The sequence below is a fragment of the Chromohalobacter marismortui genome (assembly GCF_004364315.1).
Classification (GTDB): domain Bacteria; phylum Pseudomonadota; class Gammaproteobacteria; order Pseudomonadales; family Halomonadaceae; genus Chromohalobacter; species Chromohalobacter marismortui.
Genome location: NZ_SOBR01000007.1, coordinates 55,905 through 157,805, shown reverse-complemented (window position 1 = coordinate 157,805; position 101,901 = coordinate 55,905). Strand labels below are relative to the sequence as shown.

The following is a 101,901-nucleotide window of genomic DNA, read 5'->3' as shown; positions in this document are numbered from 1 at the left end:
GCGGTGCCACGAAGGGCCGGGCGGTCTCACCCCCATGCGAGAGTAGCGGAACGCCGCCCGGGACATCGTCAGGCATTTCTTCCGAACCCCGGCCATTTGGTCGGGGTTCACTCGTTTGGGGCCTCCCCTGGAGAGCAGCGGAAGGCCGCCCCGGATCTCGTCAGGCATTTATCCCGGAAACCCCCGTTGGCACAGGCCAGCGGGGGGGTTTTTCATGGGGGATGGCGCATCGTTTGCCTGTGAGCGGGGCCTGTGCTTTAGTAAAGGCGTACATGGAGTGAGCACTTACCTCAAAGGAGAGAGAACCGATGCGTAGTGAAAGGCTCAAGAAGCTGGCGCTGTTGCTGGTGATTGTAATGACCGCCCTCGGCGTCGTTGCCTGCGACAACGATGAAGGGCCGGCCGAAGAGGCGGGGGAGTCCGTGGATAACGCCATGGATGAGGCCGGCGACACTATGGAAGAAGCGGGTGAGGATATTCAGGATGCTGCCGAGGAGGCTCAGAACTGAAGCTCGCCATTGGAGGCTTGGAATTACTAAAAGGCCGGGCATTTTGCCCGGCCTTTTGCATGCTCGCATTTATGGTTAGGCATCACCGATATGGTACATGCGCGTTGGTATCAGACGCTGGGATTCTGTTCGATGCCCTGCACGTACCAAGGTGCTTCATCACGTAGTTCACGGATCAGGTGCCACGTCTCGTTGAATTCGGTCTGCTCGCCGTTTTCATCGAGGATGCCGTGGAAAAGGACACTGGCTTCGGCTTGTTGTCCGATTTCCCTGACATCTCCCAGTTCGGCGAAAAGACGCACGACTTCTGTACGGTTATTCGCGGGTTGCTGCGCACGCTCTTCACGTAGCAGGTTATAGAGTGTCGGCGTGACGTACTCTTGAATCCGTGCCAGGTCATTATTGTCCCAGGCGCGCTGGAGCGTCATGAAGTGCTCTTTCGCGCCGCCTAGAAAGCGTTCTTTGTCGAACCACTCGGGGGTGGAGCGGTTGTGTGGCATGGAGGTACCAGCGGTGGAGAAAGGCGGCGATTGGTGAGTCGCCTCTTGATGTGGTTGACGCGACGAGTGCTGTGGTCCCTGGCTGGTCGCCATGCGTCGAGCTCTCAACAAGCGGAACGCGAACCAGGCAATCAGCGCGACCAGCAGGATATCGAAGAAGCGGATGCCGTCGAAGGCGCCACCGAAGAACAGCGACGCCAGCAACCCCCCAGCGAGCAGGCCGGCAAAGGGACCGGCGAAACGCGATAATCCTGCGCTGGGCTGGCGTTGAGGGGTGGCGGTATTCGTGCGACTCGTGGCGGCGGGGCTATCCGCAGAGCGCGAATAACTGCCAAAGCTCTTGCCACCGCCGAGCCGTCTGGCGTCGGCATGGTCGACTGCCAAGCCAACGCCAAGCAAACCGACTACCAGCATTACGAAAAGGTTGCGCATGCGCATCTCCCGCAGAATGAGAAGGGGGTGAAACCGGAGTCTCGATTCTAGCGGGGATTCAGCGTTGAAGATATCTGTATTGCGAGGCACCGAGGCAATGCCGGCCATCCACGCGCTCAGGCAGTGGCCGCTTCCCTTTCACTGCGTGTGAAAACCCATGTATCGCCGTCAGACAAACTGCTATTGAAGCGGTAGCCGCCGACGTCGAAGCGTTTCAAGTCCTCGGGGGCGTCGACACGTTCGCGAATCATCCAGGCGGCCATCAGGCCCCGCGCTTTCTTGGCATAAAAGCTGATGATCTTGAATTGACCGTTCTTCTCATCCTTGAAGACCGGCGTGATGACCCGGCACGTCAAGCGTTTGGCATCGATGGCCTTGAAGTACTCGTTGGAGGCGAGGTTGACCAGCACTGGCGAGCCACTTTGCTCTACGGCTTGGGAAAGGTCCCGAGTGAGCCGCTCTCGCCAGAAGGCATAGAGGTCCTTGCCGGCCGGATTGGCCAACTTGGTGCCCATCTCTAGACGATAGGGCTGAATCAGATCGAGAGGGCGCAAGAGTCCGTATAGTCCCGAGAGAATGCGCAGACGACGCTGTGCTTCCTGGTTGTCCTGCTCACTGAACGAGGGCGCATCCAGTCCCATGTAGACGTCGCCCTGAAAGGCCTGCGCGGCGGGCTTGGCATTCTCCGGCGAGAATGGTGGGGCCCATTCGGCGAAGCGCGCGGCATTGAGTCCTGCCAGCTTGTCACTGATGCCCATCAATTCGGAAAGCCGTTGGGGCGAATAATCGCGCAGTATCTCGATCAATTCGGCGCTTTGCTCAAGGTACTCGGGTTGAGAATAGGTCGGGGTCGTCGGCGGTGTCTCGAAATCCAACGTCTTGGCGGGTGAAATGACACTTAGCATGCACAGTCCTCGCGTTCGGGATCGAAAGATTCGTTGTCGTCAGTATAACAAGTGCGTAAGAGAGCGCCGATGAAGGTGTGCCTATCATGATGATAGGCACGCTACTGGCATCAGGGGCAGGGGTTGGGATGCTGCTGGTGCACGGCTTCGATGGCCTCGAGGACACTGTCGTCCAACGTCAGGTCCTCGCTGGCGAGGTTGGCGTCGAGCTGCTCGAGCGTGGTGGCGCCGATGATATTGCTGGTCAAGAACGAGCGTGAGTTCACGTAGGCCAGGGCCATCTGGGCGGGATCCAGTCCGTGTTCGCGGGCGATCCCGACGTAGGCGCGAACCGCTTGCTCGGCGAGTTCGGACGTATAGCGCTTGAAGCGCTCGAACAAGGTCAATCGACCCTGGGGCGGACGGGCACCATCGAGGTATTTGCCGGTGAGCGCGCCGAAGGCCAAGGGCGAGTAAGCCAGAAGGCCGACGTCTTCGCGATGGGCGATCTCGGCGAGCCCGACCTCGAAGCTGCGATTGAGCAGGTTGTAAGGGTTCTGCACGCTGGCCACACGCGGCACGTCCAATGAGTCGGCGAGGCGCAGGCTCTGCATCACGCCCCAGGGCGTCTCATTGGAAAGGCCGATGGCGCGAACCTTGCCGGCATCGACGAGTTCCTTCAAGGCCATGAGCGTTTCCGCCAACGGCGTTGCCTCTTCGTCCGCATCGTGTCGATAGCCCAACTTGCCGAAGAAATTGGCGCTACGATCGGGCCAGTGGAGTTGGTAAAGGTCGATGTAGTCAGTGTTGAGGCGAGTCAGGCTGTCATTGACGGCACGCTGCAAATGCTCAGGGGTCAAACGCGGACCGCCGCGTATGTGCTCGAGGCCGGGACCGGCCGCCTTGGTGGCGATGACCAGATCGTCGCGTTTGCCACGTGCCTTGAGCCAGCTGCCGATATAGGCCTCGGTACGCCCCTGAGTCTCGCCCTTGGGCGGGACGGGATACATCTCGGCGGTATCGATGAAGTTGATGCCTGCAGCAGTGGCACGATCGAGTTGTGCATGAGCATCGGCTTCGGTGTTCTGTTCGCCGAAGGTCATGGTGCCTAGGCACAAGCGGCTGACGTTAATGCCGGTTTGGCCGAGGGGGCGTGTCTGCATCAGGGGCTCCGTTTGGGTGTCGAAAAAGAGATGGAAACGGCATGGTAGCGGTGCCGCGTGCGAGCGGCAAACGGGGGTTGAGTCCCTCTGAGGGTAGGCGTATGCTTGGCGCCCCGTTGCCGGGGATCAAGACATTGAGCGCTATGTCAGGCAACGGTGGCAATGCTTTATCCGGGGTGTTGGCGCGTGCAGGGAGAGCTCGAGCCGACGCAATCGTTTACGTACCTACTCGGTCACGACGACTTCAGGGTCGATGGTTATGCAACAGGTATCCTCTCTGCGGATTCGGCTCGAATACCGTCTCGCAGCTCAACTGTTACATGCCCGCTGGATGACACGCTCTCCCGGCAAGCATCGTCTGACGATGCGGCTTTTTCAGCGCTGTGCCGAAGCCGGCCATACCGCCGCGCTTTCGTTCTATGGCCATATGTTGTTTCATCGTGGCAACTCTCCGCAGGACAAGGCCAAGGGGGCGCGCTATGTGTTTCAGGCCGCTTACGCGGGCGATGTGCATGCGCAGTACCAAGCGGGTCGTATTTACGAGTTCGGCTGCGCGCAATACGCACGTCGTGAAGAAAAAGCCGTGACCTGGTACGCGCGTGCTGCCGAAGCTGGCCACGGTCTGGCCGCCGAGCGTATGGCCGAGGCTTACCGGCATGCCCATCTGGGGCTTCCCGTCGATTCCCGACGTGCTGAGCAATGGGCGGCGCTTGCCGAACGTGCGCAGCGCAGCGATGCGGGCGGGCCGGTTGCATCACTGACGCATTGAGTAGTGTCATGGGGGCTCGCATCGTGCTCCCCGTTCACGTAGTCTGACTGGCGTGGCCCTGGTGGACAGCGTGGGCGACACCCCGTTCGTGATATCGCTTTGAAGAGGAATGCCGCCACGTGTTGCCGATACTGCTCGATATCGAAGCGTCCGGTTTCGGGCGTGGCAGCTATCCTATAGAAGTGGGCATCGCGCGGGCCGATGGCAGTACCTGCGCCTTTTTGGTCCAACCGCTGGAAGAGTGGACCCACTGGGATCCCAAGGCTGAACTCTTGCATGGCATTTCGCGTGGCCGACTGCATCGCGAGGGTTACCCCGTGATTGAAGTCGCGCGCTGGCTCAACGATGAACTGGCGTTCGATGGCATCGCCTACAGCGATAGCTGGGGATACGACAACACCTGGCTGTCGCTATTGTTCCATCACGCAGGTATGTTACCGCGCTTTCGTCTCGAGGCACTGCGTCGTCTTTTGAATGAATCGCAACTCGAGCGTTGGGGGGCGATGAAAGAGGTCATCATTCGCGAGCGCGGCATTCATCGTCACCGAGCCGGGGATGATGCCCGCTTGTTGCAGTTGACTTATCAGCGTACGCGTGATGCCGCAGGGTCCGCCTAGCCCTCCCTGTAGCGTCTTCTAGACGGCTGTCCAATGCTCCTCCACCGATCGCCTTTACCCTTCTTCGCTGACGCTCAATGGCACCTTGACGGCGCTTTGAGGCGTCGCAGCGCGCGCTCACGAGGTCGTCTGTGGTGCGTGCTGCGCTGCCGACAAGCAGTCGAGCAAGTGATCGGGATCGGCGGCGGCGACGAGGCTGGCGCGTGTCTCGGGATTGAGGAAGCCGTGCGCGACGGTGTGATCGAGGAACTCCAATAAGGGGCGATAGAAGCCGCTGACGTCGAGTACGCCGATAGGCTTGTCGTGAAGCCCCAGATATTGCCAGGTCCACGTCTCGAATAGCTCTTCCAGGGTGCCGATGCCTCCGGGCAAGGCGATGAAGGCATCGGCGTTCTCGGCCATGGCGGCTTTGCGCGCATGCATATCGTCGACACGCAGCAGGTGTGTCAGCCCCTCGTGGGCCAATTCGCGCTCGACCAGATGGTGGGGAATGACGCCGATGACCTCGCCGCCTTCGCGCAAGGCGGCGTCGGCCACGGCGCCCATCAAGCCGACGCGGGCGCCACCGTAGACCAGCCCCCAGCCACGTTGCGCGATGCATCGACCCAGCGCCTCGGCGGCATGACGAAAGCCGGCATCGCAGCCTTCACGCGACCCCATGTAGATACAGATGCGCACGATTCCTCCTTGCCGTTTCGTTCGATTGGCCTCGCTTTCTGTGTGGCGCGATGGCCGGCCAAGTGTCGTGGACCGCTAACGCAGACAGGCGAGCACATCGTACTCGGCATCCATCCAACGGCCGATGGCATTGTCGCCGCATAGGTGATGAGCATATTGCGTATGCAGGCAGCGCACCTGATCCCAGTTGGCGATGCCGCCGATGCCACGTTGCGTGAAGACGTCACGATAGCCTTGGCGGTCGACGATGTCGCGTTCCGCGTCGCTCATGGCCTGCCAGCGCTGCGCCACGTAATCCTCGTGGCTGTGTCGGTACGCGGCCATGAAGTCGGCCTCTTCCTGAAGGCGTGACTCGAGTGCTTTGATAACGCCCTGGGCTTCGATGCGCGAGATGGCGACCTTCAAATGATCGGAGCACAGCCAGAAATGTGTCGGGAATGGTTTGTCGTCGACGATGGCATGCATGCGCAACACCAGCGGTGTGCCGTCTTGCGTGGCCGCAGCCACGGTCTTGATGCCACGCGGCGCACGGCCCAGTTGTTGAGTAATGAGGGCCAGTTGGCGCTCGTCGGGCGCCGTTTCAGGGCGAATCACCATCGCGGGGGTCCAGTACGAATTTCGGCGAGTGGGCCACGGCCCGAAAGAATGCCGTATTGAGCTGCGCAGGCGTCGGCACGTAGTGCCATTCACGCTCGCAGTAGTCACGTGCGCGTGCCAGCAGGGCGTCATACAGGCGGTTGAAGGGAGCATCATAATCGTAGGGGTCGGCGCCGGGCAACTTCAGGTGAGGATAGTCGGCGAAGCGTGCCACGAAGAAACGCTCCAGCGCCTGCTCGATCCTGCGGTGGCGGGGCTTGTCGTCGGGCGTGAGCCATAGGTCGTAGCGAATCACCATGCGAGTCTCCCGCCTGTCGAAGATGTTTCATGTCCGCGCGAGCGGGGCCGTGGTCGCCTCGAGCAAGTCGATCAATGCCGTCGGCGCCAGACCTATTTCCAGGCCACGTCGTCCGCCACTGACGTGGAGCGATGCTAAGGCAAGGGCGCTGTCGTCGATGAAGGTGGGCAGGCGCTTGCGCTGTCCTAGCGGGCTGATGCCGCCCACGACATAACCCGTGGTGCGCTCGGCCAGAGCGGGGTCGGCCATCCTGGCCTTGCGCGCCCCGGCGGCCTTGGCGAGCCCCTTGAGGTCGAGCGTGGCCATGACGGGCACCAGGGCGACGACGAGGCGCCCGTCATCGAGTTGGGCGAGCAAGGTCTTGAACACGCTCTCCGGTGCGAGTCCCAACGCCGTCACGGCTTCCTCGCCATAGGCGGTGACCTGGGCGTCGTGCGTGTATTGCAGCACTTGGTGCGGGATGTCGTCACGCTCCAGCAGGCGAATGGCGGGGGTCATGCGGAGGCGGGCTCCTCGTCGATCAGGTGCTTGGCGAGCGCGTCACGAAGGTCGCCGGTCAACGCCACCGCCGAGCCCTCGGTGTGGTCGTAATGCACCAGCACCACATGGCCACGGGCGCCCAGGCGACCTTCCTGCCAGGCGTCCTGGGCGACGGTAAAAGCGCTGTTGCCGAGTCGCGAAAGCCAGGTGCGGATCTCGACATCCTGACCATAGAATAGCTCGGCACTGAACTCGACTTCCAGCTTGGCCATGATCAATGGCCACTTGCGGGGATCCAGATCGGGCACGAACAAACGGAACAGGTCGTTGCGAGCGAGCTCGAACCAGGCCGGCAAGCGCGTGTTATTGATGTGCCCGAGGGCATCGGTGTCATAGAAAGCCGGTTCCACGCGGCGTGTGAACATGTCATTTCCCCGAGTCGTTGCCATCGAAAAAGGTGCTTTGCAAGCTAATCATCGGCTGGTGGGGGGATGTGGTCAAGGTGGCTCTGCGTCGTGCTCAGATAAGACGCAAGGCGTCCTGGTCGACCCAGGCGGCGTCCAGTGCCTCGGCTAGCGGTTCCCGCAAGTGGTCCGGTAGCGCCGCGCGGGCGTCGTCGAGGGACTGAAAATCACGGTTGCGCAGCCAGCAGTAGGCCCAGGCACAGGCTTCCTCGTCGTCATCGGGGATCGGGCGTGCCGGCATCTGCACCAGCAGGAAAACAGCCGTGCGTGCCGCCCACAGAGGTGGTTGGCAGTGGCTGCTCCATTCACGCAGACAGTGTCCATCGGGCTCGGCTTGGGGTTCGCCGAGCCCGGCCAGGCGCGACGTATCGGCGAGAATCATCGCCAGACGATCGGGGGCGGCCTGGCCCAGCATCAGCCAGCGCCTCACCAGGCGCGGGGTGCCCCGCATGGCCTTGGCATAGAACGAGGTTTCAGGCATGTTCGAGAGTCTTCCGTTCGAGTCGATGGGTCTTAGCATGTCATATGATTTTGCCACGCCGCTGGATCGGCGACAGTATCCTTCCCAGAAATGGCAGCGTTATGCCGACGATGTGCTGCCGCTATGGGTCGCGGACATGGATTTCGTGTCGCCCCCGGCGGTCGTCTCGGCGCTCGAAGAACGCGTGTCCCATGGTGTCTTCGGTTATGGCAGGTTGACCGATACCCTGCGCGAGACGCTCTGTGCGTGGAGCGCCGATCACTATGGCTGGTCGATCGCGCCTGACTGGCAGGTATGGATCCCCGGCGTGGTGCCGGCGCTGCATCTGGCCGCTCAGGCCTTCTGCAGTCCTGGCCAGGCGGTGATGACGGCGACGCCGATCTATCCGCCATTTCTGCGTGTGGCCGAACGCAGTGGGCGCATTGCCGAGCGCGTGATGCTGGCCGAACCCGAGACGCCGGGGGCGCCTTGGCGCCTCGATCTCGAAGCGCTGGAAGCGGCGATCACGCCGCAGACACGGCTGTTGTTATGGTGCCATCCGCACAATCCCACGGGACGCGTCTGGGACCAGCACGAACTGCACGCTCTGGGCGAGCTCGCCGAGCGCCACGATCTGTTGATCGTCTCCGACGAGCTGCATTGCGACCTGATACTCGATGCGACGCGCCAGCACTGCCCGTTAGCGTCTTTATCGCCGGCCCTGGCCCAACGCACGATCACGCTCTGGGCACCGTCCAAGACGTTCAATATCGCCGGGCTGTCCAGTGCCTGTGCGGTGATTCCCGATCCTGAGCTAAGGCAGCGTTTTCGCGAGGCGGCAGACGGGTTGCTGCCGGAGGTCAATATCCTGGGGCTGACCGCCTCGCAGGCGGCGTATGCGCATGGTGAGGCTTGGCGGCGCGAATTGCTGGCGACGCTTGATACGAATCTGCAGAGACTGCGCGATCAGGTATCCCGGTGGCCTGGGGTGACGATGTCGGCGCCTGAGGCGACTTATCTGGCGTGGCTCGATATGCGCGAGGCGGGGCTCGGCGTATCGCCGCAGCAAACCCTGCTGGACTCGACGCGCGTCGCGTTGTCCGACGGTGCCGATTTCGGATGCCCGGGATTTGCGCGATTGAATTTTGGCACGCCCACCCCTGTGCTCGAAGAGGCGCTGGAACGTCTCGATGCACGGCTGCGCCCTGCCGGGTAGCCCTGCTCAGGGGCGTGCGGTGAACGGGGGATATCCTGGCGCAAGATATCCCCCGGCGAGTAACCGCTCAGTAGAGTAGTGCGAACATCTTGCGGCGGTAGGCGACCGTCAGCGGGTGGTCGGCGCCGAGGGCATCGAAGACACGCAGCAAGGTCTTGCGAGCCACGTCGTCAGCGTAGGCGCGGTCCGCTTTCATCAAGGCGAGTAGCGCATCGAGGCCGGCTTCGTATTGGCCGTCGGCGACCTGACGCAGGGCACGTTTGAATTGCGCTTCACTGTCGTCGCGTTCCCCCAGTGCGGCCAACTCCTCGGCGTCAGGCGCTTCTTCCCCGAACTCAATGCGCGCGCGAACGCCACGGGCCTTGGGGGTGTCGCGATGTTCCGGCGGCAGATTGTCGAGCAGCCCCCGGGCATCGGTCGGGTTGCCGTCCGCGAGTAGTGCGCCGGCGAGCTCGATCTGATAGTCGTAATGCTCGGGCCACTCCTTGACCAGCGTCTCGTAGATGTCGCGTGCCGTCGCGGCATCACCGGCTTCGAGGGCCTGCTGGGCCTGCTCCTCGGGTGTCGCTTCGGCAGCTTCGGGCGCCTTGAGATACTGCGATAACCATTCGCGAATCTGCGATTCGGGCAGCGCTCCCTGGAACTGATCGTAAAGCTGGCCTTGCACGATCAGCTTGACATCGGGCACCGAACGGATACCCAGTTGCGTGGCGATTTCCTGATTGTCCTCGATGTTGAGCTTGGCCAGGGTGAAGGCGCCGCCATATTCGCGGGCCAGCTTCTCGAGTACCGGCATGAGATTCTTGCACGGCTCGCACCAGGGCGCCCAACTGTCAAGCAGCACCGGGCCCTGCATCGAGCCCTCGAGCACGACCTGCTGGAAGTTGGACATATCGACATCGACGATGAACTGAGAGGCGTCCTGATGGCCGGCGTTGGCCTGAGACGCGTTGGCGCTGGTGTCTGCGTCCTGGGACGGCGTGAGGGGTTCGCCGGTACGCGGGTCGATGATCGGCATGGCAGTGGCCTTTCGATAGTATGGTGTGAACATGAAGCGTGGAAACGCTCTTCAGCTGCCATCGTTATGCGGGTCACGAGGCGTGGATTCAAGCCCCGGCGCCGGCGGAAGGTGGCGTACTATCTTTTTCTAGAGGCGGTGGTATGCATCGAATGATCAAGACAGGCCTAGGGGTGACGGTGAGTTTGCTGATCGTGCTCGCCCTGCTGCTGGCCGGTCCGGCCTATATGCTGGCGAGTCAGCGTATCGAGCTGGGTGGCGTCTGGTCGCGGGCGGACCGTTCGTCGGCGGAACTGGCGCCCGCGCCGCGTGCCCATCCCCAGGCCCTGGTGCAGGTATACGCGGCCCGCGCTTTCGATTGGCGAGGTGCGTTCGGTGTGCATACCTGGATCGCTACCAAGCCAGCCGGTGCGAGGCATTACCAGGTCCACCAGGTCCTCGGTTGGCGGCGGCCCACGGTCTCGTCGCGTCCCGATGTACCCGATCGCGCCTGGTATGGTAGCGCGCCGACCCTGATTGCCGAAGTAAGTGGTGACGCGGCCGCGCGGGCGATTCCCGAGATCCGCGATGCCGTGGCGGCCTATCCGGCGACCGATCGCTACCGCGTGTGGCCGGGTCCCAATAGCAATACCTTCGTGGCCTGGGTGGTGCGGCGTGTGCCGGAGTTGCAGGTCGATTTTCCACCGACCGCTGTCGGCAAGGATTACCTGCTGGACGCCCTCGTGGCCGAGGCGCCTAGCGGGACCGGTTATCAAGTATCGCTGGGCGGCGGACTGTTCGGGTTGACCGTGGCGTATGACGAAGGTGTCGAGTGGCACCTGCTGGGGCTGACGCTGGGCGTGGATATCACGCGGCCGGCGCTCAAGTTGCCGGGGATCGGTCGCTTGGGCATGGCTGCTCTCGACACGGAGGGAGGGCGGTAACCCCGAGGCAATCCACGGCCCCAGCGCGTCAGTCGTCCACTCAGTGCATGGGAGAGACGCGGCCTTGCATCAGGGCGGGGATCTCGCTGGCGGGTATCGCGGGGCTGACCCAGAACCCTTGCCCGAAGCTGCATCCCATCTTGGCCAGTTGCTGGGCTTGCTCAATGTGCTCGATCCCTTCGGCCACGACACGCAGCGAAAATTGACGGGCCAGCTCGACCACCGTGCGCACGACGCGGTCATCGGGGACCTCTTCCTGGAGACTATCGACGAACAGCTTGTCGATTTTCAGGGTGTGCAGTGGCATGGCCTGCAAGCGCGCGAGCGATGAATAGCCGCGTCCAAAATCGTCCAGTGCTAGCCGAAAGCCGGCGTCGCTGAGCAGGCGCATCGCTTCCATGACCGCCTCGGGGGTCTTCATGACGGCCTCTTCCGTCAATTCGAGCAGCCACCAGCGTGGGTCGCTGCCAAGCGCGACGATCTGATCGTGTATCGCGCGTGCCGCCTCAGGTCCCTGCAGCTGTGATACGGATAGATTGACGCCCATGGTGAGTTCGAGTCCGGCTTCGCGCCAGGAGGCAAGTTGCCGGGCGGCCTCTTCGATGACCCATTCACTGAGCGCTCCCATCAAGCCGATTTCCTCGGCAACCGGGATGAACGTGGCCGGCGAGATCATGTGGCCTTCGTCGTCTCGCCAGCGCAGCAGGGCTTCCACGGCGATGATGCGCCCGCTGTCGAGCTCCCAGACGGGCTGGTAATTCAGTTGCAATTCGCCAGCCGTCAACGCGTGGTGCAGCTTGGCTTCCAGCGAGAGACGTTGCTGACGGCCAGCGGCGAGCTCGGGAGAGAAAAAAGCGGTGCCTTGCCCTGAATGCTTGGCGGCATACATGGCCATGTCGGCCTGGTCGATGACCGTTTCGGGCGTATCGCTCAGAAACGGTAAGAGGCTGATGCCGATACTGGCGCCAAGCCGATGAGCATGGCCATCGATCTCGAACGGCTGGCATAGCGTGCGGTGTATGCGCTGCGCCAACTCGTCGGCGCCTCGGGTCAGGCGTGTCCTGACGCTTTCTTCATCAGGGGGCGGATAACGCGGGGCATCCACCATGACCACGATGAACTCATCGCCACCCTGGCGCGCGACAATATCACCGTCCCGCAGCGTATTGCTGATACGCCAGGCGACGTTCTGGAGCACGCTATCGCCAAGTTTGTGTCCCAGCACATCGTTGACCAGTTTGAAGTCATCCAGGTCGATGAACAGGATGGCGGCCGCTTGGTCGTGATCCGCCTGAGTGACGAGCCGATTCAGCCTGTCGAGCAAGGAGCGGCGGTTCGCCATGCCGGTCACCGGATCCTGATAGGCGAGCCTTTGTATCTCCTGGCTCTGGGCCTTGCGTTCATTTTGCAGGCGCAGGCGGTCAAGGCCGACCGTGAGGTTGTCGGCGAGACGCTCGAGCAGCGCACGTTCGTCAGTGGCGAAATCCCCCGATCGTTTCGAGTAGACTGCCAGCACGCCGCTTGGCCCTGCCGAGACCTTCAAGGGCAATGCGATCACCGCGCTTAGATCCCGGGCGATGATCTGCTCCCGCCAGGGCGCCATGCGTGGATCGGCCCGCATGTCGGAAACGATCTGCGTGCTGCCGCTGACGATCGCCTGGCCAATCGGCCCCTGGCTCTTGGGAGAACCGTCGACATTCACCTCGATGGCCTGCGCGTAGTCGGCGGCTTTCCCGGCGATATAACACTTGGTCACCTGCTTGTCGTCGTTGGCAAAGCCGACCCAGGCCAAGGCATAGCCTTCGAATTGTGCAATGGCTTCGCACACGGATTGCAGCAGCCCGTCCTCGGTGGATTCACGCACCATCATCTCGTTGCAGGCATGCAAGGTCTCAAAGGCACGATTGACGGCATTCAGTTGTTGCTGGGTCGAGCGGTGGTCGTGGGCCTGCGCCAAGGACAGTCGGCGCAGCCTCAGCAAATTGCCCACACGCGACAGGAGTACGGTCCTTGATGTTGGCAGCTCCACCAGATCATCGATATGGGCCCCGAGCTCGCGATAGGCCCATGCGGCAGAGGCGGCTTCCTTACCGGCGATCGCCAGCACAGGAAACACGATGGGATGGGCGTGCTCGCGGGCCACGCGCAGTTGCTCGCAGGCGTGCTCCCAGGCCGAGGCGTCGACGATCACCAGATCCGCCCGTTGGTCTGGCAGGGCCACGGCGTGCGGCGTCAGCCCCGCATCGCGCAGGAGACGTACCAGTAGGCGTTGGTCCGCTCGGGATTTGAGCGCGATCTGCACATGAATCGGCTCTTCGGCGTCAGTCGACATCCGCGAGAATAGCTCGGGGAATCTACTCGGTGGCATCGAGGGGCGCTGTCTTTGAAGGGATTCCCTGCAGGATGCCCCGCAGGCCGTAGAGTGGCGCGCCAACGCGCAAGCCGTCGCTGGTGATCTGGAATTCCCGTAACGTCTTTTCGAAGTCTCCCGTGCGTTTTTTCAGGATCCCGATGGCCTTGCGCAGCCCACCGTCGAGCTCCATGTAGCGCAACAGAATGATCGTGTCCGCCAGGTAGTTGATGTCGTCTTCCGAGGGGCGCAGCTCTTCGCCCGCGATCGCTGATTGTTCATTGATGAGCAGGACCGTGACGCCCATGTTGGAGAGGTAATGGCACAGCGCATGCGTGTGAGCTTTGATGTCAGCGTCCCTGACGGATTGGCGAAAACCTGCGAGGCTGTCGAGCATGATCATGCGGGCCCCTTCCTGCTCGACTTCGGTTCGGACTCGCCAGGCGAATTCATCCGGTGAGTAGTGCAAAGGCTCGACTTCATCGATGCTCAGCGAGCCTTTCGCCAGCATGTCCGAGACGGGGATGCCAATCGTCTCGCAGCGCTTGCGGAGCGTCCCCAGGTTTTCCTCGAACGTATAGACCACGGAGCGCTCGCCACGCCGTGCCGCCTCGTGCATGTATTGAAGCCCGAGCGAGGTCTTGCCGACCCCGGTCGGGCCGGAAATGATGGTGACGGTCCCCCGGGTGACGCCGCCGCCCGATAGACGGTCCAGCTCCTCGATGCCGCAGGGCAATTCTTCCGCCTCGTACGCACGTCGGTGCTCGCCGGGCATCAGGCGCTCGAAGACCTGCATGCCGCGATCACCGAGTCGTAGCGTGTGTTCGCCCTCGGCAAACCCGGAGCCTCGGAACTTGAGAATGCGCAGTACCCGCCGATCTTCCCGATACGCCAGCTCCAGGATACCGTCGCCCAGATACCTTAGATCCTCGTCCGCCGAAGAGCCGTGTTCTGCTGTATAAACGACGGTTGCGCCAGCGCCGTTCAGGTATTCGAGCAGCCCCATCACTTGTTTACGGAACTGATAAGCATCCGGCATGAGCTGACGCAGTTGGCTCAGTGCATCGATGAACACGCGTTTCGGTGGCCCGTCGGGAAACAGGGCCTCGACCTGGGAGCGTATATCCACGCCCTCCGCTTCCCAGGGCTCCAACAGCGTGTAGGTCGCTTCCGATTGGGCACCGGATCCCGGCGATAGATCGATCACGCTGATGCCATCGAGGGAAAGGCCGATGCGGTGGGCATCCGCACGCAGATTGCGCTCCGACTCGCCGAGACTGATCAGCAAGCCATTTCCATCGGACGAAGAGGCCAGGTACTGAAGACCCAGCGTGGTTTTCCCGGTACCCGGCCCGCCTGATACCAGGTAGGAGCGTCCGGGCAGAAACCCGCCGTTGAGCACTTGCTCCAGCCCTGGGATGGCAACGTGTATGCGTTCTCCGTGCGGCTCATTCACGCCAAGATCTCCCTGTTGAACGATCTATCTTGCCTCGCGTTGCTTACCTCTGAGGCGTTCATCCACTTGAAGGCGATTCGACGCAAACGGGGTGTCGCCGATGAGCAAGCGACCAAGTGGCTCTGCTCCACTCGAGGTTCATGTAAAAATATAAGTGTAAACACTTAAAAAAAGCCTATTTATATTCGAAAAGACCTATAAAAAAGCGTTTGTTGCAACGTAACTTTAAGTGTTTTTATCTATTCCTTGCAAGGCGTTCCGCACGGCCATCATTCATTGACACCGGAGGTGCCCAGAGCATGGATACGTTGAAAGAAACAGAGCTTCACCGTTCCCTACGAGTGCTGATCGCTGATGATCGTTTATTGGTACGCAAGGGGATGCAGATGCTCCTGAGCGAGCGCCCCAAGGTCGACATGGTTTGCGAGGTCGGGAGTGTGCGTGACATCAAGAGCGTCATATGTGCCACGCCAGTGGATGTCATACTTATTGACTACGACCTATTGATTCGAAATAGAGAGGATGTGGCCGCGATTGGCGACCAGACGCCGATGATCGTCCTTTCCGTTCCGGAACGTCTCGGCGCCATTGAAAGCGTCCTTGCAACGGGGGCATCCGGGTTCCTTCTGGGGAATGCCAAGTCAGAAGATTTGGAAGATGCTATGATGCTGGCCACAGTGGGGGGCACCTTTATTTGCCCTTCCATTTTTCGTAGCATGCTGGCTAATGAGTGGGCTAAAACGGCCAGCCCCAATAACGCCGTTTTAGGCCATGATGACGTATCCGCCGTTTATCACGACTCGGAAAGATGGCTTAGTGATGGCACGCCTTTGGAACGGATTGCCAAGGCGTTGAATGTATCGTCTGGCGATGCCGAAATCGCCATTGCGTGCTTGGCTAAGCTACGCGGACGCGATTGTAGCAAGGCGCTACAGCAAGCGGTCTCTCTTGGCGTGCTGTCGCCGGGTGCATCTCGGACGGCTATTCATCGCCACGAACGGTTTGGCAAGGACGAACAAGAATAAACGGATGACATGATCAATCTCCTCCTCGCAGAAGATCACTTGCTGGTCCGTGCTGCTCTCGCTCACCTCATCAATTCTTTCCAGGGCATCCAGGTGGTCGCGGAGGGGGCGTGCGGGCAGGAAATCCTGGAGGCCGCTCGTATCCATCCCGTGGACGTGGCCCTGATCGATGCCGCGTTGCTTCCCGTTCAGGACTGGGACCTGATTCACCGGCTCAAGACGGTGCGGCCCGGCATCAATATTCTGGTCACGTCGAGCTATCGCAGCGACCGTTACGTCGAGCGCCTCATGGACGTCGGTGCCTGCGGTTTCGTGCACAAGAATGCTGCCGTCAATGAGCTCGAGACTGCCATTCGTCAGGCGGCGGCGAATCGACGCGTGCTCTATCCGGGGATCGATATCTCGGGCTTCGCCGCCACTGAACAGGCGCCGTCTGTCGTGCCTTCTTTGACTCGGCGCCAGCAGGAGATCCTCAAGCTCATTGTGGAGGGCTGTCGAAGTCGGGCGATCGCGGAGCAGTTGGATCTGAGCGTCAAGACCGTCGAGGCGCATCGCCGGGAGATCATGCGACGCGTGGGCAAGCATAACAGTGCCGGGCTGGTGAAAGAGGCCATCCGGCTGGGGTTGGTGCCGTTTCCGACGTAGTATCGCCTGCCTTGTTGCGATGAGAGGCGATGGCGAGCCTGATGCATTGCATTGACCAGTGGCACAAACGAAAAGAGCGACGTCCTAAAGGACGTCGCTCTTTTCATTGTTTGGTAGCGGGGACCGGATTTGAACCGATGACCTTCGGGTTATGAGCCCGACGAGCTACCAGGCTGCTCCACCCCGCATCGACAGGGACGTATTCTACGGTTTTTGAGGCCTAAGTCAAGAATGGATTCATCCGGCGTGCAGCGCGCTCAAACTCGATCATACTGAAACAGGTAAGACGCCATGGAGGCGAGTCAAGGTGGCACCACCCGCCGGGAATGCCACATAACGACATCACGGGGAGATGGACATGACCGCACAAACAACACCCGTCGCCTGGGTCACCGGTGGCACCGGTGGTATAGGAACCGCGATATGCCAGGCGCTGGCCAAGGCAGGATATTTCGTCGTGGCGAGTTATCATAACCGCGAGAAAGCCCAAGCCTGGCTGGCAGATCGCCGAGCCGAGGGCATCGACAATGTGGCACTGGCAGGCATCAATCTGACCGACTTCGATGCTTGTCATGCCGGGGTGGGGGACATCCGCCGCGAGTATGGCCCGGTTGAGCTGCTGGTCAACTGTGCCGGTATCACACGTGACAGCACGCTCAAGAAGATGTCGCCTCAGCAATGGCGCGAGGTCATCGACTGCAATCTCAACAGTGTGTTCAATACCTGTCGCTGTGTCATCGAGGACATGCTCGAGGCCGGCCACGGACGCATCGTCAATATCGCCTCGATCAATGGTCGCAAGGGTCAGTTCGGCCAGGCGAATTACGCTGCCGCCAAGGCGGGCATGCATGGCTTGACCATGTCGCTGGCGCAGGAAACGGCGACCAAGGGCATTACCGTCAACACGATCTCTCCGGGGTACATCGCTACTGACATGATCATGTCGATTCCCGAGAAGATTCGCGACGCGATCCGCGAGGGCATTCCGGTCAAACGCTTTGGTGAACCGCACGAGGTCGCTCGCGCGGTGGTGTTCCTGGCCGATCGCGAAGCGGGGTTCATCACCGGTGCCAACCTGGATATCAACGGCGGACAGTTCATGGGCTGAACCGGAGGAGCGCTCCGCCAGGACATCTCGGCGGGGCGCTCGTCATGCGTATTCTCAGGCGCCGCGTTGAGCGATAACGTCGAACAGGGCATCGAGGCGCGTGACGTGAGAGGTCCAGACACTGGACGAGATCGGCCCGGTCTCCAGCAATTGGCGCAACACATCGGCCAATTCCTGGTCGGGTTGCGGTGCCTGCCCCAGACCATTATTGAGCCGTGCAACTTGCACCTCCAGGCGCAGAGGTTCTTCCTGTGCGGCCACCGGCTCGTCGGCGATGAGGGCCACTTGGACCACCAGCCGGCCCAATGCGTGATTCGCCGTTTCACTGTCGCCTTCTCGGCGAGCGGCATTGCGCGCCGCGTGGGCACCCCGCAGGTCCTGAGGCATGGCCTCGGGCAGCGTGACGTCCGCCGTCTGATCGTCGTTCAAGGCGGCGTCGTCTGCGGCGACGTGGGCGTCGAGGAGCGGGCGTAGCTGCCTCCAGCGTGCCGCCTGCGCGCCGAGAGCCAATTGAGCGAGACGCTCGCGACGGGCGCGGACGATACCTTGCCAGCGACGACGCATCCCTTCGCTGCGACGACCGCCGGGTAAGGGTTCCAGGGCCTCGGCGTCACGCACGGCACTTTCCAGCGTCTCGCTATCGTCGGCGCGCTGAGGTTGCCAGGCATCGAAGCGGTCGATCAGGGCTTGCATGCTATCCAGACGCGTCTGGGCTTTTTGGGCGCGGTTTTCGCGCTCGGCCTCGCGGGCGGCGAAGATACGATCGCAAAGTCCTCGGAAATGGCGCCAAAGCATCTGTTCTTCGCCCTTGGCGGCACGCCCCAATTCTCGCCAGCGGGATTGGAGCGCCTTGGCGGCTTCGGTGCGTTGTGACGAGGGCATATCCGCTTCGATCAAGGCGTCGGCCTCGGCGATCAGGTCGCGCTTGGCGGCGCCGATTTCATTGGCGCGGCGATCGATCAGTGCTTGCAGCTCATGGCGGATGCGACCAAAGCGTTGGCCAAGCGGTTTGGCGTGCTCACGTGGCACGGGCGAGCATTGTTGCCATTGTTCACGTGCGCGGTCGCGGATCTGACGCAGTACATCCGGGTCGGCCTGGGGGTCCGGGTGCGTGATGAGTTCCTCGAGTTGTTCGCACAGTGCTTCGCGGGCCTCGAGGTTGCGGGTGCGCGCGGCATCGCGTTGTTGGTACCAGTCGTTCAGGGCCGCATGAATGCGTTGCGACGCGCTGCGAAAACGCTGTGAAAGCTCGGCCGTGGCGGCCGCATCGCCGAGTGCCGCCCACTCCTTTATCAATTGGCGGTGGCGACGGTCACGCTCGGCATCCGACGACTCGCTGTCGTCGGCCAGCGCTTCGATGCTTTCGAGGAGCTGTGTGCGTTTGGGGCCGGCGACGAAGCCACGCCAGTCGCGCAGCTCGGCCAGCCGTGCCCCTAGACGCTTGAGCCGAGCCTCCAGGTCACCGCGAGAGGCGCTGGGCACGTCATCGACGCGTTGGCGGATCTGTCGGTACAGGCGGCTGGCGGTTTTCAGGGTGCCACGATCGAGCTGGTTTTCGAGCTTGTCGAGGTCCGCGCGCAGCGCCGACAGATCGATGGGCGCGGACGTTTCGGCCGCCTCGGCGTTGCGCAGTTGACGTGCTTCGTGAATCAACGGCGTGGGGGGGAGATCGTCCGGCCAGTCGATCTGCGCCAGGCAAGCATCGACGGCGGCATGGTCGTCGCGCAGCGCAGTCTCCAGTGGCTGCGCTTGTGCCGAGGCGCGATCCCAGGCGTCGCCGATGCGCTGGCACTTGGCTTGTGCCTCGGCGTAGCGGGTCTGAATGTCTTCATCCGGCGGGTAATGATCGGACAGGGCCAGCCAGCGCTCGCTGTGCAGGCGTTGCTGAGCACGCAGGCTCTCGAGGTCCTGATGGGTCAGTTGGGACGCTTGCTGGAGACCCGTGACGGCATCCTCGAGCGCTTCGACGAGTTCCTGCCGGGTGCGGGTTGCCTCTTTTTGGCGTTGTATCGCTTGGTGCTGGGCATGCCCTTCGGTCTCATGATCGGAGAGCGTCTTGCGGCAACGTTGACTGGCTTCCTGGAAGCGCCGTTCCTGCTCGTCGCTGGGGGTGTCGCCAAGCGCTTCCCAGTCCCGGACCAGGTGACGGTAGCGGGCACCGTAGAGCGGTTCCCAGGCATGCAGAGCATGCGCCTCCAGTGCGTCGAGGATGCGTTGCCGCGCGGCTTGTTGTGCCTGGGCTTCTGCGGCATCGGCACGTTGCCGTTGCAGGCGCTCACGCGCCTTGCGCACGACGACCTTGTCGCGTCGTGCCTCGCGTGCCAGGCGTTGCAGCCCCTCGGTGCTCGACACGCGTTCGGCGGCGGCGTGGCGGACCACGGCAATCCCATTGTCGCGTGCCTGTTGGAGTAATGTCGCCTCGTCGTCTAACTTGGCCAGCGCGGCCAGGCGTAATTCCTGGTTATCGCCCGTCTCGACGAGTTGCACGAGCAAGTCGTGATCGCCCAGTCTGTCGAGTAAATCGAGGCGTTGTTGCAAGGGAGGCGCATCGGGCACGCTGCCGGAGAGGAGCTGTGCCAGACGAACCCTCAGTTCGGGGGTGTCATGCGTGGCGAGCCATTCGAGTAGTGTCGAGGGGTCCACGAACCGGGTAAGGGCCTCGCGCCTTACACTGGCATCCTCGTCGCGCGTCAGGCGCTCGAGGGCATGGCGGTCGGTCGGCTTGTGACTATCGAGTTGCGCAATGGCAGCATGGCGGACGCGGGGGTCGCGATGCTGCCAGCGTGGTGCAAAAAAACGGCGGAAGAATCCAGACATGATCCGGCATGCATCCCTGTTCTTGGCGTATTAAATGCGTGGCGATAACGCTGAGACAGCGTACCTGTCGTCTCACGTCAGCCACGATATTAGCAAAAAGCGTCACATGATGGGGTGTCGTGTGTGCCACAGCGTATCAAAGCATGCGAGCCGGGACCGGGAAAAGGCGACGATGGCAAGGGCGTCGGCTCGTGGAGACAGCTGACAAAGTCGGGACGCTGGTCTTATCATCAGTTGCAGCCATCACGACCCTCGCTTAGCTTTACCTTTATACATCAGTCATCAGCTGTGGAGTGTGGCCATGAGCCTCAACATGGATCGGGAAACATCGGCGTTCACCTTCAAGGGTGGTATGTTGCCCATGACGGTTATGGAACTGACCAGCGCTGACCCCGAGCAGATACGCGCCCAGCTGGCCGGCAAGGTGAGCCAGTCACCGGCATTTTTTCAACATACGCCGGTGGTGCTCAGCGTGGAGCAACTCGATGAGCCGCACCTGGCGCTGGAGCGTATTTGCGCCGTCTGCCGTGCCCACAAGCTGCTTCCGGTGGCCGTGCGCGGCGGTACCGATCCTGTGAAACAGTCCGCCTGGGCGTTGGGGCTTGGCTGGTTCCCACCGCAAGAAGCACGTCCGCGTGCCGTGGAAGACACGTCGCTCGCCGCTATCGAGCCCCAGCCCGAGCCACAACCCGAGCCGGCACCCGCCTCAGCCGTGGGGCGTATATACCGCGGTACGGTGCGTTCGGGCCAGCAAGTCACTGCGCCGGAAGGCGACTTGGTCGTGGTCGGTGCGGTCAACCCCGGCGCCGAGGTGCTGGCGGCGGGTAGCGTACATGTCTATGGCCCACTTCGCGGCCGTGCATTGGGCGGTATTCATGGGGATCGCCAGGCGGGCATCTTCTGCCAGGAACTGCATGCCGAGTTGCTGTCGCTGGCCGGTAATTACAAACGGTTGGAAGATATCGACCCGCGCTTGCTGAACCATCCCGTGCAGGTTCAACTGCGCGATGACCAATTGAACATTTCATCGCTCGGCTAGCCGGGATGTCAGGGCGCCATGTCGCGCCAAAATGGATGGCTAGTACGAACGACTCAATAGCAACAGGAAGCTCATCTTGGCCAAGATCATTGTAGTGACCTCCGGCAAGGGCGGAGTTGGCAAGACGACCAGCGCCGCGGCCATCGCCACGGGCTTGGCGCTGCGTGGCAACAAGACCGTGGTCATCGATTTCGACGTGGGCCTGCGCAACCTCGACCTGATCATGGGGTGCGAACGGCGCGTGGTTTACGATCTGATCAACGTCATTCAGGGCGAGGCCGGTCTCAATCAGGCGCTGATCCGCGACAAGCGGACCGAAAACCTGCATATCCTGCCGGCCTCGCAGACGCGCGATAAGGAAGCGCTGACGCCTGAAGGCGTGGAGAAGGTGCTCGAGACACTTTCTCAAGAGTACGATTTCATCGTCTGCGACTCACCGGCGGGTATCGAACATGGTGCACAGCTGGCGATGTATTTCGCCGACGAGGCCATCGTGGTGACCAATCCCGAAGTGTCGTCGGTACGCGATTCCGACCGCATCCTGGGCTTGCTGGCGTCCAAGACGCGTCGGGCCGAGCGCAGCGAGCCGCCGGTGAAGGAGCATTTGCTGATCACCCGCTATGACCCCAATCGTGTGACCTCGGGGGACATGCTGACACTCGATGACGTGCGCGAGATCCTGGCCATCAATCTGGTAGGGCTGATCCCGGAGTCGGAAGCGGTGCTGCGTGCCTCGAACCAGGGCGTGCCGGTCGTGCACGACATGGATAGCGACGCCGGACAAGCCTACGCCGATACCGTTTCGCGTTTGCTCGGTGAGGACGTGCCGCTACGTTTTCATGAGTACCAGAAGAAAGGGCTGCTCTCCCGCATGTTTGGAGGAGGTCGCCGGTGAAACTACTCGAATTTCTCAAGCGCGAACGCAAGAAGTCGGCCTCGGTCGCCAAGGAGCGCCTACAGATCATCGTGGCGCATCAGCGTGGTCAGCGTGACCAGCCGGACTACATGCCGATGCTGGAAAAAGAGTTGCTCGAGGTGATTCGGCGTTACGTGCAAGTGGACCAGGACGCGATCAATATTAGCCTGGATCGCGATAACGACTGTTCGGTACTCGAGCTTAACGTGACGCTGCCGCGTGACGAGTAGGCGCATTCCGGCTGAGTCGATTGAGCGGGTATGCTAGGCTGAGCGCTTTTGGCAGTGGGGAGACTGCGGCCATGGCGCAGGGCAAGAGCGAGCCGACCTTTCTTTGGCATGATTATGAAACCTTCGGTGCCGATCCTCGGCGCGACCGCCCCGCGCAGTTCGCCGCGATCCGTACCGATCTTGATTTCAATCCGGTCGGCGAGCCGCTGACGTTCTATTGCAAGCCGGCGGATGATTTCCTGCCGCATCCTCAGGCATGCCTGATCACGGGCATCACGCCTCAGGCCGCCCGTCGTCGAGGCCTGGCCGAAATCGAATTCGCCGCGCGCATTCACGCCGAGATGAGCGTCCCCGGTACTTGCTCGCTGGGTTACAACACGTTGCGCTTCGACGATGAAGTCAGCCGCCATCTCTTCTACCGTAACTTCATCGACCCGTACTCGCGTGAATGGCAGAACGGCAACTCGCGCTGGGACCTGATCGATGTGGTGCGGACCTATCATGCCCTGCGCCCGGAAGGCATCGAATGGCCGACACGCGAAGACGGGGCGCCGAGTTTCCGGCTCGAGGATTTGACGGCCGCCAACGGCATCGAGCATGCCGGTGCCCACGATGCCCTGGCCGATGTCCGCGCGACCATCGAGCTGGCGCGTCTGCTCAAGGCACGCAACCCGCAGCTGTTCGAGTACCTGCTCAAGCTGCGTGACAAGCGTACGGTAGCCAAGATGCTGGACATCCAGGCGCGCAAACCGATGCTGCACGTGTCGCGGCGCTATCCCGCCAGTCGAGGGTGTAGCGCCCTGGTGGTGCCGCTCGCCGAGCATCCCAGCAATCCCAATGGGGTGATCGTCTATGACTTGTCGGTGGATCCGGCCCCCTTGCTGTCATTGAACGCGGCGCAGATTCGCGAGCGCGTGTTCGCCAGTGCCGATGAGCTGGCGGAAGGCGAGGCGCGAATCCCGCTCAAGGTGATTCATATCAACAAGAGCCCGGTGATCATGCCGTCTGCCTCGCTCAAGGACACGGATGGCCCGCATCAGGGTGAATATGGCGACATCGTGGCCCGGCTGGGGCTGGATATGGCGGCCTGTCGGCAGCATTGGAAACAACTCCAGGCCGCGCCGGAGGTGGCGACCAAGGCCGCCGAGGCGTTCGCCGATGGCCCTGGCGCGTCGTCCGGTGATCCGGATCTGATGCTGTATTCGGGGGGCTTCTTCTCGCCGGCGGACCGTCGCGAAATGCAACGCGCCCGCGAAATGGGGCCCTGGGATCTGGCCGATGCGCACTTTGCCTTCCAGGACCCGCGCCTGGAGGAAATGCTGTTCCGCCTGCGCGCACGCAACTATCCCGACACGTTGAGTGGTGACGAACAGGCGCAGTGGGAAGCCGACCGCTGGGCGCGCATGAACGATGCCGAGGTGTCGAGCCTGACGCTGACGGGGTTCGCGCGCGAGATCGAACGCCTCAACCAGGCCTCACTGGATGCCGAGCAGCGCCAGGTGCTCGAGGAACTGGTCATGCATGTCGAAGCGATGATGCCACCGCAGGCGTTCGATTGATACGCGGCATGCGTTGATCGGACTCGAGACGCCCGGGCCAGGATGGCAGATCCTTCAGAGCCCGGGCGTCTTGCATGGTGGATAGCGTTGGCGAGCGCGTTCAGTCGTGGGCGGGGAGCGGTCGGAAGTCGCGCGTCAGCGCCATGACATCGCTCGGTTGAGTGTGCGCGTCATAGCTGACCGTGAGTGGTCGTGTGTGCCGCAGTGCGCGCCATGCCTGGCGGATGGTCGAGGCCTCTACGCTTTCGACACGCGCTGCCAACTGTTCGCGCCGTGAAAAGTTCGGCTCGGCGTAGGCCAGTGCCTGCCAGTATCGGTGGGTGAGCTCACCCAGGCTGTTGGCCCGCTCCCTGAGATGACTGCTGACCGCGTCGCGATAAGGCACCAGGTCGCTGGCGTCGAGTGCCTGAATGCGGGCGTCGAAGTCATCCAGAAAGGCATCCATGCGCGCGGCGATCTGCTGGCGAGGGGTATCGGGAGACTGCACCAACATCGCCAGGCCCGGCGCATCGAGCACGGGTGAATAGCCGGCCATGACGATATAGCCGAGTTGCTCCTGGGTGCGTAGCTGGTTGTAGAACGGCGCCTCGAGCATCTTGCCGAGCACGGCGAGACGGGCTTGACTGCCGAGACTGCGATCCGCGCCTTGTAGATAGCGCAACACGGCGGCGTCGTTGCGAGTACTGCGCGGATGCAGGGTCGGGGGCGTGTCGGGAATCGCCAGCGGTGACAGGTGGGGGATGTCCGAGGCCTGAAGCGTGGGCGCCAACGTATTGGCGACTTGCAAGCCTTCGCGGCGTGCCAGGTCGGCATCCAGGTTGCCCACCGCCATGGCTTGCAGGTAGAGCCGTCCGAGAAAGGCGTCGCGATAGCGGCGCAGGTCGTCGACGCTTAGTGTATTCAACGCCTCGAGCATCGAGGACGTCGTCCACTGGGGGCGCAACAGCGACTCGCTGAGCGTGCGATACATCTGCTGATGCAACGGTGCCTGGGGCGCATTCTGCCATTGCTGCGATAGCCGGTACTTGACGCGCGCGAAGCTGGCTTGGCTGATCTTGCCTGCCTTGAGCCGCTCGGCGACGCTGTTCATCAGGCGTATCTGGCGATCGCGCCAGCCTGAAAAGGTGAGCGTGATGCCGCGTGGATGCGCGTAGGCATCGAAGGATTGGCCGGCCAGGCGCGCCGGATAGAAACGTTCGTTGAGGCTGTCGGTAATCCACCCGGCGAGCAATCGCGTCAGGGCGGCATTGCGCGCGCTGTCGGCGGCATCGGGATTCTGCAGACTGAAGCGCCACTCCACGCGGGGGGTGCCGAAGCGGTCGTTGGCCAGATGCCATAGCTCGACACTGGGCGCCTCGACGATGGCGCTCGGGGACTCGCCGCTCAAGGAGCGCACCTCGAGGTCTTCGGCAATGAAGGGGTTGCGCGGGGGAAGTCCGAGGCCATCCAGTGCACGGGCCTCCGGCCATGCCGAGACATGGGTCAGCGTGTAGGGCGCGTCGAAGTAAGGCGACGTAGTGTCGCCGTTGACGTTCGGACCGCTGTAGACGCGCAACAGGTGTGCCGGCGTCATCTTGTCTAGGTAATCACGAATGCGCGTGGCATCGAAGCCGTCCATGCGATAGGGCGCGTACTGCACATCCTTGAGCGGATAGTAGGCGAGATTCATGGCCAGCTGGCTGGCCTGGTCGATGGGGTCACCGGGTTGCTGAAAGCGAAACGCCTGTTGATTGAGGCGGGCCTGCTCAGCGTAGCGCCAGGCCTCGAGCCCTTGCTGGCGGATGCGTTCGATCTGCTCGAACAGGCTGGCCTGAATGCGAGCGATATGTTTTGCGCCTTCCGGTGTGAGGCTGACCGAGACGGCGAAGAGCGCATGTCGACCATCGCCGTTCATGGTGCCTGCAGAAAGGCCGTCGGCCCAGCCCTTGTGGCGCAAGGCCGCCAGCAGGCTGCCTTCGCCTTCATGGCCGAGAAGGTTGGCCAGGTAATCGGCAGGCTTGGTGCGGTAGTCATTCTGCGGGTCGGGAATCGGAAACAGGAAGCGCACCTGCTTGTCCTGCGACAGGCTCTTGACCCGCAGACGTGCGGGAAGCTGCTCGTCGGTCACCAGGGGCGTGTCGATCTCGGGGCGCGACAAGTGGCGATCGGGGATCGCGGCGAAACGCTTGCGGACCAGGGCCTCCAGCTTGTCGAGCGACTGGGGGCCGATCACGGTCAGATGCATGACGTTGGCGCCGTAATGTGCCTTGTAGAAATCGACCAGGCGGTCGCGCAGCGAGGCACTATCATCGCCTTGAAGCGTCTCCAGGCTGCCGACCGAGAAGCGCGTCATGGGATGTTCGGGGTTGAGCGCCTGATTGATGGCCTCCTGGAGGCGTCGGCTGTCGTCGCGTAGGCGCGCTTGATACTCCGAGTTGACGGCGTTGCGCTCGCGGTCGACGTACTCGGGGTTGAAACGGGGTGAGATGAAGAAGCGACTGAAGCGGTTCAGGGCCTCGGGCAGTGCCTGCGGCTCGATGTCGAAGAAGTAGTTGGTATCGCGCGAGGCGGTAAAGGCATTGTGATCGCCGCCGTGCGCGGAAATGAAGTTCTGGTAGGCATCGGCTTGCGGATAACGGTCGGTACCCAAAAACAACATGTGTTCAAGGAAATGCGCCAAGCCAGGCACGTCGTCGGGGTTGCTCATGCTGCCGACAGCCACGTTCATGGCGGCGGCAGCCTTGTCGGCCTGAGGGTCGCTGACCAGCAGGACCTCGAGGCCATTGTCGAGCGTCAGGGCGCGGTAATGGCGCATATCGTTGGGGCTGGTGATCGGCGCGACCACCTTGGCCACCGGATCGCTGGCATGGGCTGTCTGCGAGACGGCGATGCAAAGGGCGCACATGCCGAGTAGCCAGCGGCATACAAGGGGGGGAGATGAAAACACGGTGAAGACTCCTTGTTCAGTGATGCCAGTAGGTCATCGGACCGGTGGGATGACCGCAGGCCCAATCCTGATGGGATGGATCGTTGACACGTCTTGATACAGGAAAAGCGCCCAACAGTTCCAAGGGAGCGGTGGTCAGCATCTGGTGCGCACGTTCGCTCGCGGTGGAGGACGCCAGCCACTCATGCGCTTCGTCGGCCTCTATGATGGCCGGAAAACGGTCGCTGAGTGGCGACAGTAGCGAATTGCTGGGTACCGTGATCAGGGCCGTGGAGTCGTTGTACTCGGTCAGCGTGGTGTGATAGCGGCACCATACCCCGGCCAACAGCAGCGGCGTTCGATCGACGCGCGTGATCAGAAACGGCTGCTTCATGCGTGGCTGGGGCTTCCAGACATAGACGCCGTCGACCGGAATCAGACAGCGCCGTGCCTGGAACGCCTCGCGAAACATCGGGCGTTCCTCGAGCGACTCGGCACGCGCGCAATGCGGAGCATAATCCAGCACCTTGAGCCAGGGCGGTGTCAGTCCCCAGAATGCCGTGACCCAACACGCCTCGCCCTCGCTGTGACGAATGATCGAGATCGGGCGGCGCGGTGCCAGATTGGGGCCGACGATCGGTTGGCTATCCTGGCAAAGCGCGTCGAGCGGCGGCGTTGTCCAGGGCTTGATGTAAAGACGGCCAGCCATGCTCCCTCCTCGCGATTCGACGCGTCAGGGTAAGCCAAGCTGGCGGGCGCTGACCAGCGCTGCTTTGATTTATCGCAGGGCTTGAGGCTTGCGTTTGCGTGCGTTCCCGATATGCTGGGGGAAACGCTGTTCGACCACGCGCGGTTCGGCCTCTTCCGCTCGCCAAGTGCACAACTAGCGAGAATAGTGAAGATCAAGTACCGCGCATGCTCATCACGAGGAATCCGATGGCTCGTCCCAGACAGCATGCACCCGAGGTGCTGCATGGCCAGGTCATGGCGGCATGTGACGCCTGGCTGCGCGACAATCCCGTGCATACGCTGTCGCTGCGCTCCCTGGCGCGCGAAGTGGGTTGCGCGCCAAGTACCTTGCTCAAGCTCTACGGCAGCTTCGGCAATCTGCTGCAATACGTCAACGTCGAGACGTTGGGGCGTCTGCGAGCGGCCATGGAGGGGCTCGAGGGCGCCGATCCCGAGCCGCGTCTCAAGGCGCTGGCGACGGCCTATTGGATGTTTGCGCAGCATGAGCCGTATCGCTGGCAAATGTTGTTCGATTATCCGCTGGCCCAAGAAGGCGAACTGGACCAACGTCAGAACGATATGATCGAGGGCCTGTTCGTGCGTGTCGAGGCCTCGCTCACCGAGTATCAACCCTTGATGGGGGAGATCGAAGCACGGCGTATGGCGCGTACCCTGTGGGGCAGCGTGCATGGCCTGGTTCAACTGGGGCTCAATGAGCGGCTGGGCGTCTGGCAGGGCCAATCACTGGAAGTGACCGAGTTGCTCGATCAGTTGCTGAATACCACGCTGATGGGACTCAAGTACGGTCCGAGAGAGTCGTGATTCCCCGCTTGCTTACCCAGCGTCGATTCGCTCCCTTCTTCTGGACACAAGCCTTGGGCGCGTTCAACGACAACGTGTTCAAGAATGTCCTGCTGTTGCTGCTGACCTTCGTCGCCGTCCCCCGCTATGGCTGGGATACGGGACTGCTCAACAATCTTGCGGCGGGATTGTTCATCCTACCCTTTCTCTTGTTTTCGGCATGGGGCGGCTTGCTCGCCGATCGGCTCGACAAGCGTCGTCTGGTCAGGCGTCTCAAGGTGCTGGAACTCGTGACCATGAGCCTGGCGGCCGCCGCCGTTTGGTATGAAGCCTATGCCGTGCTGCTGGCACTCTTGTTCATGATGGGCACGCAGTCGGCGCTTTTCGGGCCGGTGAAGTACGCCATCCTGCCGCAACACCTGTCACCGACCGAGCTCGTCAAGGGCAATGCCTGGGTCAGCCTGGGCACGTTTCTTGCCATCCTGCTGGGCACGCTGCTGGCTGGCGTACTGGCGTCGCTTGACGGTATCTGGGCGCGTGGCAGTATCGCCGTGACCCTGGTGGCGCTGGCGCTTTTGGGGCTTCTCGCCAGCCTGTGGGTGCCCAGTGCGCCGCCCAGCCAGGCGGGCGCTACCCAGTGGCGGCCTTGGCGGGGCGGACGTGAAGTGATGCGCGATGCGTGGCGTCACCCACGGGTGTTTCGTGCCTTGCTGGGCATCAGCCTGTTCTGGTTCCTGGGAGCCTGTTATCTGACCCAGCTACCCGCCTGGACGCGCGATGTCGTGCATGGCAACGAGGCAGTGGTCAGTGCTCTGCTGGGAGCGTTCGCATTGGGAGTCGGCGCAGGCGCGCTGCTATGCGCGCGCTTGTCGGCCGGACGTTTGGAGGTCGGCTTGATCCCGGCCGGCGCCCTGCTCTTCGGGGTGGCCGGTCTCGATCTGGGGCTGAGTGAGCCGCTGATGGGCAGCCAGTCGGGACTGGCGACATTGAGCCTGTCACCGGGGTTCTGGCGCCAGGCGCTGGATTTTGCGGTGATCGGTCTGGGCGGTGGTTTGTATATCGTGCCGTTGTACACGCTGATTCAGCTTGAAAGTGGCGACGACAACCGAGCCCGCATGATCGCCGCCAACAATATCCTCAATGCGCTGTTCATGGTGCTGGCGGCGGTCTTTGGCGTCGTTGTGCTGAGTGTCCTGGGAGCCTCGCTCAACACCTTCATGCTGGCCTTGTCGTGGATCTCGCTGACGTTGGCGGCAATCATCTTGTGCCTGGTGCCACGTCCGGCACTACGGCTGTCGATCTTCATGCTGATTCGCGTGCTTTATCGACTGCGTTTTCGCGGCCGCCAATCGGTGCCTGCACGCGGGGCAGCATTGGTGGTGTGCAATCACGTCAGCTTCATGGACGCGTTGATCCTGGGGGGAGGTTGTCCACGCCCATTGCGGTTCTTGATGGATCGCCCCATCTATGAGTCCCGCTGGCTCAACTGGTTTTTTCGCATCGCCGGGGCAATCCCGGTCGATTCCGAACGCTGCGATCCGGGCGGTGTGCGGCGTGCCCTGGATGAGGTGAGTCACGCCCTGCGTCAGGGCGAGGTGGTGATGCTTTTCCCCGAGGGACGCTTGACCCCCGATGGCAGTGTGCATCGCTTCCGGCGGGGCGTGGACATCATCCTGGCCCGAGACCCGGTGCCGGTGGTGCCTGCGGGGCTGGCCGGCTTGTGGGGATCATGGACGTCGAACCGCGATGGCAAGGCGCTGACCAAGTGGCCGCGGCGTTTTCGGGCACGCGTAGCGCTTCATTTCGGAGAGCCTATCCCGGTCGGCGAGGCCAGGCGTGCCGATATGGAGCGGCGCGTGATCGAGCTCAAGCGCAAGGCCGAGGCCGAGATCGGCGTGACGTCGGATTAACCCAGTGCCCGCGCGCGGCGTGCCGATTGCCAGCACCGTGCGGAGGTGATGAGGTTATCCTTGATCTGCAGGATTTCCATGCGGATCGCGCCCAACTGCAGGCAGGCGGGTGCGTCGGGGAAGGCTTCCAGGTGTTCGAGAATCAAGCCGTTGAGCGTCTTGGGGCCATCGGTAGGTAGCTGCCAAGCGAGCACCTTGTTGATATCGCGGATATTGGTGGTGCCCTCGATGATGTAGCTGCCGTCCTCTTGGGGGTGAATCTCGCGATGAGTCGCCGCTTCATCGGTGGTGAATTCGCCGACGATTTCCTCGAGGATGTCTTCCAGTGTCGCCAACCCTTCCACGTCACCGTATTCGTCGACCACGATGCCGATGCGTCGCTTGTGCTGCTGAAAGTTGAGCAACTGCGTATGCAAGGGAGTCGATTCGGGGATGAAGTAGGGTTCGCGGGCCTCTTGGACGATCGCGGCCTTGGTCACTTCGGGCTTGGAGAGAAAGCGCGCGGCGTTGCGCAAGTGCAGGATGCCGATGATGTTGTTGATGTCGCCTTTGTACACCGGCACCCGTGTGTGTTGGCTGGAGCGGATCTGGGCGAGGATCGTCGCCAGGTCGTCGTCGAGATCGATGCCGGCGATTTCCTGGCGCGGCACCATGATGTCATTGACGGTCACGTTTTCCAGGTCGAGGATCGACAGCAGCATGGATTGGTGACGCCGGGGAATCATGGTGCCGGCCTCGTGAACGACCGTGCGCAGTTCGTCGCGGGTCAGGTTGTCGGCGCTACCGTCGATGTCACGAATACCCATCAGCCGAAGCAGGCCGTTGGAGATTGCATTGACGAGCCACACCAGCGGGTAGAAAAGCTTGAGCATCGGCTCCAGCGCCATGGACGCTGGATAGGCGATGCGCTCGGGCTTGACGGCAGCAAACGTCTTGGGAGTGACCTCGGCGAAGATCAGAATCACGATGGTCAGCACGGCGGTGGAAATGGCCGGCCCCGAAACGTCGCCGAAGAAGTGAATGGCAATGATCGTGGCGATGGAGGCAGCGAGGTTGTTGACGAAGTTATTGCCGATGAGGATGACGCCGATCAGTCGGTCGGGGCGATTCAACAGCCGCATCACGCGCTTGGCGGTGCGTTCTCCGCTATTGGCCTGGTGCGACAGGCGATAGCGGTTGATCGACATCATTCCGGTTTCCGAGCTGGAGAAGAAGGCGGATAGGCAAATGAGCACGAACAGCAGCGTTAGCAGCAGCCCTAAGGGTATGTCATCGCTCAAGGTGGAGAGGTCCTCGCTGAAAAGCCAACATCGTTTGTAGGGTTTCCCCTTGGAAGTGTCAAGTTGTCGCTTATGGGCCTAGATGTCGTGAAAGATCAGCTGTAGCGCGACCTTGGTGCCGAAGTAGCCGAGCACCAGCAACAGGCAGCCGCCCAGGGTCCAGCGCATTGCCCGCGCGCCACGCCAGCCCAGCCAGTAGCGGCCGATGAGCAATCCCGTGAAAACCAGCCAGGCGGCCAGCGAGAACACGGTCTTGTGCACGAGATGCTGCGCAAACAAGTTGTCGATGAAGATGAAACCGCTGACGATCGCCGCGGTGAGCAGCACCAAGCCGGCACCGATGAGCTCGAACAGCAAGCGCTCCATGCTCGTCAGCGCGGGCAGCACCTGGATGATCCCGCGTGTGTGTCGGCGCTTGAGGGCGTGGTTCTGAAACGCCACCAACACGGCTTGTACCGCCGCGATACTGAGCAGTGCAGAGGCCACGCTCGAGGTCACGATGTGAAAGACGATGCCGGGCGACACATTGGATTCGACCATGTGGCTGGGATAAAGCATCAGTGCTATCAGCGTCAGCGCGGCCAGCGGGAAGAGGCCGACACCGGCATTCAACAATGGCTTGACCAGACTGACCGCGATCAACAGGGCGGCGATCAACCAGCTGAAGAGAGAGGCGCTTTCGAAAAGCCCCAGATGCAGGCCGCGGCCGAGAAATACGCTATGCGCCACGACCACGGCGTGGGCACTGACCGCGAGTAGCCCCAGCGAGCGCACCAGGGGCGGCCTGGGGGCGACACGCCTGGCAAGTGCCAGCGCCTGCCAGGCACCTGCGGCGAAGTAACAGACAATGGCGAGAATCGCAAAAGGCAGCGCCTGCATCGGTGGCCAATCCCTGCGCCGGTCGGCGTCGAAGAAAAATGAAGCGTCAATATCACGTGAGCCTGTCACGCGGACTCGGGAGCGTTACTATAGCGAATCCGCGCGCCGTAGCGAATCCCCCCTCGCACGCGTTGCGCAACGCGTGCATGGAGAGAGTCGCCGCGAACGCGTATAATCGCCTTTTCATGCCTAGGCAATTCCTGCCGGAGAGCGCCATGTTTGAAAGTTTGACCGATCGTCTGTCGGGCACGCTGAAGTCGATCACCGGTCAGGCCAAGCTGACCGAGGACAACATCAAGGACACGCTGCGCGAGGTACGTCGTGCGCTGCTGGAGGCCGACGTGGCCCTGCCGGTGGTCAAGGCGTTCGTCGAGCGGGTGCGCGAGCGCGCCGTGGGTCAAGAGGTCTCGCGCAGCCTGTCGCCGGGCCAGCAGTTCGTCAAGATCGTCCAGCAGGAGTTGGAAGCGATCATGGGCGAGGCCAACGAGGCGCTGTCGCTCAAGAGCGCCCCCTCGGTGGTCTTGATGGCCGGCCTGCAGGGGGCGGGTAAAACGACCTCAGTCGCCAAGCTGGCGCGCTATTTGAGGGACCGCGAGAAGAAAAAAGTGCTGGTGGTCTCCGCCGACGTCTATCGTCCGGCCGCCATTGACCAGCTCGAGACGCTGGCTAAAGAAGTGGAGGTCGACTTCTTCCCCTCGAGCAGTGCCCAGCAGCCAGTCGATATCGCCCAGGCAGCGATCAAGCATGCCAAGATACAATTCCATGACGTAGTGATCGTGGATACCGCCGGCCGGCTGTCCGTCGACCAGGCGATGATGGAAGAAATCCAGGCCCTGCACGGGGCGGCATCGCCGGACGAGACGCTGTTCGTGGTCGATGCCATGACCGGCCAGGATGCCGCCAATACCGCGCAGGCCTTCCACGAGGCGTTGCCGCTGACCGGGGTGATCCTCACCAAGGCGGACGGTGACGCCCGTGGCGGGGCGGCGCTTTCGGTGCGCCACGTCACCGGCAAACCCATCAAGTTCATGGGCATGGGCGAAAAAGTCGATGCCCTCGAGCCGTTTCACCCGGATCGCGTTGCCTCGCGCATTCTCGGCATGGGCGACATGCTCTCGCTCATCGAGGAAGCCGAGCGCAGCGTCGATCAGGGCAAGGCGGAGAAACTGGCCAAGAAGGTCAAGAAGGGCGACGGTTTCGATCTCGAGGACTTCCGCGAGCAGCTTCAGCAACTCAAGAAGATGGGCGGCATGGGCGGCTTGATGGGCAAGTTGCCTGGCATGGGGCAGATGGCCGAAGCCGCGCAGGGGCCGGGAGCCGAGAAGGAATTGGGCAAACTCGAGTCGTTGATCGATTCGATGACCCCGAAGGAGCGTCGCAAGCCGGACATCATCAATGGCTCACGTAAGCGCCGTATCGCGGCGGGTGCCGGGTTGCAGGTGCCTGATCTCAATCGTCTGCTCAAGCAGCACAAGCAGATGCAGAAGATGATGAAAAAAGTCGGCAAGAAAGGCGGCATGCAGAAGATGATGCGGGGCATGTCCGGGATGCCCGGTATGGGCGGTGGTCCCGGCGGCCCTGGTATGGGCGGTGGCATGGGGGGCGGCCCCGGCGGTGGCTTCCCGCGTCGTTGAGAACGCCTTTCGTTGTCAAGGAAAAAGGTTTCCAATACGGGCCTTTTTCCGTAGAATGCTGCGTCTTCGCAGGTGGGTCTTGCCCGCCGCGACAGTCCGTGGCGTAACGTAAAACTTCAACCGTAGGATTATAACGCATGGTTACCATCCGTTTGGCCCGTGGTGGCGCCAAGAAGCGTCCCTTTTATCACTTGACCGTCAGCGACTCGCGGAAGTCTCGCGACGGCCGTTTCATCGAGCGTATCGGCTTCTTCAACCCGGTGGCCCGTGGTCAGGAAGAGCGCCTGCGTGTCGATCTCGAGCGTGCCGCGCATTGGCAGGAATTGGGCGCCCAGGTGTCCGATCGCGTCGCCGAGTTGCTGAAAGAAGCACGCAAGCAGCAAGCGTGAGTGCGCTGCCCGACATGTCGCACGAGACCGGCGGCGCCGACGCGGCGCAAGATGACGAGTACGTGGTGCTCGGCCGCTTGACCAGTCCTTACGGCGTGAAAGGGTGGCTCAAGGTGTATTCGTACACCAGCCCCATCGAGGGCATCTTCGAGCATGTCGAGTGGGTGCTGTCGAAGCGAGGCGAGCGCCGAGCGTGCACGCTGAGCCAGGGACGCCCCCAAGGCAAAGGGCTGGTCGCCAGCCTGGAAGGCATCTCGAGCCGCGAACTGGCCGAGCAGTGGGCCGGCGCGGACATTCTTCTGCCCAAGCAGATGTTGCCGGCGCTCGCGCCGGGCGACTATTACTGGTATCAGCTCGAAGGCCTGCGGGTCGAGACGCTGTCCGGTGAATGCCTGGGGCAAGTGAATTATCTCTTCGAGACGGGGGCCAACGACGTGTTGGTTATCCGGCCCAGCGAGGCGAGTCTCGATGAGCGGGAGCGGCTGTTGCCGTTTCTGCCCGACGACGTGATCCGCGAGGTAGATCTCGACGCCGGGCGAATGATAGTGGATTGGGATCCCGAATTCTGACGCCGCTTCGGGCGGTGTCGTTGGCCGAGTGATGAAGCCGTGTGGATTGGTGTTGTCTCCCTGTTCCCGGAGATGTTCGAGGCAATCACTCGTTACGGTGTAACGGGGCGTGCCGTCGACCAGGGATTGCTAACGGTGGATTTCTGGAATCCCCGGGATTACGCCACGGATAAGCACCGTACGGTGGATGACCGGCCATACGGCGGTGGCCCCGGCATGCTGATGAAGGTCGCGACGCTGCGACCTGCCATTGCCGAGGCGCGGCGTGACGCCGAACACCGTGGCTATGCGCCGGCACGCACGCGAGTGGTTTATCTGTCGCCCCAGGGGCGACGGCTCGATCAACGTGGCGTGCGTGAGTTGGCCGGCCTGGAAGCGCTGATCGTCGTCGCCGGTCGTTACGAGGGCATCGACGAGCGAGTCGCCGAGGCCGATATCGATGAAGAATGGTCGATCGGCGATTATGTGCTCAGCGGCGGTGAACTACCGGCCATGGTCATGGTCGATGCCGTGTCCCGATTGGTACCGGGGGTGCTTGGCCATGGCGATTCGGCACTCGAGGATTCCTTTAGCGAGGGGCTGCTGGATTGCCCGCATTACACGCGTCCCGAGACGGTCGACGGACGCCGTGTGCCGGAGATCCTGCTCAGTGGCAACCACGCGGCGATTCGTCGCTGGCGGCTGAAACAGTCCCTCGGACGCACCTGGCTCAGGCGGCCGGACCTTCTCGAAGGTCGCGCTCTGGACCGCGAGCAGCAGCAATTGCTTGACGAGTTCATCGCGGAAGATGCCGCCAGTCAGCACGTCGGTAGGACGGAGGAGCGACGGACGCTCGACGAATGAGCGCCGCGCGTCACCCACAACGTCGATTCCCGCGTTTCGCGACGCCGGGATCACGACCGGCTCTCGCGCCATGAAGCAGAGGCGGTCATTCAAATATCAAGGAGTTTAGTCATGAGTAGCAAGAACAAGGTGATCCAGGCGCTCGAAACCGAGCAGATGAGCAAGAACGTTCCGGAATTCTCACCGGGTGACACCGTGACCGTTCAGGTCAAGGTCGTGGAAGGTAACCGTGAGCGTCTGCAGGCCTTCGAAGGCGTTGTGATCGGCAAGCGTAACCGCGGGCTCAACTCCGCTTTCACCGTGCGCAAGATTTCCCACGGTGTCGGCGTCGAGCGTACCTTCCAGACGTACAGCCCGCTGGTCGATTCCATCGAGGTCAAGCGTCGCGGTGACGTGCGTCAGGCCAAGTTGTACTACCTCCGCGAGCGCAGCGGCAAGTCCGCTCGTATCAAGGAAAAGCTGACTCGCTAAGCGGCTTGCGGCGTCGTCGAGACGTCATGAGCGCCCCTTTCGAGGGGCGTTCGATGAGAACCCCGCGGGCCCTTGGCTCGTGGGGTTCTTGCATATGGGGCGGGCGAAGGCGACGCGGGGAGGGCAGAATCGGTGAACGATCTCGAGTGGCGCGATGCTTTTCTCGATGGGCTCTGGCTGGAACGTGGCTTGAGCCAACATACGCTGGATGCTTATCGTCGTGATCTGGACGCTTGGCTCGCGCATCTTGTGTCGCGTCGCGAGTACTTGCTAAGTCCTGGAGAAGACGCGCTGGAGACATTCATGGCGTCGCGTCGCGAACACTATCATTCCCGCTCGCTGGCACGTTTGCTGTCCTGTTTGCGGCGCTTTTATCGCTGGGCACTGGCCGAAGGGCATATCGCCCATGACCCTCTGGCCGATGCACGAGCTCCCCGGGCCGTCGCCAAGTTGCCCAATACCCTGGAGGAAGCCGAGGTCGAGCGTCTGCTCGAGGCGCCGGACCTGGAGACGCCGCTGGGTCTGCGCGATCGCACCATGCTCGAGGTGTTGTATGGTTGCGGCCTGCGCGTTTCCGAGCTGGTGGGGCTGACGGTGGATGCCGTCAACTTGCGCCAAGGCGTGCTGCGCATACTTGGCAAGGGTGACAAGGAGCGCCTGGTGCCGCTGGGTGAAGAGGCCTCTGCATGGCTCGAGCGCTATCTACGCCAGGGGCGGGGAGCGCTGATGAACGACCCGACGCGCGCGCCCTTGTTTCCCGGACGCCATGATGGGTTCATGACGCGCCAGACGTTCTGGCATCGTATCAAGAGGCATGCCGTGGTGGCCGGCATCGACAAGCCCCTCTCGCCACATACGCTGCGCCATGCATTCGCGACGCACTTGTTGAATCATGGGGCCAACCTGCGTGTCGTACAGATGCTGCTGGGGCATAGTGACTTGTCGACCACGCAAATCTATACCCAGGTGGCACAAGCGCGTCTGGAAGCGCTGCATGCCCAACATCATCCTAGAGGTTGATCAATGTCTAGAGTCGTATTGTCCGTCATGGGAGGCGCTCTGGCCCTCCTGGTCGCGCCACTCAGCGTCGCCGCGCCGCCCGAGGGATTGGCCGACAAGCTAACCCACAATGGGCAGCCGATGCCGGTGGCGTCGATCGAGGAGTCGCCGCTTCCGGGGCTCTATGAAGTCCGCCTCAAAGGCGGCGATACGTTCTATACGGACGCCGACGGGGAGTACATGGTGGTCGGTGACCTGTATCGTAACCACGATGGACGGATGGTCAACTTGACCCAGCGTGCCGCCAACGAACGTCGCCAGGCGCGTCTCGCTGCGATTCCCGAGGAGGAGCGCGTCATCTACAAGCCTGCCGGCGAGGTTAAGGCGCGCATCACTGTCTTTACCGATACTTCATGTCCTTATTGCCAAAAATTGCATGAGGACGTTCCCCGTCTCAATCGGATGGGAATCGAGGTAGACTATCTGGCCTTTCCGCGTGCGGGTGTCGACTCCAAGGCGGCACGCGTGATGAGCCAGGTGTGGTGCGCGGACAATGCCTCCGAGGCCCTCACCGCTGCGATGCGAGGCGATGCGCCAAAGAGCACGGCGCAGTGCGAGGCAGCGGTGGCCGAACAGCACGCGTTGGGGATGGAGCTGGGCATTCGAGGCACGCCCGCGATCATGCTGCCGGATGGCCGCATGGTGCCGGGATACGTGCCGGCCGAGCGCTTGGCGTCGATGCTGGGCATCCAACCGTGAGCGACCGACGATAATACGATCGCTTCCGGCGTCAGGCGCCGGAGGCTCGCTGGACACATACACTGAGCAAGGGGAGCGTGACGTTGAAACCGGTGAGAGTAGGTATCTGTGGGCTAGGGACCGTGGGTGGCGGTACCTTCAATGTGTTGACGCGCAATGCGGACGATATCGCCCGTCGCGCCAGTCGACCGATTATCGTCGAGCAAGTCGGTACGCGTCGCGATAACCCGCAATGCGAGACCGCCGGGGTCAAGGTCACCCGTGACGTCTTCGAGGTGGCACGCAATCCCGATGTCGATGTGCTGGTCGAGTTGATCGGTGGCTACGATGTGGCTCGTGAGCTGGTGATGACCGCCATCGAGAACGGTAAGCACGTCGTCACTGCCAACAAGGCACTGATCGCCGTACACGGCAACGAGATCTTCCAGGCCGCACACGAAAAAGGCGTGATCGTGGCCTTCGAGGCGGCCGTGGCCGGCGGCATCCCGGTGATCAAATCGCTGCGAGAAGGACTGGGCGCCAATCGCATTCAATGGCTTGCCGGTATCATCAACGGCACCGGCAACTACATTCTGACCCATATGCGCGATGAAGGCCGTGCCTTCGACGACGTGCTCGCCGAGGCGCAGGCGCTGGGCTATGCCGAAGCCGACCCGACCTTCGATGTCGAAGGCATCGACGCCGCTCATAAGCTGACCATCCTGGCGTCGATCGCCTTCGGTGTGCCGCTGCAGTTCGACAAGGCCTACACGGAAGGCATCTCGCGGGTCACGGCGGATGATGTCGAGCAAGCCGATCAACTGGGCTATATCATCAAGCATCTGGGGATTTCCAAGCGCACCGAAAAAGGCCTCGAGCTTCGCGTGCATCCGACGTTGATCCCCAAGGAACGCCTGCTGGCCAGCGTGCATGGCGTGAAGAACGCCATTGCCGTGATGGGCGATGCGGTGGGGCCGACGCTTTATTATGGCGCCGGCGCGGGGGCCGAGCCCACGGCCTCGGCGGTGGTCGCCGATTTGCTCGACGTGGCCCGCGACATCACCACCGAGCACCATTACCGCGTGCCGTATCTCGCCTTCAGCGGCATCGACGAGGCCGACGGCTCGCTGCCGGTCCTGCCCATGGAAGACATCGTCACCGCTTATTACCTGCGGCTGCTGGCGGTGGATCGTCCGGGCGTGCTGGCGCGGGTAGCGACGATCCTCTCCGAGCAAGGCATTTCCATCGAGGCGATCATCCAGAAGGAAGCCACCGAAGGTGAGTTGGTGCCCATCATCCTGATGACGCATCGCACCCGCGAGCAGCACATGAATGAAGTGATTCGTCAGCTCGAATCGCTGGCCGATATCGCCGGTCCGGTGACGCGGATTCGTGTCGAAGACCTCGACGAGCAGGAATAAAGCGCCGGTTTCGGGGTGCTATAACAAGTGGCTTCGAGTGACGAGCCGCGAGCTTCGAGCAACGACAGCTCGGAGCCCGCGGCTCGAAGCTCGCCACTCACGGAGTGAAGCATGCGTTATATCAGTACGCGCGGCGAAGCGCCGGCACTGAGTTTCGAGGAGGTCGTGCTGACCGGCATGGCATCCGATGGCGGCCTGTACGTGCCGGAAACGATCCCCACCCTCTCGCAGGCGGAACTCGAGGCGATGGCGGGGCTGTCCTATGCCGAGATCGCATTCCGGGTGATGAAGCCGTTCGTGGGCGGGGAGATCGATGACGCGACCTTCCAGCACCTGGTGGAAGACGCCTACGCGACCTTCAGTCATGAAGCGGTGGTGCCGCTCAACCAGCTGTCGAGCAATCATTTCCTGCTCGAGTTGTTCCATGGCCCGACCCTGGCGTTCAAGGACGTCGCCCTGCAGTTGCTGGGGCGCATCCTCGATCATTTCCTGGCCAAGCGTGGTGAGCGGGCGGTGATCATGGGCGCGACGTCCGGGGATACCGGATCGGCGGCGATCGAAGGCTGTCGGCATTGCGACAATCTCGATATCTTCATCCTGCACCCGCATAACCGCGTTTCGGAAGTGCAGCGCCGCCAGATGACGTCGGTGCTGGCCGACAACGTCTTCAATATCGCCATCGAAGGCGATTTCGATGATGCCCAGGCGATGGTCAAGGCAAGCTTCGCCGATCAAGGGTTCCTGAACGGCACGCGCCTGGTGGCGGTCAATTCCATCAACTGGGCGCGCATCATGGCGCAGGTGGTCTATTACGTGGCCTCTGCGGTGGCCCTGGGCGCGCCGCGCCGCGAGGTGAGCTTCTGCGTGCCGTCGGCCAACTTCGGCAATGTCTTCGCCGGCTACGTGGCGCATCGCATGGGACTGCCGGTCAAGCAGTTCGTCGTGGCGACCAATGCCAATGACATCCTGCATCGCACCCTGGCCGACAACGACTTCTCCAAGCAGGCGCTCAAGGCGACCCTGGCACCGTCGATGGATATCGTGGTGTCGTCGAACTTCGAACGCTTGCTGTTCGAGGCCTATGACCGCGACGGTGACGCTGTGCGCGATTTGCTCGAACGTTTCCAGCACGAACCGGCGGTACTCGCCGAGGCGCCGCTGGCAAGGCTGCGCGAGAAATTCGTCAGCCACAGCGTGGATGACGACACCATCCTCGAGGTGATTCGCGACGCACATGGGCGTACCAAGGAGGTGCTCGATCCGCACACCGCGACCGGCTATCGCGCCGCCGAGCGTGTTCGCGCGGATATCTCCACTCCGATGATCACCCTGGCGACCGCGCATCCGGCCAAGTTCGCCGATGCCGTGATCAAGGCAGGCTTCGAGAGCGTGCCGTTGCCCGCGCACATGACCGATTTGCTCGAGCGTGAAGAGCGCTACACCGTGCTGCCGGCCGAGCTTGAAGCCGTGCAGGCTTTCGTCGCTGAACAGCGCCGCTGACGTTGCGGGGCGTCGTAGTGATCCGCGACGCCCCGATGTACCATCCGCCGTCCCCCGAGGAGTCATTCGTGTCAGTCGCCGAGCACGATCCGCCCCCCCTGCTGAACCGTCGCATCCTGTCACGTCCGCGTGATGAGGATGTCTACCGCCGCGCACAGTCGGCCGGGCTCAGCGAACTACAGGCGCGGATACTGGCCGGGCGTCTGCACGACTACACGGACGATATCGCGTCGCTGATCGACCCCAGCCTGCGCTATCTGGCGCACCCCGAACGGCTGCAGGATGCGCGCCGTGCCGCCGAACGGATCGCCCTGGCGGTGGCCGAAGGCGAGCACATCGGCATTCTCACCGACTACGACGTCGACGGTATCACCTCGCACGTGGTCATCCTGCGGACCCTGAACGAGCTGTTCGGCGTGCCGATGCACAAGCTGCACAGCTTGATCGGGCATCGTATCTTCGATGGCTACGGTATCAGCCTGCCGCTGGTGGAGCGCACCCTGGCGTTGTCACCACGCCCCCGTCTGGTGATCACCGCCGACTGTGGCAGCTCCGACGAGCCGCGTATCGCGCGCCTGCGCGAGGCGGGGCTCGATGTCGTGGTCACCGACCACCATGCCTTGCCGACGGCGGGGCCACCGGCATCGGCGTACGCCACCGTCAATCCCACGCGCAGCGATTGCGACTACCCGGATCCCACCATTGCGGGTTGCATGGTGGCATGGCTGACCATGTCGTTGACACGCTCGGTGCTCATCGAGCAGGGCGTGGCCGCGCCCTCGACTCCCAAACTGTCGCCATGGCTGTCGTACGTGGCACTCGGCACCGTGGCGGATTGCGTCTCGCTGGGGGCGAGTCCCGCCAACCGTGCCGTGGTCAGCCACGGGCTGACGTTGATCAACCGCATGGACGCCGCCTGCTGGCGGGTCATGGCCGAGCGACTGGGGGACGACAGCGTGCCCTTCGATGCCGAAACCCTGGCCTTTCAGATGGGGCCGCGCATCAACGCGCGCTCGCGTCTCGACGACCCTTACGCGGCGCTGCATTTCATGCTCGCCGCCGACGATGCCACGGCACGGCGTCACCTCGAGGTGCTGGATACCGACAACCAGTCACGCAAGGCGATCGAGGCGGACATGGTCGAGAGCGCCCGGACATTGGCGCTCGACGCCTTGTCCGAGGGTGCCTCGGCGGTCGTGGTCTTCCTGGAGGAAGGACATGCCGGCGTGCAGGGTATCGTCGCCTCGCGTCTGGTCCAGGCCTTCGGGCGCCCCACGCTGGTGCTGACGCCGGCCGCCGCGCCGGGCATGCTGACCGGCTCGGGACGTTCCATCGAAGGGCTGCACTTGCGAGACGCATTGCAGCGCGCGCATGAGCTGGCGCCCGAGGCATTGCCCCGTTTCGGGGGCCACCGGGGGGCGGCGGGGATCGGCGTACCGCGCGAGCGGCTGGCGTCATTTCGCGAGGCCTTTCTTACGGCGGTCGAAGAACAACTCGGTGGCCGCGACCTGTTTCCTTATGTGCTCACCGACGGCACCTTGCTGCCCGAGCAGTTGTCACTGGCGGCGGTGGATGAGTTGGCACGCTTGGCGCCTTACGGTCGCGAGTTCGACGCCCCGCTGTTCGACGGCGAGTTTCGCATCGAGCAACTACGTCCGGTGGGTGCCGAGGGTAACCATCTGATGCTCGAGCTCTCGTGTGGCGCAGCGAGCCTCAAGGCGATCTGGTTTCGTGCCCTGACGCCTGGCGAGTTGCCGCCGTTCGGCCTCGGCGATCGCCTGCGTTGTGCCTACAAGCTGTCACGCAACCGATGGCGGGGGCGTGAGTCGTTGCAGTTGATGATCGAGCACGCCGAGCCTGTTTAAGAGGGAAGAGGGAAGAGGGAAGAGGGAAGAGGGAAGAGGGAAGAGGGAAGAAGCTAGAAGCTAGAAGCTAGAAGCTAGAACGATTCTTCTTCCTGGGGTTTCTGCCAGGCGCAAAGCGCCGTTCTTCCTTCTTCCAGCCGCGCAGCGGCGCTCTTCCAGCTTGATTAGTAATTCGGCCAGACGCCGGGCGTGGCCAGTTCCAGAAGGTGGCCGTCGGGGTCGCGGAAATAGAGGCTCTCACCGCCTTTTGGCCAGTGGGTACGGCCTTCGATGGGAATGTCGTGGGCAGTGAGCTGGGCTTCCCAGTCGTCCAGCGCGTCGCGGGCGATGGCCAGCGCCAGATGCACGCGTCCGGCACCGTCGTGGGGCGGTATGGTGCCCATACCCTGCGGCAGGTGCACGGTTTCCTGGGTGCTGCCTTGTTGAAACAGTAGCAATACGCTGCCTGGCCCGGCCTCGTAAGCGGTGAAGCGGTGATCGGCGGTAAAGGCCGTCAGCGTCATCACGTTCTCGAAGAAGGCCCGGGCGCGGGCCATGTCGGTGACGTAGAGGGCGGTTTCGAGAACGCCTTGAATGCGTGGCATATCACTCCTCGTTTGCCGCGACGCGATGCCTTCCAGCATAGCCATCTCGGGGCAATGACCTCAACGTGGCGATAGCCAGAACCACCAGACGATGCCGGCGATCAATGCCAGCCCGATCAGATTGACGATGATGCTCATGTGGCCTCCCGATGATGCTCGGATGCGTGTGCCTTGGACGGGCGTGTCGAGGGCTTGAAAAGCCGTAGCCGGTTGGCGTTGCTGACCACGGTGACCGAGGATAGCGACATGGCCACGGCAGCCACCACCGGCGACAGCAACATGCCGGTCAGCGGATAGAAGACCCCGGCGGCGATGGGAATTCCCAGGCCGTTGTAACCGAAAGCACCCCACAGGTTCTGCTTGATGTTGCGCAGCGTGGCGCGACTGATCTCGATGGCATCGGTAACGCCATGCAGGGAGTTGCGCATCAGCGTGATGCCCGCCGACTCGATCGCCACGTCGGTGCCCTGGCCGATGGCGAAGCCCACATCGGCTTGCGCCAAGGCCGGGGCGTCGTTGATGCCGTCTCCGGTCATGCCGACGCGATGGCCGTCGCGTTGCAACTGCGCGACGATCTCGCGTTTGTCCTCGGGCAACAGCTCGGCTTCGACACGCGCGATGCCCAGCGCCTGAGCCACGGCCCGGGCGGTATGCGCGTTATCACCGGTCAGCATGACGACCTCGATGCCATCCGCTTGCAAGCGCGCGACGGCGTCGCGGCTATCCTCACGCAACGGATCGCTGATGCCGAAGACGCCCAATACCTGCCCGTCGGCGGCCAGGTAGAGCGGTGTCTGCGCCTTTTCTTCAAGGTCGGCGCCCCATGCCTGGGCCTGGCCCAGCTCGACATCACCTTCGTGCATCAAGGCGGCGTTGCCCAAGCGCAGCGACTGGCCCGTGTCGGTCATGGCGGTGACGCCGCGCCCGCTGAGCGCTTGAAACTCGCGCAGCTCTGGAAGCGCGGTCTGCGTGGCGCCCTGCTGGTCGGCGTAGTCGCCGAGAGCCTCGGCCAGGGGATGCTCGGAACCACGCTCGAGGGCCGCCACCCAGCGCAAGGCGGTGTGGGTATCCTCGGTAGCCCACTGCGCGGTGGTCACGCGCGGGCGGCCCTCGGTCAGCGTGCCGGTCTTGTCGACGACCAGTGTGGTCAGCTTGCTGGCGGTCTGCAGTGCATCGCCATCGCGCACCAGGATGCCGTGCTCGGCGGCCTTGCCGACGCCGATCATGGTCGACATCGGTGTCGCCAGCCCCAGGGCGCAGGGGCAGGCGATGATCAGTACGGTGGTGGCGGTGACCAGCATGTGGACCAACTGCGGCGCGGGACCGACATTGAACCAGACCAGTGCCGTGAGCACGGCGATGATCAACACACTGGGCACGAAGACGGCGGCAATGCGATCGGCCAGGGCGCCGATGGGAGGGCGAGAGTTCTGGGCGCTGGCCACCTGTTCGACGATGCGTCCCAGGCGACTGTCGGCGCCGATACGGGTGGCGATATAGACCAGCGTACCGCGGCCGTTGACGGTGCCCGCGCTGACCTCGTCACCGGGATGCTTGGCGACGGGCTGGGGCTCGCCGGTCAGCATTGATTCGTCTATATGGCTGTCGCCTTCTTCGACGCGACCATCCACGGCCAGGCGTTCGCCGGGACGCACGCGAATCCGCTCGTCGACGGCGACGTCCTCGAGGGGGACATCGTGTTCGTTACCGTCGCGAATCACTCGGGCGGTGGGTGCCTGCAAGTCGAGCAGGCGATTGAGCGCCCGGGACGTGCGTCCCCGGGCGCGAAGCTCCATGGCATTGCCGAGGCTGATCAGGCCGATGATCATCACCGAGGCTTCGAAATAGAGCCCGCGCGCGGCGACTGGAAGCGCCTCGGGGATCAGCACCACCGTCATCGAATAGAGCCAGGCGGTGCCAGTGCCGACGGCGATCAGCGTATCCATGTTGGCCTGATGATGACGAAAGGTCTTCCAGGCATTGACGAAGAAACGCCGGCCTGCCGTGGCCATGATGCCTAGCGTTACCACGCCGATCAGCAGCCAGATCCAGCGTTCCGGACCGTTCAACTGTGGGTGGTGGAACAGCATGCTGCCCATCAGCAGCACACCGGGGATCAGGCCCAATGCGGTATCGCGGAGCCGTTGGCGGTACTCGTGCGCCTCGTTCTGTTCACGCGTGCGTGCCGCCTGGCCGAGATCCTCGATACGCTCGGCGCCGTAGCCGACGTCTTCGACGGCATCGATCAGCTGCTGGGGGCGCGCGTCGCCGAAGACCTCGGCGGTATGCGAGCCGAAGTTGACGCTGGCCGAGCGTACCCCGGGCGTGGCGTTCAAGGCCTGCGTGATGGTGTTGACGCAGCCGGCGCAGGTCATGCCGGACAACGACAGACGAACTGGCGCGCCATCGGGGGACTCTGAGGTCTCTTGCGGGCGCTTGCGCGAGAGCGTCGATGTCGTCGCCGATGCGCTCTCGTCAGTGGTGCTCGTCGTCGTTTCCGGTGGGTGAGCTGCTGGCGGATAACCGGCTTGATCGAGCAATGCGCTCAGGCGCGCCGCATCCAGAGATGTGGTGACGTCGAGACGCTTTTCACCGGGATCGCCGGTGACGTCGGCTTGCGCGTCTTCGGCTTGAATCGCCTCGCGCATGCGTTTGACGCAGCCCTGGCAGTTCATGCCGGGCACGGTGAAAGCGTGGGGAGCCGTTGTGCGCATCTTGCGTTCTCCTTCGGCAGAGCTCATGGCGCCTGGCGTGCAAAACCGTCGTCACTTTCCATCGGCAGGCTCTCGATCAGCCGGCACAAGCTATGGCCGTCGGGCGTGCCATCCGGCATATCGCGCCAGGTCTCCAGGGCGCGCTCCATGCGTGTCGCCAGGGCCTGCAACTCACGGATGCGCGACCGAATTTCCGGCAAGCGTTCGGCCAGCAGGTCGCGCACCATGGGGCATGGCGAGTCGCCATGGTCGGCATGCTCGAGAATCTCGCGCACCTCACGAAGACTGAACCCCAGCGTGCGAGCGCGTTGTATGAAACGCAGGCGATTGAGGTCGTCGGCGCCATAGAGTTGATAGCCGTTGTCGGGATCGCGTTGCGGATGCAGTAATCCCTCGCGTGTGTAATGGCGAACCGTTTCGCCGGTGACGTCGGCGGCGCGGGCCAGATCGCTGACTTTCATGGCATCCTCCTGAATGACGAGAGAAGTCTAGAACCTTTGTGTAACACAAAGGTCAAGGCGATCCTGGCCTGTTTTCACTTCCTTGCGATAAAAAACTGAAATCATTGAAGAAGTACTCCTCATGTCCTGAAAAAGGTCAGATGAGGGGCTTCTTATAAGACTAAAGAATGAGCGTTTCCGAGATTAAAACAAACGTTTGCCCTTGACTTGAAAACGCCCATCGGCCAAAACGAAGAGGCACGCCATCATTCGGGCAAGGGTAAAAAACCTAAGACAATTTTCGCCTCCACGTCGCCGTATAAGAGGACGTTTTCATGCATAACAACATCAATAAGCTCACCGTCGCCGTGACCTTGGCATCCGCCGTGATGGCGTCCGGTCAGGCCGCTGCGTCGGGTTTTCAGGTCAGAGAACAGAGCGCCAAGGCACTGGGGAACGCCATGGCCGGGGCGGCGGCCGGTGCCGAGGATGTCAGCTACATGACCTACAACCCGGCGGCCATCGGTAATGTCGAGGGGACGCAAGTCGCCGGTGGCATTTCCTACATCGATGCCGGCTTCGAGTTGACCGACGCCTCGGCGAGCTCCGTCACCGGGGCCACTTACACGGGAAGTGGCAATAACGAAGGGGGCGAGGAGGCCTGGGTGCCCAGTTTCGCCTTCAAGACGCGCCTGAGTGAACGCTTCGATGTGGGGCTGGCGATCTCTGCGCCGTATGGCCTGTCCACCAAGTACGACGAGGATTGGATCGGGCGCTATCACGCCGTTGAAACCGAGCTCGAGACCATCGATATCCAGCCGACGCTGAACTATCGCGCCACCGACCGTCTCAACTTGGCCGTGGGACTGCGTGCCCAGTATGCCGATGCCACGCTCTCCAACGCCATCGATCTGGGTGGGCAGGGAGCTTTGGCAGGCGTCCCTGGTGCCGCGCCGGGTGCTAATGACGGAATGGCCGAGGTGACCGGCGATGACTGGGGCTACGGCTACACCCTGGGGGCGCTGTTCCAGGCCACCGAGCGCACTCGCCTGGGGATCAGCTATCGCTCGGAGGTCGAGCTGACGCTGGACGGTAATGTCGACTACAGCTCCGACGATCCCGTCGGTCAGCAGGTGCTGGCAGTCTCGGGTCTGCAAGACGGCGGCGGCAAGGCGGAGCTGACCACGCCGGCCAACCTCAACCTGGGGATCTATCATCAGTTGACCGACCGGCTCGCCTTGATGGCCAATGCCGAGTGGACGGAGTGGAGCAGCTTCAAGGAGCTCACCGTCGAGTCCGGTGGTCGCGAATTGAGCACCACGACCGAAAACTGGGACGATACCTGGGCCTTCTCGGTGGGCGCCAACTATCGGCTCAATCCGCAGTGGTTGCTGCGCGCCGGCCTGGGGGTCGACGAATCGCCGGTGCCGGACAGCGAGCACCGCACGCCGCGTGTACCCGATGCCGATCGCCGCTGGGCGACGCTCGGGGCGACCTGGATGCCGACCTCGAACCTGGGCGTGACAGTGGGTTACATGCACGTCTTCGGTGACGATGGCGATATCGATCAGAACGCCACGCCGACCAACGAGAATGCCAGCCGTGGCAACCTCTCCGGGACCTATGAAGTCGAGGCCGATGTGTTCGCGCTGTCGATGGATTATAGCTTCTGAGTCGACAATGACAGCGCCCAAGTGCGCTCTATAACGACGAATCCCGGCAATGCCGGGATTCGTCGTTGCAGGCCGGGGCCTAGCCTAGGGCGATGTCACTGTCGAGGGTGGCCCTCGATGTTGTTCAAGCCCTCATTCGACAGGCTTGAGGGGGCGCCAGTCCTTGCGGTTGGCCAGGAACTCGGGCCGGGGGCGATTGCCGCAATACGGGTTGTGCAGCGTGTTCTCGACGCTGTTGTAGACGAAGAACAGGTTGCTGCGTGGCCAGCACGACATGTTGATGTTCGAGCCATGCAGGGTGTTGCACTCGAACATCACCAGCGAACCGACGGGCCCCTTGGGCGCTTCGATATCGCCCTTGATCATCAAGTCGCGCAGGCTGGCATCGTCCGGTACGCCGATATCCTGGCTCTTCAAGGATTCCTTGTAGTTGTCCTCCGGCGTACGGCCCACGCAAGGCACGAAATAATGGTGCGAGCCGGGCACCAGCATCAAGGGGCCGTTGAACTCGCCGTTTTCGGTGAGAATGATCGAGCAGCTCACCGAGCGCATGCGCGGCATGCCGTCCTCGCTGTGCCAGGTCTCGAAATCGGAGTGCCAGTCGAAGCCCTTGCCCTTGAAGCCGGGCTTGTAGTTGATCCGCGACTGATGAATATAGACATCACCCCCGAGGATCTGCTGGACCATCGCCAGCAGGCGCGGATCGCGCGTCAGCCGGCTGAAGCGCTCGGACACCTCGTGGATCCCGAAGATCGAACGGATCTCCTGCTTGCCGGGCTCGAGGATGGTGCCTTCGGAGAGCTTGAGATCGTCATCTTTCTCGTAATCGCGGAGTTCCTCGAGGAACGAGGCCATCTCGTCTTCGTCGAAGAAGCCCTCGAAGGAGAGGAAGCCCTTGCGGTCGAACTCGTCGAGTTCGGCCTCGCTGAGCGGCCCCTTGCGTTGCTCGCCTTCGCTATGCACGACCGGGTCGATGCGCTCGAACATGCCCAGTTTGCGCTCCAGGCGCGTCGGGAACAGATCTTGAGTCTCTTTCATTGCAAACTCCTCCATTAGTCTGCTTTGAAATAAAATCGCTACTGTCCATGCATAAAAATAGCCGGATAGGTCGGCATCGACAACACCGTCGTTGACTGGCTGTCGACCTTGGCGAGGCTACGCCGCTGCCGACACCATGTATTTAGCCTGTGTTAAGACAGGCGCATTCAGCCGCGCAGGCATGTCGCTTGCAAGGGCGCTTACGGGACGGGCTCAGGCGGCGGCGTCGACGAAGGCGGCCCTCATCAGTTCCTGGGTGTAGCGCTCGCGGGGGGTGGCGAAGATATCCTCGGTCGCTCCCTGCTCGACGACTTGACCGTCTTTCATTACCAAGACGGTATCGGCCAACGCACGTACCACCGAGAGATCGTGACTGATGAACAGGTAGGTCAGATCGTGCTTTTGTTGCAGGTCACGCAACAGGTCGATCACCGTGACCTGCACCGAACGGTCGAGGGCCGAGGTAGGCTCGTCGAGCAGCAGGAATTCCGGCTTGAGCACCAGCGCCCGGGCGATGGCGATGCGCTGGCGCTGGCCGCCGGAGAACTCGTGGGGGTAACTGTCGATGCGCCGGGCGGGCTCGGGAATGCCCACCTGATCGAGCAGCTCGATGACCTTGGCGCGTGCCTGCCGGCCCTTGAGCCCGAGGTGCTCGCTTGGCGAAACCTGTCCATTGCAAATTTCGTATATGCTTTTTCAGATATTCGATAGGACACTCATGAACGACACCGAGATGGCGCATGGGATAGCCGCTCGCGGGTGCATTGGCTACAATGTGTCTCTTTTCTTCACCGCGTTGCCGGCAAGCATGCCGCTGCGGTGCGAATCAGCGCGCCTGCAAAGGATTCCCATGCAAGAGATCAACCCGATCAATCACCTCATCAAGGACCTGTCCGAACGGACAGACGTCCTGAGGGGGTATCTTTGACTATGCCGCCAAAAAAGAACGGCTAGAGGAAGTCACCCGCGAACTGGAAAACCCGGACGTCTGGAGCGACCCGGACTACGCGCAGACGCTGGGCAAGGAGCGCGCCACTCTGGAGGCGATCGTCGAGACCTTCGACACGCTGGAGCGGGGCCTGACGGATCATCAGGAACTGCTCGAGCTGGCGGTGATGGAAGAGGACGACGCCACCGTCGACGAAGTGAGGAGCGAACTCGACAAGCTCGAGTCCCAGCTTGCCAAGCTCGAGTTCCGGCGCATGTTCGCCGGCGAGATGGATGCCAATAACACCTATCTTGACATCCAGGCCGGTTCCGGTGGTACCGAAGCCCAGGATTGGGCCAACATGCTGCTGCGCATGTACTTGCGCTGGTGCGAACATCACGGCTTCAAGACCGACATCATCGAATTGTCCAGCGGCGATGTGGCGGGCATCAAGTCGGCGACCTTGCACATTCAAGGCGATTACGCCTTCGGCTGGCTGCGCACCGAAACCGGCGTGCACCGCCTGGTGCGCAAGAGCCCGTTCGATTCCGGTGGCCGCCGGCATACGTCGTTTGCCTCGGTGTTCCTGTCGCCGGAAATCGACGACAACTTCGAGATCGAGATCAATCCGTCCGATCTACGCGTCGATACCTATCGTTCCAGCGGGGCGGGCGGTCAGCACGTCAACACCACCGATTCGGCGGTGCGCATCACCCACGAGCCCACCGGTATCGTGGTTGCCTGCCAGGGCCAGCGCAGTCAGCACGCCAACCGCGATTTCGCCATGAAGCAACTGCGCGCGAAATTGTGGGAACTGGAAATGGACAAGCGCAATGCTGCCAAGCAGGAAGCCGAGGACAGCAAGTCGGATATCGGCTGGGGCAGTCAGATCCGCTCCTACGTCCTCGATGATCAGCGCATCAAGGATCTGCGCACCGGTGTGCAGTCCAGTAACTGCGAGAAAGTGCTTGATGGCGATCTGGATCAGTTCATCGAAGCCAGCTTGAAGCAGGGGCTTTAAGAAAGCCTGAAGAGCGGCACTTCGTGCCTGGAAGCTGTAAGAGGGAAGCAAGATCAAACGTCAAGCTTCAAAAGCCGTTGAGTGATTGTGGCGTGGTGGTTTGATCTTGGCTTCTAGCTTCTAGCTTCTAGCTTCCGGCTTCCAGCTTTCTTTTATTCTTTACAGGTAACGACATGGCCAACCAAGACTCCTCTCAGCACGACGAGAATCATCTGATCGCGGAGCGCCGTGCCAAGTTGGCGGCACGCCGCGACCAAGCGGCGGAAGCGGGCAGTAGCGCTTTCCCCAACGACTTTCGTCGCGATAGTCTCGCCGCCGAATTACAGGCCGAGTTGGGCGACAAGGACAAGGCCGAGCTGGAAACGCTCGATCGTCAGGCCGCGGTCGCCGGACGCATCATGCGCAAGCGTGGGCCGTTCATCGTCATTCAGGACGTTTCCGACCAGATACAGCTGTATGTCGACAAGAAAGGCCTGCCTGCCGAGGTGCTGGAGGACGTCAAGAGCTGGGACATCGGCGATATCGTCGCGGCGCGTGGCCCGGTCCACAAGTCCGGCAAGGGCGATCTTTACGTGATGATGGGGGAGGCGCGGCTGCTGACCAAGAGCCTGCGCCCCCTGCCGGACAAATTCCATGGTTTGACCGACACCGAAGCGCGCTATCGCCAGCGCTATGTGGACTTGATCATGAACCCCGAGTCGCGGCGCGTCTTCGAGGTGCGTTCGCGGGTGATCAGCGGCATTCGGCGTTTCCTGGTCGAGCGCGGCTTCATGGAAGTCGAAACGCCGATGCTGCAGCAGATCCCCGGCGGCGCCACGGCTAGGCCCTTCGTCACGCACCACAACGCGCTGGATATCGACATGTACCTGCGCGTGGCGCCGGAGTTGTATCTCAAGCGTCTGGTCGTCGGCGGTTTCGAGCGCGTCTTCGAAATCAATCGCAACTTCCGTAACGAGGGGTTGTCGACGCGTCACAATCCCGAGTTCACCATGCTCGAATTCTACTGGGCCTATGCCGATTACCGTGACCTGCTCGACCTCACCGAGGCGATGATTCGCGAGGTCGCGCGCGACGTGCTGGGCACGACCACCATCGACTACCAGGGAACACGCTACGACCTGGGCGAGTCCTTCCAGCGCCTCACCCTGCGTCAATCCATTCTGGAATACGGTGACGGTATCAGCGAAAGCGACATCGATACCTTCGAGGGCGCCCAGGCAACCTGCGAGCGTTTGAGAATTCCGCTCAAGGCGAGCTGGGGCCTGGGCAAGCTGCAGACCGAGATATTCGAACACGTCGCCGAGGAAAAGCTCGAACAGCCGACATTCATTACCGAATATCCGGCCGAGGTCAGCCCGCTGGCGCGGCGCAACGACACCAACCCTCACGTCACCGACCGTTTCGAGTTCTTCGTCGGTGGCCGCGAGATCGCCAACGGTTTCTCCGAGCTCAATGATGCCGAGGATCAGGCCGAGCGCTTCGCCGAGCAGGCGGCGGAGAAAGACGCCGGCGATCTGGAAGCCATGTACTACGATGCCGATTATGTCCGCGCATTGGAGTACGGCCTGCCGCCGACGGCGGGCGAGGGGATCGGTATCGACCGTCTGGTGATGCTGCTCACCGACAGTCCCTCGATTCGTGATGTGCTGTTGTTCCCGGCGATGCGCCCGGAATAATGCCGGGCTTCGCCCAGTGCTGTAAGTCAGAAGCCGTAAGTTGGAAGAAAGGTCAAAATCTATAGCGACGAGCCACGGGCCACGAAAAGCAAAATGCTATCGTCTCGCCGCTCAAAGCCATCGGTGTTGACCTTGGGGGGCTTACAGCTTAAAGCTTGCGGCTTATAACTCCCGGCGAAGCCGGACAAGAGTTATTGGTCAGGGGCGCGTCGAGCGCCCATAATGGCTGCGGTTCGAATTCCGCCGACTCCGGGCGGTTCCCAAAAAGAGGTAACACCGATGAAGCTGCTCAATCGTTCCGCGCTGAGCGTCAAGCCGACCCAGGCGTTCGTTGACTGGATCAACTCGCTGGAGCCCACCGTCGGTGAGGACGATCTGACGCTCGAGGATGTCGCGCGGGAAAGCACCGTCTATCTCATTCCCGAAATGGATACGCCCGAGGCGCTGGCGGCCTACGTTCGCGAGCGTCATCTCGATCTGCTCGAAAATGAGCTGAGTGCTTGGGAAGAAGATGCACGTCAGTGGCCGGAGCCGCTCGGGTGGGCGCTGTTTGAGCAATTTCTCATCGTCGAGCACAGCTATCTGGCGCTGGATCTCGATGACGAAGTGCCGCTCGAGATTTCCGAGATAGACGACGAATTGCTCCTCGAAACCGACGAGGATTGAAGCCTTCGGTGAGCGGTGTCGAGGGGCGGTGCTCAGCGCGCTCGAGAGGCCGGTGCGTCGCTGCGCGAAAAGCACGTCGCCACGCGAGGGGAGTGTGGTAACGTGCTGATGAAGCGTTTGTTCGTGACACGTCCCGGTGACGAAGGCTTGCCCGGTCCGCAGCGCCGCCTGGCGATGCTGGTGATGGTGTTGGGGACGCTGATGTCGGTGCTCGACAACGGCATTGTCAATATTGCGCTACCGACGCTTGCCGATGAACTCTCGGTGAATGAATCGCGCGTGGTATGGGTCACCAATGTCTACCAGCTGGTATGCGCGGCGCTGTTGTTGGGATTCGCTGCCCTGAGTCGGCTCATTGGCCGGCGACGTCTTTACTTGGGCGGGCTGGCGCTGTTCGTGCTGGCCTCGCTGTGTTGCGCGTTGTCGCGCAGTTTCGAATGGTTGGTGGCAGCGCGCGTGCTGCAAGGCGTCGGCGCTGCGGCGATGTTGAGCATCGGGCCTTCCATGTACCGTCTGATCTTTCCGTCGCGTCTATTGGGGTCGGCGATCGGCATGGGTGCCCTGGTGGTGGCCTTTGGTATCGCCTTCGGTCCATCGCTGGGTGGCATCATCCTGTATTTCGCGAGCTGGCCGTGGCTGTTCGCCATCAATGTGCCGCTGGGATTGCTGGCCTTGATCCTGGGGGTTCGTGCGCTACCACGTGAGACGATCGAGGCGCGTGGATTCGATTGGCTGGGCGCCCTGTTGTCGGCCTCCATGCTCAGCGGCTTCGTGTTTTCCCTCGATCATATCGGCCATGGCGCGCGCGGCATGAGTGCCTGGTTGCCGTTGTTGCTCAGCGTGCTGTGCCTGGTGCTGTTCGTGTGGCGTCAGCGTCGGGCATCCGCGCCGCTGGTACCGCTGCCGATGTTTCGTGCCACGCGTTTCAGCATCGCCGCCACGATCTCGCTGATGGCCTTCGTCGCTCAGGGGATCACCTTCGTGGGGTTGCCGTTCATGTTTCAGACGGTGATGGGGGCGACGCCGCTCGAAGCCGCGCTGTTGTTCACGCCCTGGCCACTGGCATTGATGTTGGCGGGACCGCTCTCGGGACGGCTCGCCGACCGCTTCAATCCGACGCTGATCTCGTCGTTGGGCCTGTCGATCTTCCTGCTCGGCATGCTGAGCCTGGTGACGTTGACAGCCGAGTCCAGCGCCATGTCGATCGCCTGGCGCGCGGTATTATGCGGGGTCGGCTATGGGTTGTTCCAGGCGCCCAACAATCGCGAGATGATCGGCAGCGTGGCGTTGACCTATAGCGCCAACGCGTCGGGCGTGCTGGCCTCGGTGCGTACGTTCGGCCAGGCCTTGGGAACCGCTTGCGTGGGGCTGATGCTGGCCCTTTCCTGGGGGTCGCTGTCGTATGCGTTATGGCTGGGCTGCGCCAGTGTGGTGGTGGCGTTGGCGCTCAGCGTGTGGCGGATTCCGCTGGCGCGCGTCAAGGCGTGAGCGATGCTTATTCCCCGCGGCGGGAAACGTTACAATGCCGCGTATCCGACAGAGGAGGAAGGTGTCATGAGTGTTCAGGCACGTATCGAAGAGAAGCTGCAGTCACTCGACCCCGAGCATGCGGCGGTCGAGAACGAAAGCCACATGCACAATGTGCCGCCGGACTCCGAAACGCACTTCAAGGTGACCCTGGTCGCCGAGCGCTTCGCGGGCCTGATGCCGGTCAAGCGTCATCAGCAGGTCTATGCGTTGCTCGCCGACGAGTTGTCCGGTCCGGTGCACGCCCTGGCCTTGCATCTCTATACGCCAGAGGAGTGGCGTCAACGTGATGCGGCGCGTCCCGCCTCTCCCAATTGTCGAGGCGGTGGCGCGTACTGACATGGTCGGCGATGTCCAGCGGCTGCAGTATCTCGAGGCCATGGGGCTCGGCGCCTGGGTGAGCCGCTATCGGCTGCCCAATGCGCTGCCTACGCCGATGTGCGAATGGGAAACGCCGCCTTCGCAGGCGCCGGCGAGCCATGGTCAACGCTTGCAGGCGCTGCTCGACGATGCGGCCGCACCGTCCACGGCTCCCGCAGGAGGCGCTGCGTCGACGCCGCGCAACACCGGCAAGTCGGTCTCGAAAGCGTCGGCGCGGGCATTGCTGCTGGGTGAAGCGTCACCCGAACCCCCCCCGTCGGCGTTGGAAGACGCTAACCAGGCGGCGGCGTCGGCCGCTGACGATGGCAAGCCAGAAGCGTATGAGGCGCTGCGCTATGACCTGCAAATCGCAGCGTTGGAGGGCCGCTGGCTGGTGCTGGTGCCGGGGGGTAATGCACCTGACCGTACGGCGCTCGAACTGCTTGGAAATCTGTTGCGTGTGGCCGGTATCCGCGTGGATGCGGCGCTCGAATTCCGCAGCTTTCAATGGCCGCTCGTCGACACGGCGCCGGTCACTGCGCCCCTGGACGAGGCCCGCGACGGTCTGCGCGCCTATATGGCTGGCCAGGCGCGGCGCGGCTGGCGTCCCGAGCGGCTGTTGGTATTCGGCCAGGATGCGACCCTTAACGCGGTGCTGGCCCTCGAGGACGCGCGCAGCGAGACGTTAAGCCTGCCATGCTGGATGCTTCCGTCGCTGGAGACGCTTGCTTCATCCGCCGACGCCAAGCGCGCGCTATGGCCGCAGCTCGCGGCATGGCGTGAGGCCTGGGCGGGACACGACGATGCGTCTTGAGCGTCTTGACGTGTCGCATCTGGATGCCGTGATGGCGCTCGCGGAAGCGGGACAGGCGCATGCCTGGGGGCGGGCGACCCTGGCGCAGGCACTCAACGACGACACCCTGGAAGCCTGGGGGGCGTGGCGTGACGCGCTGCTGCTGGGGTATGCGGTGCTCGCCTGGTTGCCCTTCGAGGCCGAGCTGCAAGCGATCACCGTGGCACCGAGCGCGCGTCGCCAGGGCATGGCAGGCATGTTGCTCACGCATCTCGTGACGCGCGCACATCAAGGCGGTGCCGAACGTCTGTTGCTGGAAGTGCGCGCAAGCAATGCGCCCGCGCTGGCGCTATACCGTCAATATGGTTTCGACGAGGATGGCCGCCGGCACGGTTACTATCCCCCCGTCGGGACGAGGGGAGGCAAACGCGAAGCGGCGGTGTTGATGTCGAGGCCGCTCGCAGCGCGCGGGGACGGCTGACGGCGCTCCCCGCCAGGACATGGCGGGTACGAGTTACTGGCTTTGTGAGGTATCGCTGGTGTCGTCTTCGATGTCCTGGAACTTGCCCAGCAGCCCATTGAGGCGGCGCTCCCACTCATCACGCTCCTGCTTGAGGCGGGTGTTCTCTTCGCGCAGCTCTTCCGCCTCCATTTTCAGCATCTCGATGGTCTCGACAGCGTTCTGCACTTTCTGTTCGAGCTGGTTGAAGAGTTCGAGGCTCATTGGCTTCTCCTACACGGTGAATGGGGCGATAGGGTTGGGCGCACGCTAACGGCGCCGTTGGCGGCCAGCCTAACCGCGCCGCGCGCGCGCGACAAGCGTCGCCAGGCGCCGACAGGAAGCTCATGTGGCGTGGCGGCGACGGTACAGGCGTCCGATGCCATCGCCAGCCTGCACATCGCGATGCAAATGCCAGTTGGCGGGCACCCTGGGCTCGCATTCGTGTTCGATTTCCAGATAGATCAACGCCTCCTCACTTAGCCAGCCGCGCTCCTCCAGTGCCTGGCAGGCGTCGGCGGCGTGGCCCTGACGGAAGGGCGGGTCGAGAAAGACGATATCGAAGGGCGTGACAGGGCCTGCGAGAAAGGCCATGGCGGTTTGGCGCTGTACATGGCCATTGGCGTCCAGCGTGGCGATATTGGTGCTCAGGCTGGCGGCGATGTCGCTGTCGGTTTCCACGAAAAGGGCCTGGGCGGCACCGCGCGAAAGGGCTTCCAGCCCTAGCGCGCCGGTGCCGGCGTACAAGTCCAGCACCCGCGCGCCGGCGAGCCCGAAGGCCAGCCAGTTGAACAGCGTCTCGCGAATGCGGTCCGGGGTGGGGCGCAGGCCGGGCCGCTCGAGAACCGGCAACTGGCGGCGACGGTAGTCGCCGCCGATGAGACGCAAGCGCCCGCGCGCGCGCGATGACGCGCTACGGCGCGTGCCACGGGCGGAATGCTTGGCGGAGGAGGAACGACGTCGATTCATGATGGGTGGATTGTACCGCCACCCGCTGCACAGTGATAGGATGTGGCGATTCAGACACTTCAGGACGCCGGGCGTCATTCCCGCCGTGTCGCGGGGAGCGTGGCGCGCGTCGTCCGCGTAGACGTAGATCACGCCCATGTTCGGTTTTTTAAAGCGCAAGAAGAAGCACGAGTCTCCCGCCCAGGACGTCGATGAGTCGCAGGAGGACGCGGCGCTCGATAATGGTCAGGACGACGCTGGTCACGAGACGGCGTCAGACGACGAGGCGCAGCGCGCCGTCGGAACGCTCGACCCCGATGCGGCGGAAGCGACCGAGATTGTCCCCGAGCCGTACCAAGTCCAGGCCGCCCGCGAAGCCCTGGACGACCCCGAGGTAACGCCCCGCGATGGGGCCATGGGTGATGCTCGGCCGCTCGATCCCAATGCCGAGGCACTCGCCGAGGATGTCGCCCCCGCCGAGACATCGCCGGCATCTTCACAGGCGGCTACCGAGCCGGAGACGATTGCCGAGCCCGAGCCCGAGCCCGAGCCCGAGCCCGAGCCCGAGCCCGAGACGCGCACCGATGCGGCCGATACAGCGCTGCAGGAACCGACATCGACGCAGGCCGACGCGCCGGAAAGCGTGGCGCAACCCCGGGAGCGTCCCAAGAAGAAGAGTTGGTTCGCACGCATCAAGTCGGGGCTCGGCAAGACGCGGGCCAATTTTACCGAGGGCCTGGCGGGTCTGTTTTTGGGCAAGAAACAGATCGACGATGAGTTGATGGAAGACCTCGAGACCCAACTGCTGATGGCGGATGTGGGTATCGAGGCGACTACCGAGATCATCGACCGCCTGACTGAACGCGTCTCGCGCAAGGAATTGAAGGATCCGCAGGCACTTTACTCGGCGTTGCAGGAAGAACTCCAGGAACTGCTCGCTCCGGTCGCCCAGCCGCTGGCGTTGCCGCCCAAGGGCGAAGGCCCATTCGTGATTCTGATGGTGGGCGTCAATGGTGTCGGCAAGACCACCACCATCGGCAAGCTGACGCAACGCTTCCAGAACGAGGGGCGCAGCGTGATGCTGGCGGCGGGCGATACGTTCCGCGCCGCGGCGGTGGAACAGCTCAAGGTATGGGGCGAGCGCAATCAGGTGCCGGTGGTGGCGCAGCATACCGGTGCCGACAGCGCCTCGGTCATTTACGATGCGCTCTCCGCCGCCAAGGCGCGCGGTGTCGACGTGCTGATCGCCGATACCGCCGGCCGCCTGCACAACAAGAGCCACCTCATGGAGGAGCTCAAGAAGGTACGCCGCGTGATGGCCAAGCTCGACGCGCAGGCGCCCCATGAGGTGATGCTGGTGCTGGATGCCGGCACCGGACAGAACGCGCTCTCTCAGGCCTCGACCTTCAACGAGGCGGTGCCGGTGACCGGCATTACCTTGACCAAGCTCGACGGCACCGCCAAGGGCGGCATTATCTTCGCCCTGGCCAAGCAGTTGGGTACGCCGATCCGCTTCATCGGCGTGGGTGAGACCCTCGACGACTTGCGGCCGTTTGCCGCCGAGGATTTCGTCTCAGCGCTGTTCGAGCGCGACACGGGCGGAGACGCGTAGCGGTATGATCGTCTTCGAGCATGTCGGCAAACGTTACGGCGGGCGCTCCGAGGCCCTCGCCGATATCAATTTCCGGGTGGGGCGGGGCGAAATGTTGTTCCTCACCGGACACTCGGGGGCCGGAAAGAGCTCGTTGCTGCGCTTGATCATGCGTCTGGAAAAGCCCTCGCGCGGTCGCGTACTGGTGGCCGGTCATGATCTGGACCGCTTTCATCTCAGCCAGATCCCCTACTATCGCCGCCAGATCGGGGTGGTCTTCCAGGACCACCAGCTGTTGTTCGATCGCAGCGTTTTCGCCAACGTGGCATTGCCGCTGGAGATTCAGGGCGTGGAACCCCGGGAGTCGGCACGGCGGGTACGTGCCGCGTTGGATAAGGTGGGGCTGCTGTACCGGGAAACGGCGCTGCCCATCGAGCTCTCGAGCGGTGAGCGTCAACGCATCGGCATCGCGCGGGCGGTGGTCAACAAACCATCGTTGCTGCTCGCCGACGAGCCCACCGGCAACCTCGACCCGCAGCTCTCGGCCGATATCATGCGCTTGTTCGAGGACTTCAACCGTATCGGTACCACGGTGATGGTGGCTAGCCACGACCTGGCTCTGATCACGCGCCTGCGGCACCGGGTCCTGCGCCTGCGCGAGGGGCGGCTGGTCGGCGACGAGGAGGCGGCATGACACGACGCACGACGTCTTCGGACAGCCAGCGTGGCGAGCGCCGTGGCGCCAGGGCCTCCCAGGTGGGACTGGAAAGTCGCACCCGTGCCTGGCTGCGTCATCACCGCGCGATGTGGCTGGATAGCGCTCGGCGGCTCGCCAAGCGCCCGCTGAGCAGCCTGCTGACCATGCTGGCGATCGCCATCGCCCTGGTGCTGCCCAGCGGGTTGTGGCTGGCGTTGGATAGCGCCCGCCTGCTGGATGCCGAACTCGACGAAAGCGCGACCGTGACCGTCTATCTCGACACGCGTCTCGATGAGAGTGCGGCCATGGATGTCGCCGCGCGGTTGCGCGATCAGGCGCCCGTGGCGGAAGCGCGGTTGGTGACCGCCGCCGAAGGTTTGGCTGAATTCCAGCAGGGCATGGGGCTCGAAGACGCGCTGGCCTCGTTGAAAGATAATCCGCTGCCCGCGGCGGTAGTAGTGACGCCGGCCGACACCGATCCCGATGCGGTCCGTGTGCTGGCCAGCAATCTCGAGGCGATGAACGGCGTCGATGAGGCACGCGTCGATCTCGCTTGGCTGGAGCGTCTGCGGCGTCTGGCCGAATTGGGGCAGCGTCTCACCTTGGCCTTGGCGGGACTGTTCGGGCTGGGCGTGCTGCTGGTGGTCGGCAATACCATTCGCCTGGCGGTGGAAAGCCGCCGTCAAGAGATCGAGGTAGTGACGCTGATCGGGGCCACGCATGCGTTCGTGCGTCGTCCTTTCCTTTATAGCGGAGCTTGGTATGGTCTGGGCGGCGGCGTGCTGGCGATCGTGCTGTTGACCCTCGGCGGCCATTGGCTCTCGGCGCCGGTCACCGCCCTGGCTGAAAGCTATGGCGCGCACTTCACGCTGCCGCGATTAGGCGTTGGGGGATCGGCTTTGCTATGTTTTTGTAGTACACTGCTTGGCTGGCTGGGTGCTTGGTTAGCCGTCGGCCGTCATCTTGCCGACATCAAACCCCGCTAGGCTTGACAAGCCTGATGGCATGTATTGAACTTTCGTTCAAGTTAGCCTTCTAATGGGTCATCCGTGCTATCAGGCACATGATTCCTTCGCCGTGCCGCCGTGGAGGTTGAGTCCGCCACGCACGCAGGGTGAACAACCGATGGAGACATCTGCATGAGCACCAGTCTTCAGCCCGTGGGTCATCTTTCTCCCGGTCATGACCTGAATGGTTACATTCAGGCCGTCAATCGCATCGCCGTGCTGACCTCTGAAGAGGAACGCGACTTGGGCTTCCGCCTCTACGAGCAGGGAGACCTCGAAGCGGCGCGGCGTCTGGTCATGTCGCACCTGCGTTTCGTGGTGCACATTGCGCGCAGCTATTCCGGCTATGGGTTGCCCCAGGCCGACCTGATCCAGGAAGGCAACGTCGGCTTGATGAAAGCCGTCAAGCGTTTCGACCCGAACCAGGGTGTACGCCTGGTGTCGTTCGCCGTGCATTGGATCAAGGCCGAGATTCATGAATACGTGCTGCGCAACTGGCGTATCGTGAAGATCGCCACCACCAAGGCGCAGCGTAAGTTGTTCTTCAATCTGCGCGGCGCCAAGAAGCGTCTGGCCTGGCTCAACAACGACGAGGTCGATGCCATCGCCAAGGATCTCGACGTCAAGCCGCAGGTCGTGCGTGAGATGGAAGGCCGTCTTTCGGCGTTCGATGCCGGCTACGATGCGTCGCCCTCAGAGGAAGAGGATCAAGGCTTCCAGGCGCCTGTCCATTACCTCGATGATGAGCGTTACGATCCCGCTGCACAACTCGAGGCCGAGGACTGGGAAGAAGATTCCACGCATCGCCTCAAGTCGGCGCTGCGTGAACTCGACGAGCGCTCGCAGGATATCCTGCAGCGTCGTTGGCTTGCCGAACCCAAGGCCACGCTGCATGAGTTGGCCGATGTGTATGGCGTCTCCGCCGAGCGTATTCGTCAGCTCGAGAAAAATGCCATGAAGAAGATCCGGCAGCAGCTCGGCAGCGCCTTCGTCGCGTGATCCCTGGCGTCAACTCGCAAAGTCAGCCTGTTCATCCACACGCGACACCGACAATGCCCGGCCATGTGCCGGGCATTGTCGTATGCAGCGTCTACACGTGAGCAGGGTGTGGCGTGGTGATTAGCAAGCGGGCAGAGAGCATCTGCCACTGATCTTCCCAATGCTCGGTAGGCAGGCGCCGGAAGTCACTGCGTACATATTGCGTGATGCGTCCATCGGCGGCGGCCAGCAACAGATTGGCGGCGGCCGACACTTGTAGTGTGGTGCGCAAGCCTTCGTGAATCTCGGCTTCGCGGAGTATCTGCTTGAGCTGGGTTTCCAGGCGGTCGAAGAGCTGCGTCATGCGCACGCGCAAGCGCGCGGTCTCGCCGGTCAAGGCATCGCCGCCGAGTAGCCGGCATAGCCCGGGGTTCTTCTCGGCGAAGCCCAGCAGCAGCGTCAGGATATGATGACAGCGTGCCTGTGCCTGCGGCTCCTCGTCGAGAATACGGCGGATGCGCTCGAACAGGGTCTCCTCGATGAACTCGATCAGCCCTTCGAACATGCGTGCCTTGCTCGGGAAGTGCCGGTAGAGAGCGGCTTCGCTGACGCCGACTTGGCGGGCCAACGCGGCGGTGGTGATCCGCTTGCCGCTGTCCTCCTGCAACATCAGCGCCAGCGCCTGGAGGATCTGCTCCCGGCGAGTTTGCTTGGGTGTTTCCTGCGTCATCGATTTTCTTCTATTGGAATCGTGTCAGCCCATCCTAATGGGCTGCCGGGATGCCGACAAATCGTCGCGCATCGCGGCGCACCGTCCCGGGTGCCGGTGGAAATGTCAGTCCGTAGCGTCTTCAGCGTGGGCGGTATCGGTGATCAGCGTGCCGACGCCGGCGTTGGTGAAGATCTCCAGTAGCGTGGCGTGCGGTACGCGGCCGTCGATGATATGCGAACTGGCCACGCCGCCCTTGACGGCATCCAGCGCGCAACGAATCTTGGGCAGCATGCCGCCGTGGATGGTGCCATCGCCGATCAACGCGTCCACTTGCGCGGTGGAAAGGCCGGTCATGACCTCGCCCTCGGCATTCATCAGCCCGGCGACGTTGGTCAGCAGCATCAGCTTCTCGGCATTCAGCGCCTCGGCGACCTTGCCGGCGACCAGGTCGGCGTTGATGTTGTAGCTGTGACCTTCGGCATCGACGCCGATCGGCGCGATGACGGGAATGAAGTCGCGTTCGGTGAGCATCTCGATCAGGTCGGTGGCGATGTGCTCGACTTCGCCGACATGGCCGATGTCGATGATTTCCGGTGCGGTCATTTCCGGGCTTTGATGCTCGACGCGCAGCTGGCGTGCCGTGATTTGTGCGCCATCCTTGCCGGTCAAGCCGATGGCCTTGCCACCGCTGCGGTTGATCAGGTTGACGATGCTCTTGTTGACGAGGCCGCCGAGCACCATTTCGACCACGTCCATGGTCTCGGCGTCGGTGACGCGCATGCCGCCGACGAAGCGCGACTCGATGTTCAAGCGTTCGAGCAGCTCGCCGATCTGGGGCCCGCCGCCATGGACGACCACCGGGTTGATGCCGACTTCCTTCATCAACACCATGTCGCGGGCGAAGGAATCGATCAGGGTGTCTTCGGTCATGGCGTTGCCGCCGTACTTGACCACCACGGTCTTGCCGGAAAAGCGTTGGATGTAAGGCAATGCCTCGGACAGGATCTCGACCACTAGACGCGGGTCGCGTGCGTGTTCATTCATGCAGATTGTCTCCTTGGAAGCGGCCGGTGCTCGGACACCGGCCGCCGAGCATCAGAAGGGGAGATCGGCCTCGGGGGCGACCTGCTTGAGGGCGTCGCGGAATTGGCCCTGAATGCGAGTCAGGGCGTCCTCGCTCTTGCCCTCGAAACGCAGGACCAACATCGGTGTGGTGTTGGACGCGCGGCACAGCCCCCAGCCATCGGGATAATCGACGCGGATGCCGTCGAGCGTGGTCTTGACGCCGTTCTCGCCGAAGTCGCCTTCTCGAGCGAGCTTGTCGACGATGGCGAATTTGTTCTCGTCGCTGACCTTGGCGTTGAGCTCCGGTGTGCTGAGGTCCTGCGGGAAGCGCGCGAAGAAGGCATCGGCGTCCAGCCCTTGTGAACGCTGCCGAGAGAGGATCTCGAGCAGACGGGCGGCCCCGTAAAGGCCGTCGTCGAAGCCATACCAGCGCTCCTTGAAGAAGATATGCCCGCTCATCTCGCCCGCCAGCGCCGCGCCGGTTTCCTTCATGCGTGCCTTGATCAAGGAGTGCCCGGTGCGCCACATCTCCGGTGTGCCGCCGGCCTTCTCGATCACCTGGGCCAGGTTGCCGGTGCACTTGACGTCGAAGATCACGCGGGCGCCGGGATTGCGCTCGAGCATGTCCTCGGCGAAGGCCATCATCAGACGGTCGGGATAGATCACCTCACCGGCGGGTGTGACCACGCCGAGACGGTCGCCGTCGCCGTCGAAGGCCAGGCCGATATCCGCGCCGGTTTCCTTGACGGTACGAATGACGTCCTCGAGATTTTCCAGCTTGCCGGGATCGGGGTGATGGTTGGGGAAGTCGCCGTCGATATCGGCGAACAGCGGTATCGTGTCCGCTCCCAGGCGTTCGATCAGCTTGGGGCCGAGTTCGCCGGCCACGCCGTTGCCGCAGTCGACCACCGCCTTGATCTTCCCGCTCAGGCTGATGTCGCCGAGAATGCGCTCCAGATAAGCATCGCGTACATCCATTTCCCGCAGGCTGCCGTCGCCTTCGCCGAGCGCGCCGTCCTGGATGCGCTGATAAAGCGCGGTGATGGCGTCGCCGGAGAGCGTCTCGCCGCCCAGCACGATCTTGAAGCCATTGTAGTCGGGCGGGTTGTGGCTGCCGGTGACCATGACGCCGGAGCTGGTGCCCTCCAGCGTGTGGGTGGCGAAGTAGAGCACCGGCGTGGGTACCATGCCGATGTCGATCACATCGCGTCCTGCGCCGCGTAGACCGCGAATCAGGGCCGCCTGCAGGCGCTTGCCCGAGTGCCGGCCGTCACGGGCGACGACTACGGTGGCTTCGTTGCGACTGGCGGCTTCGGCACCGATGGCACGACCGATCAGCTCGACGCCCTCCTCGGTCAGGCTGTCGTCGACAATGCCACGAATGTCATAGGCGCGGAAAATGGAAGCGCCGATGGGGGTATTGGGAACTTGTTGGCTCATGGTGAATCCCTTCGAGTCGATGGCCATGTGGCCGTGAACGTCGGGGCGACGGTCAGCATCGCCCGCCTGAATTCAATGACGGCCGGAGTGACCGAAGCCACCTTCGGCGCGCTCGCTGGCGGCGAAGTCCTCGACGATGTCGAGCTTGGCCTGTACCACGGGGACAAGCACATATTGTGCCAGGCGCTCGCCCGGTGCCAGAACGAACGTCTGGTTGCCGCGGTTCCAGACCGAGATCATCAGCTCGCCTTGATAGTCGGAGTCGATCAGGCCGACGAGATTGCCCAGTACGATGCCATGCTTATGCCCCAGGCCGGAGCGCGGCAGGATCATGCCGGCAAGGCCCGGGTCGCCGATATGCACGGCGAGGCCCGTGCGCACCAGCTCGCAATCGCCCGGCGCCAGCGTCAGCGGGCCATCGAGCAAGGCACGCAGGTCCATGCCGGCACTGCCGGTGGTGGCGTAACCGGGAAGCGGGAAGTCGTGCACGCGTTCGTCCAGAATCTTCACCGACAAGGTCGTGTCGGAAGGCAACGAGGCATCTGACATGGGAATGGGTCCGTCAGTCGTGCGCCATCGGGGCGCGGTGGGCATAAAGCGTCAATACCCGGTCGACGATGGCGTCGGCCAGGGTCGTCTTGGGTTGTGGCGGCAGCGCTTGGCTGTCGGTGTCATCACCGTCACGCCACAGCAACAGGGCGGCATTGTCGTCGGCGCCGAAGCCGAGCCCGGCCTGGGAGACATCGTTGGCGACGATCATGTCCATGCCCTTGCGGGTCAGCTTGTCGCGGGCGTAACGTTCCACGTTTTGGGTCTCGGCGGCAAAGCCTATCACGAGCGGGCGCGGTGAACGCGCGGCGATTTCGGCCACGATATCGGGGTTCTTGACCAGGGTGAGCGTCAGCGTCTCGTGGGCGTCGGTCTTCTTGAGCTTGTGCTCGGCGATGTGTTCGGCGCGGTAGTCGGCGACCGCCGCGCAGCCGATGAAAATATCGCTCTCGGCGGCGGCGTGCTCGGCGGCGGCAAGCATTTCGCTGGCCGAGGTGACATCGACGCGTTCGACCCCCGAGGGTGTCGCCAGAGAGACCGGGCCGCTGATCAAGTGCACCTGGGCACCACGCCGGGCCCAGGCCTCGGCCAGGGCGTAGCCCATCTTGCCGGAGCTGTGATTGGAGAGATAACGCACCGGATCGAGTGCCTCATGGGTCGGCCCGGCGGTGATCGTCACCCGCAACGCTTCGGCATCGCGCACAGTCGGCGCGACGTCGGGCGCCGTGGAGCTAGGGGCATCCTGGGGCGCCATCGAAAGCTCGGCGACCAGCGCTTCCGGCTCGCGCATGCGGCCGGGGCCGACATCGCCGCAGGCCTGCTCACCGCCATCGGGACCCAGCAGGCGCCAGCCCAGACGGTGGAGTGTCGCCACGTTGGCCTGGGTCGCCGGATGGGCCCACATCGCCTGGTTCATCGCCGGTGCCATGATGCAGTCGGCGTCGCTGGCCAGACACAGCGTGGTCAACAGGTCGTCGGCATGACCGTGGGCCAGACGCGCCATCACGTCGGCGGTGGCCGGCGCGACGAGGATCAGTTCGGCCCAGCGCGCCAGCTCGATATGCCCCATGCCGGCTTCTGCTTCGGGATCGAGCAGCGAGGTGCGTACTGCTTCCCCCGTCAGGGCCTGAAGTGTCAGTGGGGTGATGAAGGCCTGCGCACCCTCGGTCATGACCACACGCACCTCGCAGCTCGCCTTTTTCAATAGACGAGCGAGATGGGCGCTTTTGTAAGCGGCGATACCGGCGCTTACACCGAGCAAGACGCGCTTGCCGAAGAGTGTTGGCATGGGATTCAACTGTGACATGGCGGCTCATCGCTGGGAGGCTCTCGCGATGATACTACCATTCTGTCAGCTAGCTGCGTATGACCCCGCCCCTTTCAAGGGGCGCTAGATCGAGAGTTGTTTGATCGCGGTCTCGACCCCGCGCAATTCTGCCAGCCCCTTGAGCCGACCGATCAGCGGATAACCGGGGCGCGTGTCGCGACTCAGGTCGTCGAGCAGGTGATGGCCGTGGTCGGGGCGCAGCGGCAGGCGCGGCCCGCCGTCGCGCTCGCGGCGGCGCTCCTCGTCGACGAGTGCCTTGATCACGCCGACCATGTCGACATCGCCGTCGAGATGCGCGGCCTCGTGGAAGGTCCGCGGGTCGGCTTCGCGCTGCGTGGCGCGCAGGTGGGCGAAATGGATGCGCGAAGCGAAACGCTCGCCCATCGCCACCAGATCGATGGCTTCGCTGACACCATAGGAACCGGTGCAGAAGGTCAGGCCGTTGGCCGGGCTGGGCGCGGCGTCGAGCAGCCACTGAACGTCGTCGGGGGTCGAGACCACCCGCGGCAGGCCGAACAGCGAGCGGGGCGGGTCGTCGGGATGAATGGCCAGGCGGATGCCAACCTCCTCGGCCACCGGCACGATGGCGCGCAGGAAGTGGCCGAGGTTGTCGCGCAACTGGGTGGCGTCGATCTCGGCATACTCGGCGATCACCTGGCGAAAGCGCGCCAGAGTGTAGTGCTCCTCGGCGCCGGGCAACCCGGCGATGATGGTATCGATCAGCCGTTGACGCGCCGTTGCGTCGAGCGTTTCGAGATAACGGCGAGCAGCGTCGCGTTCGGCGTCGCTGTAGGCGTGCTCGGCGCCGGGACGTTCGAGCAGGTACAGATCGAAAGCCGCGAAGGCGGTCTGCTCGAAGCGCAGTGCGGTGCCGCCGCCGGGCAGCGGCCAGGCCAGGTCGGTGCGTGTCCAGTCGAGCACCGGCATGAAGTTGTAGCAGACCACGTCGATGCCGCAGGCCGCCAGGTTGCGCAGCGTCTGCTGGTAGTTGGCGATGTAGGCATCGCAGTCGCCTTGGGCTTTCTTGATGTCCTCATGAACAGGCACGCTCTCGACCACCGACCAGGTGAGGCCCGAGGCTTCGATCAGCGCCTTGCGCTCGGCGATTGCTTTGCGAGGCCAGGTCTCGCCGTTGGGGATCTCGTGCAGGGCGGTGACGATACCGGTGGCTCCGGTCTGGCGGATGTCGCCGAGGGTGATCGGGTCGTCGGGCCCGAACCAGCGCCAGGTGTGTTCCATGATCGTCTCCTATCGTGTCGGGGCGTCGAGGTCGGTCAGGGCCGCTGTGATGCCGCGCTCGGTCAGCGTGCGGTAGGCGTGGAGCACCGCGCTGGAGAAGCGTGCGTCGTCCGCCAGTTCACGCGGAAAGATGGCGTCGAGGGCCAGGAAGGCCGTGACCAGGGTCGCCGGCTCGTGGTGTTCGGCGTGCAGCGCGGCGAAGGTCTCGGCCATCGGATCGTCGACCGGATGGTTCTCGTTTGCCAGATCGTTGCCGGCGGTATAGCGAATCCACGCGGCCACGCCGAGCGCCGTGCAGCCGATCTCACCGTCGGCGTCGAGCCGTGTCTGGGCGCCGGAGAGCCAGCGCTGGGGGAGTTTCTGCGAACCGTCCATGGCGATCTGCTGCAAGCGATGATGCAGGCTGTCGTTGGCGAAGCGCTCGATCAGGCGATCGGCGTAGGCCTCGAGATCGGTGTCTGCCGGCGTGGCCAGCGTCGGCGCGGCCTCATCACGCATGTAGCGACGCAGCAGTCCGACGAACGCGTGCCGGGTCACGGCATCGCTGACGGTTTCGATGCCGGCCAGGGTGCCCAGATAGGCGAGCAGTGAATGACAACCGTTGAGCATGCGCAGCTTCATGGTTTCGAAGGGCGCGACATCGGCGACCATTTGCACGCCGTCATCTTCCCAATCGGGGCGGCCTTGGGGGAAATCGTCCTCGACTACCCATTGGCTGAAGGCTTCGCAGACCACTGCTGTCGGGTCATCGATGCCGAGCGCCGCGAGGCGCTCGAAATCGGCTTCACTCATCGCCGGGACGATGCGGTCGACCATGCTGCAGGGAAAGGCGACCGAGTCGGCGATCCATTCGGCCAGCCGCTCGTCGCGATGACGCGCCAGGTCGATGACCGCGCGGCGAGTGCGCGTGCCGTTGTCCGGCATATTGTCGCAGCACAGCACCGTGAACGCCGGTATGCCCGCCGCATGGCGCCGTGCCAGGGCCTCGACGAGCATCCCAGGGGCGCTATGCGGGGCAGTGGGCTCGGCGATGTCGTGGGCGATCGCCGGGGCGTCGGTGATCAGGTGGCCGTCGGCGGGGCTTAGATGATAGCCCTTCTCGGTGACGGTCAGGGTGACGATGCGCACGCCCGGTTCGCTCATGCGCGTCAGCAGTGTCTCGAGGTCTTCGCCGTCGGGGCCGGCGTAGAGCGCCTCGCGGATCGCCGCTATCTCACGCAGCATGACCTGCTCATGATTGGCGTACTCGGCGACGTGGTAGCGCTGACCGCGCTCGCGCATCAGTTCGACGAGCCGGCGGTTGGAACGCAGATTAGCACTGCACAGGCCCCATGCACCGCCATCGTGGCGAGCCTGGTTGCGTTCCAGGTAGACCGCTTGGTGAGCGCGATGAAAGGCGCCAAGGCCGAGGTGGACCATGCCGATGCTGGGCTCGGCGTGTTCGCTGGGGATTCGCGTCGGGGTCATGGTCGGTCAGTCTCCCATCAGCAGGTTGGGCAGCCACAGCGACAGGGCTGGAATGTACGCTACCAGCAACAGCACGGCCAGATTGCAAACAAGGAAGGGCACGATGGCGCGTGCCACGCGTAGTACTGGCAGCTTGCCGATTCCTGAGACGATGAACAGGCACACGCCGAGAGGTGGCGTGGTCAGGCCGATCATCAGGTTGAGCACCGCCATCAAGGCAAAGTGGATCGGCTCCATACCGACACCGGTAGCCACGCCCAGCAACGCAGGAAAGAGAATGATCAGCGCGGCGATGGTTTCCATGAAGGTGCCCACCACCAGCAGAATCAGGTTAAGGATCAGGATCACGACTATGGGATTCGTACTGAAACCCAGGATCTGATCGGCGATCATCTGCGGAATCTGCTGGCTGGTGAGGATCCAGCCGAACAGGTTGGCCAAGCCTACCAGCAGCATCAGCGAGCTTGAGGTCAGCACGGTGTCGACGGCGATCTGCGGCAGATTGCGCCAGGTGATGCCTTTGTAGACGAACATGCCGATCACCAAGGCATACAGGCTGGCGACGATCGACGCCTCGGTGGGCGTGAAGAAACCGCCGATGATGCCGTAGAGAATGATGAAGGTCATCAGCAGTGCCCAGAAGGCGCTGCGGCCTTCCCGCACCAGCTCCCGGAAAGTGGAGCGCTTCTCGCGCGGGTAGCCGCGCTTCACCGCCAGGATGTAGACGGTAATCATCATCGCCAGACCCATCAGCAAGCCGGGAATGGCGCCGGCCAGGAACATCTTGCCCACCGAGACGCCGGACAGCGAGCCGGCGATGATCATCGGCACGCTGGGTGGGATGATCGGCCCTACCGTCGACGAGGCGGCCGTCACCGCGGCGGCAAAGGGCTTGTCGTAGCCGGCACGCGCCATGCCGGGGATCATGACCGAGCCGATGCTTGCCGCATCGGCCACGGCGGTGCCGGAAATACCGCCGAAGATCATCGAGCCGCCGACGTTGGCCAGTCCCAGGCCGCCACGGATATGCCCCATCAATGCATTCGAGAAGCGCACGATGTGATCGGTGATGTTGCCGACGTTCATCAGGTTGCCGGCCAGCACGAAGCCCGGAATGCACAGCAGTACGAAGGAGTCGAGGCCGGCGTACATGCGCTGGGGGACGATGGTCAGCGAGATGTCCGCGAGCAGCAGATATGACAACGAGGCGATGCCCAGCGAAAAGGCAATGGGCACACCCACCAGTAATAGGACGATGAACACACAGAACAGGGCGGCGACTTCCATCACGATGTCTCCCGGGAGTGGTGCGTGGCATCGCGGGTGAGCGCCACGCAGGCTTCGGTCAGTCCTATCGCCGCATACAGAGCGGAGAGCCCGAACAGCGTGACGGTCGAGAAGAAGATGTAATTCATGGGGATCTTGAGCGTGGGTGACGTCTGAAAGGCACCGATCTGGGCATACTGCATGGCGTAAGGCACCATTCCCGCGGCAAAAAGGCCCACGGCCAGGCAACATAGCGCCCGATACATCAACTGGCCGCGACGGCTCAAGAGATGCTGGAAAAGCTCGACATTGACGTGGCGGTTGCGGCGCAGCACCAGGCCGGACGACAGCGCCACAAGGTAGATGAACAGGTAGCGCGACAGCTCCTCGGTCCAGGCTGGCGCGAAGGGCAGCGCCACCCGGGCGACGATCTGCAGGATCACCACCGCGGCGATACCCAGCAGCGCCAGCGAGGCGAGCAGGGCGAACAGACGATCGAGGCCCTTCACCAGCCGCCCGAAAACACCGCCCAGCGGGGGGATCTCGGCGATGTCATGCAGCGGATCGCTTGGTGCGGAATCGGAATCGCTCATCAGGACTTTCCCTCGGCGAATCAATGAAAGGCCGGGCCCGTCTGGCCGGGCCCGGTGGGGACTAGGGTCCCGTCAGAGGTTTTGGATCGCTTCGTAGAGCTTCTGCTGCTCTTCGTTCAGCGAGGCCTCGATAGCCGGCTTGGCCTGTTTGGCGAAGGCTTCCTGGTCCACCTCGACGAATTCCATGCCGGCTTCCTCGAGTGCTTCGCGTAGCCGCTTCTGGTCTTCGGCGAAGAGCTTCTCTTCGTATGCCTGCATCTTGTCGGCGGCGTCGAGAACGATCTTCTGCAGGTCCTCAGGCATCGACTCGAGCTTGTTCTTGCCGATTACCACGTAGATCCAGCTACGCACATGATCGGTCATGTTCACGTAGTCCTGGACCTCATCGAAGCTGGCGCTTTCGATCAGCGACAGCGGGTTCTCCTGGGCGTCGATGGTGCCCTGCTGCAGCGCCGTGAAGACCTCGCTGAAGGCCATCGGCGTCGGCTTGGCGCCGAGGGCCTGCCAGGTGTCGACGAACAGCGGCACATTGGGCACGCGCAGGCGCAGGCCGTTGAGGTCGGAAGGCTCCTTGATCGGTCGGTTGGAGGTCAGCTCGCGCGGGCCGCGTTCGAACCAGGCGATGGGCACCAGGCCGGTCTGGGCCTTGATCTGGGCTTCGATCTCATCTCCGATTTCGCCCTCGACCGCCTTGCGCATGTGCTCGGAATCGCGAAACGCATAGGGTACGGCCATCATCGCCGCCTTGGGCGCCCAGTTCTGCAGGCTCTCGCCGGTGATGGTCATGTCGGCGGTCCCGAGCTGAATGCTGTTGATGACATTCATCTCGCTACCCAACTGCTCGTTGGGAAAGATCTGCACATCGATGCGACCATCGGACTTCTTCTCGACGATCTGCTGGAAGCGTTCGGCGGCCTTGTTCCAGATGTGGTCCTCGTTGGCCAGGTGGCCGAACTTGAGGGTGTAGTCGGCGGCGCTGGCGAAGGGGGCGGCGATCACGGTGGAGCCGAGGATCGCGCTGGCGAGCAAGCGTTTGAACATGATGAAACTCCTGACTCTGATTTGTCGGCGTTGTTGTGCGAGTGGTACTTCAGTGAATGACGGTGCCCAGGCATCTGATCGACGCGTTTCAGGAATCGAACGCGATCAGGACCTTGCGGGCACGTTCTGGATGATGATCGATCAAATGGATCGCATCGCTCATCTCGGCGAAGGGCAGTCGGTGGCTGACCAGCGCCGTGGCATCGAGCCGCCCGCTGGCGAGCATCTCGATGACTTCGGGGAACTTGCGGTTGTTGAGACGCGAGCCGACGATGGTCAATTCCTTCTTGATGACTTCGAGTTGCACCAGGTCGCTGGGCGTGGTGTCGAAACCCAGCAGGCCGATGCGTCCGGCAGGCGAGGCAATTCGCGCCAGCTGCGGAAACAGCGCCGGCACGCAGGCGGCGTCGGCGATCAGTGGTATCCCCTCGCCGCCGCTGCGTTCACTCATCACGGCTTCCAGGTCTTCCCGTTGACCATTGACGGCATGGTGGGCGCCCAGCGATCGGGCTACCTCGAGACGCTCGTCGATGACGTCGCAGACAGTGATGTCGGTGAGCCCCTTGGCACGGGCGACCTGCAGGATGGTCAGGCCGATCACCCCGGCACCGAGGATCAGCAGGGCGTCGCCGTCGTGAGGCTGCATGCGGTCGAGAACGTTGCAGGCAATGGTGTAGGGCTCGACCAGCGCGGCCTGATCGAGGCCGACGCTCTCCGGCAGGTGGTGGACGTTGCCCGCCGGCACGCTGACGTGCTGCTCGAAGCCGCCGTTGCGATGCACACCGATCACTTCGAGCCGAGTACAGACGTTGGGCCGGCCGATGCGGCACGGATAGCACTCGCCGCAGTTGATGACCGGGTCGATGCATACCCGGTCGCCGGCCGTGACGCCCGCGACGCCTTCACCGACCGCTGCGACGACACCGGCGAACTCATGACCGGTGATGCGTGGGAAGCGTACGAAGGCGTTATCACCGTGAATGATGTGCATGTCCGAGCCGCAGATGCCGACGAAGGCGACGCTGACCAGCACCTCGCCGGCGTCGGCCTGCGGAGCGTCAATGTCGACGATGCCGAAATCGTGGGGAGCGCGGACCTCGAAGGCTTTCATGACGGACTCCGTTTTATGAAATGGAAAGGGGCTTACCAGTGCCAGAGTGTGCCGTCTTCCAGACGGTTGATCGGCAGGCTGGCGCGTTCGTAGGGGTACTTGGCGGCGAGGGCCTCGTCGATGTCGACGCCGTGCCCCGGCGTCTCGCCGACCAGGAAGTGGCCGTCCTCGAAGCGGTAGTCGTGGGGGAACACCGCGTCGGTTTCGTCGGTGTGCGGCATGTGTTCCTGGATGCCGAAATTGGGTACCCAGGTGTCGAAGTGGATCGCTGCGCCCAGACATACCGGTGATAGGTCGGTAGGGCCATGGAAACCGGTGCGCACATGATAAAGCGACGCCAGATCGGCGACGCGGCGCATCGCGGTGATACCGCCGCCGTGGGTCAGGGGCATGCGAATATAGTCGATCCACTGGTTCTGGATCATCTCGCGGCAATCGTGGATCGAGTTGAACACCTCGCCGATCGCCAGCGGCGTGGTGGTGTGCTCGCGAATCAGCCGCAGGCTCTCCTGATTCTCGGCCGGCACGCAGTCCTCCAGCCAGAACAGGTGATAGGGTTCGACGGCCTTGCCCAGTCGCGCCGCCTCGATCGGCGTCAGGCGATGGTGGACGTCGTGCAGCACGTGCAGGTCGTCGCCGAAACGTTCGCGCACCGCGGCGAACAGGTTGGGCACGTGGTTGAGGTATTTCTCGGTGCTCCAGACGTGCTCGGCGGGCAGTGAGGAGTCGGCCGGCTCGTAGCGCTCGCCGGGCGTCTTGGCGACGCCGTAGGTGGTTTCGATGCCCGGTACCCCGGCCTGGACGCGTACCGCTCGGTAGCCCCGCTCGACATGACGGGCGACTTCCTCGAGGCAGTCCTCGATCGTCTGGCCGGTGCAGTGGGCGTAGGTCATCACCCGTTCGCGGCTCTTGCCGCCGAGCAGTTGATAGAGCGGCATCCCGGCGGCCTTGGCCTTGATGTCCCACAGCGCCATGTCGACGGCGGCGATGGCGGTCATGGTCACCGGGCCGCGTCGCCAGTAGGCACCGCGATAGAGATATTGCCAAGTGTCTTCGATGCGGCTGGCATCGCGGCCTATCAGCGCCGGCACGACGTGTTCGTCGAGATAGGCGGCCACCGCCATCTCGCGGCCGTTCAGGGTGGCATCGCCGATACCGTAGGTGCCGGACTCGGTGACGATCTTGAGCGTCACGAAGTTGCGCCCGGGGCAGGTGACGATGGTATAGGCGTCTTGAATCTTCATGCACTGGCTCCAGAAAGCAGCGGGGTTCGACGGCTACCGGACGCAGCGGCTTCGAAGAGCTCGGGGAAGCGTTCGATCAGCGCCGGCAGTGAGCTGAGTATCTCGCGCAGGTGCTCCTTCACGGCCTGTTCGGCGGCGTCGGCGTCGCGCGCGACGATACCGTCGAGGATGCGGGTGTGCTGGTCGACCAGCTTGGTGATGGGGGTGGCGTCCGGCACGCTCAGGTAACGCACCCGGTCGAGCTGGGCCTTGACCTCCTGGGTCACGCGCCAGGCGGCATCGTGACCGGTGCCCAGTGCCAGGATGCGGTGGAAATCCTCGTCGAGACGATAGAAGCGGTCATGGTCCTGTGCCTCGATGCAGCGCCGCTGGCGAGCGACGAGCTCGTGGAGCTCGTCGCGAATCGCTGCATCGAGCCCCTGCTCGGCGGCATCCCGGGCGACGGCGATCTCGATGGCTTCGCGAACGAAACGTGCCTCCATGACATCGGCTCGAGAAATGTGCACGACGTAGGTGCCGCGTTGCGGGCGTACCTCGATCAGGCCGGCTTCCGAGAGCCGGATGAAGGCCTCGCGGACCGGCTGGCGGCTGACCGCGAAGGTCTCGGCGATCTCCTTCTCCGACAGCGCCTGGCCGGGCGCCAAGGTCATGCGAATGATCGACTGGCGCAGGACCGCATAGAGGCGTTGACGGACATTGCCGTCGGGCTGTTCCTCCCAGAGCGCGAGCAGCGATGGCGTCATGTGAAGATCCTGAATCAATGTGTTGTATGACTAGTATGGTAGTCAGGTTAGCCAGTCATGCGATGCAACTTTGGTTGGGGGGGGGTAGGTATAGGCGATTGATTTTTTATTAGCTATATTTGATATAGTATCTGGTATAGCGTGACCTCCATCTTTGAAGGGAGCCGCCAATGGGAATTCGCGATTGGCCGGAAGGCGAGCGTCCGCGTGAAAAGTTGCTTACCCTGGGGGCGCCGGTGCTGTCGGATGCCGAGTTGCTGGCGATCTTCCTGCGTGTAGGGGTCAAAGGGCGTTCGGCGGTGGACCTCGCACGTGACCTGCTGGTGGCTTTCGGAGGTCTGCGGCCCTTGCTGGAGGCCGATCAGGCGCGCTTTTGTGCGGAGCATGGGCTGGGCGAAGCCAAGTATGTACAGCTTCAGGCGTCGCTGGAATTATCACGGCGCCACCTGGGGAGCTTGTTGGAGCGCGGCGGTGCGCTGACATCGCCGGCCTTGGTGCGGCAGTTCTTGACCTCGCAGCTTCGTCACTTGCCCCACGAGGCGTTTGCGGCATTGTTTCTGGATACGCAGCACCGGGTCATTCGCTTCGAGACGCTGTCGCAAGGCACGCTCGACAGCGCGTCCGTCTACCCACGTGAGGTATCGCGCCGAGCGTTGGCGCTCAACGCCGGCGCGTTGATATTTGCGCACAACCATCCTTCGGGAGTGGCCGAGCCAAGCGACGCCGACCGTCGGATCACCCAGCGTCTCAAGGAAGCGCTGGGTCTCTTCGAGATCCGCGTACTGGATCATTTCGTCGTCGGTGATGGTGAGGTAGTATCGTTCGCCGAACGTGGGTGGCTTTGAGTGCCGTGCCGCGATGCCAGGTTGGATGTCGTCGAGCCCCGCAAGCTTGCGGCAAGGCTTGACGTCTGGTATAAAGTACGCCCTTTGAATCAGGGCAGAAGGCGGTAGCCTGCCATTCCCGGTTTGCCCGACAGGTTTTGAACAACTCGCCAGTGGTTGGAGGCTTCCATGTCCCAAGTATGTCAGGTTACCGGTAAGCGCCCGGTGACTGGTAACAACGTTTCTCACTCCCAGCGGAAAACTCGCCGTCGTTTCGTGCCGAACTTGCACACCCACCGTTTCTGGGTGGAAAGCGAGAAGCGCTTCGTCAAGCTGCGCGTTTCCTCCAAGGGCATGCGTGTCATCGACAAGAAGGGCATTGAAGAAGTGCTCAGCGATATTCGCAAGCGTGGTGACCGCGTCTAAACAGCGCGTCCAAACAGGGAGTAATGAGTCATGCGTGACAAGATCAAGATGGTGTCCAGCGCCGGAACCGGCCATTTCTACACCACCGACAAGAACAAGCGGAATACACCGGACAAGCTCGAAATGAAAAAATTCGACCCGGTCGTCCGCAAGCACGTGATGTACAAGGAAGCCAAGATCAAGTGATCTTGGTCCTCCTTCGCCACAGGTGACGTTCACCTGTCAGAAAAACCCGGGTCGCTCCGGGTTTTTTTATGCCAGCAAGAAAGGTGGCGGGAGACCAGCATGCCCGAACTCCCCGAAGTCGAAACGACGCGTCGCGGTATTGCGCCCTACATAGAAGGGCGCGAGATTCGCGAGGTCATCGTGCGTCAGTCGCGCCTGCGCACGCCGGTCCCGGACGATCTGGCGGATACGCTCGTGGGCCATTGCATCGGCGACCTCGGTCGGCGAGCCAAGTACCTGCTCATGCCCGTCGGCGAGCGTACCTTGCTGTGGCATCTGGGCATGTCCGGGAGCCTGCGTGTGGCGCGTCTCGGCGATATGCCCAGAAAGCACGACCATGTCGATCTGGTCGTGGAAGATGGCGCGATCCTGCGTTATCACGACCCACGGCGTTTCGGCTTCGTCGATTGGCTGCAGGGCTCGCCGTTCGAGGACCCACGCTTGGCGCGCCTGGGCCCCGAGCCGTTATCGCCGGATTTCGATGGCGAGCGTCTCTATCGGTTGTCACGCAAGCGGCGCATCGCCGTCAAACCGTTCCTGATGGATAACGCCGTGGTCGTGGGTGTCGGCAACATCTACGCCAGCGAAGCGTTGTTCCTGGCGGGGATCGATCCCCGTCGCGCGGCGGGACGCATCTCCCGCGAACGCTATGAGCGTCTGGCCGAGGCGGTGCGCGAGGTGCTGGCGGCAGCGATCACGCAGGGTGGTACCACACTGCGTGATTTCGTCAGCGGCACCGGCGAGCCGGGTTATTTCGCTCAGCGCCTCAACGTCTATGGGCGTCAAGAAGCCCCCTGCCGGCGTTGCGGCGAGTCTTTACGCTTGGCTACGCTGGGTCAGCGTGCCAGTGTTTTTTGTCCCCATTGTCAGCGCTGAGCGTTCCGCGCGGCGCGATGTCTTCGCCAAGAGGTTTTCTGTGACCGAACGTCTACGCCTCAAGAAAAACGCCGATCGGCGTCTCAAGGCGGGCCATTTATGGCTCTATTCCAACGAGATCGATATCGCGGCCACGCCGTTGAAGGATTTCGAACCGGGCGCCCAGGCGGTCATCGAGGCCGCCAATGGCAAGCCGATGGGCATTGCCTACGTCAATCCGCATTCACTTATCTGCGCGCGTATCGTCTCGCGGGACGTCGATGTGCGTCTCGACCGTTCGCTGCTGGTCCACCGTTTCAAGCAAGCGTTGAGCCTGCGCGCGCGGCTGTTTGCCAAGCCCTTTTATCGCCTGGTGCATGGCGAGGGCGACCTGTTGCCGGGGCTCATCGTCGATCGCTTCGATGACGTGCTGGTCGTGCAGCTCAATACCGTGGGCATGGACCGGATGCGCGACGAGATCATCGCCGCGCTCGAGAAGGTGCTGGCGCCACGCGCCATCGTGTTCAAGAACGATTCTTCCGGGCGTCGCCGGGAACAGCTCGGCGATGAGGTCGAGGTCGCCTATGGCGAGTTGCCCGACCAAGTGCTGCTCGAGGAAAACGGTGTGCGCTTCGTGGTGCCGGTGCTCGATGGCCAGAAGACCGGCTGGTTCTTCGATCATCGCGCCAACCGGTCATGGCTCAATGGCTTGGTCGCCGGCAAGCGCGTGCTTGACGTCTTCAGCTACGTGGGCGGCTGGGGCGTTCAGGCGGCTGCACATGGCGCCAGCGAGGTGCTGTGCGTGGACAGCTCCGCACAAGCCCTGGAACGTGTCGCCGAGAACGCCGCACTCAACGGCCTGGCCGAGCAAGTGGCCGTCGGTGAGGGCGAGGCTTTCGAGGCCCTGGCGGCGCTCAAGGCGGAAGGCGAGCAATTCGACGTGATCGTGCTCGACCCACCGGCTTTCATCAAGCGTCGCAAGGATATTCCCAACGGCGAGCGTGCCTACTCACGGCTCAACCGTGAGGCGATCCGGCTATTGGGGCGCGATGGCATGCTGCTCTCGGCATCGTGCTCGATGCATCTGGCACCGGAACGTTTGATGGAGTGCGTACGCGGCGCGGTACGCCATCAGGACCGTCACGGCCAGGTCATCTACCAGGGCCACCAGGGAGCGGATCATCCCGTGCATCCCGCGATTCCCGAAACCGCTTACCTGAAAGCGCTCGGCGTGCGGATTTTCAGGAACTGATCATGACACTCGAGAGCGTGCGCGTCTTTCGTCATCCCAACGCGTTGCTGGTCAATCACGTGCACAACGTGCTGGCCAGCGCCGGTTTGGTGCCCGTGCTGCACAACATGACCCTTGGCGGTGGCGCCGGCGAACTGCCGCCTGGCGAGTGCGAACCTGAGGTCTGGGTGCCGGTAGGGCATCGTCAGCGCGCCGAGGCGTTGGTTGATGAAGCCCTCAATGGCCCCGCTGAGGATCGCCCGAACTGGCGTTGCCCTGCCTGTGGAGAAAGGCTGGAGGGTGTCTTCGATACCTGCTGGCAGTGTGGTCAGACGCGTCCCGTCTGAGATGCGCAGGCTATGCAGGGTATAGCCGTCGCAAATCGTTCGGTCATGGACGCTGTCAGCGCAAAGTTTTCTATAGAAGTGTGGCTTTATAGCACGTCATCCCGTTTTGCCTTTGACCTCCCTCAGATTCCTGTGCGTGTGCTGTAATAGGTAGACGTTGAGCCTATTTCGATCACGTCATTAAGCGGAGGCGCCATGAAAATCGCCGTACCCAAGGAAATCAAGAATCATGAATATCGTGTCGCCTTGACGCCAAGCGTGGTGCGCGAGCTGGTGGCACGCGGTCATCGCGTGGCCGTGCAGGCCTCGGCAGGCGAGGGAGCCGGATTCCCCGACGCCGAATACGAGACGGCGGGGGCGCGTATCGAGCAAGACCTCGACGCGCTATGGGATAACGCCGAATTGATCGTCAAGGTGAAGGAACCTCAGCCGGAAGAGGTCAAGCGCCTCAAGCCGAGCCATACGCTGTTCACCTACCTGCATCTGGCCGCCGAGGAGTCGCTGACACGAGGGCTGATGGACAGCGAAGCGACCTGCATCGCCTACGAGACGATCACCGACGAAGAGGGCGGTTTGCCGCTTCTGGCGCCGATGAGTCGTGTCGCCGGCCGCATGGCCGTGCAGGCCGGCGCGCATAGCCTGGAAAAGGCGCAGGGCGGTGCCGGTATTCTGATCCCTGGGGTGCCCGGCGTGGCGCCGGCCAAGGTCACCGTGATCGGCGGTGGCGTGGTCGGCGAGAATGCCGCACGCATGGCGCTGGGACTGGGGGCGGATGTCACCGTGCTCGACAAGTCGTTGGAGCGGCTGGAAGTGCTCGACCATCGCTATCAAGGCCGCTTGAATACTGTGTATTCGACGGCGGATGCCTTGGAAACCGCGGTCCGCGAGTCGGATATTGTCGTCGGCGCGGTGCTGGTGCCCGGCGCGCAGGCCCCCAAGTTGATCACGCGCGAGATGCTCGGTGACATGCGTCCGGGCAGTGTGTTGGTGGACGTGGCCATCGACCAAGGCGGTTGTTTCGAGACGAGTCGCGCGACGACCCACGCCGATCCCACCTATGTCGTGGACGGCGTGGTGCATTACTGCGTCGCCAACATGCCGGGCGCCGTGGCACGTACCTCTACCCAGGCACTGACCAATGCGACTTTGCCTTTCGTGCTGGCCTTGGCCGATAAAGGCTGGCAAGGCGCCTTGGCGGAGGATTCCCACTTCCTCAAGGGGCTCAACGTGCATGCTGGACGCATAACGCATCCGGCGGTGGCGCAGGCATTCGGCCTGGAGGTCACCGATCCGGCGAGCCTGCTGGGGTAGTGCGGCGTGGCGATGTCCCGGTGGGGCCGGTCGCCTTGGCCGGGACGTCGTTGTACACTGGGCGGATTCTCACATTTCGTTGCGATCAGCCCAATTCCATGACCAAGACACGCGTTCTGACCGGCATTACCACCACCGGCACCCCGCATCTCGGCAACTATGTCGGGGCCATCAAGCCGGCCATCGAGGCCAGCCAGCGCCCCGATGTGGATTCCTTCTACTTCCTCGCTGATCTGCATGCGCTGATCAAGTGCCAGGACCCCCGGCGCGTACAGCAATCGCGTCTGGAAATCGCCGCTACCTGGCTGGCGCTGGGGTTGGATACCGATAACGCCGTTTTCTATCGCCAGTCGGACATCCCCGAGATTCCCGAGCTGACCTGGATGCTGTCCTGTGTTTGTGCCAAGGGGCTGATGAACCGTGCTCATGCCTACAAGGCGGCGGTGGCCGAGAATGAAGAGCTTGGCCATCAGGACATGGATAAAGGCGTGAGCATGGGGCTGTTCGGTTATCCGGTGCTGATGGCGGCGGACATCTTGATGTTCAATGCCAATAAAGTCCCGGTGGGGCGCGACCAGATCCAGCATATCGAGATGGCGCGCGACATGGGCGGGCGCTTCAATCATCTCTACAAGGGGCAGTATTTCACGCTGCCCGAGGCAGTGGTCGACGATAAGGTCGAAGTGTTGAATGGGCTCGATGGCCGCAAGATGTCCAAGAGTTACAACAACACCATTCCGCTGTTCGTCTCAGAGAAGAAGCTCCAGAAGCTGGTGCGCAAGATCAAGACCAACTCCCTTGAGCCCGGCGAACCCAAGGATCCCGACAGCTGCACACTGTTCCAGATCTTCTCGGCATTCGCTTCCGCAGAAGAGACCGCTGCCATGCGCACCGAGTACGCGAATGGTATCGGTTGGGGAGCGGCCAAGGATCGGGTCTTCGAATACCTCAACGCGCATCTGCGCGAGCCTCGCGAGCGGTATAACGCTTTGCTCGAGGATCCCGGCCATATCGAGAACGTGCTCAAGCAGGGGGCCGAGAAGGCGCGCGCCGAGGCACAACCGCTCATGGAGCGCGTGCGCGAGGTCGCTGGCCTGGGGCGTTTCGTGTAGCGCCTCCGCCGCTCTTTTTCTCGGCGCGCCTGTCGCGCTGCCAAGGCCCGTGTCTGACGATACGGGCCTTGTTTTTATATTGCCAAACGCTATAGCGTGAATTCTTTTTATGAATTTTTAAAAGGTCTGGTCAGCCGCTAAGATAGGCAACAATTTCCATTCAAATGATGACAGGAGGTTGTGATGCCTGATGCATCCAGCGTTTCATCCGCTTCGCCGATGCCGCGTCGCGGCGTACCGCCCTTGGCATTGGCAGCGGCGATCGTCTTGCTCCTGAGCGCCCTGGCCGTGGGCACGGCCTTCGGGGTCGCCACGGGCCTGCTGATGATCGTCGGGGGCGCCTTGGGCATGGTGCTCTATCATGCGGCCTTCGGTTTCACCTCGGCATGGCGTGTGTTCATTACCGAGCGTCGCGGACGCGGCCTGCGCGCACAGATGGTCATGTTGGCCTTGGCGGTGGTGCTGTTCTTCCCCGCGCTAGGGGCGGGCACTCTGTTTGGCACGCCGGTGTCCGGCTATATCGCACCCATTGGGGTATCGGTCCTGGTCGGTGCGTTCCTGTTCGGGTTGGGCATGCAACTCGGCGGCGGCTGCGCCTCGGGGACCCTATTCACGGTGGGCGGTGGTAATGCGCGCATGGTGATCACCCTGGTGTTCTTCATCGTCGGCTCCCTGGTCGGCACGGCGCATTTTGCCTGGTGGCAGACATGGCCGGCGTTTCAGCCGACATCGTTGCATGGCCTGTTCGGCGTGGGCGGCGGTATCGTCGTGAGCCTGGTCTTGTTCGCCGCGATCGCGGCGTTGACGGTGGCCATGGAGAAGCGTCGGCACGCTCAGCTGGAACGCGCGCCGCAGGTCGAGGCCGGTCGCTCGCGTTGGCTGCAAGGCCCCTGGCCGTTATTGGCCGGTGCGGTGGGGCTGGCAGTGCTCAACTTCATCACGCTGGCACTCGCCGGACGCCCATGGGGCATTACCTCGGCGTTTGCGCTGTGGGGGGCCAAGATCTTCGAAGCGCTGGGCGGCAATGTCAGCGGTTGGGGCTATTGGCAGGCGGCCGGCAATGCGGCAGCCTTGAAGGCAAGCGTCTGGAGTGACATCACCACCGTGATGAATATCGGCATCATCCTGGGGGCGATGGCCGCCGCGGCGCTGGCGGGCCGCTTCGCGCCGAAATTCAGCATTCCGCTACGTTCCGTGGTAGCGGCAGCCATCGGCGGGTTCCTGCTGGGGTATGGTGCGCGCTTGGCGTTCGGCTGCAACATTGGTGCCTATTTTGGCGGCATCGCGTCGGGCAGCCTGCATGGCTGGCTATGGCTGGTCGCGGCCTTCGCCGGCAACATGCTGGGTGTGCGGCTGCGCCCGTGGTTCTTCTCGGGGCCGTCACGCCCCGTGGCGCGCAGTGGCTGAGTCGCGACCGACACGTTTGAACGGTGCACGGCGTCCCGAGGGGCGCCGTGCATCGTTGTGGCGTGCGCGGGTGGCAAGGTGGCGTGTATAGTGAAGCGCGAGCCGTGTGGAGTCTCTGGGCTCCGAGTTCCGTCACCTGCGTGAGGCAAACGATGAGCGAAACATCCAAGCGTCCCCTTTATATTCCTTATGCTGGCCCCTCACTGCTGGAGATGCCGCTACTCAACAAGGGCAGCGCCTTTACCAGCGAAGAGCGTGTCGAGTTCAATCTGGTGGGCTTGCTGCCGCAGAATGTCGAGAGTATCGAAGAGCAACTCGAGCGCGCTTATCACCAGTACACTCTGTGTCAGACCAACCTCGACAAGCATATTTATCTGCGGGCGATTCAGGACGACAACGAGACGCTATTCTTCCGTCTGCTGGAAGAGCATCTCGAGGAAATGCTGCCGATCATCTATACCCCCACGGTGGGGGAGGCATGCGAAGAGTTCTCCAATATTTACCGTAACCACCGCGGGCTCTTCATTTCGTATCCCGATCGTCACCGCATGGACGATATCCTGCGGAGTGCCACCAAGGACAAGGTGCGCGTGATCGTGGCCACCGACGGTGAGCGCATCCTGGGACTGGGCGATCAGGGCATCGGTGGCATGGGCATCCCCATCGGCAAGCTGTCGCTGTATACCGCTTGTGGCGGCATCAGCCCAGCCTACACGCTGCCTATCGTGCTCGACGTGGGGACCAACAATCAGAAGCTGCTCGATGACCCCATGTATATGGGCTGGCGCCATCCGCGGGTCAGTCAGGAAGAGTATGACGAGTTCATCGGCATGTTCATGGAGGCGTTGCAACGGCGCTGGCCCAACGTGCTGTTGCAGTTCGAGGACTTCGCCCAGACCAACGCCATGCCGTTGCTCGAGCGTTATCGCGATCAGCTGTGCTGCTTCAACGACGATATCCAGGGCACGGCGGCCGTGTGCGTGGGAACGCTGCTGGCGGCTTGCAAGACCAAGGGCGAGGCACTCAAGGATCAGACCATCGCGTTTCTCGGCGCCGGTTCGGCGGGCTGCGGCATCGCCGAGCAGGTCGTGGTGGCGATGACCATGGAAGGGTTGAGCGAGGCCGAAGCGCGTCGTCGCATTTATATGGTCGACCGTTTCGGGTTGCTGACCAGCGACATGGACGGTCTCTACGACTTCCAGCAGCGCTTGGCGCATGAGACTACCACCCTGAGCGACTGGGATTCCCAGGCCCGTGATCTGCTCGACGTGATACGCAATGCCAAACCCAGTGTATTGATCGGGGTTTCCGGGCAACGTGGCCTGTTCTCGGAGGAAGTGATCAAGACCTTGCACGCCGGTTGTGCCCAACCGCTGGTGATGCCGCTTTCCAACCCGACCTCCAAGGTCGAGGCCGTTCCGCAGGACGTGCTCGACTGGACGCAGGGCGAAGCGCTGGTGGCCACGGGCAGTCCCTTCCCGCCGGTGCGCGTGGGCGAACGCGAGGTGGCGATCGCTCAGTGCAACAACGCCTATATCTTCCCTGGCATTGGCTTGGGCGTGGTAGCGACCAACGCGTCCCGCGTCACCGACAAGATGCTGATGGCGGCTTCCAACGCGTTGGCTCAGAACGCGCCCATCGTCAAGACCGGCAAAGGCGCACTGTTGCCGTCATTGGGAGACATCCGCGAGATCAGCAAGGATATCGCCTTCGCCGTCGCCAAGCAGGCGCAGGAGGAGAACGTCGCGCTGTCTTCCAGTGATGAAGCGCTGTGGGACGCTATCGAACGCCATTTTTGGTATCCGCGCTATCGCACCTATCGGCGCCGTGCCTTCTAAAGGCTCGCCTCTCGACCCATCGACAAAAAACACCCCGCCGGCCATGCCGACGGGGTGTTTTGCATAGTGCTCGTTCCGCGCGGAACGTTTACAGCATGCTGCGCAGCACGTAGTGCAGGATGCCGCCGTGGCGGTAGTAGGCCATCTCGTTGGCGGTATCGATACGGCACAGCGCCTCGATCTTCTTCTCGCCCTTGCTTGACGCGATGGTCACCTTGACCTTGGCGCCGGGCTCGATATCGGCGATGCCTTCGATGGAGACCGTTTCATCGCCGGTCATGCCCAGCGACTTGCGATCTTCGCCTTCGGGGAACTGCAGCGGCAGCACGCCCATGCCGATCAGGTTGGAGCGGTGGATGCGCTCGTAGGATTCGGCGAGTACGGCGCGCACGCCCAGCAGGCGCGTACCCTTGGCTGCCCAGTCGCGGCTGGAACCGGTGCCGTATTCCTTGCCGGCGACCACCACCAGAGGCGTGGATTCCTCGACGTATTTCATCGCCGCGTCGTAGATCGCCATCTGTTCGCCGCTGGGCACGTGGCGGGTATAGCCGCCGACGACGTCATCGAGCATCTCATTCTTGATGCGGACGTTGGCGAAAGTACCGCGCATCATCACTTCGTGATTGCCGCGCCGCGAGCCGTAGGAGTTGAAATCCTTGGGCTGGACGCCATTTTCCTGCAGGTAACGGCCGGCGGGGCTGTCCGGTTTGATCGCGCCGGCGGGCGAGATGTGGTCGGTCGTCACCGAGTCGCCGAACATGGCCAATACGTTGGCACCCTTGACGTCTTCCAGCGGTCCAGGCTCCTTGCCCATGCCTTCGAAGAACGGCGGATGCTGGATGTAGGTAGAGTTATCGTTCCACGCATAGACATCGCTTTCCGGTACATCGAGCGACTTCCAGGTTTCGTCACCCTCGAAGACTTCGCTGTACTCCTTGCGATACATCTCGGTCCTGACCTGCTCGACGGCTTCGGCGATCTCCGCCTGGCTGGGCCAGACATCCTTGAGATAGACCGGGTTGCCATCCTTGTCCTCGCCCAACGGCTCCTTGGAAAGGTCGATGCGCATGTTGCCGGCCAGCGCATAGGCCACGACCAGGGGCGGTGACGCCAGCCAGTTGGTGGGCACCAGCGGATGGATACGGCCTTCGAAGTTGCGGTTGCCGGAAAGGACCGAGGCCACCGTCAGATCGCCCTCATCGATGGCTTTCTCGATCGGCTCGTGCAAGGGGCCGGAGTTACCGATACAGGTGGTGCAACCGTAGCCGACCAGGTTGAAGCCGAGTTCGTTGAGATCGTCCTGGGTGCCGCTGGCACTCAAGTAGTCGGTGACCACCTTGGAACCCGGCGCCAGTGACGTCTTGACCCAGGGCTTGGTCGTCAAGCCTTTTTCGACGGCCTTGCGCGCCAACAACCCGGCGGCCAGCATGACGCTGGGGTTGGAGGTGTTGGTGCACGAGGTGATGGCGGCGATGACCACGGCGCCGTGGTTGAGCTTGAAGTTTTCGCCGTCGACCTCGCAGTCTTGGCTATCTTCATTCTCCATGCTGGTATCGGTGCCCACGGCGGTCTGGCCGCCCTCGGAGAGCCACTTGCCTTGCTCGGTGGGGGCGGCATCCGGCTTGCGATCGCTGAGGATCTTTTCGAAGGTGGACTTCATGTCGGTCAGGGCGACACGGTCCTGCGGGCGTTTGGGTCCGGCCAGGCTGGACTCGACTTCATTCATGTCGAGGTGCAGGACATCAGTGAAGATCGGCTCGGCACCGGGTTCGCGCCACAATCCCTGCGCCTTGGTATAGGCTTCGACGAGCTCGATCTGGTGCTCGTCACGGCCGGTGAGGCGCATGTAGTTGAGGGTTTCCTCGTCGACCGGGAAGAACCCGCAGGTGGCGCCGTATTCGGGGGCCATGTTGCCGATGGTGGCGCGGTCCGCCAGCGGCAGGTCCTTGAGGCCGTCGCCGTAGAATTCGACGAACTTGCCGACGACGCCTTTCTGGCGCAGCATCTGCGTGACGGTCAGCACCAGGTCGGTGGCGGTGATCCCTTCGCGGAGCTTGCCGGTGAGCTTGAAGCCGATGACTTCGGGAATCAGCATCGATACCGGTTGACCGAGCATGGCGGCCTCGGCCTCGATGCCCCCTACGCCCCAGCCAAGCACGCCCAGGCCGTTGATCATGGTGGTGTGGGAGTCGGTACCGACGAGGGTATCGGGATAGGCGAACGTCTTGCCGTTTTCTTCCTTGGTCCACACGGCCTTGCCTAGATACTCCAGGTTGACCTGGTGGCAGATGCCGGTGCCCGGCGGCACGACGCGGAAGTTATCGAACGCCTGCTGGCCCCAGCGCAGGAATTCGTAACGTTCGCGGTTGCGCTCCATCTCGATGGCGACGTTGTCCTTGAACGACGACGGGTCGCCGTAGTGATCGACCATCACCGAGTGGTCGATGACCAGATCCACGGGGGAGAGCGGGTTGATGCGCTCGGCGGGTTCGCCTAGGCGCTTGACGGCGTCGCGCATGGCGGCCAGGTCCACGACCCCGGGGACGCCGGTGAAATCCTGCATCAGTACGCGTGCCGGACGGTAGCCGATCTCGCGGGTGGAGCGTCCTTCCTTCTGCCAGTCGACGAGGGCCTGCATGTCGTCGGGCGAAACGCTTTCATCGTCGCCGTAGCGCAGCTGGTTCTCGAGCAACACCTTGAGTGTCATGGGCAGGCGTGAAGCGTCGCCGAATGCTTGGGCGGCCTTGTCCAAGCTGTAGTAGTGGTAGGTATGACCGCCTACGTCGAGTGTCGATAACGTATTCTTTGGAGCTTCGGCCATGGGGCCCTCCTCCTCATCAATGCTGGACGATTTTTCATGGCGAACGCCGAACCACGTTGCCCTTGGTATATTGGAAAAGTCTGACGACCATCCGATGGCACGGTTCGCCGCGAGTCAGGTTCTTGCGACAATGTCTACAATATCATCGATACCGGAGACATTGTCATGATAAGCCTTTATTTCAAGCGCGCCCATGTCACCAAGGTGGCACGTAAGGGAAGGCCGCAAGCGTGATACGTCAGACTGGGGCAAGAATCTTGACGCCTTGGCTTGAAAGAGGGCAAGGGTGACCCGACATTCATTGCAGAACGCGTCGTCCTCGAGGACGCCAGGAGTCGGTATGAACGAAGAGATGCTGCTGTCATGGCCGGCGACATGCCCTTATTGCGATGCGTCTTTCGAGATGTTGATCGACAATAGTGTGGGCAGTCATTCCACCTGGGAAGATTGCCCTCAGTGTTGTGCGCCGATTCAAGTACGTGTGGCGGTATCGCCGTTCAGCGGTGAGCTCGAAGACGTCATGCTAGGGCAAGACGACGACGTATTCTGAACGCTTCCTGGGCTGAACATGCCGCGATGTTGAGTGTGGCATATCGACCCGATAGGGAGCGCCTATATTGCTCATTGGGGCAATCAAATGGGCATAAGTGAAACCAGCCGGTAGCCTTGGCTGGTTATTATCATAGCCATCCACCCACTTTCAGGAGAAATGAATGAGCGTATTGGTTGGACGTCAGGTACCCGATTTCGAAGCGGCAGCGGTTCTGGGCGATGGCACCATCGTCGACGACTTCAAGCTGTCTGAAACCAATGGCAAGCTGCGTGTCATCTTTTTCTGGCCGCTAGACTTCACCTTCGTTTGCCCGTCCGAGATCATCGCGCACGATAACCGTCTGGCGCAGTTCCGTGATCTTGGCGTCGAAGTGATCGGAGTGTCCATCGACTCTCAGTTCACTCACCACGCATGGCGCAAGACCTCTCCCGAGAAGGGCGGCATTGGTGAAGTCGGCTTTCCGATGGTGGCTGACGTCAAGCACGAGATCACGCAAGCCTTTGGCATCGAGCATCCGGAAGCGGGTGTCGCCCTGCGTGCCTCCTTCTTGATCGACGAAGACGGTGTCGTTCAGCATCAGGTTGTCAACAACCTGCCGCTGGGCCGCAACGTCGACGAGATGCTGCGCATGGTCAAGGCGCTCAAGTTCCACCAGAAGAATGGTGAAGTCTGCCCGGCTGGCTGGGACGAAGGCCAGGAAGGCATGAAGGATACCGCCGAAGGCGTCGCCAAGTACCTGGGCACGCACTCCGACGAACTGTAAGCGTTACAACGCGTTTGCCACGAAGGGCGGCCGAGACGGCCGCCCTTTGCCGTGTCGACGAACGTTTGCAGCGTCATGGTATGTGGTATGCGCGTAATGCGTGTATGCCACATAGTATTTTATGTCTCATCGTACTTTTTGTTGTTCCACTCCCGGTCAGCGTATCCTGTAAACGAGGTTCCCCATGAGCGACGTGCGTCACGAACGACTGATCATTCTCGGTTCCGGCCCTGCCGGTTACACGGCGGCGGTCTATGCGGCCCGTGCCAATCTCAAGCCGCTGCTGATTACCGGTATGCAGGCCGGTGGCCAACTGACCACCACGACCGACGTGGACAATTGGCCGGGCGACGCCGAGGGCGTGCAGGGGCCCGAATTGATGGAGCGCATGCGTCGCCACGCCGAGCGTTTCGATACCGAGGTGCTGTTCGACCATATCAACGAAGTCGAGCTGCGTGAGCGCCCGTTCGTGCTCAAGGGCGAAAACGGCACTTATACCTGCGATTCGTTGATCATCTCCACGGGGGCCAGCGCGCGTTACCTCGGGCTGCCGTCGGAAGAGAAGTTCATGGGGCAGGGCGTGTCCGCTTGCGCGACCTGTGATGGCTTCTTCTATCGCGGCCAGGAAGTCGTGGTCATCGGCGGAGGTAACACCGCCGTCGAGGAGGCGCTGTATCTGTCCAACATCGCCACCAAGGTCACGCTGGTGCATCGCCGCGATAGCCTGCGCGCCGAGAAGATCTTGCAGGACAAGCTGTTCGACAAGGTCGAGAACGGCAATATGGACATCGTCTGGAATCACACGCTCGAGGAAGTGCTGGGCGACAACACCGGCGTGACCGGGGTGCGTTTGATCTCCACCGTCGATGGCGCGTCGCGCGAGATTCAGGCACCGGGACTGTTCGTTGCCATCGGCCATTCACCGAACACGGGCATCTTCGAAGGCCAGTTGGACATGAACAACGGCTATATCCGGGTCAAGTCCGGCCTCGATGGCAATGCCACCATGACCAGCGTGCCGGGCGTCTTCGCCGCCGGTGACGTGATGGATCATGTCTATCGTCAAGCGGTGACCTCCGCGGGCACCGGCTGCATGGCGGCCCTCGACGCCGAGCGCTATCTCGACGGCCTGGAGTGAGGCCGTTGCGCCGCATCGCGCGGTGACAGCCTTGCGCCGACCACGCCCGCGAAGCGATTCGCGGGCGTGTTCAGTAGGGGGAGCGTCTGTGAGAGGCGGCCGAGGGCGACGCCGCCAGGGAGATGACGCATGAATGCCGCTGCGAATGCCAGGGCGTCGTCCATGGCATGGTTGGATGCTCTTGTCGATGCCTGTCGTGAACGTCGACATCGTGGCGTGATCTGGATACCCGCCTCCCCCGAGGCGGCATGCACGCGTGCGCTGTCCCTATGGCGGGCGCGGGCATGGCAAGCGCCCTTGTGGGTTGGTTCAGCCGCTCCCCAAGAAGGTATCGACTCACTTGCGCCGCGCCAGGCACGTACCCGGCTGGGACGCGAGCATGACCTGATCATCATGGACGCGGGTAGCTCGTCGGGCTTCGATCCAGACGCTTTCGGCGCGTTGAGCGGTACGCTGTGCGCCGGTGGGCTGCTGGTCGTGCTGACGCCCGCGGAATGGGCCGACGGTCAGGCGCATCCGGATGCCGACTATGCGCGTCTGGCGCATTGGCCCCATGCGCCGGCGACGCTGAGTGCCCATTACCTGACACGCCTGGCAAGAGGCTTGCTCCGCGAGCCCGGTATCTGGCGCTGGCCTGACGAGCAGGCGATGCCGTGTCCCGGGCGCCTGTGCGAGTCGAGCATGCCGGCAGCGGCTTGTCCCGATGACGCCTGTATGACCCATGATCAGCAAGAGGCCGTGCATCGGCTGACGCGGCTGCGTCGTCGGCGCCCCGTGGTCCTGAGTGCCGATCGAGGACGCGGCAAGTCGGCCGCGCTAGGTATCGCTGCCGCACGACGACTGGCGGCGGGCGAGACGACGCTGTGGGTCACCGCACCGCGTCGGGCAGCGGTCGAGCCGCTGTTCGAGCGCTTGGCTGCGTTGTATCCCCAGGGATATCGCGCCGAGGGGCGTTTCAACGTCACCCTGGAGGCGGGCGAGTGCGAGGTACGCTTTCTCGCCCCGGACGCCGTCATGGCAGCTCTGGGCGAGCCGGGTGTGGATCGCCACGCGCCGCCGACGCTGTTCGTCGACGAAGCAGCGGCCATTCCCACGCCGCTGTTGGCACGCTGGCTGGATGCCTTCCCGCGTCTGGCGTTCGCCACCACCGTGCACGGGTACGAAGGCACCGGACGTGGCTTCCAGGTGCGTTTCTACGCCCGCTTGTCCCGCCGGACGCCGGATTGGCGCGAGATCCACCTGCGCGAGCCGGTACGCTGGGCCGACGGTGATCCCCTCGAGCGTCTGACCCGTGACATGCTGCTGCTCGATGCTGTGCCGGCCGACGGTGACGCGGCCGGCGCGGCGCTGGCCGCCGCCCCGCTGCACATTCGCTGGCTCGACCGCGAGGCGCTGGCCCATGATGAGCACGCTCTGGTGGCGTTGTTCGGGCTGCTGGTGCAGGCCCATTACCGCACCACGCCCAGCGATTTGCGCCAACTGCTCGACGGCCCCGGCGTGCGACTCGCGGTGGCCTATGCCGGCGATACCTGTCTCGGGGTCTGTCAGGTGCAGGCGGAGGGCGGTTTTCCCGATCATCTGGCCGAGCGCGTCGTGCTCGGTGAGCGTCGACCGCGTGGTCATCTGCTGGCGCAGTCGTTGGCCGCCCACGGGGGGTGGCAGACGGCGCTGGCCGCGCGCTGGTGGCGCATCATGCGCATTGCCGTGCATCCCGCTGCACGGCGATGCGGTGTGGGGCGGGCATTGGTCGAAGCCGTGGCCACTGAGGCGCGCACGCACGACGTCGCGCATCTGGGCGTGAGTTTCGGCGCCGAGGCGATGCTGATCGCCTTCTGGCGGCGTTTGGGCTTTATCTCGCTGCGTTTGGGTTTGACCCGCGAAGCGGCAAGCGGCGAGCACGCCCTGATGATGGGGCGGGCACTGACGAGCTCGGCGGCAGCGTTGCAGGCGACCTGGTCGGGTGACTTCCAGTACGTGCTGCCCAGCCTGCTGGCCTTCGAGCTGAGGGATCTGGATAGCGACGTTGCCACGGCGCTGCTGTATGAAGGTGCGGCGCCCGAGGTGTATGCCGACCTCGGCGCGCGCCTGGAACGCTTCGCGCAGGGAGGCGGAGAGCTGGCGCTCGCGCGACCCTGGCTATGTCGGGCCTGGCTGGCGTGGTGGCGCCGCCAGCCTCAGGAAACTGCCGACGAGACGCAGGACGAAGACACGCGAGCACTGCACGCTTGGGCCGCAACGTTGTTTCAGGGGCGTGAGGTCGGGGCAACGTGCGTGATGGGGCGCCAGGCCCGACTCGCTCACTGGCGCCGCATGGCGAGCCTCTTGCGTTGTCGCCTGACACCGACGCGGTGAGTGTCGCGGTTGGCGGACTTGCGTTGCGCGATGCAGCGCGTAAGGTGTCATGACGCTCGATACGTGTCGCGTCGTCATCCCTTGATCGTTTGTCGTTACCAGGAGACGTGGCGCGTGATGTCGGCGGCTCTCAACAGGAACGATTTCCCATGAACGATCATCTTCTGAAACTCTCTCCCGAACCGTTGTGGCGTCATTTCCGCACGCTGTGCAATACGCCGCGTCCTTCCGGTCATGAACAACGCCTGGTCGACACGCTCATCGCCTGGGCCGACGAGCGTGGGCTGGCGCACGAACGCGATGCCGCCGGTAATCTCAAGCTTTCCAAGCCGGCCTCGCCGGGGGGCGGCGATCTTCCGGGCGTCATCCTGCAGGGGCATCTGGACATGGTTGCCCAGGCCAACGCCGATCACCCACATGATTTCACTCGTGATGCGCTCGACACCTATGTCGAAGACGGCTGGCTGCATGCGCATGAGACGACCTTGGGGGCCGATAACGGCATGGGCGTGGCCGCCGCCTTGGCAATCCTGGAGGACGATACCTTGCGCCATGGCCCGCTCGAGGCATTGTTCACGCTGGAGGAAGAAGCCTCTATGCGTGGCGCGCTGGAACTCGACGAGGATTGGCTGCAGGGGCGTTACCTGCTCAACCTGGACTCCGAGGACCGCGGCCAGGTGTATATCGGCTGTGCCGGCGGGGCCGATGTGGTCGTCGGCGCGCGGCTGCCCACGCGGGAACTCGGCGACCACGAAATCCTGCGTCGTGTCGCCCTGACCGGCCTGGTGGGCGGCCACTCGGGCATCGATATTCACAAGGGGCGAGGCAACGCCAATCGCTTGCTGGTGCGGGTGCTGCGCGCCCTGGAACCGTTCGGCGCCTGCCTCGTCGCCTACCAAGGCGGGACGCTGCGCAATGCGCTGCCGCGCGAGGCCTTCGCCAGCATTGCGTTGCCCGCTGACGAAGAAGAAGCGGTCATGCAACGGCTGGCCGAACTCCAAGCCGAGCTTGCCAGCGAACTGGCGGGGATCGACGACGACGTGCAACTCACCCTCGAGCCCGCCGAGTCCGATGCGCCACTCACCGAGGCGGCCAGTCGCCTGCTGATCGCGGCCCTGCATGTAGCGCCATGCGGTGTCGAGCGTATGAGCGTTGAAGTACCGGGCGTGGTGGAAACCTCCAACAACCTGGGTGTGGTCAAGCTCGAGGCCGGGCGCTTTCATTTATGCGCCCTGGTACGCTCGTTGCGCGATAGCGCCACGTGGGATCTCGCCGACCGCTTCCGGGCGTTGTTCTCGCTGATCGGTGCCGAGACGCGGGTCGAGAATGCCTATCCCGGCTGGACACCGGATCCCGAAAGCACGCTGCTGGCGCGTTTCCGCCGTTTGCATCTCGAACAGACCGGGGTCGACCCGGACGTCAAGGTCATTCACGCCGGCCTGGAATGCGGCATCCTGGGAGGCAAGTATCCCCACCTGGAGATGATTTCCTTCGGCCCCTTGATCCGCGGCGCCCACTCGCCGGCGGAACGCGTCGAACTCGAGTCCGTGGACGAGTTCTGGCAGGTGCTGCGCGCCGTGATCGAAGACTTGGCCACGGCGCGAGCGGCGTGACTCAGCGCGACGCTTGACGCACCGCTTCCAGCCCCGTCTCGGAGATATAGCCCTGGTCGCGCGCATGCGCGGCCATGGCGGCACTGTCATCGCTGAGCAGCAGCTCGCAGTCGGTGTGTTCGATCTCCTCGCGCAGTCGGTCGATGGCCGCTTCACGGCTCGGCTTGCGGTCGACGCGGCGAATGTAGATCGTCTTCACCCGATCCGGGTTCTCCTTGACGATGCGTGTGTAGATTTCCGGATCATGTTGGCCGCTGTCGCCGATCAGTACGCAGGGCAGCGTGTCGAACAGCGTGAGCATCTGCGTGATCAAGGCATACTTGTGATCCTCGGCGCGCCGCGGCCAGGGATGGCGCCAGGAAATTCCCCATTCGCGCAGGAACAGAATCGGTCCGACGGGGATGTGATTGAGCTGGAAAAACGCCTCGAGGACCTCGTAGATGCTCCATGGGCCGCGCGAGACGTAGAGAACCGGCCGGCGTGCGTCGCCCGCTGTGCCCGCATGCAACGCCTGGTAAAGCTCGGCGACGCCGGGGAAGGCGGTGCGCCGATGCGCCTTCTCGACGAACAAGCGATACAGCATGCGCAGCTTGTCGGCGACGCCGGTATACATCACCGTGTCGTCGATGTCGCTGATCACCATGAGATCGGTATGCGGCGGCGGAATATAGACATCGGCCCGCGACAGGACGTTGTCGCGATCGGCGGTGATGACCTCGAGCTCGGCGCGATGCCAGGAAACATGCTCGTCGAGTGGTGCGTCGAGCGGCAGGCGCACATCGAAATAGCCGTCGTGGTCGGTGGTGACGATGGCGCTGTTGTCGCCCAGGCGGATGCGTACCTCGGCGTCGGCGAAGCCGCGCCGTGCGAGGCGTCGAGTGACGTCTGCGGCGTCGCGTAGCGCCCCGCGTCTGGGGATTATCCGTGCCAGGCCCACCTGACGAAACACTCGCCCCATCAGGAAGACCTCGCGATGCGTACCGTAACCACGGTAGGGATGGACGACCGGTCCGCCTTTGCCGTGGTCCGACTTCATGGGGCGTGCGAAGATCCGTAACAGGCTCTTGGCGGCGAAATGCAGGCGTCGTGACGGCATTCGAGTGCCGCGTCGCGGGCCCACGCCCTCGGCGATACGCAAAACGTCCGCCTCAGGCGAGGCGGACGTCGGTTGTGATCGGTGGGGCGTCATCAGGCGTGTTGTCCGCTGTGGCGACCTTCAGCCAGTTCCTCGATCAGTTTGGAGTTGAAGGCGTCCATGTCCTTGGGCGTGCGGCTGGTAACCAAGCCGTTGTCGACGACGACCGGCTCGTCGACCCAATGGGCACCGGCATTCTTGAGGTCCTGTCCCACGGAGGCGACCGAGGTCATCTTGCGTCCGTCGACGACACCGGCGTTGATCAGGATCCACGGCGCATGACAGATCGCCGCCACTGGCTTGCCCGCCTCGAAGAAGCCACGCACGAAGGCGAGCGCTTTTTCGTTGAGGCGCAACTCATCGGGGTTGAAGAGCCCGCCGGGGAGCACCAGCGCGTGATAATCGCTGACATCGACATCGTGCAAGGCTTTGTCGGCCGCGTAGGTGTCGCCCCAGTCGGTTTCGGCCCAGGCACGGATACCCTTGCCTTCGGGAGAGACGACCTGCACCTCGACGCCCTGACTTTTCAGAGCGGCTCGCGGCGCGGAAAGTTCGGATTCCTCGAACCCATCGGTGGCGAGGATGGCGACACGTTTACCTGACTGTGCTTGACTCATCGTGACCTCCTGGTCGTGATGCTTCATGGATGGCGGCAGCCACCACCGGGCGGTCCTAGTCCGGTTTCGGGCGGCTTCACCCGTTAGTTTGGGTCATGGGGGCAGGACTTCAAGCCCCGGTCGCTTGCGTCGTACCGCCGAGTGGGGGAAGGTGACGCGCACGGCGTGTTCAAGCAAGATATTTCCCCGCACGTTTCAATCGACAGTCTTCAATTGCCGGTATCACGCCCATGTCCAGCATGTCCCCCGCCACCGCTTATCTCGTCGCCCTTGCGGCCCTCCTGGCGCTCGCCACGCTGATGCTGGGCGTGGCATGGCGGCGTGAACGCACGCGTCGCGAGGCAGCCGAGCACGACGTCGAGCACGCCCAGCGGCACCATGCCGAGGCCGAAGAGACACGCACCCGGCTGGAGCGTGAGCTGGCCCAGAGCGATGCCCAACTGGACGCCGTGCGCGAGCAGGGCCTCGAGACCCGGCGCCTGCTGGAGCAGCGCGAGCGCGATCTCGACGCGCGTCAGGAACAGCTTGCGGCGCTGCGCGAGCGTCACGGTCGCCTGGAAACGCAGCTCGAACAGGAGCGCTCCCACCATGCCGAGAAACTCGCGCTGCTCGAGGAGGCGCGGACGCGGCTCACCCAGGACTTCGAGGCACTGGCGGGGCGAATCTTCGAGGAACGGCAGCGAACGTTCAATACTCAGAGCCGCGAGAATCTCGAGGCCATGCTGACACCGTTTCGCGAGCAGGTCGGCGATTTCCGGGCGCGGCTGGAGGAAATTCATGGCCAATCGCTGCGTGAGCGCTCGTCCCTCAAGACGCAGATCGAGCAGCTGTCCACGCTGAATCGCCAGATCACCGAGGAAGCCGCCAATCTGACACGGGCGCTCAAGGGCGACAAGAAGATGCAGGGCGATTGGGGTGAGGTGATGCTCGAATCGGTGCTGGAGCGCTCGGGGCTGCGCCGCGACATCGAATACAAGCGTGAAGTCTCGATGGAAGGCGAGGCGGGTCGCCAGCGTCCCGACGCGGTCATCTACCTGCCCGACAACCGCCATCTGATCGTCGATGCCAAGGTCTCGCTCAACGCTTACGTGCGCTACGTCAACGCCGAGGACGACGCCACGCGCACGGAGGCATTGAAGGCACATGTCCAGGCGGTGCGCGCGCATATCGACGCGCTCTCAGGACGCGACTACCCGCGCTTGTCGGGGCTCAACTCACCGGACTTCGTGTTTCTTTTCATGCCTGTCGAACCGGCGTTCGCGGTCGCCTTTCAGCATGACGAAACGCTCTTTCAGGATGCCTTCTCGCGTGACATCGTGGTGGTCACGCCGACCACGCTCTTGGCGAGCCTGAGGACCGTGACCAGCCTATGGACACTGGAGCGCCAGAACGATAACGCCCGCGTCATTGCCGAGCGAGCGGGCAAGCTGCTCGACAAGTTTCGTGGCTTCGTGGATAGCCTCGAGGACGTCGGTCGCCATCTGGGGCGCGCCGACGGAAGCTATCGCCAGGCGATGGGGCGGCTTTCAACGGGGCAGGGGAGCCTGGTCAGTCAGGCGCTGATGCTCAAGCGCCTGGGCGTGCGCATGAAGCGTGACCTGCCGACGCATCTGACCGAGCAGGTGGATGTTGAAGAGTGGGACGAGAGGGTGGACGACGAGCCCGATGTCGCCGGGACCGCTCCCGGCGACGAGACGCGCGGGGAGCCCTGACGACACCGCCCGGCACAGGGCCGGGCGGTACGATCGATGGCATGGCCTGGTGGGAATCAGCCCAGGTAAGCGCTGAGCATCCACACGGTCTTTTCCTGCTCGCGGATATAGTCGCTCATCTGCGAAGCGGTGCCTTCGTCGTCGGCATCGGCGGCCATGGAGTTGAGCTCGCGCTGCAATTCGAGCAATGCCTGATAACCCTGTACCAGGCCGCGCACGCAGTCGGTGCCTTCATGCACGTGGGTATCTTCCTGAATGCGCGACAGCTTGGCGTAGTCGCTGTAGGCATGCAGCGGCTCATGGCCTAGCGTGAGAATGCGCTCGGCGACTTCATCGACCTTGGCCAGCAGGTCGGTGTAGATTTCCTCGAACTTGGTGTGCAGTTCGAAGAAATGCGGGCCTTTCACGTTCCAGTGGTAGCCGCGCGTGTTCATGTAGAAGATCTGGTAATTGGCCAGCAGCTCGTTGAGCTTCTCGGCCAGTTGGTTGGCGCTGCTGGTATGCAAGCCGATGGCATTGATGTCGGACATGAAAGCACTCCCTCGTAAAGCGATGGACTGAACGTCGTCAGTGGTCAAAATCGTCAGTGGGCCCAGTCTAGAGGGTCACCCAGAGATTGGGTAACGAATCTTTCCCATCGACGATATAGCGTCTGCGTATTAAATGCCCATGACGCGGTGGTTTTTCAAGGGGGAGCGACATCATGTCCGTGCTCCGCGATTAGCGCGGCGTCTGTCGGGCGGCGAGTCGCCACACACGCAGGAGACTCTCGGCACGGTCGGCGAGCAGCTCGGGGGTGCGCTCCAGGGCCTGTGGTAGTGTCAGGGGACCATCGGCGAGCGCAAAGGCAGCCTCGATGCCTTCGTCGTGAACGGCCTGCCAGCCAGCGCCAAGACGCCCGGCGAGAGCGAGCGTGGGCACGCCGTGTCGTCGCGCACGCCGAGCGATGCCCACCGGCGTCTTGCCGGCAAGGCTTTGGCCATCCAACTGGCCTTCGCCGGTGATCACCAGGTCGGCATCTTCCAGCAGACGGTCGAAGTCGACCTGAGCCATGACCAGCTCGATGCCGGGCTGCAGTCGCGCCCCTAGAAAAGCGGCGGCCGCGAACCCCATGCCGCCGGCCGCGCCTGCGCCTGGTAGCGTGCGGTGGTCGTGGCCGAGCGCGCTGGCGATATGATCGGCGAAATGCGCGAGGGCCGCGTCGAGCCGAGTGACATCCGCCGACGTGGCGCCTTTCTGGGGGCCGAAGATGGCGCTGGCCCCGCGCTCGCCGAGCAAAGGGTTGTCGACGTCCACGGCGGTGTCCACGGTGAGCGTCGCTAGGCGCGGGTCCAGGCCGCTCAGGTCGAGTTCGGCCAGTTGCGCCAATGCCGCGCCGCCGGGCGGCAGCGGGCGGCCCTCGGTATCGAGCAGGCGGGCGCCCAGCGCCGCGAGCATTCCCGCGCCGGCATCGTTGGTGGCGCTGCCGCCCAGGGTGAGGATCAAGCGTTTGGCGCCGGCATCGAGCGCGTCACGAATCAACTCGCCGACGCCGAGGGTGGTGCTGTGCAATGCGGTGCGCTCGGTATCGGCGAGCCCTTGCAAGCCGCTGGCTTCGGCGAGTTCGACATAGGCCGTGGCACTCGCGGCGTGCCACCCCCAACTGGCGTTGATAGGCCGCCCCAGGGCATCGTGGACCTCGGTAATGCGGCGTTCGGCACCGGTCGCGGCCAGCAAGGCATCCAGGGTGCCTTCACCGCCGTCGCCCATGGGGCATTCCACCAGACGGTCGCGGGGTAAGACACGGGCGCAGCCGGCGGCAATGGCGGCGGCGGCGTCGCGGGCCGAGAGGGCATCCTTGTAGCTATCCGGGGCGATGATGATCTTCATGGGCGAGCCTCTTGCATGATCCCGGCCCGAAGGCGGAGACATCGTGGTCGAGTTGCCAGCCTAACGCATGCTGGCGTCGGACGGGAGCCGCCCAGCATGCCACACTGACGGAACCGTCGCGTTTGACTACGCTCACAACGAGGTGCTCGTGCGGCGCTAACGATGAGGCGAGAAGGCGATGATGAAACCGCTTTTGCTGGTGGTGTTGGCATGTGGGCTGGGCGGTTGCCAGGGCCTGGCCTCGTATGACCCCTTGGGGCGCGATGTCGGCTCGCCGTTGCCCGAGGCATGCCACTGGTCGGCCGAGGGCGACGCCAAGGCACGGGTGAGGGCCACGGCCAATGCGCTAGAGGCCCGCGGGTATCGTATTGTTCAGACCGAAGTCGCGCTGGGGCTGGTGAGTGCCGAGCGCAGTGTGGCACAGCCGGGTCTGGGCGCCGTGGACCGTTCTTTCTGGGGGCGCAGTGGCTTTTGGGGACGCTATGGCCTGGGCGGTCGACAGGGCTATTCGCTGGGGTATTTCCAGCGCTTCGGCGGCGACCCGGTGCGTCTGCTGCGGGTCTCGGCGGTCGCCGCCGAGGGCGTCGTGCGGGTGACGCGCGATTCACGCGTGGTCGATGCCGATGGTTACTTGATCGATGCGCGTCCGGACAACAGCGCGGCGTTCTGCGCCGCTTTACACGATGATATCGACGCACGCATGCGCGAGGAGAGTACCTCATGAGGCGACGGCTGTGGGGATGGCTCGTGGCAACGTGCATGGTGCTGAGCCCGGTAGGGTGCGCGACTACATCGGCACCGCCGCAGACGCGGTCATTGGTCGTGGAGGCCGCACCGGCGACCGCGTTGGACGCGGGGGTGGCGATGCTCACGGCGCGCGGCTTCGTGATTCGTCGCGCCGATGCCGATCTCGGTGATGTCGAGGCCGCGCTGGCCGTGCGCCCCACGCTTGCGGTGCGCTACCGGCTGGAAGCGACCGAGCAGGGCACGCGCATCACGCTGTCGGGGCAGCGTGGTGGCCAGCCGGTGCCGCCCTATGTGTTCGACGCGCTGCTGATTGATGTGCAGGAGCGGCTCGGTGAACTACCCTAGCCTTTGTACGAAAACGGCCCTGTGCGTTTACGTGTGTATCACTCGGATGATGCCAGCAGGTCGCGCAGTGCTGTCAGGTGGGTGTCCAGCGTCGCGTCGTCATACGGCTGCGGCGTGCCTTGCCCCCACACCGGTCCCGGCCAGGCCGCGTCGTCCGCATGGCGGACGATGACATGCAGGTGCAACTGCGCGACCTGGTTGCCGAGCGTGGCCAGATTGAGCTTGTCGCCTTCATGGTGGGCCATCAAGCGACGTCCCGCCTCGGTGGCTTCCTGCCACATCGTCGCCTGGTCGTCGGCGCCGAGTTCGTAGACTTCGCGGATCTCGGCGCGGCGGGGGATCAGCACCAGCCAGGGGAAGCGCCTATCGTCGTTCAGACGTACCTGACACAACGGCAGGTCGACGACATGATGCGAATCCGCCGCCAGACGGGGGTGCAGCGAAAAGTCGGTCATGCAAACGCTCCTGAAAATCGTCATGAAGTATGCGGGCTATGCTAACGTGAGGTGACACGGCAGAGTACCGTGTTTCCGCTAGGTCAGGATTATTCCGGGAGAAAAGCATGAAGCGTACAACGGTTGCGATCTTGGGTTTGCTGTTGCTGATGGCACTGAGTGGCTGTAATACCATTCAAGGC

Annotated in this window: 99 protein-coding genes and 1 tRNA gene (1 of these 100 cut by a window edge); 56 read left to right on the top strand and 44 right to left on the bottom strand. The window is 63.0% G+C overall.

Going from position 1 to position 101,901, the window contains the following annotated elements:
- Positions 1–308 precede the first annotated feature (308 nt).
- The gene (locus tag C8E00_RS14230) at positions 309–509 is read left to right on the top strand and encodes a hypothetical protein (protein ID WP_133698183.1); all 201 of its coding nucleotides are present in this window, start codon (positions 309–311) and stop codon (positions 507–509) included.
- Positions 510–619: 110 nt separating this feature from the next.
- Here the strand turns inward: C8E00_RS14230 and C8E00_RS14225 are convergent, their stop codons facing one another.
- The 3 genes from C8E00_RS14225 to C8E00_RS14215 form a co-directional block, all read right to left on the bottom strand.
- The gene (locus C8E00_RS14225) at positions 620–1,441 is read right to left on the bottom strand and encodes a Tim44 domain-containing protein (RefSeq protein WP_133698182.1); all 822 of its coding nucleotides are present in this window, start codon (positions 1,439–1,441) and stop codon (positions 620–622) included.
- 116 nt (positions 1,442–1,557) lie between these two features.
- Positions 1,558–2,346 carry a peroxide stress protein YaaA gene (yaaA, locus tag C8E00_RS14220; protein WP_133698181.1) on the bottom strand — a complete coding sequence of 263 codons (789 nt, stop codon included), beginning with the start codon at positions 2,344–2,346 and terminating at the stop codon, positions 1,558–1,560.
- A 110-nt stretch (positions 2,347–2,456) separates the two neighbouring features.
- A complete protein-coding gene (locus C8E00_RS14215; RefSeq protein WP_133698180.1) occupies positions 2,457–3,488 on the bottom strand; it encodes an NADP(H)-dependent aldo-keto reductase in 1,032 nt (343 codons plus the stop codon).
- 259 nt (positions 3,489–3,747) lie between these two features.
- On the opposite strand from C8E00_RS14215, the gene C8E00_RS14210 reads away from it, so the two are divergent.
- Together C8E00_RS14210 and C8E00_RS14205 are read left to right on the top strand one after the other, a co-directional pair.
- Entirely contained in the window at positions 3,748–4,257 is a 510-nt protein-coding gene (locus C8E00_RS14210) for a tetratricopeptide repeat protein (RefSeq protein ID WP_133698179.1), read from the top strand.
- A gap of 119 nt (positions 4,258–4,376) precedes the next feature.
- Positions 4,377–4,874, top strand: coding sequence for a hypothetical protein (locus C8E00_RS14205; RefSeq protein WP_133698178.1), 498 nt, complete (start codon positions 4,377–4,379; stop codon positions 4,872–4,874).
- 117 nt (positions 4,875–4,991) lie between these two features.
- Here the strand turns inward: C8E00_RS14205 and C8E00_RS14200 are convergent, their stop codons facing one another.
- The 6 genes from C8E00_RS14200 to C8E00_RS14175 all read right to left on the bottom strand — a co-directional run bounded on the left by C8E00_RS14200 (position 4,992) and on the right by C8E00_RS14175 (position 7,872).
- A complete protein-coding gene (locus C8E00_RS14200; protein ID WP_133698177.1) occupies positions 4,992–5,555 on the bottom strand; it encodes an LOG family protein in 564 nt (187 codons plus the stop codon).
- Between the two features lie 72 nt (positions 5,556–5,627).
- Positions 5,628–6,149: a DUF501 domain-containing protein gene (locus C8E00_RS14195; protein WP_133698176.1), complete on the bottom strand. Its 522-nt coding sequence runs from the start codon at positions 6,147–6,149 to the stop codon at positions 5,628–5,630.
- Positions 6,133–6,447: a hypothetical protein gene (locus C8E00_RS14190; protein WP_133698175.1), complete on the bottom strand. Its 315-nt coding sequence runs from the start codon at positions 6,445–6,447 to the stop codon at positions 6,133–6,135. The genes C8E00_RS14195 and C8E00_RS14190 overlap by 17 nt, the downstream gene beginning before the upstream one ends.
- Positions 6,448–6,474: 27 nt before the next feature.
- Entirely contained in the window at positions 6,475–6,945 is a 471-nt protein-coding gene (gene ybaK / locus C8E00_RS14185) for a Cys-tRNA(Pro) deacylase (protein ID WP_133698174.1), read from the bottom strand.
- The gene (locus C8E00_RS14180; RefSeq protein WP_133698173.1) at positions 6,942–7,352 is read right to left on the bottom strand and encodes an acyl-CoA thioesterase; all 411 of its coding nucleotides are present in this window, start codon (positions 7,350–7,352) and stop codon (positions 6,942–6,944) included. Before C8E00_RS14180 ends, ybaK begins: the two co-directional genes overlap by 4 nt.
- Before the next feature lie 94 nt (positions 7,353–7,446).
- Positions 7,447–7,872 carry a hypothetical protein gene (locus C8E00_RS14175; RefSeq protein WP_133698172.1) on the bottom strand — a complete coding sequence of 142 codons (426 nt, stop codon included), beginning with the start codon at positions 7,870–7,872 and terminating at the stop codon, positions 7,447–7,449.
- A 37-nt stretch (positions 7,873–7,909) separates the two neighbouring features.
- Here C8E00_RS14175 and C8E00_RS14170 point away from each other — a divergent pair, with 37 nt between their 5' ends.
- On the top strand, positions 7,910–9,067 hold the full coding sequence (locus C8E00_RS14170; protein WP_133698171.1) for a MalY/PatB family protein: 1,158 nt from the start codon (positions 7,910–7,912) through the stop codon (positions 9,065–9,067).
- A gap of 67 nt (positions 9,068–9,134) precedes the next feature.
- On the opposite strand, the gene C8E00_RS14165 is transcribed toward C8E00_RS14170, so the two are convergent.
- A complete protein-coding gene (locus C8E00_RS14165) occupies positions 9,135–10,085 on the bottom strand; it encodes a thioredoxin family protein (protein ID WP_133698170.1) in 951 nt (316 codons plus the stop codon).
- A 143-nt stretch (positions 10,086–10,228) separates the two neighbouring features.
- Here C8E00_RS14165 and C8E00_RS14160 point away from each other — a divergent pair, with 143 nt between their 5' ends.
- On the top strand, positions 10,229–11,008 hold the full coding sequence (locus tag C8E00_RS14160; protein ID WP_133698169.1) for a DUF3750 domain-containing protein: 780 nt from the start codon (positions 10,229–10,231) through the stop codon (positions 11,006–11,008).
- Positions 11,009–11,048: 40 nt separating this feature from the next.
- Here the strand turns inward: C8E00_RS14160 and C8E00_RS14155 are convergent, their stop codons facing one another.
- Both C8E00_RS14155 and C8E00_RS14150 read right to left on the bottom strand, forming a co-directional pair.
- Positions 11,049–13,340, bottom strand: a complete 2,292-nt coding sequence (locus C8E00_RS14155; protein WP_208291938.1) for a bifunctional diguanylate cyclase/phosphodiesterase — start codon at positions 13,338–13,340, stop codon at positions 11,049–11,051.
- Between the two features lie 22 nt (positions 13,341–13,362).
- A complete protein-coding gene (locus C8E00_RS14150) occupies positions 13,363–14,814 on the bottom strand; it encodes an ATPase domain-containing protein (protein ID WP_133698167.1) in 1,452 nt (483 codons plus the stop codon).
- 299 nt (positions 14,815–15,113) lie between these two features.
- Between C8E00_RS14150 and C8E00_RS14145 the strand changes: the two genes are divergently transcribed.
- Positions 15,114–15,839: a response regulator gene (locus C8E00_RS14145; RefSeq protein ID WP_133698166.1), complete on the top strand. Its 726-nt coding sequence runs from the start codon at positions 15,114–15,116 to the stop codon at positions 15,837–15,839.
- 9 nt (positions 15,840–15,848) lie between these two features.
- Positions 15,849–16,484 carry a response regulator gene (locus tag C8E00_RS14140; protein WP_133698165.1) on the top strand — a complete coding sequence of 212 codons (636 nt, stop codon included), beginning with the start codon at positions 15,849–15,851 and terminating at the stop codon, positions 16,482–16,484.
- A gap of 111 nt (positions 16,485–16,595) precedes the next feature.
- On the opposite strand, the gene C8E00_RS14135 is transcribed toward C8E00_RS14140, so the two are convergent.
- A tRNA-Met gene (locus tag C8E00_RS14135) sits at positions 16,596–16,672 on the bottom strand.
- Between the two features lie 170 nt (positions 16,673–16,842).
- Between C8E00_RS14135 and phbB the strand changes: the two genes are divergently transcribed.
- Positions 16,843–17,592 (top strand): acetoacetyl-CoA reductase, encoded by a 750-nt coding sequence (gene phbB / locus C8E00_RS14130; RefSeq protein WP_133698164.1) that lies wholly within the window; start codon positions 16,843–16,845, stop codon positions 17,590–17,592.
- Positions 17,593–17,646: 54 nt separating this feature from the next.
- Here the strand turns inward: phbB and C8E00_RS14125 are convergent, their stop codons facing one another.
- The gene (locus C8E00_RS14125) at positions 17,647–20,409 is read right to left on the bottom strand and encodes a DUF349 domain-containing protein (RefSeq protein WP_133698163.1); all 2,763 of its coding nucleotides are present in this window, start codon (positions 20,407–20,409) and stop codon (positions 17,647–17,649) included.
- A gap of 301 nt (positions 20,410–20,710) precedes the next feature.
- Here C8E00_RS14125 and minC point away from each other — a divergent pair, with 301 nt between their 5' ends.
- From minC to sbcB, 4 genes are all read left to right on the top strand, one after another.
- The gene (gene minC, locus C8E00_RS14120; RefSeq protein WP_133698162.1) at positions 20,711–21,448 is read left to right on the top strand and encodes a septum site-determining protein MinC; all 738 of its coding nucleotides are present in this window, start codon (positions 20,711–20,713) and stop codon (positions 21,446–21,448) included.
- Positions 21,449–21,524: 76 nt separating this feature from the next.
- A complete protein-coding gene (gene minD, locus C8E00_RS14115; protein ID WP_133698161.1) occupies positions 21,525–22,343 on the top strand; it encodes a septum site-determining protein MinD in 819 nt (272 codons plus the stop codon).
- Positions 22,340–22,594 (top strand): cell division topological specificity factor MinE, encoded by a 255-nt coding sequence (gene minE / locus C8E00_RS14110; RefSeq protein ID WP_011508315.1) that lies wholly within the window; start codon positions 22,340–22,342, stop codon positions 22,592–22,594. The genes minD and minE overlap by 4 nt, the downstream gene beginning before the upstream one ends.
- A gap of 71 nt (positions 22,595–22,665) precedes the next feature.
- Entirely contained in the window at positions 22,666–24,153 is a 1,488-nt protein-coding gene (gene sbcB / locus C8E00_RS14105) for an exodeoxyribonuclease I (protein ID WP_133698160.1), read from the top strand.
- A 100-nt stretch (positions 24,154–24,253) separates the two neighbouring features.
- On the opposite strand, the gene C8E00_RS14100 is transcribed toward sbcB, so the two are convergent.
- The gene (locus C8E00_RS14100; RefSeq protein WP_243833204.1) at positions 24,254–27,079 is read right to left on the bottom strand and encodes an insulinase family protein; all 2,826 of its coding nucleotides are present in this window, start codon (positions 27,077–27,079) and stop codon (positions 24,254–24,256) included.
- A 16-nt stretch (positions 27,080–27,095) separates the two neighbouring features.
- Entirely contained in the window at positions 27,096–27,767 is a 672-nt protein-coding gene (locus C8E00_RS14095; RefSeq protein WP_133698159.1) for an SOS response-associated peptidase, read from the bottom strand.
- Positions 27,768–27,994: 227 nt separating this feature from the next.
- Here C8E00_RS14095 and C8E00_RS14090 point away from each other — a divergent pair, with 227 nt between their 5' ends.
- Positions 27,995–28,609 carry a TetR/AcrR family transcriptional regulator gene (locus tag C8E00_RS14090; RefSeq protein ID WP_133698158.1) on the top strand — a complete coding sequence of 205 codons (615 nt, stop codon included), beginning with the start codon at positions 27,995–27,997 and terminating at the stop codon, positions 28,607–28,609.
- Positions 28,606–30,498 (top strand): MFS transporter, encoded by a 1,893-nt coding sequence (locus tag C8E00_RS14085; protein ID WP_133698157.1) that lies wholly within the window; start codon positions 28,606–28,608, stop codon positions 30,496–30,498. The genes C8E00_RS14090 and C8E00_RS14085 overlap by 4 nt, the downstream gene beginning before the upstream one ends.
- On the opposite strand, the gene C8E00_RS14080 is transcribed toward C8E00_RS14085, so the two are convergent.
- Together C8E00_RS14080 and C8E00_RS14075 are read right to left on the bottom strand one after the other, a co-directional pair.
- Entirely contained in the window at positions 30,495–31,778 is a 1,284-nt protein-coding gene (locus C8E00_RS14080) for an HlyC/CorC family transporter (protein WP_133698156.1), read from the bottom strand. The two genes, C8E00_RS14085 and C8E00_RS14080, sit on opposite strands and share 4 nt — an antisense overlap.
- Before the next feature lie 78 nt (positions 31,779–31,856).
- Positions 31,857–32,657 (bottom strand): cytochrome C assembly family protein, encoded by an 801-nt coding sequence (locus C8E00_RS14075; protein WP_133698155.1) that lies wholly within the window; start codon positions 32,655–32,657, stop codon positions 31,857–31,859.
- Positions 32,658–32,872: 215 nt separating this feature from the next.
- Here C8E00_RS14075 and ffh point away from each other — a divergent pair, with 215 nt between their 5' ends.
- From ffh to C8E00_RS14025, 10 genes are all read left to right on the top strand, one after another.
- Positions 32,873–34,291 (top strand): signal recognition particle protein, encoded by a 1,419-nt coding sequence (gene ffh / locus C8E00_RS14070; RefSeq protein WP_133698154.1) that lies wholly within the window; start codon positions 32,873–32,875, stop codon positions 34,289–34,291.
- 137 nt (positions 34,292–34,428) lie between these two features.
- The gene (gene rpsP / locus C8E00_RS14065; protein ID WP_011508306.1) at positions 34,429–34,680 is read left to right on the top strand and encodes a 30S ribosomal protein S16; all 252 of its coding nucleotides are present in this window, start codon (positions 34,429–34,431) and stop codon (positions 34,678–34,680) included.
- Positions 34,681–34,694: 14 nt separating this feature from the next.
- Complete coding sequence (rimM, locus tag C8E00_RS14060; RefSeq protein ID WP_133698188.1) at positions 34,695–35,249, top strand: ribosome maturation factor RimM; 555 nt, start codon at positions 34,695–34,697, stop codon at positions 35,247–35,249.
- Between the two features lie 39 nt (positions 35,250–35,288).
- Positions 35,289–36,092 (top strand): tRNA (guanosine(37)-N1)-methyltransferase TrmD, encoded by an 804-nt coding sequence (gene trmD, locus C8E00_RS14055; RefSeq protein ID WP_133698153.1) that lies wholly within the window; start codon positions 35,289–35,291, stop codon positions 36,090–36,092.
- Between the two features lie 111 nt (positions 36,093–36,203).
- Complete coding sequence (gene rplS / locus C8E00_RS14050) at positions 36,204–36,563, top strand: 50S ribosomal protein L19 (protein ID WP_133698152.1); 360 nt, start codon at positions 36,204–36,206, stop codon at positions 36,561–36,563.
- 132 nt (positions 36,564–36,695) lie between these two features.
- Entirely contained in the window at positions 36,696–37,583 is an 888-nt protein-coding gene (gene xerD, locus C8E00_RS14045; protein ID WP_133698151.1) for a site-specific tyrosine recombinase XerD, read from the top strand.
- 3 nt (positions 37,584–37,586) lie between these two features.
- The gene (locus C8E00_RS14040; protein ID WP_133698150.1) at positions 37,587–38,321 is read left to right on the top strand and encodes a DsbC family protein; all 735 of its coding nucleotides are present in this window, start codon (positions 37,587–37,589) and stop codon (positions 38,319–38,321) included.
- A gap of 83 nt (positions 38,322–38,404) precedes the next feature.
- Complete coding sequence (locus C8E00_RS14035) at positions 38,405–39,721, top strand: homoserine dehydrogenase (RefSeq protein WP_133698149.1); 1,317 nt, start codon at positions 38,405–38,407, stop codon at positions 39,719–39,721.
- A gap of 111 nt (positions 39,722–39,832) precedes the next feature.
- Positions 39,833–41,221 (top strand): threonine synthase, encoded by a 1,389-nt coding sequence (gene thrC / locus C8E00_RS14030; protein WP_133698148.1) that lies wholly within the window; start codon positions 39,833–39,835, stop codon positions 41,219–41,221.
- Between the two features lie 68 nt (positions 41,222–41,289).
- On the top strand, positions 41,290–43,086 hold the full coding sequence (locus C8E00_RS14025) for a single-stranded-DNA-specific exonuclease RecJ (RefSeq protein ID WP_133698147.1): 1,797 nt from the start codon (positions 41,290–41,292) through the stop codon (positions 43,084–43,086).
- A 164-nt stretch (positions 43,087–43,250) separates the two neighbouring features.
- On the opposite strand, the gene C8E00_RS14020 is transcribed toward C8E00_RS14025, so the two are convergent.
- The 3 genes from C8E00_RS14020 to C8E00_RS14010 all read right to left on the bottom strand — a co-directional run bounded on the left by C8E00_RS14020 (position 43,251) and on the right by C8E00_RS14010 (position 46,845).
- Positions 43,251–43,670 carry a VOC family protein gene (locus tag C8E00_RS14020; protein ID WP_133698146.1) on the bottom strand — a complete coding sequence of 140 codons (420 nt, stop codon included), beginning with the start codon at positions 43,668–43,670 and terminating at the stop codon, positions 43,251–43,253.
- Positions 43,671–43,804: 134 nt separating this feature from the next.
- Positions 43,805–46,384 (bottom strand): heavy metal translocating P-type ATPase, encoded by a 2,580-nt coding sequence (locus C8E00_RS14015; protein WP_243833203.1) that lies wholly within the window; start codon positions 46,382–46,384, stop codon positions 43,805–43,807.
- Between the two features lie 23 nt (positions 46,385–46,407).
- Entirely contained in the window at positions 46,408–46,845 is a 438-nt protein-coding gene (locus C8E00_RS14010; protein WP_133698145.1) for a MerR family transcriptional regulator, read from the bottom strand.
- A gap of 314 nt (positions 46,846–47,159) precedes the next feature.
- Here C8E00_RS14010 and C8E00_RS14005 point away from each other — a divergent pair, with 314 nt between their 5' ends.
- On the top strand, positions 47,160–48,497 hold the full coding sequence (locus C8E00_RS14005) for an OmpP1/FadL family transporter (RefSeq protein ID WP_133698144.1): 1,338 nt from the start codon (positions 47,160–47,162) through the stop codon (positions 48,495–48,497).
- Between the two features lie 132 nt (positions 48,498–48,629).
- On the opposite strand, the gene thpD is transcribed toward C8E00_RS14005, so the two are convergent.
- Entirely contained in the window at positions 48,630–49,535 is a 906-nt protein-coding gene (gene thpD, locus C8E00_RS14000) for an ectoine hydroxylase (protein WP_133698143.1), read from the bottom strand.
- 213 nt (positions 49,536–49,748) lie between these two features.
- A complete protein-coding gene (locus C8E00_RS13995; protein WP_424948552.1) occupies positions 49,749–50,216 on the bottom strand; it encodes an ATP-binding cassette domain-containing protein in 468 nt (155 codons plus the stop codon).
- Positions 50,217–50,253: 37 nt separating this feature from the next.
- Here C8E00_RS13995 and C8E00_RS16645 point away from each other — a divergent pair, with 37 nt between their 5' ends.
- The 8 genes from C8E00_RS16645 to rimI all read left to right on the top strand — a co-directional run bounded on the left by C8E00_RS16645 (position 50,254) and on the right by rimI (position 56,987).
- Positions 50,254–50,463, top strand: coding sequence for a hypothetical protein (locus C8E00_RS16645; RefSeq protein ID WP_166638329.1), 210 nt, complete (start codon positions 50,254–50,256; stop codon positions 50,461–50,463).
- A protein-coding gene (prfB, locus tag C8E00_RS13990; protein ID WP_133698142.1) for a peptide chain release factor 2 occupies positions 50,386–51,484 on the top strand; the annotation gives its coding sequence in 2 pieces (ribosomal slippage) (positions 50,386–50,460 and positions 50,462–51,484; 1,098 coding nt in all). The genes C8E00_RS16645 and prfB overlap by 78 nt, the downstream gene beginning before the upstream one ends.
- A gap of 173 nt (positions 51,485–51,657) precedes the next feature.
- Positions 51,658–53,160 (top strand): lysine--tRNA ligase, encoded by a 1,503-nt coding sequence (lysS, locus tag C8E00_RS13985; RefSeq protein WP_133698141.1) that lies wholly within the window; start codon positions 51,658–51,660, stop codon positions 53,158–53,160.
- A gap of 279 nt (positions 53,161–53,439) precedes the next feature.
- Positions 53,440–53,826, top strand: a complete 387-nt coding sequence (locus tag C8E00_RS13980) for a hypothetical protein (RefSeq protein ID WP_133698140.1) — start codon at positions 53,440–53,442, stop codon at positions 53,824–53,826.
- Between the two features lie 108 nt (positions 53,827–53,934).
- Positions 53,935–55,314 carry an MFS transporter gene (locus tag C8E00_RS13975; RefSeq protein WP_133698186.1) on the top strand — a complete coding sequence of 460 codons (1,380 nt, stop codon included), beginning with the start codon at positions 53,935–53,937 and terminating at the stop codon, positions 55,312–55,314.
- Positions 55,315–55,380: 66 nt separating this feature from the next.
- Entirely contained in the window at positions 55,381–55,692 is a 312-nt protein-coding gene (locus C8E00_RS13970; protein ID WP_133698139.1) for a BolA family protein, read from the top strand.
- Complete coding sequence (locus C8E00_RS13965) at positions 55,640–56,527, top strand: hypothetical protein (RefSeq protein WP_166638331.1); 888 nt, start codon at positions 55,640–55,642, stop codon at positions 56,525–56,527. Before C8E00_RS13970 ends, C8E00_RS13965 begins: the two co-directional genes overlap by 53 nt.
- Positions 56,517–56,987 carry a ribosomal protein S18-alanine N-acetyltransferase gene (rimI, locus tag C8E00_RS13960; RefSeq protein ID WP_133698137.1) on the top strand — a complete coding sequence of 157 codons (471 nt, stop codon included), beginning with the start codon at positions 56,517–56,519 and terminating at the stop codon, positions 56,985–56,987. Before C8E00_RS13965 ends, rimI begins: the two co-directional genes overlap by 11 nt.
- 33 nt (positions 56,988–57,020) lie before the next feature.
- Here the strand turns inward: rimI and C8E00_RS13955 are convergent, their stop codons facing one another.
- Both C8E00_RS13955 and rsmD read right to left on the bottom strand, forming a co-directional pair.
- Positions 57,021–57,230, bottom strand: a complete 210-nt coding sequence (locus C8E00_RS13955) for a cell division protein ZapB (protein WP_133698136.1) — start codon at positions 57,228–57,230, stop codon at positions 57,021–57,023.
- Positions 57,231–57,350: 120 nt separating this feature from the next.
- Entirely contained in the window at positions 57,351–57,974 is a 624-nt protein-coding gene (gene rsmD / locus C8E00_RS13950) for a 16S rRNA (guanine(966)-N(2))-methyltransferase RsmD (protein WP_133698135.1), read from the bottom strand.
- A 136-nt stretch (positions 57,975–58,110) separates the two neighbouring features.
- On the opposite strand from rsmD, the gene ftsY reads away from it, so the two are divergent.
- The 4 genes from ftsY to rpoH all read left to right on the top strand — a co-directional run bounded on the left by ftsY (position 58,111) and on the right by rpoH (position 62,247).
- Positions 58,111–59,565, top strand: a complete 1,455-nt coding sequence (ftsY, locus tag C8E00_RS13945; protein ID WP_133698134.1) for a signal recognition particle-docking protein FtsY — start codon at positions 58,111–58,113, stop codon at positions 59,563–59,565.
- A gap of 4 nt (positions 59,566–59,569) precedes the next feature.
- The gene (gene ftsE, locus C8E00_RS13940; RefSeq protein ID WP_040243093.1) at positions 59,570–60,238 is read left to right on the top strand and encodes a cell division ATP-binding protein FtsE; all 669 of its coding nucleotides are present in this window, start codon (positions 59,570–59,572) and stop codon (positions 60,236–60,238) included.
- On the top strand, positions 60,235–61,227 hold the full coding sequence (gene ftsX, locus C8E00_RS13935) for a permease-like cell division protein FtsX (RefSeq protein WP_133698133.1): 993 nt from the start codon (positions 60,235–60,237) through the stop codon (positions 61,225–61,227). Before ftsE ends, ftsX begins: the two co-directional genes overlap by 4 nt.
- A 153-nt stretch (positions 61,228–61,380) precedes the next feature.
- A complete protein-coding gene (gene rpoH / locus C8E00_RS13930; protein ID WP_133698132.1) occupies positions 61,381–62,247 on the top strand; it encodes an RNA polymerase sigma factor RpoH in 867 nt (288 codons plus the stop codon).
- A 91-nt stretch (positions 62,248–62,338) separates the two neighbouring features.
- Here rpoH and slmA read toward each other — a convergent pair whose 3' ends face one another.
- The 13 genes from slmA to C8E00_RS13865 form a co-directional block, all read right to left on the bottom strand.
- Entirely contained in the window at positions 62,339–62,956 is a 618-nt protein-coding gene (gene slmA, locus C8E00_RS13925) for a nucleoid occlusion factor SlmA (RefSeq protein ID WP_133698131.1), read from the bottom strand.
- A gap of 105 nt (positions 62,957–63,061) precedes the next feature.
- The gene (gene argB, locus C8E00_RS13920) at positions 63,062–63,982 is read right to left on the bottom strand and encodes an acetylglutamate kinase (protein ID WP_133698130.1); all 921 of its coding nucleotides are present in this window, start codon (positions 63,980–63,982) and stop codon (positions 63,062–63,064) included.
- A gap of 51 nt (positions 63,983–64,033) precedes the next feature.
- Positions 64,034–65,443, bottom strand: a complete 1,410-nt coding sequence (locus C8E00_RS13915) for a phosphomannomutase/phosphoglucomutase (protein WP_133698129.1) — start codon at positions 65,441–65,443, stop codon at positions 64,034–64,036.
- A gap of 72 nt (positions 65,444–65,515) precedes the next feature.
- A complete protein-coding gene (dut, locus tag C8E00_RS13910) occupies positions 65,516–65,992 on the bottom strand; it encodes a dUTP diphosphatase (protein ID WP_133698128.1) in 477 nt (158 codons plus the stop codon).
- 13 nt (positions 65,993–66,005) lie between these two features.
- Complete coding sequence (coaBC, locus tag C8E00_RS13905) at positions 66,006–67,298, bottom strand: bifunctional phosphopantothenoylcysteine decarboxylase/phosphopantothenate--cysteine ligase CoaBC (protein ID WP_133698127.1); 1,293 nt, start codon at positions 67,296–67,298, stop codon at positions 66,006–66,008.
- 84 nt (positions 67,299–67,382) lie between these two features.
- Positions 67,383–68,558, bottom strand: coding sequence for a mannonate dehydratase (gene uxuA, locus C8E00_RS13900; protein ID WP_133698126.1), 1,176 nt, complete (start codon positions 68,556–68,558; stop codon positions 67,383–67,385).
- A 9-nt stretch (positions 68,559–68,567) separates the two neighbouring features.
- Positions 68,568–70,025, bottom strand: coding sequence for a mannitol dehydrogenase family protein (locus C8E00_RS13895; protein ID WP_133698125.1), 1,458 nt, complete (start codon positions 70,023–70,025; stop codon positions 68,568–68,570).
- 6 nt (positions 70,026–70,031) lie between these two features.
- The gene (locus tag C8E00_RS13890) at positions 70,032–71,312 is read right to left on the bottom strand and encodes a TRAP transporter large permease (protein WP_133698124.1); all 1,281 of its coding nucleotides are present in this window, start codon (positions 71,310–71,312) and stop codon (positions 70,032–70,034) included.
- Positions 71,312–71,884, bottom strand: coding sequence for a TRAP transporter small permease (locus C8E00_RS13885; protein WP_133698123.1), 573 nt, complete (start codon positions 71,882–71,884; stop codon positions 71,312–71,314). The genes C8E00_RS13890 and C8E00_RS13885 overlap by 1 nt, the downstream gene beginning before the upstream one ends.
- 72 nt (positions 71,885–71,956) lie before the next feature.
- Positions 71,957–72,925 carry a TRAP transporter substrate-binding protein gene (locus tag C8E00_RS13880; protein ID WP_133698122.1) on the bottom strand — a complete coding sequence of 323 codons (969 nt, stop codon included), beginning with the start codon at positions 72,923–72,925 and terminating at the stop codon, positions 71,957–71,959.
- Between the two features lie 88 nt (positions 72,926–73,013).
- Positions 73,014–74,036 (bottom strand): zinc-binding alcohol dehydrogenase family protein, encoded by a 1,023-nt coding sequence (locus C8E00_RS13875; RefSeq protein ID WP_133698121.1) that lies wholly within the window; start codon positions 74,034–74,036, stop codon positions 73,014–73,016.
- Between the two features lie 32 nt (positions 74,037–74,068).
- Positions 74,069–75,280: a D-mannonate dehydratase ManD gene (manD, locus tag C8E00_RS13870; protein ID WP_133698120.1), complete on the bottom strand. Its 1,212-nt coding sequence runs from the start codon at positions 75,278–75,280 to the stop codon at positions 74,069–74,071.
- The gene (locus C8E00_RS13865; RefSeq protein ID WP_133698119.1) at positions 75,277–76,023 is read right to left on the bottom strand and encodes a GntR family transcriptional regulator; all 747 of its coding nucleotides are present in this window, start codon (positions 76,021–76,023) and stop codon (positions 75,277–75,279) included. The genes manD and C8E00_RS13865 overlap by 4 nt, the downstream gene beginning before the upstream one ends.
- Before the next feature lie 170 nt (positions 76,024–76,193).
- On the opposite strand from C8E00_RS13865, the gene radC reads away from it, so the two are divergent.
- The 10 genes from radC to C8E00_RS13815 all read left to right on the top strand — a co-directional run bounded on the left by radC (position 76,194) and on the right by C8E00_RS13815 (position 85,599).
- Positions 76,194–76,868, top strand: a complete 675-nt coding sequence (gene radC, locus C8E00_RS13860; protein WP_133698118.1) for a RadC family protein — start codon at positions 76,194–76,196, stop codon at positions 76,866–76,868.
- Positions 76,869–77,036: 168 nt separating this feature from the next.
- Entirely contained in the window at positions 77,037–77,273 is a 237-nt protein-coding gene (gene rpmB, locus C8E00_RS13855) for a 50S ribosomal protein L28 (RefSeq protein ID WP_133698117.1), read from the top strand.
- A gap of 30 nt (positions 77,274–77,303) precedes the next feature.
- Entirely contained in the window at positions 77,304–77,459 is a 156-nt protein-coding gene (gene rpmG / locus C8E00_RS13850; protein WP_011508261.1) for a 50S ribosomal protein L33, read from the top strand.
- Positions 77,460–77,558: 99 nt separating this feature from the next.
- Positions 77,559–78,374, top strand: a complete 816-nt coding sequence (gene mutM, locus C8E00_RS13845) for a bifunctional DNA-formamidopyrimidine glycosylase/DNA-(apurinic or apyrimidinic site) lyase (RefSeq protein ID WP_133698116.1) — start codon at positions 77,559–77,561, stop codon at positions 78,372–78,374.
- Positions 78,375–78,414: 40 nt separating this feature from the next.
- Positions 78,415–79,605 (top strand): class I SAM-dependent rRNA methyltransferase, encoded by a 1,191-nt coding sequence (locus tag C8E00_RS13840; RefSeq protein ID WP_133698115.1) that lies wholly within the window; start codon positions 78,415–78,417, stop codon positions 79,603–79,605.
- Positions 79,606–79,607: 2 nt separating this feature from the next.
- Positions 79,608–79,931: a putative signal transducing protein gene (locus tag C8E00_RS13835; RefSeq protein ID WP_133698114.1), complete on the top strand. Its 324-nt coding sequence runs from the start codon at positions 79,608–79,610 to the stop codon at positions 79,929–79,931.
- Between the two features lie 195 nt (positions 79,932–80,126).
- On the top strand, positions 80,127–81,242 hold the full coding sequence (ald, locus tag C8E00_RS13830) for an alanine dehydrogenase (protein WP_133698113.1): 1,116 nt from the start codon (positions 80,127–80,129) through the stop codon (positions 81,240–81,242).
- A 98-nt stretch (positions 81,243–81,340) separates the two neighbouring features.
- Entirely contained in the window at positions 81,341–82,354 is a 1,014-nt protein-coding gene (gene trpS, locus C8E00_RS13825; protein WP_133698112.1) for a tryptophan--tRNA ligase, read from the top strand.
- 183 nt (positions 82,355–82,537) lie between these two features.
- Positions 82,538–83,761: a YeeE/YedE family protein gene (locus C8E00_RS13820; protein WP_133698111.1), complete on the top strand. Its 1,224-nt coding sequence runs from the start codon at positions 82,538–82,540 to the stop codon at positions 83,759–83,761.
- Between the two features lie 152 nt (positions 83,762–83,913).
- On the top strand, positions 83,914–85,599 hold the full coding sequence (locus tag C8E00_RS13815) for an NAD-dependent malic enzyme (protein ID WP_133698110.1): 1,686 nt from the start codon (positions 83,914–83,916) through the stop codon (positions 85,597–85,599).
- 88 nt (positions 85,600–85,687) lie between these two features.
- Here C8E00_RS13815 and acnA read toward each other — a convergent pair whose 3' ends face one another.
- Positions 85,688–88,420: an aconitate hydratase AcnA gene (gene acnA, locus C8E00_RS13810; RefSeq protein ID WP_133698109.1), complete on the bottom strand. Its 2,733-nt coding sequence runs from the start codon at positions 88,418–88,420 to the stop codon at positions 85,688–85,690.
- Positions 88,421–88,760: 340 nt separating this feature from the next.
- Here acnA and C8E00_RS13805 point away from each other — a divergent pair, with 340 nt between their 5' ends.
- The 5 genes from C8E00_RS13805 to C8E00_RS13785 all read left to right on the top strand — a co-directional run bounded on the left by C8E00_RS13805 (position 88,761) and on the right by C8E00_RS13785 (position 94,839).
- Complete coding sequence (locus C8E00_RS13805; protein ID WP_133698108.1) at positions 88,761–88,970, top strand: zinc ribbon domain-containing protein; 210 nt, start codon at positions 88,761–88,763, stop codon at positions 88,968–88,970.
- 163 nt (positions 88,971–89,133) lie between these two features.
- Positions 89,134–89,736 carry a peroxiredoxin gene (locus C8E00_RS13800; protein ID WP_133698107.1) on the top strand — a complete coding sequence of 201 codons (603 nt, stop codon included), beginning with the start codon at positions 89,134–89,136 and terminating at the stop codon, positions 89,734–89,736.
- A 184-nt stretch (positions 89,737–89,920) separates the two neighbouring features.
- Complete coding sequence (trxB, locus tag C8E00_RS13795; RefSeq protein WP_133698106.1) at positions 89,921–90,874, top strand: thioredoxin-disulfide reductase; 954 nt, start codon at positions 89,921–89,923, stop codon at positions 90,872–90,874.
- 129 nt (positions 90,875–91,003) lie between these two features.
- On the top strand, positions 91,004–93,226 hold the full coding sequence (locus C8E00_RS13790) for a tRNA(Met) cytidine acetyltransferase TmcA (protein ID WP_133698105.1): 2,223 nt from the start codon (positions 91,004–91,006) through the stop codon (positions 93,224–93,226).
- A gap of 149 nt (positions 93,227–93,375) precedes the next feature.
- Positions 93,376–94,839 carry an aminoacyl-histidine dipeptidase gene (locus tag C8E00_RS13785; RefSeq protein ID WP_133698104.1) on the top strand — a complete coding sequence of 488 codons (1,464 nt, stop codon included), beginning with the start codon at positions 93,376–93,378 and terminating at the stop codon, positions 94,837–94,839.
- Position 94,840: 1 nt separating this feature from the next.
- On the opposite strand, the gene C8E00_RS13780 is transcribed toward C8E00_RS13785, so the two are convergent.
- Both C8E00_RS13780 and C8E00_RS13775 read right to left on the bottom strand, forming a co-directional pair.
- Complete coding sequence (locus C8E00_RS13780; RefSeq protein ID WP_243833202.1) at positions 94,841–95,935, bottom strand: App1 family protein; 1,095 nt, start codon at positions 95,933–95,935, stop codon at positions 94,841–94,843.
- A gap of 92 nt (positions 95,936–96,027) precedes the next feature.
- Positions 96,028–96,591, bottom strand: coding sequence for a type 1 glutamine amidotransferase domain-containing protein (locus C8E00_RS13775; protein WP_133698102.1), 564 nt, complete (start codon positions 96,589–96,591; stop codon positions 96,028–96,030).
- Positions 96,592–96,821: 230 nt separating this feature from the next.
- On the opposite strand from C8E00_RS13775, the gene C8E00_RS13770 reads away from it, so the two are divergent.
- The gene (locus C8E00_RS13770; RefSeq protein WP_133698101.1) at positions 96,822–98,303 is read left to right on the top strand and encodes a DNA recombination protein RmuC; all 1,482 of its coding nucleotides are present in this window, start codon (positions 96,822–96,824) and stop codon (positions 98,301–98,303) included.
- A 56-nt stretch (positions 98,304–98,359) separates the two neighbouring features.
- Here C8E00_RS13770 and C8E00_RS13765 read toward each other — a convergent pair whose 3' ends face one another.
- Both C8E00_RS13765 and C8E00_RS13760 read right to left on the bottom strand, forming a co-directional pair.
- On the bottom strand, positions 98,360–98,833 hold the full coding sequence (locus tag C8E00_RS13765; RefSeq protein ID WP_133698100.1) for a Dps family protein: 474 nt from the start codon (positions 98,831–98,833) through the stop codon (positions 98,360–98,362).
- A gap of 190 nt (positions 98,834–99,023) precedes the next feature.
- Entirely contained in the window at positions 99,024–100,172 is a 1,149-nt protein-coding gene (locus C8E00_RS13760; protein WP_133698099.1) for a glycerate kinase, read from the bottom strand.
- A gap of 178 nt (positions 100,173–100,350) precedes the next feature.
- On the opposite strand from C8E00_RS13760, the gene C8E00_RS13755 reads away from it, so the two are divergent.
- A complete protein-coding gene (locus tag C8E00_RS13755; RefSeq protein WP_133698098.1) occupies positions 100,351–100,896 on the top strand; it encodes a hypothetical protein in 546 nt (181 codons plus the stop codon).
- On the top strand, positions 100,893–101,264 hold the full coding sequence (locus C8E00_RS13750) for a hypothetical protein (protein WP_133698097.1): 372 nt from the start codon (positions 100,893–100,895) through the stop codon (positions 101,262–101,264). The genes C8E00_RS13755 and C8E00_RS13750 overlap by 4 nt, the downstream gene beginning before the upstream one ends.
- Before the next feature lie 38 nt (positions 101,265–101,302).
- Here the strand turns inward: C8E00_RS13750 and C8E00_RS13745 are convergent, their stop codons facing one another.
- Complete coding sequence (locus tag C8E00_RS13745) at positions 101,303–101,719, bottom strand: HIT domain-containing protein (protein WP_133698096.1); 417 nt, start codon at positions 101,717–101,719, stop codon at positions 101,303–101,305.
- 107 nt (positions 101,720–101,826) lie between these two features.
- Here C8E00_RS13745 and C8E00_RS13740 point away from each other — a divergent pair, with 107 nt between their 5' ends.
- Positions 101,827–101,901, top strand: the 5' portion of a protein-coding gene (locus C8E00_RS13740; RefSeq protein WP_133698095.1) for an entericidin A/B family lipoprotein. The gene runs 54 nt beyond the window's last position; only the first 75 of its 129 coding nucleotides appear in the window; the start codon lies at positions 101,827–101,829; the stop codon falls past the right edge of the window.

Coding starts and splice junctions, on each gene's coding strand:
- C8E00_RS14230 (WP_133698183.1), top strand. CDS start 309: ATGCGTAGTGAAAGGCTCAAGAAGCTGGCGCTGTTGCTGGTGATTGTA.
- C8E00_RS14225 (WP_133698182.1), bottom strand. CDS start 1,441: ATGCGCAACCTTTTCGTAATGCTGGTAGTCGGTTTGCTTGGCGTTGGC.
- yaaA (WP_133698181.1), bottom strand. CDS start 2,346: ATGCTAAGTGTCATTTCACCCGCCAAGACGTTGGATTTCGAGACACCG.
- C8E00_RS14215 (WP_133698180.1), bottom strand. CDS start 3,488: ATGCAGACACGCCCCCTCGGCCAAACCGGCATTAACGTCAGCCGCTTG.
- C8E00_RS14210 (WP_133698179.1), top strand. CDS start 3,748: ATGCAACAGGTATCCTCTCTGCGGATTCGGCTCGAATACCGTCTCGCA.
- C8E00_RS14195 (WP_133698176.1), bottom strand. CDS start 6,149: ATGGTGATTCGCCCTGAAACGGCGCCCGACGAGCGCCAACTGGCCCTC.
- C8E00_RS14190 (WP_133698175.1), bottom strand. CDS start 6,447: ATGGTGATTCGCTACGACCTATGGCTCACGCCCGACGACAAGCCCCGC.
- ybaK (WP_133698174.1), bottom strand. CDS start 6,945: ATGACCCCCGCCATTCGCCTGCTGGAGCGTGACGACATCCCGCACCAA.
- C8E00_RS14180 (WP_133698173.1), bottom strand. CDS start 7,352: ATGTTCACACGCCGCGTGGAACCGGCTTTCTATGACACCGATGCCCTC.
- C8E00_RS14175 (WP_133698172.1), bottom strand. CDS start 7,872: ATGCCTGAAACCTCGTTCTATGCCAAGGCCATGCGGGGCACCCCGCGC.
- C8E00_RS14170 (WP_133698171.1), top strand. CDS start 7,910: ATGTCATATGATTTTGCCACGCCGCTGGATCGGCGACAGTATCCTTCC.
- C8E00_RS14165 (WP_133698170.1), bottom strand. CDS start 10,085: ATGCCGATCATCGACCCGCGTACCGGCGAACCCCTCACGCCGTCCCAG.
- C8E00_RS14160 (WP_133698169.1), top strand. CDS start 10,229: ATGCATCGAATGATCAAGACAGGCCTAGGGGTGACGGTGAGTTTGCTG.
- C8E00_RS14155 (WP_208291938.1), bottom strand. CDS start 13,340: ATGTCGACTGACGCCGAAGAGCCGATTCATGTGCAGATCGCGCTCAAA.
- C8E00_RS14145 (WP_133698166.1), top strand. CDS start 15,114: ATGGATACGTTGAAAGAAACAGAGCTTCACCGTTCCCTACGAGTGCTG.
- C8E00_RS14140 (WP_133698165.1), top strand. CDS start 15,849: ATGATCAATCTCCTCCTCGCAGAAGATCACTTGCTGGTCCGTGCTGCT.
- phbB (WP_133698164.1), top strand. CDS start 16,843: ATGACCGCACAAACAACACCCGTCGCCTGGGTCACCGGTGGCACCGGT.
- C8E00_RS14125 (WP_133698163.1), bottom strand. CDS start 20,409: ATGTCTGGATTCTTCCGCCGTTTTTTTGCACCACGCTGGCAGCATCGC.
- minC (WP_133698162.1), top strand. CDS start 20,711: ATGAGCCTCAACATGGATCGGGAAACATCGGCGTTCACCTTCAAGGGT.
- sbcB (WP_133698160.1), top strand. CDS start 22,666: ATGGCGCAGGGCAAGAGCGAGCCGACCTTTCTTTGGCATGATTATGAA.
- C8E00_RS14095 (WP_133698159.1), bottom strand. CDS start 27,767: ATGGCTGGCCGTCTTTACATCAAGCCCTGGACAACGCCGCCGCTCGAC.
- C8E00_RS14090 (WP_133698158.1), top strand. CDS start 27,995: ATGGCTCGTCCCAGACAGCATGCACCCGAGGTGCTGCATGGCCAGGTC.
- C8E00_RS14075 (WP_133698155.1), bottom strand. CDS start 32,657: ATGCAGGCGCTGCCTTTTGCGATTCTCGCCATTGTCTGTTACTTCGCC.
- ffh (WP_133698154.1), top strand. CDS start 32,873: ATGTTTGAAAGTTTGACCGATCGTCTGTCGGGCACGCTGAAGTCGATC.
- rpsP (WP_011508306.1), top strand. CDS start 34,429: ATGGTTACCATCCGTTTGGCCCGTGGTGGCGCCAAGAAGCGTCCCTTT.
- rimM (WP_133698188.1), top strand. CDS start 34,695: ATGTCGCACGAGACCGGCGGCGCCGACGCGGCGCAAGATGACGAGTAC.
- rplS (WP_133698152.1), top strand. CDS start 36,204: ATGAGTAGCAAGAACAAGGTGATCCAGGCGCTCGAAACCGAGCAGATG.
- C8E00_RS14040 (WP_133698150.1), top strand. CDS start 37,587: ATGTCTAGAGTCGTATTGTCCGTCATGGGAGGCGCTCTGGCCCTCCTG.
- thrC (WP_133698148.1), top strand. CDS start 39,833: ATGCGTTATATCAGTACGCGCGGCGAAGCGCCGGCACTGAGTTTCGAG.
- C8E00_RS14020 (WP_133698146.1), bottom strand. CDS start 43,670: ATGCCACGCATTCAAGGCGTTCTCGAAACCGCCCTCTACGTCACCGAC.
- C8E00_RS14015 (WP_243833203.1), bottom strand. CDS start 46,384: ATGCGCACAACGGCTCCCCACGCTTTCACCGTGCCCGGCATGAACTGC.
- C8E00_RS14010 (WP_133698145.1), bottom strand. CDS start 46,845: ATGAAAGTCAGCGATCTGGCCCGCGCCGCCGACGTCACCGGCGAAACG.
- C8E00_RS14005 (WP_133698144.1), top strand. CDS start 47,160: ATGCATAACAACATCAATAAGCTCACCGTCGCCGTGACCTTGGCATCC.
- thpD (WP_133698143.1), bottom strand. CDS start 49,535: ATGAAAGAGACTCAAGATCTGTTCCCGACGCGCCTGGAGCGCAAACTG.
- C8E00_RS16645 (WP_166638329.1), top strand. CDS start 50,254: ATGAACGACACCGAGATGGCGCATGGGATAGCCGCTCGCGGGTGCATT.
- lysS (WP_133698141.1), top strand. CDS start 51,658: ATGGCCAACCAAGACTCCTCTCAGCACGACGAGAATCATCTGATCGCG.
- C8E00_RS13980 (WP_133698140.1), top strand. CDS start 53,440: ATGAAGCTGCTCAATCGTTCCGCGCTGAGCGTCAAGCCGACCCAGGCG.
- C8E00_RS13975 (WP_133698186.1), top strand. CDS start 53,935: ATGAAGCGTTTGTTCGTGACACGTCCCGGTGACGAAGGCTTGCCCGGT.
- C8E00_RS13970 (WP_133698139.1), top strand. CDS start 55,381: ATGAGTGTTCAGGCACGTATCGAAGAGAAGCTGCAGTCACTCGACCCC.
- rimI (WP_133698137.1), top strand. CDS start 56,517: ATGCGTCTTGAGCGTCTTGACGTGTCGCATCTGGATGCCGTGATGGCG.
- C8E00_RS13955 (WP_133698136.1), bottom strand. CDS start 57,230: ATGAGCCTCGAACTCTTCAACCAGCTCGAACAGAAAGTGCAGAACGCT.
- rsmD (WP_133698135.1), bottom strand. CDS start 57,974: ATGAATCGACGTCGTTCCTCCTCCGCCAAGCATTCCGCCCGTGGCACG.
- ftsY (WP_133698134.1), top strand. CDS start 58,111: ATGTTCGGTTTTTTAAAGCGCAAGAAGAAGCACGAGTCTCCCGCCCAG.
- ftsE (WP_040243093.1), top strand. CDS start 59,570: ATGATCGTCTTCGAGCATGTCGGCAAACGTTACGGCGGGCGCTCCGAG.
- ftsX (WP_133698133.1), top strand. CDS start 60,235: ATGACACGACGCACGACGTCTTCGGACAGCCAGCGTGGCGAGCGCCGT.
- rpoH (WP_133698132.1), top strand. CDS start 61,381: ATGAGCACCAGTCTTCAGCCCGTGGGTCATCTTTCTCCCGGTCATGAC.
- slmA (WP_133698131.1), bottom strand. CDS start 62,956: ATGACGCAGGAAACACCCAAGCAAACTCGCCGGGAGCAGATCCTCCAG.
- argB (WP_133698130.1), bottom strand. CDS start 63,982: ATGAATGAACACGCACGCGACCCGCGTCTAGTGGTCGAGATCCTGTCC.
- C8E00_RS13915 (WP_133698129.1), bottom strand. CDS start 65,443: ATGAGCCAACAAGTTCCCAATACCCCCATCGGCGCTTCCATTTTCCGC.
- dut (WP_133698128.1), bottom strand. CDS start 65,992: ATGTCAGATGCCTCGTTGCCTTCCGACACGACCTTGTCGGTGAAGATT.
- coaBC (WP_133698127.1), bottom strand. CDS start 67,298: ATGTCACAGTTGAATCCCATGCCAACACTCTTCGGCAAGCGCGTCTTG.
- uxuA (WP_133698126.1), bottom strand. CDS start 68,558: ATGGAACACACCTGGCGCTGGTTCGGGCCCGACGACCCGATCACCCTC.
- C8E00_RS13895 (WP_133698125.1), bottom strand. CDS start 70,025: ATGACCCCGACGCGAATCCCCAGCGAACACGCCGAGCCCAGCATCGGC.
- C8E00_RS13890 (WP_133698124.1), bottom strand. CDS start 71,312: ATGGAAGTCGCCGCCCTGTTCTGTGTGTTCATCGTCCTATTACTGGTG.
- C8E00_RS13885 (WP_133698123.1), bottom strand. CDS start 71,884: ATGAGCGATTCCGATTCCGCACCAAGCGATCCGCTGCATGACATCGCC.
- C8E00_RS13880 (WP_133698122.1), bottom strand. CDS start 72,925: ATGTTCAAACGCTTGCTCGCCAGCGCGATCCTCGGCTCCACCGTGATC.
- C8E00_RS13875 (WP_133698121.1), bottom strand. CDS start 74,036: ATGAAAGCCTTCGAGGTCCGCGCTCCCCACGATTTCGGCATCGTCGAC.
- manD (WP_133698120.1), bottom strand. CDS start 75,280: ATGAAGATTCAAGACGCCTATACCATCGTCACCTGCCCCGGGCGCAAC.
- C8E00_RS13865 (WP_133698119.1), bottom strand. CDS start 76,023: ATGACGCCATCGCTGCTCGCGCTCTGGGAGGAACAGCCCGACGGCAAT.
- radC (WP_133698118.1), top strand. CDS start 76,194: ATGGGAATTCGCGATTGGCCGGAAGGCGAGCGTCCGCGTGAAAAGTTG.
- rpmB (WP_133698117.1), top strand. CDS start 77,037: ATGTCCCAAGTATGTCAGGTTACCGGTAAGCGCCCGGTGACTGGTAAC.
- rpmG (WP_011508261.1), top strand. CDS start 77,304: ATGCGTGACAAGATCAAGATGGTGTCCAGCGCCGGAACCGGCCATTTC.
- mutM (WP_133698116.1), top strand. CDS start 77,559: ATGCCCGAACTCCCCGAAGTCGAAACGACGCGTCGCGGTATTGCGCCC.
- C8E00_RS13835 (WP_133698114.1), top strand. CDS start 79,608: ATGACACTCGAGAGCGTGCGCGTCTTTCGTCATCCCAACGCGTTGCTG.
- ald (WP_133698113.1), top strand. CDS start 80,127: ATGAAAATCGCCGTACCCAAGGAAATCAAGAATCATGAATATCGTGTC.
- trpS (WP_133698112.1), top strand. CDS start 81,341: ATGACCAAGACACGCGTTCTGACCGGCATTACCACCACCGGCACCCCG.
- C8E00_RS13820 (WP_133698111.1), top strand. CDS start 82,538: ATGCCTGATGCATCCAGCGTTTCATCCGCTTCGCCGATGCCGCGTCGC.
- C8E00_RS13815 (WP_133698110.1), top strand. CDS start 83,914: ATGAGCGAAACATCCAAGCGTCCCCTTTATATTCCTTATGCTGGCCCC.
- acnA (WP_133698109.1), bottom strand. CDS start 88,420: ATGGCCGAAGCTCCAAAGAATACGTTATCGACACTCGACGTAGGCGGT.
- C8E00_RS13805 (WP_133698108.1), top strand. CDS start 88,761: ATGAACGAAGAGATGCTGCTGTCATGGCCGGCGACATGCCCTTATTGC.
- C8E00_RS13800 (WP_133698107.1), top strand. CDS start 89,134: ATGAGCGTATTGGTTGGACGTCAGGTACCCGATTTCGAAGCGGCAGCG.
- trxB (WP_133698106.1), top strand. CDS start 89,921: ATGAGCGACGTGCGTCACGAACGACTGATCATTCTCGGTTCCGGCCCT.
- C8E00_RS13790 (WP_133698105.1), top strand. CDS start 91,004: ATGAATGCCGCTGCGAATGCCAGGGCGTCGTCCATGGCATGGTTGGAT.
- C8E00_RS13785 (WP_133698104.1), top strand. CDS start 93,376: ATGAACGATCATCTTCTGAAACTCTCTCCCGAACCGTTGTGGCGTCAT.
- C8E00_RS13780 (WP_243833202.1), bottom strand. CDS start 95,935: ATGCCGTCACGACGCCTGCATTTCGCCGCCAAGAGCCTGTTACGGATC.
- C8E00_RS13775 (WP_133698102.1), bottom strand. CDS start 96,591: ATGAGTCAAGCACAGTCAGGTAAACGTGTCGCCATCCTCGCCACCGAT.
- C8E00_RS13770 (WP_133698101.1), top strand. CDS start 96,822: ATGTCCAGCATGTCCCCCGCCACCGCTTATCTCGTCGCCCTTGCGGCC.
- C8E00_RS13765 (WP_133698100.1), bottom strand. CDS start 98,833: ATGTCCGACATCAATGCCATCGGCTTGCATACCAGCAGCGCCAACCAA.
- C8E00_RS13760 (WP_133698099.1), bottom strand. CDS start 100,172: ATGAAGATCATCATCGCCCCGGATAGCTACAAGGATGCCCTCTCGGCC.
- C8E00_RS13755 (WP_133698098.1), top strand. CDS start 100,351: ATGATGAAACCGCTTTTGCTGGTGGTGTTGGCATGTGGGCTGGGCGGT.
- C8E00_RS13750 (WP_133698097.1), top strand. CDS start 100,893: ATGAGGCGACGGCTGTGGGGATGGCTCGTGGCAACGTGCATGGTGCTG.
- C8E00_RS13745 (WP_133698096.1), bottom strand. CDS start 101,719: ATGACCGACTTTTCGCTGCACCCCCGTCTGGCGGCGGATTCGCATCAT.